The organism is Ochrobactrum sp. BTU1, from assembly GCA_018798825.1.
GTDB lineage: Bacteria > Pseudomonadota > Alphaproteobacteria > Rhizobiales > Rhizobiaceae > Brucella.
Genome location: CP076356.1, coordinates 461,372 through 576,714, shown reverse-complemented (window position 1 = coordinate 576,714; position 115,343 = coordinate 461,372). Strand labels below are relative to the sequence as shown.

Below are 115,343 nucleotides of genomic sequence, written 5' to 3'. Positions count from 1 at the left end.
CGCGTTTCTCTCCGTACCGTGTTTGAGCGCGCATAAGCTCTAACGAGCCGCCCGATCATCGCAAGAATGCAGTAAGTTATCGGACTTCCAACACTTCGCCGCTTCGGCGATCAATAACGACGCGCATGTCGTTATTGCGCCTGTCGATGCCACGTATGACATAAACGCCGCGGCGACGCGATACACTTTCTACCTCTTCCATACCTTCTTCGCGTGCAATTCTTGCAGCCCGGCGCTCACTGATTTCGCCACGATCGGTGTTACGTTCACGATAGATTTGGCGGCTGCCGTCCGGATTTATTTGGATGCCGTTGGGGCCGAGCTCGATGCTCTGTGCATTCGAGGGCGCTGCTGTGGAAACCAGAGCCGAGATCATCACTGCAGCTAAAGTCGCAAATTTATTCATGGCACCTGTCCAATTTTGTTTCACGCCCGCCGATAATATGAACAAACGCAACTTAAGGTGGTTCCTAACGGCGCATTCAACTCTCCTAACGTTTGGAATATACCGTGAGCACAGCAAGCAATTTTGGCCAACTCTTGCGGTTGACTATTAACGTCAGCGGGCTACCAGGAGAGTGAGAGACGTCAAGGATATCGCTCGTCTAAGTGTAATTGTTTGAACGCGGTTATGCACCTTTCGTCAGCGTGCCGCTAGCCTTTCGGACTGTCATGCAAGCAAGCCGCACTCACGATATGAGCCTGGTGCTAGCGCTTGATGTATCGATGCAATATCATGGCTCTGATGAGGTTGGCCCTAGCTGACCATGCTTCAACGCGCTTGCACGGTGCTCTATGAGTGGTGCGCCAACAACGCGGATGTATTGTTCAATCATGGGAAAGTAGCTCTCACCGTGGATCGGTGGGGTAATCGTTTCTTCTCGAGGCGTTTGAGGCCGTGCTCGCGGCGTTGGAATCGTCATTCCGCGTTGCCCTGCAACAGTTTTGCGCAGTGCCCGTCGACCGGCAACGAGATCAACATAGCGCGACCAATTGCAACGTTTAAAGTTAACATCGCTTTGATAGTTGAAAGCAGTCGGCAGCTCCGTGTAGGCGCGTCCTGATGTCACCGATACCATAGTCGTGGTTTCATGATTGCGATCGCGCAGAGTGTAAAGTTCGACATTGTCGGTTTCACATATAAACCGGCATTGCGCAATAGCCGCGTCATTGCCGCCTTGCTGGTCAAATTGTGAATGAGGGGCGGGGACGTAGTAACCGTCCGTGAGGCGGACGCAATAAAGCGGTGGCCGCCGTGATGTCTTGTTTATCGGCTGACTGGCACGCATCGCAGTTTGATTGCTCGTCGTCCGAGAGCTACTAATCCGTCCTTTTTCGACAAGTGCTGAAGCTTTCTTGCCCTTCTCTTTGGGAACCGTAGGCTTGCGCGTCGAACTGCAGGGCAGTGAGGGGCGCAAAGTGTTAAGGGTTTGCTGCGTTTGGGCAATGCGCAGAGCGATATCCCGACAAGCGTTGAAGAGTCCGTTCTGAGCGTCTCCAACTGAACATTTTCGCGCTCGCTGAATACCGTACAGAGCGGCCAGCTGACGATTTGCTACTTGAGCCTCCAGGTTGGGCACCGGGCGGTCTCTCTCTGAGCGACACTGCGCAAAGGCGGGGACGACGGTGAACAGTATTTCGGCAGCTGCGATGATTACTAGCGTCGTTGTGAACCTGTGCATGGCACAGCCTCCATTAAAATAAATATACCTAAAACAAATTTGGACATCAGGCCTTTGGCCATGGTAAATCTAACTGGAAAATTCTAAGCCAAACTGGTGATTTAAGATTATCAGTATAAATATCCCTATGATTTATCTTAAGCAAAAATTAGAATATTATTAATTTAGATAGCAAGTTTCATTTATATATAGTTTCTTAAAAAATATAAAACAATTACGATAATATATCGATATCCAATAGAATAACACTATTAAAGTTACAAATATATAAAAAAATGAATGCTCATCTTTTTGGGAAGATTTCATTTCGATATTTAGAGAAGGAAATATTCAAATTAAATTGTACTAATATAGCAAATATGTCTTTTGCCGGCAGTCCCGAAGAGCGGGATAAGTCTGCAGGCAGTCAAATGGCTCAACCAACTTAAAGTCCGGGGGCAAACGTTGAAAGAAACGTTTTGCAGAATGCGCAGTCGGACAGTCGCTGGGTGAGAAATAAACCAAAACAATGACATAGGTTGGCCAACATTAACCGCGCAGCGCTGAGGAAAGGTGTTCGAAATGATGCAATGGATAAATTACGTGGAGTATCATGAACGGATTTTACCTGTGGAGCCGCTGTTCGGGCTAGCTTTCAGATCTGCGCTCGTTTGTGTTGCGAATGGGCGAATTTCCCCAGCTAACTTCATAGCGCGACTGCAACATAATCCAGTTGGCGGTCCCGAATTTCCGGTCCCTGATATTTTTTCTCCGTCTTACGTGCCGATCGTTATGGTGCCCGGGGACGGAGTGAGTTTTGAAGGTGTGTTTAAACGAAGTGTTGAATTCATAACGCCAAATAATGAATTGTACTTTAATTATAATAATTCATACCAATACTTTGATGTCATAAATGGAGACGTACGACTGAATATTATCAATGGACCTATTGCATTTAATTTTAGACATCCTCTTGACGTTGCGACGCGGTATTTTGGTGGCTCAATCGACGCAGCAGGAAGAAAAGGCGAATACAAGTCAATCAACATTATTGAACAGGTTGCTTCTGACGAGAATTTTCGGTGGGGGGTGGGAGCGCGGCCATATACGGGCGCCGAAATTGCTCAGAGACTGGCTGCAAGAGAACGAAAGCCGGTTGCTTTTCACGTCGGTGAAACAGACTATGTCAGTTACCAGGATGCCCTGTGTGCTCGGGAAGCTGCAAGATCAGACGCGCGCACGGATCTGCCTTCTGCGGCCGGAATGCGCAGAACCAATCCTTTTGAACCAGTTGAATTTAAGATTAATGGTCCTCGAGATTCGGTCGCAGGGATAGAGTACTATCCCGAAATTCGAAATCTCTTCGTATAAACCTGCAAAGGATAAAGTTATTGAATGTGAAATGGATCCAGTCGTGTGTGAAGCGGGTTTTTTCTTTGAGGTAGCGCTAAAGAACCAGCGGAAAAATTAATCTAAGTGAGGTTCGACTAGCTAGCGTCGTTGGAAAAAGCGAAGAGACAATTTCGGTGGGTCAGAATAGTTGCCACTCATACGATCTCAATCGGATCAGTCCTGAGGCGAACGGAATCGGTCATAAATGCCGCCGGACCAAATTCAGTTTAGCGCAGTCAGGCTGATGGCTCGGGTTGTTTGATATCTTCATCGTGAACCAGGCTTGTCTTTGAGGTTTCGGGCATTCGAAGTATTGCAAGCAGCACAAAAATCGGAATGACTGCCATGTAAATTGCGGGAGAAAGTTTATTGCCGCTTTTCGCCACAAGCCAAATGCTTATGAACGGTGTTGTTCCTCCGAATATCGCGAATGCGAGATTGTAGCTGATTGCGGAAGCGGTGAAGCGGCTGCGCGTTGGGAAAAGCTCTATTAACGTAACACCGACTGCACCCCAATAGACCCCAAAAGTCAACGCAAGAAGAACTTGTCCTACGATCGCCGAGAAGAGAGTAGCGTGCCCTAGTATCATAAATGCCGGGACGAGAATGACAAAACTTCCGATCAGGCCGAGCAATAAAACGGGCTTTCGACCATATTTATCTGAGACCCAGCCTCCACCACTCATTGACAGGAAGGATACAAACAGCGCTACGCAGTTTGATATTAGTGCGGTATTTTGATCCAATTCTACGGTCGTGGTAAGATAGGTCACCAAATAGCCCGACAATGTATAAAAGCTGAGGCTCGAAAATGCCGCCAGTGCGAAACTGAGTATCATTTTGGAGCGATGCTTGTTGACCGCGGTAAGAATCGGATATCGGGTCAAGCGCTTGGCGGCGTTCGTGACTTCGAATGCCGGTGACTCTTCCACCTTGCTTCTGATGTAAAGGCCGATGAGTGCAATTGGTCCCCCTATGATAAAAGGGATTCGCCATCCCCAGATTATGTAAACTTCTGGGCGAAGAGAATTTGTCAGAATAAGGATGAGGACTGCTGCAAAAACCGGAGAGAGGGCTCCAAATGCATGCGTAAAAGCCACACAAAACCCTCTCCTTTCTGATGCTACATGCTCGGCAACGAAAGAGTTGGAGCCGACAGCTTCTCCAGCGGCGGACAAGCCTTGTAGAAGTCTGCAGATCGAAAGACAGATAGGGGCGGCCAAGCCAATGTTCGCGTAACTGGGCAGAAGTCCGATTATAAAAGTGGCAGCACCCATGGACAGAATAACAAACGATAATGCGATGCGACGCCCAAATCGGTCACCTAAACCTCCGAAGATGACGCCGCCAAAGGGACGCATAAGAAAGCCGACTGCATAAACTGCAAAGGTCGCGAGAAGAGATGTGAAGCGGTCCCCCGGCGGGAAGAAAAGTTTTGCAATGACGGGAGCTGAATACGCGTAAATAGCGAAATCATACCACTCGACAAACTGTCCGAGGGCCGCTGAAATGAGGACGCGCCGGATTTTGTAGGATTGACTAGCTGGGCTACGCAAGATCTTCGCCTCCTGTAATTTGTGCGGAAGAATGAGTGGGTGGAGTTTGGCGCTTAAGCCTCCGCTGACACTTACGCTGCTTCAATCGTCCAGTTCAAAAAACCATATTTTTACAGATAATTAGTCTACTAAAGCCGAGTGAAATTGGTAAAAATCCGGTCAGGTCGAATTGGCAAAGGCCCATTTGCCGAGAGCGGTCATGTCACGGACGAAACGCTCATTCACCAACTCCTGCGATGCCATGACAAGGACGCCAAGCAAATAGGCTTTGTCCGCCTCGCGCAGCCCTGCTTTAACCACCAGGTCACCCAGCTGGTTCTTCTCGTGAGTGTCGCAAAAGCGACTTGCTTTACTGATCATAACTAGTCCACTTTTGGCTGTGTTTTCTATTTCAGTCCGTGACAGCACGCCGATTTGTGTTGGAGTGAAGTCGTTCCGCAAGTTCCTTGAAGGCTGGTTTGAGATCGTACAAAGGCATATCCGAGAGGCCAACAGCGATTGCCAGCTCGCCGATCTTTTGTGCCTCTAAGATCAGAGCAGCTTGTGGTTACTCGTTGAGACTGCGAATTTCGGCCTTAATCAGCGCGACAGACTTTTTGGTTTTTGACCTAGCCATTTTCAATGATCCTCGTTTCAACCGATCGAAGCCTGGATTTTAAAGAAAAACATTTCAGTGTTCATTCCCTAGGAATTGGCGGAAAGTTTCAGGAAGAGACACGTTTAGCCGGAGACAACCCGCGGAAAATAAAAGAACGCATTAGGGTTGGCGATGGGGGTCAATCTGTGCTAGGCGAGTGGGGCTAAGGGAACTGGGCGAGAGGTCATTGCATGACTTTCCTGCTGGACAAATGCCCTTTGACCACCGGGGAACACACGGTTTTCTGCACATCTGCTCATACTGCGATGGACTTGTCAGAACGGAAAATCGGAACTGTAGCCGACTGCTTTCGAGATGCTGGATGACTAAGGTAGCTGCGTCCGCCCAGCAAAAACTCCGCAAAAACTAACAGTAAATCTGAAGGCGGCCAGCCTGGGGTCAACTTTTCGGTGCGATGTGGTACTACGACGGCGATTCAGTTATGTATCTTTGACGCTATTTAGTCTTTCGGGAGTTTTAGAATGTTCAATGTTAGAAAATGGTCATTCCAAGTTGCATTCTTTCTGGGCTTGGCTTGTCTGCCACTTTCACAAGCAACAGCTACATCATCGAACTCTGCAGATTTGTCTGCCAACGAACGAACGGAGTTGCAGCGCTCGGCAGGAATTGTGTGCGAAGGCGAAGGAAAAGACGCGTGTACTGCTGGCAATATCGAGAGCGGCGACTATTACAATGTGACAATCTATGGAAACTGTGCCGTTGCGGCTTATTTTGGTCGGATTGGAGATGAGGCTGCTTCTTTGAGAAAAGATGTGGCAGTAACTGGCACTGACGGGAAAACAGAAGGGGTGCTGGCATCAAAGCAGCTTGTATGTATTAAAGCAGCCGCCCAGGTGAATGCCACTGACAAAGAATATTATGTTGTTGCTCTCCCTATGGACCATGGTGCCGAATGCAAAGGCGAGGAGCTTTGCAAGGAGCCAAAGGCGCTTTCGGGTGATTTTAAAAAGACGATGGCGGGTTGCAAGCGAGATAGTCATAATGGTTATCGCGGCTGTCCCGAAGGCTGGGTGTTTGCGAGCGAGATGGAAGCCTATTCCAACGGATTGCCACAACAGTAATAGCTGGAGGTTGTCCACCAGACAAATTGACCATTAACCGGCAGTCGTATCGAAGTCTGATCTATCGCCTCTCGACAATAGATCAGACTCCTGCCTTTTCGCGCCTAATTCGTCTGATCTAATTTATGGAATAGCGTATTATGCGCATGCCAGCTTATTCGCTGCAGTTGGTTACGGCTCGGCAAGTGGCGAGCGCAGAAGGAATAATTCGGGTGTTCCGCTGGCTGGACATTGCCTTTCTCTCATAGTGTTAGCGACCGGCAATGGCGAGTTGCCACTACATACATGCAGCAAAGCCTATCAGAGTAAGAGCCATGGGTGCGCACTTTTTTGCGCATTCCGTGGTACTATGTTCGCCAGAAGCGGCGCAGACCATTCTGGCGGAAGGGACTGCATTCTCCGCTGAAGCGAGCTGAACTGACGATAGACAGATTCCACCGATAATGGACGTAACAACAAACAAATTACGCATTAAGAAATCCTCTCGTGTATCCCGTTGCCTGCCCATAATCTCCTCAATGTGAACCTTGTTCAATTCCAACATGTAGCCCCTGCATTTTACGGTGGTTGGGATCGGCAATTCCTGAGAAGGTTAGTTACGGACTTGTCAGCAATCAAAACGAAATTCCTCTGGCGTGATTTATTAAAGGCATAAATTGCGTGGCAATGAGGTGCCAGAGTGCAGCGATCGAAAAACGGATTGATCCTTGCTGGCCTGATGTCCGATATTCGGGAAACAGTGATGCTTCAAGTAGCCTCTTTGTGCCGATGTCTGCGACTGTTTCCGGGTGGGAAAAGGGCACCTATTGCCATTGTGCAAGCGCCTGCAAGCCATCCGTGTTTTCTCAAATGCGATGAGCCAACCTGCGCACTCGGTGTAGCGGTGCTGGCGCGCGTGGTTTATCTTACGACGGAGCTGCAAACCGAATTCAAAGTGATGGATAGTTATGATTGGTTTCAATCGAGCCGTCACTAGGTTGATGATGGATCCCAACGGTGAGTTACAACATGACTAATTGGGGTCGTTTGCGGGAGGGGGCGAAATCCTACGCTAAGGCTTTGGCCATCGATATTCGCCGGTGAGATTGATGTGTTCCCATCCGAGCGGCGAGACATGGGCCAGCAGATCGGGCGATAGGGACTTTCCATCTCGTTTCTGGCTCGCGCCTCCGGCACTCGGGATGATCAGCCAGGTCTTGCGCTTGTCTAAAATCCTTGCGCGCCGGCGATGGCCTTTTGGTCTGGAAGCTCGATCGCCTTGGGCGGTCGCTCGCCCATCTCGTCAACACCGTAAAGGATTTGTCAGAACGCAAGATTGGCCTGCGTGTGCTGCCAGGAAAAGGCGCTGAGATCGACACCACGACCGCATCCGGCCGCATGGTGTTCGGTATTTTTGCCACCTTAGCCGAGTTCGAGCGTGACCTGATCCGGGAACGCACCATGGCTGGCCTCGCCGCCGCAAGAGCGCGTGGACGCCAAGGAGGGCGGAACTTCGCTCTCACTAAAGCGCAGGTGCGTCTGGCCCAGGCATCAATGGCTCAGCGCGACACCTCTGCTTCCGAGCTGTGCAAGGAATTGGGGATCGAGCGCGTTACCCTCTATCGCTACCTCGGCCCGAAGGGCGAACTCAGAGATTATGGAAATCGCGTACTTGGTTTAGCGTAGAACTTCACGGTTCCCATAAACGGGCTGGATGAAGACGCACCGCGCCATGCCCACTTCGGATGATTGTCAGGGAACAGCGAAAGGCCTATATCTACTAAAGCAGTGCAGCCAGTCCGATACCCAGGCGACCAGCCTGACGCCTAGCGTTGAGACGCGATTTGCGTAGGACAAGACTAACCCGTCCGGCACTGTTTCAAGCCAAACATTGATAACTTTTTGGAGGATGAGATGATCTCAGCCGGATATTGCCGACTTATGTCCCGTTATAACACTTGGCAAAATGCCTCGTTGGTAACGGCCGCCGATGAGCTCACAAACGAGGAACGCTGGAAGGATCGCGGTGCATTCTTTCAGTCGATCGCAGCGACATTGAACCACCTCTATTGGGCTGATGCCCTGATATTGGAACGTCTGAAGGGGAATGGGCGGCCAGAGGAAGCCATCAAGCACTCTCTTACAAGTCCGTCGAATTGGGCTGACTTTAAGGCTCTCCGTCTGCATAGGAACAAAGAAATCGAAGAATGGGCTGCGAGATTGTGCGACGACGACTTGGGCGGGATGATTGTCTGGTACCCTGGGGATGGTTCCACCCGAATCGAGAAGCCAAAAGCGCTCTGTGCCATGCAGCTTTTCAACCATCAGACACACCATCGGGGCCAGGTCCACGCGATGCTGACCGCTGCGGGCGCAAAACCGGAGCCGACTGATCTTCAGATGCTGGAATACTGAGCGAGGTGCGCTCTTAAGCGGACCGGTGCGGGTTGGTTCAGAGGGTGCGGAAACCCTTAGCGTAGGATTTCGCCCCCTCCCGCAAACGACCCCTAATTGGATAAATTGATGAAACTGAGGGATATTTTCAGAGGGCGCCGTATTACATAGAAGAAAGCTTTTGAGGTTGGTTCCCGACGTGGACGCGGCAATGAAACGAAGAGTTTCTCCCCAGAATGCAGGGCGAACCGATGATTAGGGCGGTGGAATTTCCGAGATGGCCCTGGTATTAATTGGATCTCATCCCTTTTGCGCGACGTCAAAGACAAGCTATTACGATCCCAATAATGAGATAAACGCTACTACAACGGGTCAACGGCTACGTTCCAGGCTTGATGAAGCTGCTTGGTTGTCGATGGAAACCGATTTGATGTGTGATTTCCTAGCGAGTAGGTTCGTCTCTATTAGGGTGATTGACGAAGGAACCCCCGACTAAGTGCCGATGAGGTTATTTCTTGTATGGATTGGGCTCTATCATGCTATCGGCTTCAGCGTTCCCTGTGCGAGGAGCACTTTGTTCAACCGAATGTCCCGGCGCTTTGATTAGTTTCTCATAGGTTTCAAAGCTAATAAGAACGCAGATGAGGCGGTGATTGCGTGTGACGATGACGTCGTCTGTCTTAGCCAGTTCGGCATGTTTTCTAAAATCTCTTGAAATCTCACGTACATCTACCGTGTAGACCATGGTGTTCGCCTCCTTCACAAGAACCGCTTATAGTTTTCCCGCGTTGCTGGATGACGCTTAGAGGATGAGGCGCGATCTATTGTGCTGGCTCTGCGTCGAACGTGCGCGGAAGTAAGATGGTAGGTTCTATATAGGGCGACTAGCAAGCCCAAGAATGAGGGTAAAAAACATGTGGAAAGTAGCAAACATGTGGCAATCTGTAGTGTGTTCTCACAAGGCGTCTGAACTGGCGGGCAACAGTGCGCGTTCGGTCGAACTTATCTGCGAATATTTCTTTGAGCGAAACGCTCTAAGGCTGAAGACTATACAGGGCTTAGCGATTGCCAGGGTCCTGTTTTGGTCAGTTCCAAGGCGGCTCGCTTGGTTATCCCAAAGAAGCCTGAATTCGCAATTACCGTATTGAGTCCCAAACGCCTGGGTCACGGCCGCAATTTTAGCGAAGAGGACAGATGTTCGACGCAAACAGATCTCATATCCGCAGCAGCACTCCTCGAGGCTGAAACTGCTCGAAAGAGTTCACGATAGACGCTGGCGAAAATGTTGTTGCCGGCCAGCGATGCCGGCACTCGAGGAATGTAGGGTTCACTTATTCCCGTCAACATTTTAGCTGTTCCATTGTCGCTCGCGCAATCCCAGGCACCAGTTTTGGCTTGAGTGAAACTGCCGAGGAAGCCGTAACAGCGTTGAGCACGCCCACGCTCAGTCTTTCATTGTCGATATTTATTGCATCAGTATAGGCAGTTGAGCAGTCAATCCATAACGCAGCGAGGATCGTTAAGCAAAATAGTAACCGTTTAATAAAGGAAAGTATGTCCAATTATACCAGAAGTAAAATATAGGTAGCTAAGAATTGTGATTTTATATAAAATGAAAATATGTTCTAATAAAGATGTACTTAAAGAAGTATTATTTAAGTACGATTTAAATCGATCGTTTCTATATTTTTATTTCTATCCCAAGGAGAATTAAAATGAAACACGAAAAAAATGTATTTATCTCGTCTCCTCGTTTTACTGTTGAGCGCACTACGCCGAAGCCAGCTGGAACTGACGACCAAGGCATGCGCCGCGACAGCTAATATTTCTATAAAGAGCCGCTTAAAGCGGCTCTTTTTTTCCCGGGTATTTTATGATTACGATTTCAGTTTCAAATAAAAGAAGCAGTGCCGATAAATGGACCGAGACAAGCCATGGGTGGTCTCTCAAAGAAGATTATATTAATGTCGTAAATGACAAATTCCTGCATCGCCGCATGATAGCGCTGAAGGATGAAACGCTTTTTGTAGTGGCTGAGAGAAACATATCCTTACCACAGAGCAATTTATCGAATGTTTCCAAATATATTGTGGAGTTCGCGTCGCTTTTGGAGGGGGATGGTGTTTTAATCCATCTAGAAAATCACGGTCGTTTAACAGTGATCAGGACCTCGCATGCGACCGTTCCCATCTACGTGTCTGGCGAAAATTACCGTTTTACCGCCGGCTGGGATTTTAATGCGCTCGTCGGCCGACGACAATCGCTGACGTTTTCGCGAACGCAGTTGCGTCGTTTTATCCAATTTGGGCCAGAACTCTCTCAAGAGACGATTGCATTGAACGTGGCGCAGCTAATGCCGGGGCAAAAGGCGGAGTGGACACTGGGGAGTGACCAAATTGAATTCACGACTTGCACACCTGTTAATTTTTATGAGGAGTCTCCTCTGGCGGTCGGGGCCACTCTAACGTCAACTTTCCTGGATCTGATTAAAGCGTCAAGTGTGGAGTTGCTCAAACATGCCTCGGTTCCAACTGTTGAATTGAGCGGGGGCATGGATTCTTCATGTGTTGCGATTGCATTGCGATACACCCACGGTTCTTGGCACTCCTATGGGTTGATCCATCGTGGAAACGCGGGAGATCAGCAGCTAGCGCGACGTCGTGAACTTATTGATCAACTCAAGACTGCAGATACGCGTGTTCATTCGACGGTTTGCAAACCCTTTACCCGTCTTGAAAACCCGCCATTAGCAGGGGATTTTGTCATTAGCCCTTATGATGAACTGTACTGGGATGGCATTGTCGAAGCATTTTATTCGATGCCCAATGGCAAACCCGACGTGGTATTTACGGGGATCGGAGGAGACGAGTTAACGATCACGACGTTATTTGACGACGAAACAGCTCCGCAGAAGTGTTGTCCAAATGCACTGCAATCGCTATTTTTCCAGAATACTCCACCAGTGGCAGTGGCCCCCCAAACCTTTGTGAGCCAAAGCGCACTCGCTTCGGCTTTCGTTCGTGCTCGAATTTTTCTTACCCATGATATATGGCCAAAGAATCCGCTGATAGATCCCGCTGTGGTTAGGTTCTGCCAAATCGTGCCACCTGAACACAAGCGGCACCGCTTGTTGAATAGATTAACGATCGCGAAAGCAGGGCTCAGTGACTACTTTGTTAATCCTCGGTTCAAAGAGAATTTCAGCAGAGTTTTCATGGATGATTTTCTAGACTTCCGAAGCGACATTTTTTTCTGCGAAAGCTTACTTCACGCCGAGATGATTGCAAATTCCGCTCTGCTTATGAATGCTATAAGGGATATTCAAAATGGGTCAGAAGCCAAGATTTCACTCTATGTGATCATCAACGCCGTTCGCCTCGAATACATACTCCGATACTACTCAGATCGGTTTTCTATCAAATTTGTCGACTGAGAATGCTGGTGATGGAAAGGTACGATCAGATATCGGGCCTTCGCCAGATCTTTCGTGGCTTGGCAAGCAAAAGTACCAAACTATCAATTCTTTACGCAACGCTATCGGCAACGCTTTCGACCTCTTTGCTAACAACTCAGCCCTTCTTGCTGGGAGAGGCGATTGCAAGTGCCAAGCTTTCGATTTCTGCTGCCGCCTTTTGGGCGGGACTTTATATAGGGGTTGGGTTGCTAGCGGGCGCTGCGAATGGAACCTCGTCCTATTTCACCCTCAAGTCGCGCGAAGAGATTGGCAACGACATTGCGCGCGCTACACTGCTGGCAACACTGGCTGAACCGATCGACGCTGCCAACAGGACCGAGGCCGACTTACTTCATTTGTTTAACAAAGCAAAGGAAGGGTGCCACGCCCTAATTGCGGATTTGTTTTCAATGATCGTTCCCTATTGTCTCGGGCTCCTACTCGCTCTCGGTTTGGTTAGTAGCCGCATCGACATGTTTTGCGGATTTGCCATGGGTTTGATCGCATTTGGGTATTTCGCTTTAAACCGCAGTACTGCGACACGCGAGCTGATATCGGGTCAGCGGTTATATGTGGGCTCTGCGAATGTGGTATCTGACATTGGCCGTGCGCATGAGCTGAAAGAGCTGGTTCGCTGTTTTTCTGCACAGAATTTCGTAACGAAGCTTTTCGAAAGGCACTTGGCTTACAATCGAAGGCGGGTAGCGCGTCACGGGCGACTTTATTTCTGGAAGCAAATCAAGCTTGAGATATTACAGTGGTTTGGGCTAATGGTAGTGATCTTGATCTTCTTTCTCGGCGCCAAGAACGAAAACGATATTGGAAAGATGGGTGGTGTTCTGACGCTCATTCTATCCTATTTTCAAGTCATCGGGCCGATCACGGCACTCTCGCGCGCTGGCGATCGGGTCTCCCAAGCCCTCATCGCAGTCCTTCCTACCGCTGAATTACTCAATCAAAACCATTATCAATCACCACAGATATCACATCCGCCACAATCTCTTGAAAAGCTCGTAGTCGATACTGTGCTCCCTCAGTATGTCGGACGGGGCTTCGGGGCGCCGATTTCAGCGAGGATGAGTGTGGGCGATGTGGTTTTCATCAAAGGACGTAGTGGAATAGGAAAAACCACATTTGCCCGGACTATTGCGGGGATCATATCCCCGCGCTCAGGGAAGATATATATTCTGACGAGGGCCGGACATCGTGTTGAGCGCATCTGCACTGAGATTCTTTATGTTCCACAAACTGACTATGTGTTCGCAGCCTCGATTGTCGATAACATCAGGCTTGGCGAAACCCATGTGAGCGAGGAAGCCGTCCAAAAGGCTCTTGAAGATTTGCAAGTCGATACCGTTTTGAAAGAGCGGAAACTAGGCTTACGTTCGATGATTGGAGATGGCGGGAAAAACTGGTCGGGTGGACAGCGACGACGCATCGCGCTTTGCCGCGCATTAGTCCGGAAGCCGGCGGTTCTCATTCTGGACGAGCCAACCGCAAACCTCGATCCAGAAACAGCCCAACGCGTTCTCGATAGATTTAGAGACCACATGCGTGATGGCATTCTCATTATAATAACGCATGACGCTGATTACGAAACCGCGACGGATAGAATTATCAATATAGGTTTTAAGTAAAAACAAGGTAAATCTCAGATTTCCATGGGCGCGTTTAGCACACTTTGATGATTGATGATCGTTCGCAACGATGAAGGCAATCCACTGTCATTTTAGGGAGTAATATATTGCTTGCGCTAAATTGGACTAGAGGTCAGTGGATGTTGAACCTAAGCTTCTCAGTATAAAAAGGGATAGGTAATACTTGAGGAGACGCTATGGGAAGCGGAGTTCTAAACTTTAATATGACTTGTGATTTTGCGACCCCGAACAAGGATTCATTTGTTGAACTTCATGTAGAGTTTCCACTGACATATATGGAGCTAAGAACGTTGCAAGGTTGGCTGGAAAATAAGGATTGGGACGCTGCCGAGAATTATCTCTCGGAAAAATATCCTGAACATCGCTGCCTATTGAGCGGGTGGCTGGCAGCCTGTAGAAATCGGAGTGAGGCAAGCGATATGGCCAAAGAATTGGCTTCGGTCATATGATGTAAGCGCATGTATCGATTTTTCGTTTTGAAAGACGGAAACTTGGTTTCAGCGGCTGTGTCACGCTTTGTAGCAGTTGCCCTTTTATTCGACGGACTTGCGCCGCTGTTTCCATCGATGGCGATCAGCGGTGGCCTAACCCCGGCTCGTTTTCAATCCATTATCGGCTGCTGTTATGCCATTTTTGCTTGTTCACAGCTGATTTCTCCGCTGCTCATCGCCGCATTCGGACTGTACCGGAGCTGTGCCATTTCCTGTCTTTATTTTGGATGTGCCGCAACGGTGATAGCTTGTACACATAACCCCGCTGTATTTATTGTATTTTTCTCGTCAATGTTCGCGGCCAATAGTGTTGGTTCGAATGCCACCAGGGTTGCATTGCATCAGTTAACCGATCCAAACCGATACAAGAAGGTTATTGGATGGGTGCTCGCACTGGTTGAGATCACGCAGATTGCTATCCCATTTCTAATCAGCGCTTTTGCATTCGCATATGGGTGGCGCCTGGCACTTCTCTTTCTTGCAATTCCGGCGGTAACTGTCGGCTGCTACGTCGTTTCCATCGACCGTAGACATTGGGTGAGAAGGGATGTGCCGAGAGCGCGTTCGTCCAAGACCGATTGGCAAGCGCTCTTTGGGATGCCGGTTTTCCTCCGGCCAGTCCTGCGAGTTGTCGCATACCAGATTGGGTTTAGTGTCCTGGTGGCGCGCTTGCCTTTCATTGTTGAACACCAAGCAAACCTGCATCAAATTGTCGGCGGATTGATCCTGTCGTTGGATAACGCATTCGTAGCGCTCTGTTTAATCGTGGGCGGATGTCGCGCTCCCTCCTACTCGAGCAGTATTCTATCAAGAATCGGCTTGTCTCTCATGGTTATGGGGGTGACTACAATAGGGCTAAGTTATTTCTTAGGAATTTACGCTGCGATTGTCGGTATCGTTCTCTTCAATGGCGCATATGGGTTTATAGGAGTGCCGGGCTCAGCGGACCCATTAAATGTGCCCGAGGCGCTACGCGTGAAGGCTTCTGGACTTTTGGGCTTCTTGCAGCCGATGACTGGTGGCCTGTCTGTGGCCATCTTAAGCATGCCCGAGTTACCACTTATCGATAGCGCCTTGGCTGCGGCTCTCCTCTCCACCCTCCTGCTCATTTTGACGATGTTGTTTGATAGCCGAGGCGCTTCGTATCAATGACTTTTTAGGGATTTTCCTTTGCTTTGCTATTGTTCTCGTAGCAGCGGTGGAGTGCGGCGCATTTCGACACTATAGGCAATGCAGAAAACGCATATGATAGCTATTAAAGTGGACAGACATTTGTGAACTCGGTCAGAGCGCCCTATAGCGTATCGTTGCGCCGTTCTTAAACACTTTTGAATTTAAGCAATCCAATGAGGTGATTTTTATGAACAGATTTCCACTTTGTCTTATTCTAGGCCTTACCGGCATTTTCTCGTTCATCGGCATGGCCTATGCGTCGGGCGAGCGCAAGTTAGTCATTGCGACAGAAGGCTACCTGCGGCCCTATAATTTTACCCGAGCGGACGGAACACTCGACGGATATGAGGTGGAACTTGGAGCATATCTATGCAAACAGATGAGTGTGGAATGTACCTTCGTTGCACAGCCGTTTGAAGGGTTGATCCCTGGCCTATTGGCGGGAAAGTTTGATGCCATTATGGCGGGTCTCACTGCCACATCGAAGCGCCGCGAAGTAATCGATTTCTCGACCCCATATAGTCTGACCCCTCAAGTCTTTGCGGTAATGAAGGGAGGGCGTTACGAAAAACTCCCGTTAACCGGTGAGGCGCTTCAGCTAGCCCAGAACAGATCGATATCGCAAGCCGGTTTAGCCGAGCTTCGAGACGCAATTTCTGGCGCAAGCGTTGGGATTGTCAAGGGAACGATTGATGACGCGCTTGTAAAGGAGTACTTCAAAGACGTCGCAGAAGTGCGGGAGTATCGATCAGGTGAGGAGGAATTGCTTGATCTCAGTACGGGTCGGGTAGATTTGGTTGTCAACTCCCGTGCATTCTTGAATGCAACCTCAAAGTTGCCTGGCTATGAGAAACTCACTATGACCGGGCCGTATTTTCTGGGCGGATTGCTTGGCGGTGGGGTAGGGGTCGGTCTGAGAAAGACGGATCCGGAACTTTTAAACATGTTCAACAACGCCATTCATTCTGCACGAGATCGTGACGTCATAAAGCGTCTGTCAGCAAAATGGTTCGACTTCGACGTGACACCTTAGTAGTCCTTTCATTGGTTTAGCTCATGGCATGCATGCGTCGCCAAAGCCAAAGGCAGTGCCCGGTTATGCGTAGCAGCAAAGCCCGAGTAGCGAATTGATCATGAACGATGCGCTCGTCCTGCATGAAATAGCTAAGTTAACGCATCGACCGATCATTGCCAACTTTGGTATGGCAGCCGGCAAGTATCGGCGCTTCGATCGAAATGGCATGCTCTGGCAGCATCATTATCTGGTGAGCTTAGTGAAGGTCTTTGCTTGCAATGATAATATCTGAGCGGATTAAGAAACGTCCTTTGGAAAGGGATAGCTCTATCTTTCCGGTATCTCGCTTCGCATTTCTGTCAATTAAGATTTGAAATGAATAATCGCGCTCAGACTTACTGCTTATAATTCCCCGGCACTCGATCGAGATGTTGGTTAACAGTATTCGCCCTGTTGAGCCTATTTTTTCTGACGGAACAATAATCCCGCTCTCCAGAAGGTAAACGAAGCAGAGCTGGTTCAACAATATGCCGGATGTTAGAGCGTTAAATATTTTCGACGGCTTATTCGTGTAGGAGCATTGTTCTGTTGGGATAAATTCACCCTCCATTGCCCCACGATTATTCAAGAGTGGAGTAAATTTTACGGCTTTCTTTTCATCGAAAAGCTCGTCTTTATACACGTATCTAATAATATCAATTGTCGACGATGATAAGTTCTTGACAAAACAGACATCATGCATTGGTTACTTCCTTCAACCGCTAATCTGTCAATTATCGAAGACTAAAGGAAAATAACGAGCGAGGAATCCACAATTACTTGTTAACACTTTTAAATATTGTCTCATACTTATATCAATTTTGAATTCGTATAAATAGAATACGGAAATATTTCGCTGGGCGTACAATATTTTGCGTATCGCTCGCCCTAGTCGAAGCTCTCGGGCGACGGAACATAGACCGCTGAGGAGACGCCCAGGCGGCGAATTGATGAAACTTACAGTGCGTATGATGCTTGCGCGCTGTAGCAGATCCTGGCCATTGTCGCGGAGCTTGATAAAATTACTGTGTTTGCCACCAGGATAACAACGCGTCGGTTCGCTGAACATCTCCGTGAAAGTACTCTATGAGATGTTGCCTGTTCATTTCCAGTAGGTGACGATAATCGTTTCCGGTGCGTTCTTCATAAATTAGGACTTTTGCGCGCCTCGACAAAAGGGTTTTGACTTCCCTGTTCCAAAACTCATTATACATATCTTCATAATGGTGCTGCCCGCCGAATCCAACGCCGCATTTTTTTTCTATTGCACCACGTGCAGTCTCGAAAAGACTTTTCAAACGGTTTTTTTGGTAGGGTGTATATCTTTTCGATGGAACCCACTCACTAAGTAAATTTCGAAACTGTGGCTCAGGTCCACCCACACCGGCACCACCGGGCTTGCCTACTGTGGGTTCAGAATATCCGCTCGGCCCGGCTCGAAGCTCATCTTGGCCTATACGTCCTCCAGGGAGCGGATCAACAGAGAACCCGCGAACAGAAGGGGCGGATTGCGTGGGAAAGGGTTCAGAATCAAATCGATCGGAAAATCCACGAATATTCGTGCGCAGAACAGTGCGGTCAGCGGGTTGCAGATCTACTGCGCCAATAATTGGGAGCACGTTTCCCGAATATCCGCGCACCCTTTCGACCGTACTTGCGCCGCCCATCGCGGCATTTCTCGCAGCTCTGCTATCTAACTCCCGATCAACTAAAGCAAGCAACTGCTCTTCCATAGCGATATCTCTTTCCGGTTTTAAAGAACCTACTGCCGATGCTCTCATTAAAGTGTGCGATGAAGCATGATGAGGAGACGTGTCTCCCGAACCCGAACCCATAATAGGCCTACTGTGTAGCGTACCGCCGGCAGACCTACTCCGGCGCTATTCATTCCGGCACAGCATCACGCTGGTGCGTCTTTGAATATAACCGATCTTCTCAACTTAGCCCAGAGTTCGATGGCGATCTGATCGGGTGAACGAGTCACTTTACTATATTAGGGCTCGTATAGAAGAACCCTACCGAAAATTCTCTGTCTTTCAGTGAGTTTTGTCAAATCATACAAGAGCAATGGTGCTGCGCAGAGAATTGAGCTCGCTACCCTGTTTGATTTCCAAGTGTCTGTGCGAGGTCGAGATATATTTGCTCCGCGAGTTCGTCGGCGGCGCGGAGCATGGCATTCCTTTGAGCAGTAACAGTTGCAAATTCCTGACGATGGCGATCAAACGATGCAGATACCGATCGGGAGTGTGCAAATAAGATCTTTCCATCCTTATCGAAAACTTCAAAATTGGAAGTAGCATTGGCGATGCCCAAAGAGGCTCTTCCGATCTTATCCGTCTTGTCTCCAATATTCTGCGCCACTGAAGCAAGTTCGGATGTTTTGAGGTTCAGTTGAAGCCTGTAAGCCGCGCTACGCGCTTCACCTGCTCCGCGTCCCAATAGGAAAATTAGACGATTACGGACTTGCACGGCGAAGATGTCGCTGACTTCATCAATTTTGATCGCCGCCAACTTGGTGCTGAGGTCTGGTCGCGCCGTTCGACCTATCGTCTTGCCTGCGCCTGAGTCGACGGCATAGAGTGGTTTGACAACGCATGCGGACAAGAACAAGGCCATGCAACAGGAAAGAGACCGGAGGAAGCGCCCCGGACCAGGATTGAGTATGTGGTTAGACACGGCCTAGGTCTCCATGGGGATTTAACAACAGTTATCATAACTATCTATTTGTCTCTATATTTCGAAATATATATGATTAATACAGTAAGCAATTTATTATTATATCGTTTAGCAATGAAGTTGTGGAAAATAGAAGTATATAAAAATACGGCAATAATTATTGCTTATTCTAGAAAATTCCATAAACATACAATTAGAGGCCGTCTATTTTCTTTTGTGCAGAAAGGTAAATTCGTATATTACAAATACGTAAAAACTCAAATTCCAATTGGCTGTGTTTGGAACAAAATCGCTTGAAAATTCCACTGATTCATCGATTACGTGGCCACGATTAAGATGATCCTTCGATGAGAAATTATGGGACTGTCCATTGGCGGTCTCGCATTGTGATTTCGTAACTTAACGCGGGAAAGAATACACGACCTACCTTGCGACTACTCGGCAAAAATCGTGTTAGCTTCTCAAACTAATTCTTCCGTCAAAGTCGGAAGCTTATGGCATTTCTGGCGGACCTTTATGTTACGTGGCGGGCGTGTCGGCAAGTACAAAGGAATTGCCGGTGGGATTGCGCCCTGTGAAATGGGATCGAGCCAAACTTCTACAGTTGTTGCAACGGTTCTCTCACTCGGTGGTGCATTTCTGTCGTCAACAACGGCGTTTGCTGGGGGATGCGTCACCACCGGGAGCAACACGGTGTGCTCAGGCCCGGCCTCGGTCAGTGATACCACTAGAAGTATTAGCGGCAGCAATATATCTGTGACAACGTCACCGGGCTTTGGCCACGCGACCCAGGCGGGAAACGCTTTTACGATCCAAGGCAATGGCGGCACGAGCTTCATAGACACGAACGCTGCAACAATTTCTGGCCAAGCAGTTGGTCTGGCTATCACCAACAACAATCCGGGTAAATTGATTGTTCAGTCAAACGGCCATATAATTGGCAACAGCACATCTAACGGTATTGTTGCGACGGCTGGTGTAGGAACCACAAGTGTTGATATTAACGTTTTAGATGTCAGCGGCTATGGAGGAGTTAGCGTTAACAACCTTGCAAATACAGATACTACGATTACTTCGACCGGTAAAATTACCGCGACGTCTGCCAATAATGGGTTCGGGGTCCTTGTAACCGGCGCAAACTCGGCGTCGGGTGCCACAACAATCAGAGTGAATGACGTTGTTGGCGGACAGAGTGGCGTTGTAGCGAATGTCTTTGGAGCTGGCGACGCCACCGTTATTGCTTCGGGTTCGATAGTTACGCAGAACGCATTCTCGGGCTCAGGTATATCCGTTAATGGTAATGTTGGCATGACGGGTGACATTAAAGTTGAAGCAAATAGTATAAATGCAGCTGCGCAGGGTATCACGGTTGGCAAGCGAGGAGCCGGAAACGTCTCGATCGCCGTAACCGGTAGCATCGAGGCGGGGTCAACAGGTCTCGTCTATGAGGACGGCTTTGGCTTCGTCTACGCAGGAGACACCAATGTTGATATTTCCGTCGCAGATATATCAGCGGGTTCCTATGGCGTATTATTGACCAATCGTGGTTCAAACAACGGCACTCTCAATCTCACTTCAACGGGTACGGTCTCCTCAAAGACTACCTCTGGCATCCGAGCTGTCCACTACGGCTCGCTTATGACCGTGGATGTAAATAACGTTAGTGGTCGTACTATTGGTATTGATGCATTGGTTTGGACCGGTGGGCGTGACCTGGAGATTAGCGCGCGCGGCAATGTTGTAGGTGAAACTGCGCAAGGAATAAACGTTGAAGCTACTGCAGGAAGCAGGAACGTCGTCTTAGAGACCAATAATGTCACTGGAGCAACGGACGGAATTCGCGTCGAGGCGAACGGAACCGGTGCGGTACAAATTGCCTCGACCGGCAGCGTCACCGGTACATCCGCCGATGGCATTTACGCTTACAACGGCAGCACCACAAGCGATTTGACGATCGATACGGTAGATGTGACTGGCGGCCGCTATGGCATTGCAGCTTACAACTATGGGAAGGGGTCGACATCGATTTCTTCAACGAGCGATGTGACCGGCAAAGCGAACAATGGTATTTATGTCTATAACGGGGGTGCCACCACTGAATTGACGATTGATGTGGCGGATGTAAACGGCAGGGTCAATGGCATCGAGGCTAATAACAACGGGTTAGGCTCGACATCGATTGCTGCAACTGGAGCAATAAATAGTGAAATTAACACCGGAATTTATGTCAATAATGGCGGAAGCACGACGGGCTTAGCAGTTGACGTTGTCGATGTCACTGCTGGTGGTAACGGTATTGACATTCGTAGTTCCGGAAGCGGTGTGGTCGACATCAATTCGTCTGGTTTAATTTCGTCTGGCACCAACGGTATATATGCAATTATCGCATCCAAGGCTGAGGGCCTTGATATTGATGTGAATGATATCAAGAGCGGCACTCAAGGTGTCTGGATCGATTACTATGGTTCCGGAGATGTTGGTGTTGATGCCCATAATATCGTCAGCACTGGGGGCGAAGGGATCAATATCGAGACTACGGTGAATTCGCACGATCTTGTCATTGATGTGAATGATGTCACATCGCTGGGAAGTGCTATCCGTTTCAATCATGCGGGCGTTGGCGATACCATTGTCAACGCGAACGATATCAAGGTCACCAACGGTCACGGCATTTGGTTCAATACCTGGGGTTCAGGCGACGTAAAGGTTGGCGCACACGACATCGATGTATCGGGTATCGGTGTCTGGTTAGACACGGCTTCAACCACAAAAAACCTGGATATTGCTGTAAACAGTATCACGTCGGGTGATGACGGCATTAATGCCATTCATAGTGGTGACGGCACGGTCAATATCAGTGCGCAGGGTTCGATCGTTTCGGGTGATGATGCTATTGAATTTTATGCCGATAACGCAAACGTCAAGCAGATCAACGTTGATGTCAATAACGCAAAAGGCGCCGACTACGGTATATATGTGGTTAGTAACTCGAGCGCTAATGATCCCGCAGACCCAGATGCCTCAAACAATGACGTCAACGTCTCCGTGACCGGCCAGATTCAGTCTGGTGCGGGAGCTGCTATCTCGACACAGACCAATGCAGGAGTGCTGAGCAATATCACTGTCGGAAGCAATGCAACTGTCAGTGCGGATTCTGGCCTTGCCATTGTTAATAACGGGGGAGACAGTCATGTGGTTATTGCAAACGGTGGCGTCGTTAACGGTTCGATCAGCTTGAATGCTGGCACAGACACAGTTGATCTCTATGGCGGTTTCTCGGGAATTACATCACTCGACGGTGGTACAGGTGATGATCAGCTGACACTTCATGATGCGGATAGCTCCTATGATGGGTCTAAAATCCAGAACTGGGAAATATTCACGCTTGATAACAGCAGGCTTGAACTGACCAATGGCAGCCTTGCCGTCGGAGCGGCGGGAGACGCTGCGACGGGCGTTTATCTGACGAACTCTTCGACGCTAGATGGCGGGGCTGCGCTGGCGCTTGCCGCCAATCTGACGGTCGATGCGAGCTCGTCCTTTGTTGCAACAGGCAGTGGTACAGGTGTTTACACTATCTCTGGCGGCGTGAACAATTCAGGATTGATCACAACACAGGACAATCTGGCTGGTGATGTTGTAACGATTGCCGGCAATTATAGTGGCAACAACGGTCGTCTTTCGATCGACACCGCGCTTGGTGACGACAGCTCGACTACGGATAAGCTTGTCGTTAAAGGCGATACATCGGGTATGACATCAGTCTATGTGGCAAATGCCGGGGGTAGTGGTGCGCTTACGACGGAAGGCATCGAGGTAATCTCGGTCGGCGGCACATCGAATGGTGTTTTCAGTCTCGTTGGCAATGAAGTGTACTCAAACCAGCAAGTTATCGTTGCTGGTGCTTATGCCTATGGGCTTTATAAAGGAAATGCATCCGGTATTGATAAGTCAGATTGGTATTTGCGCTCTGTAAAGAAGGTTGAAGATACCGGCACTGGCGGTACGGATCCGAATACTGGCGGTGGCAACACGGGTGGCGGTAATACTGTTGGCGGCGAATTTGTTCTAACGCCAGCTGCTGAAACTTACGAAGCCTACCCGCAAGCGCTCCTCGGGTTGAACGGGATATCGACGCTGCAGCAGCGCGTTGGTAACCGTTTCTGGGCAGGTAACGGCAACAAGGTAATTGAACAGGGTGCGGATCCTGTTGGCACACCGTATGCAACGCCACAGGAAGCAGGTGTGGCGATAGAAGGCAATGGTGTGTGGGGTCGTATTGAAGGTGCACACAATCGCTTTGGATCTGACTCTTCCACGACAGGCGGCGATTTCAGGCAAAATTCTGTCAAATTGCAGGCCGGTATTGATGGTTTGCTAAGCGAAGCCGAGAGCGGTAAGCTTATCGGCGGCGTGTTTGCCCAATATGTACATGGCAAAACCAAGGTCTCGTCCAATGACGCCACTGGCTGGGGCGATGGCAATATTGCTACAGATGGGTACGGTTTGGGTGGCACGCTGACCTGGTATGGCGAGAATGGCTTTTACATTGACGCTCAGGGCCAAGCCACATGGTACAAAAGTGATCTCGTATCAGACTATAATGATAAGACATTCGCAGATGGCAATAGCGGCTTCGGTTACGCCCTTTCCTTGGAGGGTGGTAAGCGGATCGAGATTAATCCTGAGTGGGCAGTCACGCCGCAGGCGCAACTTGTCTATTCTCGCGTCAAGTTTGACGATTTCATCGATATTTATGGCGCATCGGTCAGCCTTGATCGCGGAGACAGCTTGCAGGGTCGCCTTGGTCTGACGCTCGATCATGAGACCTCGTGGCAAAACGGCAATGGGATGAAGAACCGTAGCCATATTTATGGCATCGCTAACCTTTACTATGAGTTCCTTGAAGGCAGCAAAGTCAATGTTAACGATCTGAGCCTTGCTAGCCGTCAGGATCGGGTGTGGGGTGGACTTGGCATCGGTGGATCCTACAACTGGAATGATGACAAGTATTCGATCTTCGGAGAAGGGGTCGTCAATACCAGCCTCAATGACTTTGGTGACAGCTATTCGATCAAGGGGAATGTGGGCTTCCGCGTGAAGTGGTAAACCAGTTTACCTTCGACCTGCGTCAAATACTCTCAAATACAGGCCTTTGTGAAAAAAGCCGCTGTCAGTCTGCCCGCACCACCCGGTACAGCAACTGACAGCGGCATATTGTAGAATGCTATTTTGGAGCTCGACTTAACGAAGACCGTAAATGTCAGAATAGCCCATCACTCAGAGATGCATTCCCGGAAAAGTTGTGAATAGGTCGGTGTGTGTGTAATATATATCGAAAATAATACTTTATTGGTATTCGAAAGATACGAAAAAGTTCTTTTTTAGGCCATAGGCATTTTATAGCAAAAATAATAAATAATAAGAAGCAGAAAAGGATTTGAATTCTATAATAATAGTAGGAGGATAGTAATATCGGTTTGCTAAAGGGATGTCGCTATACTGGTGCAGAAATTGAGACCTATCTGGCTGCTTGAAATTTCAATCTAGAGTAATATTGCCATTCGTGTGAGGGTTGCTTTTTAAACGAGAGCTTTTTGATGGGATATTGCGCTAACCACATGGATATTCGGTGCTTTTCTAAATCTTACATAGTTTTGATTGTTTTTAATCGCGCGCATTTTCGTTGATGATAAGTTTCAAATGATCGCTTGGCAGATAGGTCCTTCAGGCGGGCTAAGTTGTTGAATAATGGGCATTGATCAAATATCTATTTATTAGAGAATATCAGTTGACACAGCTTGGCGACGCAACCATAAGGTGCTCTGATTGTGTTGCGGCGGGACCTAATATTTGATCGCAGACAACGTACAAGGCGCGTGTGCATCTCAACAGGTTGACAACTGTTGCGGTGGCGAGCTCGTTGTGCGTTCTCCGAGTTCATAGGCGGATTTCACGGACACAACAATCATTGAACTTCCCGAGCACGGGAGGTTTAGTTTGGTATTGTAGAGCTAGATAGGCGTCGAAAATGAAAGCAGTCGTGTTTCCTAAGGCCGAGAGTGGAGCGTCGCGAAACTTTGATGGAAACCGTATCCGGCTTGAGACGCCAAGTGTTGTTCAGCTGCAAATCGGGCCCGAGGAAGTCGCGCGCTTTGAGCGCGATGGAAACAACCTGCTCCTTATTCTTGAAGACGGTTCGGTTGTAGTCATCGAGAATTTCTTTGTCACAAACGGTGACGCTCGCAATGATCTGGTTTTCGAAGACGGAAACGACGTTACCTGGTGGGCGCAGTATGGCGAGACCTGGTCGGGATTTGATATAGCTGAGATCAATTCAACCACCACGGCCGCACCTTTGCCGATGGCACTTCTGGCAGGTATAGGCCTGGCTGCAGGCGGGGCTGCGATTGCTCTTGGCTCTGGCGGCGGTAGTGATGATGGCCCGTCCAACAGGGCGCCTGTTGTTTCTGCTGACCCAGTTGAGACTGCAGAGGACAACGTTTTCAAGGGCGTGATCACCGCAAAAGACGCCGATGGAGACACTCTGACTTTTGAACTTAGTGGCGAAGGCCCTAAGCACGGTACCGTCACGGTTAATCCGGACGGAACCTATACCTACACACCTCATGCCGACTATAACGGTCCAGACAGCTTCGATGTCGTCGTATCCGACGGTCGAGGTGGGAAAACGATTGTTACCGTTCCAATCACGGTGACGCCGGTAGTTGACATTGCTCCCGATGAGGCTGTCACCCATGCGGGTGAGCCGGTAACCACCGCTGTACTTTCTAATGATACATTCAAGGATCCAGACGCCCGCATTAGTGCCGTAACTCCTGGCGCACATGGATCCGTCGTCGTTAATCCAGATGGAACGATAACTTATACACCGAAACCTGGTTTCGTGGGAACTGACACCTACACTTATACGGTTTCAAGCGGCGGCACCGAAGAGACAACGACTGTCACTGTTACGGTGAACAATCAGCCTCCGGTTACTGAGCCAGAATCCGTTATTGCCCCCGAAGATACGTCCGTAACCGGTAATCTGCTTGGCAATGATAGTGATCCGGATGGCGATGCGATCTCAATTACCCGTTTCGAGATCAACGGTTCGACCTATCTTCCTGGCGAAAAAGTTAGCATTCCTGACATTGGCGTGCTTGTGATCAAGGCTGATGGCTCATATTCTTTTGAACCAGTTGCCAACTGGAACGGTAAGGTTCCAACCGTTATCTACACTGTCAGTGACGGTAACGACGGCGGTTCGACGACAAGCACTTTTGATATAGAAATTACGCCCGTTGATGACCTGCCGGAGACTGTTGGTACGATTGTCGATCAGGCGAACAATGACGCTGACGCCATCACTTCGCTTGATGTGAGCGGTTTCTTCAAGGATGTTGATGGCGATACGCTTACCTATAGCGCCACGGGGCTGCCAAAGGGTCTGACGATTGATCCGAATACGGGCATTATCAGCGGCACCATTGATCCATCCGCAAGCCAGGACGGTGTTGGCGGTGCGCATAGTGTGACGATCACGGTCAGTGATGGCACCAGCACTGTCGATCAAACCTTCACATGGACTGTTTCCAATCCTGCTCCGGTTGCCAATGATGATGCTGTAAGCACTGACGAAGATACACCTGTGAGCGGCAATGTGCTGCTTGATAGCGCAGCGGGTGATGTGGCTGACACTGATCCAGATGGCGATACGCTTGTCGTTACGCAGTTTGTTATCAATGGAACCACCTACAGCGCTGGCGACAATGCCATAATTGAGAATGTTGGCACGTTTACGCTCGACAGCACCGGTGTCTACACGTTTACGCCGGACGAAAACTGGAACGGCACGGTTCCGACGATCACCTATACGATCAGCGATGGGGAAGGTGGCACGGATACCGCCAATCTTACCATCACGGTTGATCCCGTCAACGACGCGCCAGAGGCCGTTGGTACGATTGTCGATCAGGCAAATGATGATGCTGACGCCATCACCTCGCTTGATGTGAGCGATTTCTTCAAGGACATTGATGGTGACACGCTCACCTATAGCGCCACGGGTCTGCCGAAGGGTCTGACGATTGATCCAAATACAGGCATTATCAGCGGCACCATTGATCCATCCGCAAGCCAGGACGGTGTTGGCGGTGCGCATAGTGTGACGATCACGGTCAGTGATGGCACCAGCACTGTCGATCAAACCTTCACATGGACTGTTTCCAATCCTGCTCCGGTTGCCAATGATGATGCTGTAAGCACTGACGAAGATACACCTGTGAGCGGCAATGTGCTGCTTGATAGCGCAGCGGGTGATGTGGCTGACACTGATCCAGATGGCGATACGCTTGTCGTTACGCAGTTTGTTATCAATGGAACCACCTACAGCGCTGGCGACAATGCCATAATTGAGAATGTTGGCACGTTTACGCTCGACAGCACCGGTGTCTACACGTTTACGCCGGACGAAAACTGGAACGGCACGGTTCCGACGATCACTTATACGATCAGCGATGGGGAAGGTGGCACGGATACTGCCAATCTTACCATCACGGTTGATCCTGTTAATGACGCGCCAGAGGCCGTTGGTACGATTGTCGATCAGGCAAATGATGATGCTGACGCCATCACTTCGCTTGATGTGAGCGATTTCTTCAAGGATGTTGATGGCGATACGCTTACCTATAGCGCCACGGGGCTGCCAAAGGGTCTGACGATTGATCCGAATACGGGCATTATCAGCGGCACCATTGATCCATCCGCAAGCCAGGACGGTGTTGGCGGTGCGCATAGTGTGACGATCACGGCAAGTGATGGCACCAGCACTGTCGATCAAACCTTCACATGGACTGTTTCCAATCCTGCTCCGGTTGCCAATGATGATGCTGTAAGCACTGACGAAGATACACCTGTGAGCGGCAATGTGCTGCTTGATAGCGCAGCGGGTGATGTGGCTGACACTGATCCAGATGGCGATACGCTTGTCGTTACGCAGTTTGTGATCAATGGAACCACCTACAGCGCTGGCGACAATGCCATAATTGAGAATGTTGGCACGTTTACGCTCGACAGCACCGGTGCCTACACGTTTACGCCGGACGAAAACTGGAACGGCACGGTTCCGACGATCACTTATACGATCAGCGATGGGGAAGGTGGCACGGATACCGCCAATCTCACCATCACGGTTGATCCAGTCAATGATGCTCCAGTGATTGCTGGGGGAGACCAGGACGGCACAGTGATTGAGGCAGGTGTTGTCGATGACAACACACCAGTTCCTGGTAATCCGACCGCGACAGGAAGTTTTGACGCATCCGATGTCGATGGCGATACGCTTAGCTGGAGCGTGCTGGGCACTCCTGATCAAACCTACGGCACCTTCACCATCGATGCTGTGACAGGGGCTTGGTCCTATACGCTCGACAATTCGCTGAGTGCTACTCAGGCTCTGAATGAAGGCGATAAGGTCGAGCTGAGCTTCGACGTTGAGGTGAGTGACGGGAAGGGCGGAACCGAAACCCGAACAGTCGTCATCACAATTAACGGAACCAACGATGCACCGGTTGCAAATGCCGACACCGGATCAGTGTCGGAAGCAGGCGTTCAGGACGGTGGTAACGATCCGATAAGTGGAACTGCCACTGCAACCGGCAACGTGTTGACGAATGATACTGACGTTGATGATGGTGAAAAGGCCACACTGGCTGTAAATGAAGTGAAGTTTGGCGATGTTGTTGGAACGGTGGGTTCGAGCATTCAGGGAACCTATGGAACCCTCACGCTGAATAGCGATGGCAGCTACACATATGAACTTGACAACACCTCGACACAAACACAATCCCTAAAGCAAGGCGAGCAAGTCACTGAGACCTTCACCTATACAGCGGTTGACGTTAACGGTGCGACAAGCAGCAGCACATTGACCATCACAGTCACTGGCGCCAATGACCGTCCGGAGATCACGTCCGGAACGGCTGAAGCGAGTGGCGAAGTGACCGAGCAGGGAACTGCTAACCCTGATGAAAACAATGTGGTTAGCGGAACATTGACAGCATCCGATGTTGATAAGGATGCGACTTTGACCTGGAGCGTCGTCGCCACCAACGGGACATATGGCACAATCGGCATTGATGCCCAAACAGGTGAGTGGACCTATACGCTCGACAACACTCGAGCCTCCACACAAGCCTTGAATGATGGTGAACAAAGAACAGAAACGTTCACAGCGGTGGTGACCGACGAACATGGAGCTACTCGCGAACAGGTCATTACTGTTACTGTCAATGGTAGCAACGACGACATCACGGGCCTTGGCAACGAAACGATAAATGTCCTCGAGGACGGCGTCGTCAACGGCTCGCTGCAAGATTTCGTTTCTGATGTTGATAACAAAATCATTTTGACCGGCTTTACGGTCGATGCGAATGGCGATGGTCTCCAAGAGACATTTACCCCGGGCGAATTGGTAAATCTGACAAAGGATGGGGCTGCTCTTGGCACGCTGATCATTGGAGAAGACGGGAAATATACCTTTACACCCGCTCCAAATTACAGCGGTAATATCCCTACGGTATCCTACACGATGGGAGAAAGCGGCGGTGGCAAGTCCGTTACGCAGACGCTTGACTTCACGATCACCAAGGTTGCCGATGCCCCTGAGCTTGAGGCAAACAAGAACGTCAATACCGACGAAGACACAGCAGTTACGCTTGGCCTGAAGACACCTGTTATCACCGATACAGGCACAGGTACGGATAACAATGATAATCCAGAGCGCCTTGGTGAAATCACGCTGACCATAAGTGGCGCAGGCGCCGATGGCGTAACGCTTTCTACGGGTGTGAAAACGCTTACGCCAGTCGATGGTAAAATCACCATCGTCTTGTCTGATGTACCTCATGTGAGCGACACGCCTGCTGCTGACGACGCCCGAGGGATCTACTATCTGACTTCAGCCGAGTATGCGGCTCTCGTGGCAAATCCGCGCGCTGAAAGCGGCAATAATTTTACTGTAACCGTTAGCGCGACCAGCTATGAAGTTGATGCCAGCGGCGGCAAGATCGCGGGCGTGGCGGGAGCGTCGAGCACGCAGGTCATCAATGTTGATGTTCAAGCAGTAACCGACGGGGCGGAGCTTGAGAGCGATGTCAGGACGCTTACTTTTGCTGAGGACAGCAAAATCGATTTGTCGAGCCATCTCACCGCGGCTTTGACTAGTACTGATGCGAATGCTGGAAACGACACTGACGGTAGTGAACGTTATTCTTATAGTGTCAGCGGCTTGCCTGCGGGATCAATCGTAACCATCAATGGAACGAATTACACCGTTGGTGCGAGCGGCTCTGTCACTTCGCCTGAAACCAGCACGTTCGCAACGGCACCAAATATTTCCATCACGCCACCACGAGATTTCAGCGGTGATATTAAAGATGTCGTAATCACGCTTAATACCCGTGACACAGACAGTGATTCAGCAGGTATTCCAGCGACCGTAACGAGCAGTGTGACAATTGATCTGCGGGTTACTCCTGTTGCTGGTGATGTCACTGCGACGGACAGTACAACAGCGGAAGATACGGCTGTTCACTTCCTTGCAGGTGTAGCTGTCACTGATACGGGTACTGCAGCCGGCTCCGAAGTCATCAACGAAGTCACATTTGAAGTTCCCACCGGTTGGACCGTTGGGACCCCTGATGCATCGGCAGGCTGGAGCTACAATGTTTCTGGCACCACTGCAACGATCACATTTGACGGTTCATTGAGCCAAACTGATCGAGAAGCTATTCTTGATGCCTTCACGATTACGCCGCCAGCGCATAGCAGCTTGGATGCCACGATCAAATTGTCTATCACCAGCACCGATACCAATGGTTCTGATAGCGATACCAAGACAGTTGATCTTGACGTGAAGATCACCGTTACGCCTGTGGCTGAGCGAACCGACAGCGACAGTGATGGAAATGGACAAAACGACGTCACCATGAATGGCGATCACGCCTATTCTGTTGCGGGTCAGGAAGATGCCTGGTTTGCACTTGGTAGCAATTACACAGGCGCATCGAATACCAGTGGCGGCTTCGCCGACCTGCAGTCAGCTTGGTCAAATGCAGACTCGGATGAATTCACTTATGCTGTATTGACCCCAACGCTTTCGTCTGACACGCAAACTGACACGGTTATTGGCACTGAATTCCGTTATTCAACAGATAATGGTCTTACTTGGCAGACGCAGACCTATGTCGGCGAACCAATCTGGGTACCATCTGTTTATCTCAACACGCTGCAGGTTAAGCTTCCGGCTGATGTTTCGGGAACGCTCACCATTGGAGTGCAGGCGGCAACGGTTGACTATGATGACGATCGCGACGTTTCCACACTCCCACTTGATCCTCCACATGAAAGCGGAGATGGTGTCAATGTAGCCATCAGCGGTGAAGCTACGCTTTCTTTGATCAAGTTTGAACCTGTAGCTGATGAAGTAACCATGGCGCTCAATGGTCGTGCTACGGGCCTTGAAGATACAGCAATCCCGCTCTCGATCAAAACAACGAGTTCGGATGATTCTGAAACCTTCAACGTCACCATCTCGGGCATTCCTGATGGAGCGGTAATCACCTACAACGGCGAAAAACTGACTGTCAGTGGCGGTGCGGTTACGATCGTTGGGTTCAACAATAGCTACCCAATGACCGTCACACCGCCGCTTAACAGCAACAATGATTTCAAATTGACTGTCAGCGCGGTTTCGGTCGACGGAACGTCAACATCTGCGCCTGTTTCCCGCACGATTGATATTGCGGTTACCGGTGTCGCCGATAATGCCTTAATCACACTGCCAAATGTTGCCTATACCACGACAGAGGCAGCACTCGATGCAGGTGCACACAAGGTCCAGCTGTCCAATATTATAACCTCGGTAGCGTCTAGCGACACCGACGGATCGGAAGTAACTACACTTCGCATCACAGGGCTTTCAGAGAATTTCTCATTAACCGGAGCTACGATGGTCGTTTCGGGCACTGGGACCGAACGGATCTGGATGGTGTCGGCAAGTGACCTTTCGAAGGTTTCTATTGTTGTTCCTGAGAATTTTAGTGGGACGGTGAACCTGAAGGTCGCTGGTGTTACAACTGAAAACGATGGCGATTCTCGCACAGGTCCTCTCACCGATGTCAGCTTCACGGTTACTCCGTCGCCGGAGGCACTGATCACATCAACTGCCACCCTTATCGAGGATGAAATCTCCCTGCTCAATCTGGTAATCATTCCGCAAAACGGTGATACAGATGAGAAATTGGGCAGTATTTTCATTCCGGTTGATTACAACGCAAGCAAATTTACGCTCTATGTAGGCGGAGCAGAAATTTCAGCAGCGAACCTTGAAACGAAAGAAATTGAAGGGAAAACCTACTATATTGTCCCGTCCGATCAGATCGATAGTCTGGGCGCGAAGGGTGCCGCCAATCTTGACGGTGACCTTGGCAAGTTGGATTTCCTTTACGAAGTGATTGATCCATCAACTGATGGAACTTTAACTGCCGTGACTGAAGTGAAGAATGGCTCGCTTACAATTGACGCACTGCCAGTAACCGATGCAGTCGATGCATCGATTACGGCGATCACCATGACTTCCGCCACTGGTACAACTTCTGATGAGATTGCCGGTGACGATGCAGAACCAGACACAGCGACTGTTACGACCAGCGGCACAGTGACCGTAAACCTGCACGTAAATTCGGCCGATACGGATGGCAGCGAACATCTGGTCCGCGTGGTTATTGAGGGTGTTCCTGATGGTGTTACCGTCAACGGCGCATCCCAGATTGGTGCAGGTTCGTGGCTCCTTATCTATTCCGGCGCGGACGCGAAATCGATCGGCATTGGTGGCATCAATCTTCCGGTCGAATTCGTCGTCGGAAAGGGCGCGTCTAACCTCACATCGACCATCACAATGACCGTGCTTGCGCAGGATGAGGGCCAGAACGTCAATTCGCCTGCCAAGATCGAAACCGATTCCGTCAAATGGAACCTCACGGTAGATCTGGGTGACGGCCAATCTTACCTGCCTCCAGTTATCGACGAATGGAGCTACAATGGTGCGCAGGGTACAGAAGACACTGAATTTACCCTGGATGGTGTTATTGATGCTAAGGTCACAACAAGTGACTCGAGTGTCGCTTATAGTTACACCGTCACGCTCACCAATCTAGCACCAGGTACAACCGTCGACGGTATGACCTTCACCACGATCAACGGCGTACCGACATGGTCTGCAACCGTTGTTGTGCCTGCAAACGGCGACAGTCAAGCCGCACTTGATGGGTTGCTTGCTGGTATCAAAATCACCCCCCCGCTTAACAGCAATGACAACAATGCCGAATTCAACTTTGACGCCAAGCTGACGGCAGCAGCGGTTGGTGGCACCAGCACGGAAGCGGTCACCAAGCCGGACATGCCTATTATTCCGGTGACCGACGAGGCGACGGTAACCATCGACGTTCCTGACGTCGCAGAAGGAGAAACCAGTGTTACTGCAACGATTTCGGCTTTCGATGTTGCAGACGGCACGTTCGGAACGATCGTTGACGGCAAGCTTTATGTTCAGGTTTCGACCAACGGAAACGACAATGGCACGCTCACTGATGGTGAAGGCAGAACGCTGACGCTGACCGACATCAGTGGAGTCGTAGGTGTGCCAGATGGCAAATATTATGTTGTTGAGATTGGCACTGCAGGCGGCTCAGTCGAGCTCACTTACACTGCGGCAGATGGAACCGTCCTCCAGCCGGGCGACGTAACTTTCAATGCCTGGGTACAGACGAAGGAAACTGGTGCGGCAAATACGGAAGCCGCTTCGGCCTCCAGCACCGCTGAAGTCTTGATCGTCAACAATGGTGTCACGGTGGAAAGTCAGCCAGTGACTGGCAAGGAGAGCGGCACTTCAGAAAAGACCAACGCGATCGAGTTGACTGGTCTCACGGTTGCTCTCAAAGACAACGATGGTTCTGAAGCGATCAAGTCCATTCTGTTGTCTGGCGTTCCGGTGGGCTTCCTGCTTTATGTCGGTTCAAGTGCAGGGGATGCAACTGTCGCTTCCCAGGCTTCAAACGCCGGTGGCGATGGCAGCACCAATACCTGGGTCATTTCCTCTGACGGTACGATGCCTGCCTATGTAGCAATCCTACCCGCCCCACATTGGAGCGGCACGCTTACGGATCTTTCGCTCGTGGTTGAATCAGGTGAGGCTAGCCTGCCGACGACCCGAGTGGATACTGTGCCGCTTGCACCTGTGACCGTTGAAGCGGTCGCAGACGGAATAGCAATCGATCCGACCTTGTCGTTTGGTAAGGAAGGTCGCATCATCAGCTTGAACCTGAATGCAGCCATGGTTGATGCGGCGACCGCCGTTGCAGGTGTTGAGGATGCAAGTACCGAAACCACAACCTTGAAACTTACCGGTCTTGGTGCGCATGCAGCCTTTTATATCGGCGGCGAGCTTATCGATGCAAACAACGATGCCATATCGATCGCTTACGATCAGCTCACCAATTCCTATACGATCACTGGCTTGTCGCAGGACAATCTCGATAAGCTTGGTTTCGTTCAAGCAGCATCTGCGCTTTCCGATCAGGACGCATCCACGGCGGGCACGCAGATCAGGGTCGAGGCATGGACTGTTGAAAGTGCAACAGGAACGGAATCGCAGCATGTAACCGACACGCTGACGCTTGCTGTAACGCCTACAACAGCCACATCAGGTAACGACACATTTATTTGGAGTGGTTCAAACATCAACGGCCGAGCCGGTTCCGACACCGTTGCCCTGCGCTTTGGCGAAGATCTCAGTGGTGATGATCTTAAGCAACACCTTAAGAATATCGAGATCATTGATCTGGGAATTCATGGAACAAATGCAATCACAGATCTGACCCCTGATGATGTTCAGGCGATCACCGATGCAAACCATATCCTGACAATAAAGGGAACATCGGAGGATTTGCTGTCGCTTTCAGGAAACTGGGTGCTGCAGTCAGACGGATCTTACACGGGGACCGGTGAAAGTGGCACGACGGTCACTCTAAAGATTGACGGCGTGACGATTGATAGTCACCAGGATGCCGTCGCATCAAGTTCTGATCATTCGAGCCTGTTCTCCTTTGCAATGGCAGAAGACAGTGAAAGCTTCGGTCTGGCGTCGATCGATACACAGGCGTCTACAGTACCTGCCGTAGAGCAACAGACTGCTCTTACAATCGATGACGTCCTGTCCTCTGATACAGGGCACGATGCGATGTCCGCTATCCTGCCTGACGAGCACGACGCTAAACCGTTTTCGTCAGACACCGGTGGTGGAGCTTCCGATTTTGTCGACCTCAGCACTCCAATGACGGCACCTTCGCTCGAAGACGAACTTCGCTCGGCCGTTCACTACGAGGTCTGATATTGTGAACGCCGCGCCAAACCAATCTGGTCCCGCTCCCTCCGGGGGGCGCGCCAACCGAGGGTGGATCGAAGCCGTAATGCGTGTCGCAACGCATTACGGCATGGCCATCTCGGTGGAGCGCATAAAACTTGACATGGCGTGGTCCACAGATGAGGACCGGTTGGCTACACTTGCGCGCTCGGTCAGTCTTTCTATCCGGCAGATTGATGAGGGAGCTACAGCTCTATCGGCTCTCAGGCTACCACTCCTCGTTGAGTTTAGTGGCGGCGAAGTTGGAGTGATTGAACGGGAAACTGCCGAAGGCTTCGGAGTAATTCTGTCCGGTGACAAGGGCCTGATGACCCCGTTATCGCGAGAGGAATTGGCTTCACGCTTGCGACGGCTGTTTGTGCTTCGTCCTGTTTCGTCGCGTCCCGACCGACGGATCGATGATTATATTGCGCCTTGGCGTCCCGACTGGTTGCGCAGTATTGCTTTGGCGGATCTCAAGCCTTACCGCGCAGTGTTGGTTGCTTCGCTTGTGACCAACATACTGGCGCTTGCCGGCACGATTTTTTCAATGCAAGTCTATGACCGTGTTGTGCCCGGGCAATCTATGAGCACACTCTGGGTCTTGTTCATCGGCGTTATGATGGCGATCCTATTCGGGATGGGTGTGCGTACCGCTCGAAGCCGTATTACCGATATAGCCGGAAAAGCTGCTGACCTGCGGATATCAGACCGGGTGTTCGGGCACGCACTTCGTATCCGCAATACCGCACGACCACGCTCCACCGGCACGTTTATTTCGCAGATACGCGAGCTGGAACATGTCCGCGAAATGCTGACCTCCACGACAGTGGCGGCAATTGCGGATGTTCCATTTTTCCTGCTGTTTTGCGTATTGTTCTTTTACATTGCCGGTTCCTTGGTCTGGATACCTCTTTTGGCGATGGTCCTGCTGGTCGTGCCTGGACTGCTGGCACAAAAACGACTTCGTCGGCTGGCTGAAACAAACACCCGAGAATCTTCGCTGCGTAGCGCGATGCTGGTTGAAGCCATACAAGGACTTGACGATATCAAGTCGATGCAGGCCGAAACGCGGTTCCAGAACCTGTGGAACCATTACAACGAGACCACATCTGGCTCCTCAATGGAGTTGCGCGATCTTATTAACCGGTTGTCATCGTTTGCACAGACGGTTCAAGGTGGGGTGTTTGCGGTAGTCATCTTCTTCGGTGCACCCATGGTTATGGCCGGCGAACTAAGTACGGGTGTGCTTGTCGCAGCCTCTATGCTGTCCTCAAGGATGCTTGCTCCATTGGCGTCGGTAACGCAAATCCTCAACCGCTGGCAACAGGCCCAGGTCGCGCGCAAGGCGCTTGACGGCCTGATGGCTCTTCCCGTGGATGCGCCTCAGGAAGAGCAGCGAATTCATAAGCCAACCATCAGCGGTGCATTTCGCATCAAGGACGCAGTATTCGGGCACAATCCCGAATCTCCCGTTCTTAAAATTGATCAGCTTACAATCACGCCGGGCGAACGCATCGCTATTTTAGGGCGCAATGGTGCGGGTAAATCCACGCTCCTGTCTGGTCTTGCCGGACTTCTCGAGCCATTGGCAGGGGAAATCCGCGTTGACGATATCGTTATGGGTCTCATTGATCCGACAGACGTCAGGCGTGACATCGGTGTCATGGGGCAGGGCGCTCGACTGTTTCACGGAACATTGCGCGAAAACCTTACGATCGGCGCGCCTATGGCGACGGACGAGGATGTCCTTGATACGCTCGAGAAAATGGGGCTGGTGGATTTTATCAATCGGCTCCCTGAAGGTTTGGATCATCTGGTTCAAGAAGGCGGGCTCGGATTATCGGGTGGACAAAAGCAAGGCCTGTTGCTCGCACGGCTCCTGCTTAGGAAGCCACGTGTTTTGCTGCTCGATGAACCAACAGCCTCGTTTGATGAAGTGTCGGAGGCGGCAGTTATTCATGTGCTTGGCCAACTGGGACGCAACATTTCGGTGATTGTTGCCACGCATCGCCCCGCAATGCTGCGGATCGTTGATCGACTTATCGTGGTCAATAATGGTGTGATTGCGATGGATGGGCCCAAAGATCAGGTTCTCAGCCAGTTGCGATCCGGAAAGGCTGCCGCATGAGCCTGCCGCTTAACACCACAGCTGAACGCGTAACCGCGCGCTCGGAAAGTCGATTTGTCTGGCTTGTATTCTTGCTGCTCGCCCTGTTCCTTGCATGGGCCTGGTTTTTTCCGCTTGTCGAGGTCTCAAGCGGCCAAGGAACCGTTGTCCCCAGTTCAAGAGAGCAAGTTATCCAGTCGCTCGATGGCGGGATTCTGACGCTAATTTCCGTCAAGGAAGGTGATATCGTCGAACGCGGACAGATCCTCGCACAGCTCGATCCGACTCGCACTGCGTCGAATGTTGAGGAGGCGGCAGCAAAGTTTCACGCCTCCATCGCTGCCGCCGCACGCATGCGCGCCGAGTTGGGCGATCTGGACGAAGTGGTCTTCCCGCAAGAACTGGCTGGCGATGAATTCGCACAGTTGCGTGCCAACGAGCTTGCTCTCTTCAAGTCCCGTCGTGAGAGCCTACGGGAATCCTTGTCTGGGTTGACTGAAGGTCTTGAGCTCACGCGTCAGGAACTCGCGATTGCAGAAAAGCTACAGTCGACAGGAGCGACCAGCAGGGTCGAAGTTATTAAACTTCGACGCGAAGCAGCTCAAACGAAGCTCGAAATTTCGCGATTGCGCGCGGATTTGCGGGTCCAGACCGGTGAAGAATTGCAAAAGATCAATGCTGAGGCAGAGGTCCAGGCATCGATCATGCGAGGTCGGGCGGATCAGCTTGATCGTCTGGTGTTCCGCGCACCAATGCGCGGCATCGTTAAAGACATTGCTGTTACCACGATCGGCGGCGTCATTCCGGCTGGCGGGCAGTTGATGACGCTGGTTCCAATGGACGACCAACTCCTCATCGAAGCCCGTATCTCGCCGCGTGATATCGCTTTCATTCATCCAGGACAGAACGCTCTGGTCAAGGTTTCAGCCTATGACTATGCCATATTTGGTGGTCTTGCTGGTGAAGTGGTAACGATATCGCCGAATACTGTGCGCGACGAGGTCAAACAAGATCTGGTGTTTTATCGCGCCTATATTCGAACCCACGAAGACTTTCTGACGAACAAAGCCGGCGCTCGGTTTCCAATCGTTCCAGGGATGATTGCGACCGTCGATATTCGCACCGGTGAAAAGACCGTATGGCAGTACCTGATCAAACCGTTTAACCGTGCACAGGAGGCGCTCCGTGAACGTTAAAGCTGTAACACCATTCAGTTCCTTACCAACATTACCAATAAACAATATCTCCAAAAAGAGGTCCGAAATGACAAAATGGTTCGGCGCGCGCGCCGCATTCCTGCAACTCTCGATAATTGCCCTTGCAACATTTTGTCTTACACCCGCTCAGGCTCGGGATACTCTCAATGAGGTTAATCCTCATGCGGGCTTTTCGTCAGTATCAAAAGCATATTCCGACATGGACAAGCGTTATGTTCGTATCGGCATGCCACGCGACATAGCGCAAGTTCGTCGCATTTCTGTCGGTCAGTCACAGGCCGCGTTACAGGCGGTATTAGGACGCGCCGCTCATCGCAACAGTGACGGGTCACTTGAATTTAATCTTTCGCTGCCGCTCGTCGGTCGTGACCGTTTAATTTGTCAATATCGGGTTTACTTTGACGGTGCAGGTAAGGTATCTCACGCAGCGTGGCGGCGTCCACAATGCGCCGATTTGGTCGCAGGAAAACGAAACTGAAGACCAAATGATCCCTTTGCGAGCTCACCTGAGAATCTGCCGTCAAGCGGCACTGTTTATCACTGGCGGAATCCTGCTCTCAGGGTGCGTTGGGTTACCTGCAGCCGATGGCACTGAAGCGGCGATTATCGAGAAGGCATCTGTGATGCCGACTTTGACGCCTGTAAAAGGTGCGCAGATAGGCGCGGTCGCTCGCAATGGTCTTCTCATCAATCCATCTGTGCGGGAAGCGGCAAGCGTGATTTCCGCAAGTGCGGATCAGGTTAGAGTGCAACGGGCCGCACTTTTCCCAGGCCTTTCTGTTGCTGCTGGAGCTGGCGTTGGTTCTGGCAGCACTGGAAAACCTGGTGTGGACCTCACTGGTTCGCAGCTGCTGTTTGATGGCGGGAACTCCAAGCGTGCAGTAAAGTTGGCTGATTTTGATCTTCAGATCAATTACATTGCATTCCAGAAAACGGTCGACGATACGCTTCTGGAAATTCTAAAAACTTATGCCGACGTGCAGATGAAGAGCGAGTTGCTTGACGTCTACAAAAGTCAGCTTAAAGCTCTCACCGAGCTCGACAAACTCGTTGCAGAACGCGCCACAAACGGTGCTGTTTCATCAAGTGATCACCTGGAAACTCGTAAGCGAGTGCAATCGGCTGCATTTCTTGCCAATGATACCCAACTTGAACTCGGCGAGGCGAGGGACCGTCTGACACTATTGACGGGCCAGCCGCAAGGCGGACGGGTCTCGCTATCTACCAAGTCGTGTAAGGCTCAAGGCGAAACCGACGATCTGCGCATGAACCGTCTGTCACAGGCACGTGCTCAGGTCGCTCTCGAAAAGGCCGAGAAGGAAGTCACTCCACGTATTGCGCTGCAGCCTGTTGTTGGTGGAGAGCTCGGCGTGAACAAACTGCCGCTGGGGTTGAACGTCGATGTTCGATCTGACTTTTTGCAGGGCGGCGCGCTTACAGCCAGAGCAAATGTCGCGCGCAACAATCTAGCTGGAACTGAAGCCAAGCTCGCATCGGTGCAACTGCAAGACAGTTTGACAGAGACTGCGCTCGTACGCAGCCTTGCCGCTGGTGATATTAAGTCGACGATGCTCAAGAAGCAGATCGAATTGCTCAAAAAGACGAGAGTACTTTATCGAGAACAATACTTCGACATGGGAACCCGCCAACTTTCTGATTTGCTCGATAATGAGGAAGAATATTATAGCCGGCAGGCCGAGCTTGCAAAGCTCCGCACCGAAATGAGCATAACCCAAGTGCAATGCGCCATCCGAAGTCGAGGTCTGCGAGAGGAACTCAAGGTCAACGGTAACAGCATTTATGGTTACCCTTTGTCGGCAGACTTGCTCTAAGCACGAGGTGCTCATCTGGCGACCGAACACTTGAAGCAAACGCAATATTGCTGTTCAGACGAATATTTTAGAGGATCGCTGGAAACATGAGGTCCGGCTGAGCTACAGCTCGAATTTGACGCGGCACATAAGAGAGTTCCATAAGCTATCTTATGCAATCGATGTGTATAACGGCAATATACAGATGCGACACATGGGCAATTTAGAGATGCGACAATTTTTGCCTCTCTTGCCCTTTTCAAATCGAACGCGGAAAGGAAGATTGGGCTTTCAGCAGCAAACAGCGGATGGGAGCCGTCATGTCTTGTTTGATCACGATGTCGCAGAAAGAACTCAACCGGCTGAAGACTGTTCAGCAAATCAGAGATAATCAGCTTCGTGTGGTGGAGGCAGCGGCGCTGCTTGGCCTCAGTCGTAGTCAGATTCATCGGATGTTACAGGCATTTGATCGGCTTGGTGCAGCGGGCCTTGTTTCGGGCAAGCGCGGTCGTCCGAGCAATCGCCGTTATGGCGAGGATTTCCGGAATGATATTCTGGATATTGTACGGACGTATTATCGGGACTTTGGGCCGACACTGGCCTGTGAGAAGCTGATTGAACGCCATCGGCTTTCAGTCAGCAAGGAGACGCTGCGGCAATGGATGACAGCAGCGGGATTGTGGACATCACGTCGCGAACGCAAGCGGCAACTGCATCAACCGCGCGGCCGGCGTGATTGCTTTGGTGAACTGATACAGATCGACGGCTCGCATCATTGGTGGTTCGAGGAGCGGGGTCCCAAATGCGCCCTCCTCGTTTATATCGACGATGCCACTGGCAAGCTCCTGCATTTGCGTTTTGCGGGCTCAGAGAACACGTTTGATTATTTTCATGCGACGAAGGCATATCTCCAGCAATGGGGCAAACCACTAGCTTTCTATAGCGACAAACACGGCGTTTTTCGTTCGCTTCATCCGTCGAAGCAAGATCGAACAAGCGGCCTGACACAGTTTGGTCGGGCACTTTATGAGCTCAACATCGACATTATCTGTGCCAATACTCCACAGGCCAAAGGCCGTGTTGAGCGGGCAAACAGGACTTTGCAGGATCGTCTGGTTAAGGAATTGCGGCTGCGCGGCATCGATACGATCGAAGCAGCCAATGCATATGCGCCGGAATATATTGCAGATTTCAATGCCCGTTTTGGCAAGGAGCCACGCAATCCCAAGGACATGCATCGACCGCTGGCAGCGCATGAGAATATTGATGGTGCGCTGTGCCGGAAGGAAGTGCGAACGCTGTCACAAACACTGACACTACGCTATGATAAAGTGCTGTTCATCCTGGAACCGACCGAAGTTGCAAAGCGGCTTGCGCGGCAGAAGGTCATTGTCTGCGACTATCCCGACGGACGTCTGGAGATCATGCACGGTACGGACACCCTGCCCTATACAACATTCGACAAGCTTCGTTCCATTCATCGCTCACCTGTTGTCGAGAACAAACGGCTGGATGACATGCTGTTGATCGTCGCTGAGATGCAGGCGGGACGGGAGCAGCAACGCAGCAAAAGCGGTCCGCGTCGTACTGGTCAGGCCAACCATATGTTTGGTATACCTGACGGCAGTGTCGGGAATGGCTATCAGAAGCGAGAGCGTAAATCGCGCACAGCTTACATGAACGACCCTGCCGTCATTGCCCGGCGAGAACAAGCTTTATTGAGACAGCCAGCGCCGGAATAAAGGGCGTCAATGGACGCCGATATCGCTTTGCATATCCGACTCCAATTGCAGGCAAGCTGTCCAAAGCGGTGTTTTGTGGAAGGTTCCGTCGTCAAGCAAGCTGAGCCCTTCTCTTGCCTCAAAAAGCAGGCCGAGCCAGCATAAGCGTCGCAGGACACCGTACCGAAGCTCGAATTTCAGGTCCCACGCATCGACGGTTATTTCAGTGTCGGACAGATGAGCGATATCCGGATAGAGTATCTTTAGAATGTCCATCGGCTTACACCCTTCTCTGGTCTTGATATTGAGCAGATTGAGATACATACGCCACCAACGCAATCGTGCCTGGATCGCCTCTTTACGTTCGGTGGCATGAATATACGAATAGAGATAATCGGTGGCGATCAGATCGAAGAAGGCTTGCGGATTGACCAGAAACTCCAGGCCACGTTTGGTTGGCAGCAGTACATTTTTCCTGCGGCGAAGAAGCTTCAGATAACGGGTCAGGTCGTGCACAACACAAAGTGGTGGCATGTCGTTTTCATTGAGCACCTTGTGCATGCTGAAGAGGTCTTTGGCTGTGAACCTGGGCCAGAGGAAGTTCTCAGCAGCCCAATGCACGAACTTGCGGTTCATCGCGCCGGTTGCCGTTAGTCCGATGCCACCCTCGCGCTGAGCATAGGCAACTGCAAGCAGCATGCCGCGAAGCAGTGGTGAGAGTGCAGCGATATCGACGTCACCTTGCAGGCAGATTTTTGGTAGCATTGTACGACTTGGATCCCTCTCCTGCCCGATGCAGGTGAGCCGAGTATCAACTGCTGACAGAACAATTGCTACTAAGAAAGCTAAAGCCGAAGAGGTGGATATTCACCCGCCCCCATTCCTCGTTTGCAACCCCGACCAGCCTCTCGGAATGGGGGCTGAACGTCAGCACCTGTCGCATCTGTAATCTGCTGGGAACGTCGCAACTTTAACTTGCTAAAACAATGTGTATAACGGGGTGGGTTCTAGTTTGAAGTGCGACTTGCAAATGATAACAATGAGTTATCCAATGCAAGGAACCCTTCATGGACCGCACCTATTCACATATTGACCTGGATGAACGTCGCAAAATAGCCCGCTGGCGCACTGCAAAGCTTTCCGTTGACGTTATTGCTGAGAAGCTTGGAAGGCATCGCTCGACGATTTTTCGTGAACTGAAACGCAATCAGTTTAACGATGATGAGATTAAGGATTTAAACGGCTATTACTGTACGATTGCTGACCAGAAATGCCGCGAGCGGCGTTCGAAGCAACGCAAGCTCATTCGGTATGATGAGCTACGGCAGTCCGTGATCGATCACATCAGCGATGGATGGTCACCGCAACAGATTGCTGGGAGAATGCGGTTGGAGCAACATCCCATCTCTGTCAGTCACGAAACAATCTATCAGTTTGTGTATTCCACCGACGGTCGAAAAGAAGAGCTTTGGAAATATCTGCCGGAACGTCGTGCCCGACGCCGCCCACGTCATGCCCGGCGTCATCATGGACGCCGCTTTCCGCCTGAACTGAGCATCTTGCACCGCACGGATATGGTTGCCAGGCGCAAGCAATTCGGTCATTGGGAGTGCGACCTCATCCAGTTTCGCAAGAGGTTCGGCAAAGCCAATGTGACGTCTCTGGTCGAGCGGGTGAGCCGCTTTACGGTTTTGTTGCGCAACAATGATCGGCAGTCACGGCCGGTGATGGATGGGGTGATTAGGGTACTCCAACCCCTGCCCCAAATGGCCCGCCGATCAATCACGTTTGATCGTGGCACTGAGTTTACAGAATGGTCGTATCTACAGAATGGGATAGGGTCTCAAACATGGTTTTGTGATCCGCAGTCACCCTGGCAGAAAGGCACTGTTGAGAACACCAATAGGCGCACAAGACGCTGGCTTCCCCGAGACCTTGATCCGCTCACCCTCAGTGATCGAGACCTCGCATTCATCTGTCATCGCCTCAACAATACACCGCGTAAATGTTTAGGATATAAAACGCCCGCAGAAGTCTTCCGACAAAAACTCATCTCAAACAGACATCGTTTTGCGTAAACTCAAACGGCAAAAGTCGCGCTTCACCCTGACCTCACATCTGATCCAATCGCAGCTCATGCAACAATGCAGGCATGACAAAAACGCTCGACTGGCTCTGCTTTAGCAGACAGAAACTTTATCATACAGCAATGTTTTTCAAGAAATCAATGAAAGCTCTGACCTTTGCCGGTATATGACGTGTATTCGGATAAATCGCAGACACCGCTTGTTTTGGAAAACGAAAATCAGGCAAAAGATGAAGTAAGCGCCCTGCAGCGATATCGTCAGCGACCAACCATTCAGGCAACAATGCCACTCCGGCGCCGCGCAAAGCGAACTCCCGCAACGCTGAAGAACTATCTGCCGTTATCATTGCCTGAGTTTGCATATCGAGCATTTCCTGAATTTTGTTTGGCGCTTCAACCTTCCAGATTAATGGTGTGTCCAAACGGCTATGTGCCATCCACCTTAAAGCTTTAAGCTCATGAAGACTGGATGGCTCCTGAACATTTCGATTTTCCAGATAATCCGGTGCTGCGACCGGAAGAATGGAAAATGTTTCAATCAGAGCCGCGCGATACCCGGTATCTGCGATCTGTCCCAGACGTATTGCAATATCAAAACGCTCTGCAACCAGATTAGCATGTCGAGATGATGCGCTGTGTTGTATTTTCAATTGCGGGTGCATTTGAGAGAATGCAGCAAGTGCAGGAACGATTTTGTAGACCCCATATTCGAGCGTGGTTGAAATCCGTAACAGCCCGTTCAGTTCCTGATGCCCGCTCCGCGCATCCTCCTCAGCTAGAGCGGCATCTTGCAGCAGTCTTTGCCCGTGTGTGTAAAACCTCTGCCCGGCCTCAGTCAGCATTAAACGCCGCGTCGTTCGGGTGAGCAGTGATACGCCGAGATCAGATTCAAGTTGCTTGATATTAAAGCTAATAACCGCCCGCGTCTGACCAAGCAGCTCCGCCGCTGCTGTAAATGATCCGCTATCAACAACCGTCACAAAAATATTGACCCGTTGTAAATTGAGCATGAGAACAGTGCCTATTGTCAAAATTATTCTGCTATTTATTTCAGAATTGTCAGGCTTATCATCATTACCATAAGGCGTATAGACGGGTCTTCGTAAGGAGATCCCATGGCATACCGGACTAAAATCGCGACTATTTATCTGCTGGGTTTCTTTCTGGACCTTATTAATCTCTTTGTCGCGAGTGTTGCTTATCCGCTCATCGCACGCGATCTTAATGCAACGGTGACAGAACTTAGCTGGATTGGCACGGGCTACATTCTCGGCCTGACATTGATTATACCTTTGAGCAGCTGGTTATCTAAACGCTACGGCGCCAGAACCATATTGCGACTGTCGCTGACGCTGTTTGCAGTTGCTACAGCGGGCGCAGGCATGGCCGGATCAGTTTACACCCTGATTGCATGGCGGGTATTCCAAGGTTTGGGTGGTGGCCTGCTTATTCCGGTTGGCCAGACTTTGACATATCAGCATTACCGGCCGGATGAACGGGCCGGCCTGTCTTCGGTCATCATGCTCGTTGCCTTACTCGCACCGGCTCTCTCGCCTGCGGCAGGCGGGATCATTGTTGATTACCTTGGCTGGCGCTGGATATTCTTTCTCAACCTGCCACTAGCACTTTTAACACTCTGTTTTGCCCTTATCTGGCTTAAAACAGTTAACCAGCATACCAGCCCTATTCCGCCATTTGATTTCTTCAGCTTTCTTACCGGCTCACTCGGATTGGTGTTTTTATTGTTTGGCCTGTCACAACTCGCCGATCAAGGAATGCTCTACAACGGAACACTTAGCGTTTTAGCCGGGCTGGCAGCTATCGCCCTCTTCATTCGCCTCAGCCTGAAAAAACCACAGCCCATCCTGAATTTGCGCTTAACCGCTGATCTCCTGATGGGAACATCAATGCTTGTTTATTTGCTGATCCCTGGTGTGTTTATTGGCATCAGTATGATTACAATGCTTTATCTTCAATCGGTACTGCGAATGACAGCCGCAAATACCGGTTTTCTGATGCTCCCATGGTCGCTGGCTTCATTTATTGCCATCAGCCTGACCGGAAAATTCTATAATCGTTGCGGGCCACGTCCGCTGTTTATGATGGGTTGCGTCCTGCAAGGCTGCGGTATTGCTATGCTCTCTCAAACACAGAGTGCAGACCAATATTCGCTGTTCATGATTGCATTCGCTTTTATGGGCTTCGGCGGCAGTCTGTGTAGCAGCACTGCACAAAGCACTGCCTTTATACAGGTTCAAGCATCCGATCTGGCAGATGCCAGCGCAATCTGGAACATCAACCGGCAGCTGGCCTTTGGTTTAGGCGTCGCTCTTCTGTCTCTGTTTCTCAGCGCTATTTTATCCTGGCACGCTGTTACTGATGTAACCGACCCGTCTCAGTCCAAAGCTGCGATACAGGCTTTCCATAGCTGTTTTCTGATCATCGCCCTGACTGCTTTGATCCCGCTCGCCATATGCGCGCGGCTACCAAACCGTGAAATTCTTGCCAATCTTCAATCCCAAACCTAAGCAAAAGAGATTCACAATGACACAATCCGATATGTATTTTGACCTTATCCGCAACACGGTCAGCATGATTGAGGACTGGTTTAGCGGCGCCGATAACAGTGCTAAACTCTATGAAAAACTCATGGCCGGTTTTTCAGCAGATTTCACAATGATCACGATGGGCGGTTCAGAGCTTGGCTATCCTGAAATCAGTGCCTTTTTTAAAACACAGGCCGGTGCAAAATCAGGGCTGAAAATTACCCTCGAAAATATGTCTGTTATATATGAAGGTGCTGATGGCGCTATTGTAACCTATCATGAAATTCAGGAGGAGTCAGGCCACGAACCAAAAAAGCGCGTGGCGACAACCTTCCTGAGCAACATAAGCACCCAATTGCAATGGAAACATTTGCATGAAACATCGGTTGCTTAAACTGAGACGCAAGCGGTGTGGTTAACCCTTTTTACAAAGCCTGAAATGCAAGAACGAGGCGGCGCAACACTGACGCTGCCCGTTCACCGGTAACACTTGAGACAAAAACAATGTCCCGTTTCGGTAATGGCGGTAATTTGGTCTTCTCACTAATATCTACCAGTTGAGAAGGCGCAGCTTTATATGTCAGCAACGCCACTGCCAAGCCAACATCCGCACCGGCCGATTGTTGCGTGCTGCATGAGTTTAGAGTTAATTCCGGCTAGGTCGGAATGACAACGTAAGTGATCAGGGTCGTGCCCGTGGGGATGTTGCTGTGGTATCGGACAGGCAGTAAGAAGTGTGCAAACTGCTGTATGCACGAAGGGGTGCAGTTTGAAGGCTTTATCAGTTGTCGCGTCAAGCGGACTGAAAATCGTACGCGGTCTCAAAACGCTTGAGGTGAGGCGGTAGTCTCCAAGCCTTCGGCCCGACGAAGAACTACTGATCGTTGAAAATGATGGATTCCTACGAGCAGATGGCGAAGAGGATCAAGACGGTAGAGCTGTTGCCATCGTGAGGATCGCATCTGTCACGCCGTTTCTGCATACCGATATGGCCGCAGCTTGCGCGAACTATTTTGAAGAGGGATGGTTAGCGTGGGAACTTACGAACATACGGCGGATTACTTATTCAAAGACGGTGCTCGCTGCGCGAGGCATTTATGAACTCACTGTAGACCTCTAGTATCCATTATCGCCCAGTTGATCGGCGGACCTGCAAAGCAATCCAAGAGTGTCAATTCGCACAGCGTAAGTAGCCCCGACTATATCGTTTCGACCCGAGCGGAACGCAAATTCATCGTTCGTTCGGGCTTAGCGTACTATTTTTGACTGCGCTTTTTCAGCCCCCTATAATGGCTATCATAGCGTTGTTGCCGACAACATCAGCAAAGACCGCAGAACACGGTTGCGCAAGCTCAGACGTTACCCAGAGCTGCGTAAGTTCGTCATAGAACAATTGGAGGCCCATTGGTCGCCGGAACAGATCTGCGGCCGACTGGTTAGCCATGGTCTAAGCGCAATACGTCTGTGTGCCGAAACAATCTATCGTTTCATCTATTCAAAGGAAGAATACGCGCTGAAGCTGTATGAACACCTGGCTGAGATGCGAACAAAACGCTGCCCACGCGGCACCAGAAGATCGCGCAGTTCCCGCATTCCAGAAGCCTTTCGTATTCATCAACGTCCTGATTTTATTGGCAATCGTCTGCAATTCGGCAACTGGGAAGGTGATTTCATTATCTTTGAACGTGACCTTGGAGAAGCCAATGTCATGACGCTTGTTGAACGCAAGAGCCGTTATTGCGTCATCATTAAAAATAGCAGCCGGCACTCAAAGCCTATAATGAACAAAATCATTCAGACCTTCGCCGCACTGCCTTATCACGCACGCCGCAGTTTTACCTTTGATCGTGGTTCCGAGTTTATGGCTTATCGGGCTTTGGAGGATGGAATGGGGGCAACAAGCTCGTTTTGCGACCCAAACTCACCATGGCAAAAAGGTGCGATCGAGAACATCAACAAGCGCGTTCGACGGTATTTACCCAGCAACACGGACCTAACGCTGGTTAGCCAGGTTCAGTTAACTGCCCTCGCCCACAATCTCAATGCAATCCCGCGCATGTGTCTTGGATTCAAGACACCCGCCGAGGTTTTTGCTACACTTTTGCAGGAAGCAGCTTAATCAGATACCCTCACCATAGGCATGATGTATTTGGGATAGCTTCTCCAAGGCGTTGTAGTAAAGATAAAAACTTGCATAAAATACCTGAAATACGTATATTACGTAATTAAAGGAGCGACCATTATGAAGCAATTCACCTTTTCTGACATGAATCGCCTGTCCGGTGAAATACTGGAAACAGCACTGATCGAGCCGGTTTCTCTCACGAAACGCGGCAAGGAAAAGCTGGTTATCGTTACAGCGGATGCCTACCGCCGACTTCTGGGGAAGCCGCAAGCAGATGCTTACGGTCTGTTTGATGCCCCGGATCATATACACCGCGAACTAATGGACGGACTGGATGCGATCATAAATGAAAGTGACACAGATGCTTGAACGCGGCCAGATCGTCAGGTTCTTCTATCTCTGGAAGTGGCAGGCAAAAACCGGCGAGGAATCCGGTCGGAAAGCGCGCCCGGTTTGTATCGTCATTCGCACGCCGGATAATCCCGCTCGGTTGTTCCTGTTTCCGATCACCTCACAGGAGCCAGACGCCAGCCGCATAGCTCTTGCCTTTAACCAGATTGAATGCAGACGGGCCGGATTGGCTTATCCTTGCTGGATTATTCTTGATGAATATAATCTCGTCGATCTTGATCACCCATATGACTTTGATGGCACCCGTCCATTAGGCGCGGTCAGCCCCGCGTTCCTCAAAGAAATCGCGAAGAAAATTCAATCCGCTGCCGCTGATGGTAGGTTGTCTGCGTTTCAACGATCTTAATAATCGGATTGTCATTTAGAACGCCGATAACGAATGTATAATGCTGTTTTGGAGCGCGCAAGAGTAACAACGATGGACCCACAATTTGGACGCGTTGATCCAGCAAACTATCTTGATTGCGCTAGCTGGATACACCACAAACAAAACAGTAACTGAAAAGGCCCTAGGCCGAAAGGGTATGCGATTCAAAGAATGCTACCCTGACAGACAACGGCGCTATGGTCTGCCTAAATGCCATAGCACTCTAATCCGGAACTTTTATCAAGCCACAATCGGGCTATGGCCCGAGCCCCTAACCATCTGGCGCCCGTGTTTCGTACGACCCACGGTTAAGAGAAGATCGAACAAGTGGCCTGACACAATTTGGTCCCGCGCTTTATGAGCTCAACATCGACAATATTTGCGCCAGTATTCCGCAGCCCAAATGCCGTGTCTTTGCAAGATTGTCTGGCCAAGGAATTGCGGCTGCGTGAAATCGATACGATCGAGCAGCAAATGCGTATGAGGTCAGCCTGGCTCAGTTGACTGCCCTCGCCCATGATCTCAACGCAACCCAGCGCAAGTGTCTTGGATTCAAGACACCCGCTGAAGTGTCAGCTTCCCCTTCGCAGGAAGCTGCATAATCAGATACCCTCACCATAGGGATGATGAAGTTGGGATAGCTTTTCCAACAACAGCAGACCCTATGTGAAGCCCTGAGAGTTGCCGAAATAGGGGCGCTTGCCGTTAGTATATTTCAGAAAATCGGGGTTCGTACACTTGTGGCATCAGACTCGGATTTCATTGAAGCGCCAGCAAATATCGCCCGAGAAACAGGAATTCAGGCGGAGTTTATGTAAGCCAGAAAATCCGAAAAATCCTATCATGTAAAAAAACAGGACTCACGCTGTGACGGTAAACATATGTATGTCGTATAGGCGCACTACGGCACGCACCGACTCTTCTCAGCCGCAAAAAATGCAAGATGTACTATGCCAGTTAGGACAAATGATGGAAAAATAGCATTTCATCTGTTCCGACAGGATTTTAGAATATCCGGTCTGCTCCTTCATACAGAATACGTATTTTCGGTTCATTTTGAGAAACGAAGCAAATCAAAGATACGCAAAAAATCTTTGCCCCATATATTCATTATTAACTATCTAAAGTAAAAGTCTATTTCTCCAAAAATGGCGCTATTGTTAATGACGGCACCGTTTTTGCCGGATGGAGTAACAATACCGTTGTTATAAAAATTCCATTTTAGGTTATTGATTTTTGGCTGAAAATTGCCTTGTGGAACAAGTTTAACATTTATATTTGTCATTCTAACGAGCTCATCAGGTGGAAGATCATGCCAATCATCGGTATAAGGCTCAAAGCATTCGAGGAGTAAGTTCATGGCAGATGGCATATCAACTGTTACCTTCGTTGATGCAAACTTAGAGCCAACAAATTCCATTGTATATGTATACGCATTTTCCGTTTGAGAAACGAACGATATTCGTGCTTGTAAGCTTTCCCCTGGCACTACTGAGACACCATCGCCTCTGACATAATTTTTATCGTCCTTAGTGTACCAGCAAGACACGTTCCAGCTCTTTTCATTGGGATCCCAAGTTAGTACAGGCTGGATCAGTCCTGCGCGGTTACTATCCGACTGCAGGCCATTCCATAAAAAAAGTGTTTTTTGGCCTGGATTTGGGGAAGTTGGAACGATCCAGGAAGTGGTGAACTCTTGGATTATTGGATCGGTTGCAGATGTTAAACCGACACTTGCCCACGCCGAATAGTTACCTATCATGCCCGTGATAGCTTTTCCCCCACCGAATTGTAGAGGCCGGTGACGCAATGTATTTGAGTTGGTCATTTATTTTCTCCAATTATTTTTATATTCATATTTTGTCATTTAGAAATGAAATCTTACTATATATAACTATTATATATTTTCCTTTTATATAATAGAAGGGAGGCAAGATAATAAAAACAAATATTAATGCTGTTGTAAATAGAAAAATAAACAATAAAAACTTATGCTGATGTCAACTTGCCGCGTTTCGTATTGATCGGATTGGGCTTCGCGAATACCCATTGCGTCGGTGGAATGCGCGGTTACGGCGGTCGTCAGCAAGAAACCCAACGCGTGCGACTTAAATTTGAAAATGAAAGCCTCGTTAGAATGTGCAGGGCGTCATGTTCGAAAAACTCGGCCCAAAAGAACTCGAACGGGATAGAGTATGCCAATGAATGGAATGATGTTTCCAGTCTGTTCGACCTGGGCGTGGCATTATGCACTGCTCTTTTTCCGATACCATCATCGAACCGACACGTTTACTTGAACGCTCTCCTTGGCCCTCTGCAATATTGCTGCATTTGGCCAGATTTGGCAGGTCTTCCCGTAGTGGCTTAAGGCTTAAGTGATCACATCACATTGCGATCGGAGCTTAGAGTGTACCACATGCGCTCCAGTATCGCATAAATTTGATCGTCGGATAGATCGAAACTGCTGCAAAACGGATGCGTTCGCTATCAATTTCCGCTCGAACATGCCATCAGCGCCGTCAGGGCGAGCGAGAGTAACACACCGAACCTCGATCGACTTTTAAGACGACCAACAATCCAAATGTAGAACAGAAAAAATTGAACGCTAATTCTCACGATATAACGATAGATCGCACGCATGCAGGGATGATCATCTTTGCGCTTGCGTTGGGTGGCTTCTCCATCGGAACAGTAGAGTTCGCCGCTATGTCTCTCGTACCCTACTTCGCAAGCGATCTGAATGTTGATCCCGCGGCGGCGGCTCATGCGATTTCAGCATATGCTTTGGGCGTCGTCATCGGAGCACCTGTTCTTGCAGCCTTTGGTTCAAAATTTCCTCGGAAAGCTCTGCTCATTACTTTGATGGGGTTTTACGCGTCTGCCAATTTGGCCGCTGCATTTGCGACGACCTATCCAACCTTTGTGGCTCTTCGTTTCCTTGCGGGCTTGCCACACGGCGCTTATTTTGGGGTTGCAGCCTTGGTTGCGGCATCCCTCGTACCGGTAAACAAGCGATCTTGGGCCGTCTCGATGGTGATGCTTGGGCTAACGTTCGCCACGCTGCTGGGAGTTCCGGGTTCGAGTTTCATCGGACAGAACTTAACCTGGCGATTTGCCTTCGGCTTTGCTGCATTTTTGGCATTTATGACAGCCATTCTTGTGCTTTTTCTTGCTCCCAATACAAAGTCGACGTCCCCTACAGGCGCGTTCGGTGAGCTTGCCGCACTCGGCAACAAGCAAGTATTATTAACGTTGAGCGTTGGTGCGATTGGCTTTGGCGGCCTATTTTCAGTTTTCACCTATGTTGCAAGTACTTTGCAGGAAGTCACTCGCGCTCCAGACTGGGCCGAGCCGTTAATGTTCGTCATTTTCGGGGCCGGGATGGTGAGCGGCACTTGGATCACTGGGCGAATAGCGGATCGTAACCTTCTCGGGACAGCAGCAATGCTGCTTTTGCTAGCCTTGGTCATGCTAATTCTGTACCCTTTCACCGTTCATAATCTCTGGTTGATGGCGCCTTGTCTGTTTTTTATCGGGTTTTCCGGATCACTGGGCTTACCCCTTCAGACCTACTTGATGGACGTTGCGGGTGATGCGCAAACCATGGCCGCGGCAAGTCACCACGCAGCTTTCAACATCGCCAATGCACTCGGCCCGTGGTTGGCATCAATCGCGATTGCTCTTGGCTGGGGTTACGCTGCGAGTGGCTATGTCGGCGCTTTGTTGGCTGCATGTGGATTGGTATTACTGCTTTTCGTTGCAAAGCAAGGCCGTACACAGCATAGAACTGTCATTCAACGAGCTGATAAGGCAGGCGGAGGGATGATTGATGTCGTTTCGACGCCATAACAATCCTGCCTTCATAATTCCATTGAGGGGCTACTCATAGTGCTCTTTGCTCGCCTGAGGGTAGCACTGTGAATTAGCTAAGCGCCCATTCTGGTGCTTCTGATTGAACAAGAGAATCCTCAATTCCGACCATTAGATCTGCCCAGGTTGGGTCCTCGGTAAAGCTGGCCAGCGAGCCACATGCAAGTAAGAGTGGCTGCTTACCTAGCCGTTCGGCAATGTGCATCGCACAACCAGCCTGTTCCAACTCGGCGAACGGATCCACCTCCGCAGGCCTTAAAACTCGGTGTCCCCATAAACAAGGCATCACATCCGCTTTAAGTTCGTCGGCGAACGAACCCAACCCAAGAACTTCCATCACTCGCCAAATCAAATAACGCATCAAGGGCAGATAGATGGTTTGTCTGCTTCCGCCGAGAGTTCTCACGCCTGGCAAGATCGAAGTGACCAAAAAGGCCGTCACCATATTGGGCACCAAGCGCCGTTCGCCTAGCGCACGGCGCAGGCTAGCGACATCGAATTTTACTACAAATCCTGGCTCGGCCTCGCTGAGGAGGGCCCCACCTTGCAGGCGAAGCGGGAGTATCCTGCCGCTGTCCATGCCCCAGAAAAGATCTGTTGTCCTCCTGATCCAGCCAGCCCAAGGTCCGGCATTCAAAATGTCCAATTCGGCAAGCAGCCGAGATGCGAATGCACCATCTCCGACATAGCAGCGAGCAAGCCAGGAATCCCGATCCGCTAGATGCGAAGCAACCAAATCAGCGACGTCGATGTCATCGAGCTGAAGGAAGTTGAACTCCGATGGAAACCAACGATCCCAGATGGCTAGGTTCCCCGCCTTTAAAGCCTCTGCTCCTGACGAAAACTCTTCAGTCGGCAGGTACCCCTTCAATCGCGCGGCGGAGCGATTTGCAGGCGCCTCGCCTTGGCGGCTGGAAAACGCAAACCTGTATGGCCCGCCAGGCGCGCATACGTTATATGGCACCATCCGGCTGCGTGTCAGGCCGAAGATGTTGACGGGTTCATGTTCCAAGTTTAACCAGCCAGGACCTTTCTTGGCTTTTTCGACAAATTTTACGGTCGAGACTGCGTAGGAAATATGCCATTGGCGGGCATGCTCTTTAAGACCCATCAACCCGAAAAGGTGTGTGTAAAAGGCGTCTGGCTCGATTGCGAGGAGGCAATGTGGCCCCGTCTGCATAATCGGCGCATCGCTGAGCTGTTGCCGTGCAGAAAGAGCTTGTTGTGGATCGAAACCCGCCTTTAAGGCTGCATGCTCGATACAGGCCTGAAGAAGCGACATGGCTTTCGTGCGATCACCACCTTTAACATCGTGTTGGCTTACATCATAAACAAACCGGGCATATTCGGTCAGCGGCCGCGTCCAGAACGGGACAATTTTTGGCATGAGGTACGACAGGGCGCTTACGGCACCGGCCTTTGAACATGGATTTAAACCCTGTGGAGTTAATTTATTCATCGAAGAGAGGACGCTTTCCTAGTGGCAGCAGCAGTCGGCATGCCGCGTACAAAGACAGGAGAACTACTGTTACAATCATGAAAACCCCATAGTTTGCGAAAACTGTTGAAGGCAAAATGGAATCGCCAAGCGCTGCCACGAGCCCGTAAACTATTAGGCCAAAACCCATGCAGGTGGCTTGGATCACTCCCTTTACGCGCCCTAGAAAACGAGGAGTAACGGTACGCTGAATTTCGACGTCAATCAGGATTCTCGAGATGTTGTAGACGACACCGAGGGCCGCAATGAGGGCGACTGCGGGAACAAACGACGGTACTGCGTAGAATGCGGACATCCCGGTGGCTGCCGCAAATAGCGCATATCGCAAAGCTCCCGTTGTTGGAGTGCGAAAATAGGCGGTCGTGAGAAGAATGCCAGAGACAACAGATCCAACTGCCCAGGCGGCTTCGAGATTGCCAAACTCGATTGACGTTCCCTGCATCTCCCGCAGAACGTAGCCTGAGAGCAAGGTGTTGATCAACATGCCAGTCGTGTAGATCTGAGCATAAATGATCGCAAGGTTTCTAAGTCCGCCCATTCTCCAGATCTGCGCCACACCCTCGGTCTCATGCTCAGCTTCCACCGGCACTTGATGGCTGCGCCGACCCTGCGTTGTGCGAACGGCTCTCCGTAAATGTTGCATCAACAGCGTGGATGCTATGAAGCAAAGGGCAATCGACCAGAATACGTAGCGATCAGACATCAAATCGAGAAGGAGACCGACGGCAAACGCACCAGCGAAGTTACCCGTCTGCATGCCAACGTAGGACCAGGCGTTGAAGGAGACAAGTCGGTCAGGGGGGCTGATCGATGGCACGATGGACTGGATCGCAGTCATATAGAGTCGATCAGCGGCAGAATATGATATCACCCCGATGTAGAGCGCGCTTGAGCTAATCCCTCCCGCAAGTGAAATACCCAGCATTGCAACAACAAGGATTCTCGCCAAGTCGGCAGCAATACAGACTACTTGTCTGTTCCATCGGTCGGCGATGATTCCGGTTGGACCGCTTACCACGAATTCAGTCACTGTGCCGGCGATCAGAAGAAGTGCAACGGCGCGAACGCTGTCGGTTGCAACCAGCATAATCCAGGCCGTTGCGACAAAGAAGGCGTTGCGGCCAACACTGAAAAAGAACATGCAAGCAAGAAATAGGCCGCGCGAGCGAACTATCATCTCGACTGAAATCTTTGTGATGATACCGGCCCCTCGGCAATCTCCTCGCCGACTGATCTTGCCGGCCGCCATGACCAATCAATATTGGGCCCAGTTTCTGCGTTGTTGAGCAAGGTGAAAGGTAGTTGCTCGTAACTAAATTCGGCGGGAATTGCCGGCCTAATCATCCCATTGACAAAATCCTTCAATGACCGCTCCGAGTTGGAGGAAACGATCGTATAAAAGTTTCCGCTGTTCCAGGTAACAACGGAGAAACGAAAATTCTGTCTCAGCGCTGCTATCGTTTCTTCCAGCCCAACTTCATAGTTCGACATGGTTTTCAGGATTTCGCTTTTTTTTGATGCAATCTGTGTACGGGTGAAAAAACGAGACTTGAACTCTTCATCCTTCTGACGCTCTCGACGATCATATTCCTCGCGTTTAGAGTGTGAGAGCTTCTGAATTTGAATGAATAAGCCATTCTCTCGAATTCTCGGCACCACGAAGGCCAGTTGGTTGTCACGGTCTGCCCCGTACATCTGAAATGTCGTGTCTTCCAAAAGGACATCAAAACCGTCTCGAAACGGGTGAAGATCGACATTACTCCAATAGCTTTCTTCGGTCAGATCGAAGAAAGGGCCATAGTAGAAATGGGCATTGCTACTTCCTCGATTTGCGTAAAAACTTTCGCGATTGCCGGCTGTCGGGCTACAGCAGAGGGTATTGAGGCGACCATCACCAAGCTTCGCCAGCGTACGCGCGAACGTGCCCTCTCCAGCGCCAAGAGTATAGACTGTCGCTCCTCGCCTGGTGCGCGCCCAGGCTTCCAAAGCGTAGGCAAGTATTGCAGATCCGAGACGGCACTCCTCCTCCACACGGAATGGTATGCTTGCGAAGTAATGGCTGTCAAAATGTCCCCAAAGCTGGCGATGGCTATCCCAGAACACAAGGCTATCTATGTCGTACTGAAGGAGGCCCTTGTCCGGCGAAGGTTTCATGAGACCAGGAGCGCCGGCGATGCCAGTTGCCGTATTATTGAAGAAGCATGCAAACGTGTTGAGGCGCGGCGCTTGCCGCCATTGTTCGATCGTCTTAGGGCTGACCACTTAGCAACTCCTTAGTAAGGATGCATTATTTACGTTCGCCCACCCTTTGATAATAGCAAAATATATTATTTAAAAATATATACGCGTAATTGTGTAAGGCGCAGATATCCAAATATTATTGTTCTTACGAAGAGACTCAATATCTTTTATCAAAATCTATTATCGATATTATTCGTAAACTTGGTCGCGGGCGATGCGACTATACATAATGAAATTAAAATCTTCGCCGATCAATTCCCAATTTATTATTATATTCTTGGGAATGAAAAATATCGCACTCCGGTGAACAGGTGTTTGGCGATTGCTTCCCGGGATTATTGAGTCTGTTTTCTCATGCCCTGCTCCGAGAAGCAGTTGATGGGAAAACACCGCCCACTTCGGTAGCAAATATGTTTCAGATGACGACGGGAGATGCGGGCGGGTAACATTGCCCCTCGAGGCTTCTCGGAGAGACTAGGGCTGACTGCCGTTATCAGATCCGCCGGCCTCATGGCGGGGCATGCATTACCCGGTCCACGTCACTCAAACGCCGGGTGGGCACGCTTGGTACGCTACCAAGATTACCACCAATTGCCCGCTAAAATATCGCCAATAGGATCAAAGGAGAATTCGCCGATACAATGGCCACCTGCACACCTAGTTTGAATAGTGTCGCAGGTGGCCATAGCTCGAGAACCTTGCGTGATCTAGGCGATGTATCGGGCTCGATTTATCTTCTCAACAGGTCATTAATTGCGCTTTCAATGAATACCGTGTCAGCATCATTCAATCCTTCGCCTGCAACGTGGCCCCAGTGGGATTCCAAAATCCGTAATTCCGCATTAGGGACTTGTGACGCTTCCCGAGCAGCATCTTCGACGGTAAAGTACAGATCGCTGGATGAAGGCATTATGATGGTGTCGGCCTTTATCGCACCCAATGCTTTGTCGAGATCGAACTGATACTTCTCATTTGCGCTAATATCTGCACGCTGCCCCGTCCATAAATGAGCAAGAATGTCGTTTGCATCACGCTTTAAAAACCAATTCTCCCAGAATCTTACAAGGAAATCATCAAGTGATGCATAACCAAGTGCTTTTTCGTCCAGTCGCTGGCGAAAAAATGCAGGAGAGAAACCCCATGCGGCGTAAATCCGAGCCGCGACGCGAAGACCGGCATTTGGTTGCTCTGAATAGACGCCATTGCAAAACTTGGCGTCCATCTCGATGGCCGCCCTCACACTGTCAAAGAACACATGAAAGTGCCGCGATGTACAGGCGGCACTCTGGAACGCGAAGAGACGTTTCACCATTTCAGGATAGGCTGAAGCCCATTCGAATGCCTGCGCCCCACCCAATGACCATCCTATGGCGAGGTGGACCGCATCGATACCGAACCTCTCCCGTAACAGTCGGTATTGCTGTTTGACGTTGTCGTAGATTGTAATGTGTGGAAAGCCGCCATTTGTCTTTGCGTTTGGTGTGTTACTGGGTGAGCTTGAAAGGCCGTTACCGAACATATTGGGTACAACGATGAAGTATTTATTGGGATCAAGCGCCCTTCCTATACCGATTAGCCATTCTGCATCCTCATGCGTAGCTGCAAAGGAGGTATTATAGACGATAACGTTGTTTTTCTTTTCGTTTAAACACCCATAAGTCTTGTAGGCAAGTCGCGCGCCGGCCATTTGTCTCCCTGATTGCAACGTGATGCAGCCGAGTTCGAAAACGTCATGTTTCAATTCAGTATCTCCATTGACGAGCCTGCATTAAAAGCAGCGCTACTGCGGGAAAAATAGCCGAGATAAACAAAGTTGCCCGAAGACCGATGGCGTCTATTGTCTGACCGCCAATGAACGATCCGGTTGCGATGGCGATGTTAAAGACCGAGACAAAAAGTGCGGTCGCAATTTCAATGGCCGATGGTGCGGCTTTCATCATCCACGACTGTAGAGTGACGGACACCCCACCATACGCTAGGCCCCACAAGACGAGCAGGCTGATTGCAGGAGCAGGTGTCCCGCCCAAAGCCGCAAAACCAAGAATTGCAGTCAATAGGCCGATAGCAATTGTGCCAAGAGAAATCCCGAGCCATTTTCGGGCAATAGTGCCTAAAAGAAAGTTTCCGATAATTCCTGCTAACCCAAAGATAAATAGTAGTCCGGCGATCCATTCAGGGGAAACCCCAGAAATTGTCTGCAAAGCAGGGGTGATAAACGTGTAGGCCATGAAATGCCCTGCCACGAGCATCCCTGTCAGAAGCAATCCAAATTGAACTGACGAACGCTTTAGTTCAGCAATAAACTGCGAGGGGCGAATAGATTGAGCAACAGGCAGACAAGGTAGGACCCACAAGCTAAGACAAAGGACTATCGCGCTGAATACTGCCATCGCACCAAATGCCCATCGCCAACCGAAGGAATCCCCAATCATTGTGCCGACCGGGACACCAATTACCGAAGCCGCTGCGACACCGCCAAAGATTATTGCCGTCGCCAATCCGACCGATTGAGTGGGTGCCAACCGCGGCGCAAGTCCACCAGCAACTGCCCATATGCCGCCCATACAAATCCCGACTGCGGTGCGCGCTAAAAGCAGCCATAGGAACGTTTGCGCCATGGCAGATGCAATATTTGCCGCAGTCAGTAGAAGAAGTAGACCTGCAAGAATATGCCGCCTGTCGATGTCGCTTGCCACAATGACTACAAAAGGCGCAAAGAAGGCTGCAAGAATTGCAGGGACTGAGACGATCAACCCGGCGGAACCGACTGAAATATTCAGTGCTTCTGCAATCGAGGTGATCGGGCCCACCGGTAGCATTTCCGTCGTCACGACTGCAAACGTTGTGAGGCTCACAACATAGACAGCTGCCCATCTTCGGACTCCCTCCTTGAGGGTTTGCTCCGCTATTAGTTCCAAATCAGTTTCCTTTCATCTCAGGGTGAGTAAGCCTCGCCGCTCTAGATGAAGTGCTTTACTAGGTCTGATAAATCTATAAAGTAGGTTACATTCGCAACAGATGGGACATTTTGGATACAATGCTCGATCATTTTGGAGATGTGTTGGCATTTGTCCGTGTAGCAGATACGGCAAGTTTCACGCAGGCTGCCGCCCGGCTAGGCATCACTCGTTCAGCGGTTGGAAAGAGTATCGCTCGGCTTGAGGATAATCTTGCGACACGCCTTATCCATCGAACCACGCGGAGTGTGAGTCTGACAGAGGAAGGCAGACTGTTTTACGACCACGCTCTTCGTATCCTTTGCGAGGTTGATGACGCAGAGGCGACACTTGCTGAGCGCAATCAAACGCCAAAAGGGCGACTTCGCCTCGACATTCCCACCGCATTCGGTCGACTGCATGTCCTGCCAGTGCTTCAACGTTTCCTCTCCCAGTGGCCAGATCTAGAAGCAGACGTCACATTCTCGGATGACTATTGCGATCTCGTCAGTGACGGAATAGACGTCGCTATTCGTATTGGCGGACCGACTGACAGCGGTCTGATCCGCCAAATTCTGGCCCCTCACCGTTTTATCACCTGCGCCTCGCCAGCCTATATAGAACAGCATGGAACCCCATTGAGCATCGACGATCTTCAATCTCACCAGAAGATCGTGTTCACCTACGCAAATTCGTCAGTGCCATGGCGTTATCAGATAGGGGGAGAGCTGCGCGAGATTGCGGTTCAAGGAGGCTTAAGGCTCAACAACACCGAAGCAATTCGCGACGCCGCGTTGAACAGTCTTGGCATCGTTCAGCTTGGCGCCTTTCTCGTCGGCGAAGATATCAGGCAAGGACGCCTTTTGCCCCTACTGCAGGAGTTCTACCGAGACGAACATCCTATTTCTGCCGTCTATCCTACACGCAGGCATGTCTCGCCGAAAGTGCGGAGATTTATCGAGATGATCCGAAAGGAATGGATGGCCAGACCGCCTTGGGAGTAGTTTCCGCAGGCCACTATCTTGAAATATGCAACTTTGCAAAATAAAACTTTAGGTCTTCGTTTTGCACCAACCAAGTACTGAATCCAGAGCCCCTGAAGGCATGAATTCTCCTATCGGTTCATTCGCCATCTCTGCTGCTCCCGATCTGTCGTCAGGCAGGTTATGGTTACGGTTATGATGTTTTCGAGACTTAGGAAACGCTGTAAAATTTAACATAGTGAAGCTAAGCTCAGCTACGTCACCATGATGCGTAATCGCATTGGCGCGAGCCTACTCCAGGCATATCAGAGACGGGAAACAATCATACTCCCGAAAAGCTGACTCAAAAGTATGACGCTAGCAAGCGCAACACCGAACGACATGAGCCAGTTTATCTCCGCCCGAAGCAATAGCCGCTCCCGAATACTAAGCAAACCTGCATCACGACGCCGTTGCTGGCGATGTGTTAACATTATTGCACACAGCGCAAAAAAGAACATAGGCAGATACCCGAACAACAATCCCGGCAACTGTCGTAATGTCGCCGAACCAGAACTGATATTGACCATGAATTTCAAAACTGCGAGCTGGTGCTGATAGGGCATAAAACTAAACAGCAAACCTGAAATGGCGAGCGCATAGAAAATTGTGTGGCGGATCCGTAACGTCACCGGCCAGTCAACGAGCGGTGCTGGCGGTGCAGTATTGGTCTCAAGAGCCCAGTCCTTCGTGCTTTTCCCGAGAGACCGGTTGCGATCATCATCCCAAAACCGGCGATAGGCCATACGCTGTAATACGAAAAGCATGACAACCGAAAGGAAGGGGATAATGACATATAGCAACGCTACGGCACCGGCGTTGCGTTCAGTCGATCCGCGCAGCATCGCAACTGCAATCCACCCACCGAACAATGAAGCCCAACCCACGATGAAGAACGCAACTACAACCACCGCTCGCCGCATTCTATGTCCGTTCATCCAGCGATGCAGTCGGTCTAGTGCCCCGATCGGTCCAGGTGGAGGAATTTCGGTCATGCTTTGTGCAACCCCCGGGATTAGAAGCCAACGCAAAACGCTAACGTTGCATTGACGTGGTTCCTTCTTGAATTCACGGAACTATCCTCAAAAGGGAAGCATTAAAAGCCAAATATGATCGAAACCGTAATTTGTTTCTTGTGCTTGTCGGAAGAAGCAAAACGGAACCTACCGAAGAATTATCATTTCCCTCCCCGAGTATAAGCCCCACTCGTAAGAATAGCCGCTGCTGCCAGAGCTACTGGCTTCATACTAATAAACCCCATGGGCAGTCTGTTCTTCCGTTGGCGTAAGTGAGTTGAAGGAGATAGCCGAAAGAAAAACGGATAGAAACCTGGTCGAGATCGCCAATATGGTGCACGCTATTTGAGCCCGAGCATTCTTCACCTTGACAACATCATCGGTGGCAACGACGCTGAAGCGGCGCACGACGATCGCCATCACACATGCACCCAAGCATTCCACCGGGTGAGACGACTTATTTTGCTATTGAATGCCGCCCAACCATCAGTATTGTGACTTTGGTTAGACATGATGCAACCCATTGAGACCATAACTTTAAACAGGAAGAAGATGAAGAGCTTACTCACTGCAACTGGGATTCTACTGGCAATCACTTACAGCGCCAATGCTGAAAGAAAGCCGACCATCCTTGACCTTGCTGAGCAAGGATTTGAAATCAAATCATCATCCGGAAACTATGTCTTTCTGCAAAATGAGGAGAAAATCTATATTTGCTCCTTCTTGCAGGTGAGTGAATACAATGTAGCGGCCGGTGAAATCGATTCAATCAAGTTCGACTGTGCAGCAATCAAATGAAAGGAGTGGTTTATGGTCTTGCGGTTCTTCAAATTCTGATCGGTCTGCTGTTCATCGTTGGAGCGCCAACAACGCAACGATTAATATTGGGCACCATATCCTTCGGGTTCGGATCAGTTTGTTTTGGTATTGCGGTGATAATTGGTCAATTGGATAGCATCCGCTCCAGCCGAACTAAATGATGACTATCTTTCTGATTTTAGCTTCATTTTGATCGTGGTGGACGTAATGCTGCCAATATCTGAGACGCCGTCCACCAGCTCAGTGCGCGAACCACCACTCAAAGCCACACCACTTGCAATGAATGAACGATATTGGTCCTCTGACTAGATATCATCATCTGCGAGCCATTCCAGTCCCGCAAAATAGGGAAAGCTGCGACTGGATCATCGCGCAATCTCCGGCAGGTTGGGCGTATCCAACCTCGTTTTAGATCATACTGATCATCCCCGGAATTTAATCTAACAAAGGGTGACTGAGAAGACGTTTTGACACTGACTTCATCGACGACCAAGTCTTCAAACGTGGAACCTCTCCACCCCTCTAACGGATTTGCTTGGACGTCTCATTTGATCGTCGGTACTAGTAGGCTAGATCGGCAAATCATAAACACTACACACTCTGCATGTTTCCGTGTCATTGCTGAGCAAGCAAGTCATCGGAAACTGGAAAGGCGAGAGAGATAAAATCGTTATCAAATAGAAATTACAATTGAAGCTAGAACTAGATGCGGAACACGAAAAACATCGCCTTGGTTTTTGAAAGAAGCGGAACCAATACGCCCTGGGGTTGGGCTTTATCACACTCGGTTCAGCGCTCAACCGTGTTTTGATCGGTAGAGTTGAGTGTGCTCCGCTCTTCTATTCCGCTACTTCGCGACAGATCTTAGACTATTAGCATCTGTGTCCTTCCAAGGTTTCTCGTCTAATTCAAGAGTTATCGACGCACTGGTTCCTGGCCCGTTGAGATGTCTTTATTTGTGTAAGCCAAAAATAATCCGACCTTCACGCTTTCCAATAACTGGACTATGGCGGCAGAAAATTGCGGCCGAGATTTTCGGGATGATCAAACACTGCTTCTCGCCAAGCGCCAAAGAAAATATGGCCCGCCAATGAATGCTGCTAGAACCCCTGCAGGTATTTCGTATGGGAAATTTACTGTACGACCAAGCCAGTCTGCAAAAATCAATAGAATCCCCCCAATTGCTGCAGCTGAAAAAATCCTAGGCAAGACATGTCGAGGGACGAGTGTGGCTGCAATATGTGGCGCCATCAACCCAACAAAACTGAGAGGCCCAACGATTAGTGTGGCGGCACCGGTAAGAACTGAACAATAAACCAGAAGAAAACCCCGCGAGACTGGTAGGGAAAGCCCGAGAGAGCGTGCGCAGCCCTCTCCAAGAGGAAGAAGTTGGAGCCAGCGTACAAACATCGGCAGTAACAGCAATGCCAATAGGAGGATCACTCCCGCAGTGGAAGCCATTATAGCGTTTGCTCTGAACGTTGGCCCCATAGACCAGACGAGGATCAATGCCGCCCTCGGGTCGCCACTAGCAACAATAAATGCGATCAGCGACGAAGCAAAAGTTCCGATTGCTATTCCAGCGAGCAAAAGGGCTGCAGGGGCGTAACTGGCTTTCCGTGAAATGCTGATAATGACTAAAAGTGTCAGCAATGCCCCGATACTCCCGCCACCAAGTGATGCGAGCGGGGACGCACCTGCGAGAATAAATGCGGCGACAACACCAAGCCCGGCACCTGCACTTATTCCAAGACCTTCAGGACTTGCTAGCGGGTTTCCGGTCATTGACTGCAATATGGTGCCCGCTACCGCTAACATTGCACCTGCACTTCCGGCCGCAATTACGCGTGGCCAACGAGCGCTAACAAGCTCTCTCAAAGGCAAGGTATCGAAGAAAAAATGCTCCGAAAGCGAGAACGCTATTACGATGACCAGAACCGTTAACGTTGCGATTATGGTCTTATAAGGTTGGAGGGTAGTCTGTTGTCGAGGCAGTGAAGTATCTATTTGAGCTGGCAGGGTCGCTGGTAGCTTTCTCAAAAGCAATAACAACAGCAGCGAGCCGGATAGCGCAGTCACAACGCCTGTGGGCACTTCAGAGATGCAGCGGGCAACTACAACGACCAGTGAATCGGCCAGTAGCAACAATGCCCCTCCGAACAACGGAGCCCAGATCAAACGACCTCTAAACGTTCTTACCCCAGAAAGCCGAGCCAAATGAGGTGCGGCAAGGCCGATAAATGCAATTACGCCCAATCTGGCGACAACGAGTGCACAAAGTGTAGTCGCTAGCAAAAGGGAAAGCATTCGCACAGCGTCAATCGGTAAACCCAAGCTTCGCGCGGCAGAATCCTCGAGACCTGCAACCGTGAGCGGACGCACCAATAAAGCAAGCAGAGGAATGAAGAAGAGCAACCGCCCGGAAAGAGCAACTGCTGTCGAATAATCATTCTGAATGATTGAACCACTTGCCCAGATGAATGCTGAGCGTAGATAGTCATGGTTTAATAGCGCTAAAATGACAGAGAAGGCACTGGCGACAAAGGTGACGACCATCCCGATAAGCAAAAGTGTCGTGGGTGCGAAATTACACTTCACTGCTAGAAGTGCCACGATTGCTAGAGCCGCAAACGCGCCAATTATTCCAGCGTGCTCCTGTTGGATAGGTGTGAGGGCCGGCGCCGACAAAGATGCAACTATGATCGCGAGTTGTGCACCTGAAAGCAGCCCCAGCGTCGCTGGTTCGGCGAGAGGATTGCGAAGCACTTGTTGGAATATTGTTCCCGTTACTCCGAGGGCAGCACCTGCTAGCAAGGCGACAATGACCCTCGGAAGCAGAGAATAATGCAAATAAATCTCACCGTACGCCATCGGATCTGGATGGAAGATTGCGTTCCAAATGTTCATGTATGGAACCTGCCCCTGAACCCCAACCAAGGTCAGTGCGAAGGCCATGGCAAGCAAACAGGACAACAAGTTTAGAGGATTGAGCATAGTTTGCTTCATGAGAACAGCAATGCCTTTGCCAAGTTGTCAGCGAAGCGTAGGGCAGACGGAACGCCGCCGAACACCCATGTCGGCGGTATCGACGTGACGCGTTTGATGCGGACCATTGGCAGCGCTTGCCAGAGGTCGCTTTTTAACAGCGCTTCGGGCGGTCCTGGTTCTACGATGACGACGCGTGCATCAGTAAAGGAGGCTATCGCCTCAAGGCCTACCGTTGAAAAGCCCCAATGGCTGCCAGTTCGTTCCCAGTTATTAACGAGACCCAGACGTAAAAGCACATCGTGAAACAAGCTACCTGGACCATAAATATCGATCAGGCGGTCGTTAGCGAATTTGATGAGAAGCAATGGGCGATTGTCATGAGACTGAAGCTGATTGCGGATTTTGTCAAATGTGGCGTCAGCGTGTGTGAGATAGGCTTTTGCTTCCGTTTCGCGCCGCAATTCGATAGCGATTGCCGCCAAACCACCCTGTGCATTGCGCAGTGGGGTTCTTTGATTGGTGTAAAGTGGAAGAGAGAGTGTCGGCGCGATTGCCTCAAGTTGGCCGGGCGATGGACCGTAGCCCGCCTGAGCGAGGATGAGATCCGGTCGCAATGATTTAAGCAATTCCATATTCGGCCAACTTCTTAAGCCGACATCGGTTACTGTATTCGCTAAGACTGGCGCAACAACGCGTTCTCGGTACAAAGGCGCCTCCGCGACGGCTGATGGCAAAACCCCTAATGCAAGAACCGATTCAGCCCAGGCCCAGTCAAGTGCGACTATTCTCTTTTCACTTGATCCAGCCAAGGCCTGTTGGGCCGCAAATGGTGAACAGCAAAGCGCGGCGATGATATCTCGCCGCGTTAATCCCATTGGCCGATGTTTATTTACCAAAGCGCTACCAGCTCTTCTTCAAAGTGCCATAGACGGTCCGGCCTTCACCCCAGTAACAGCCGGTGGCCGCGATACATGAGGAAACATATTTCTTGTCGAACAGATTGCTGACGTTCACAGATGCTTGGAGGCCCTTGAGCTGCGGATCAGCCTTTTCAAAATCGTAACGGATTGCCGCATCAAATAGTGTGAAGGACGGAATATCAAGTTTATTGGCCGTGTCACCATAAGTTTGTCCCATGTAACGCGCACCACCGCCAATGCTAAGACCACCCCAGGCATCACTTGATTGGACCGTATAGTCGAGCCACAGAGATGCCTGGTGTTCAGGCACGAAATTCAATCGATTGCCTTGATTGCTGATCCCGTTCTTCACATTATCCTTGGTGATATCGCTATCGGTATAGGCATAGGAAGCGATCACCGAAATTCCGTTGGTGATCTGTGCTTTACCTTCCAGTTCCAAGCCGCGTAAACGCACTTCACCTGTTTGTATATTGTTGTTGAGATGCTGTGGATCCGGGGTGAGCACGTTCTGCTGTGTGAGTTGATAGGCGGAGAGAGTGACAAAGCTGTCCATTCCCACCGGCTGATATTTGATTCCGACTTCGTACTGTTCACCGGTCGTGGCTTGAAAGGGATTGCCAGCGTAGTCGGTGCCATTTTCGGGATTGAAGGACGTCGAATAGCTTGCGTATGGCGACATGCCGTTGTCGAAATTATAGACTACACCTGCACGCCAGGTGAATTTGCGGTCCTTCGGATCAACCGTCGCTTCATTGAAGCCGGTTGTCGTGTAATTGCGTGTACGCGTCTCTGTACTGGCCCAGTCATACCTTCCACCTAACGAAAACACAAAGCGCTCCCACTCGACCTGGTCCTGCGCGTAGAGACCTACCTGAGAACGGTTCTGACGAATATTCATTGCAGTAGGAGGTCGCGAGATCGGCGTTCTACCGAACACAGGATCATAAACATTGAACGGAGTAGTGATGATTGCTAGCTGAGATTCGTCATATTCGCTTTTCTCAAGGGAATAATCTAAACCGAACAGCATCGTATGGTCGGCTGCGCCCGTGGAGAACTTGCCAATTGCCTGATTATCCAGCGTGAAAAGTCGAGAGGTTTCAGGGAAGGCCCACGCGTAACGATAAAGTGCCGCGGGGTTACACGCCATCCCGGCGAGACAAACCGCAGCAACGCGCTGACTATCAGACTTCACATAGGCGTAGCGTGCATTCTGTTTGATCGTCCAATCTGCGTTGATATCGTGGCTAAACTCGTACCCAATCATCGCCTGATCAACCACATAGCGGTCGAAACCCGGCTCCCCAAGGAAGGCACTCCGCGGAAGTTCGGGATAAGTATCAGTATAAAGAGTACCGTTAGCGGTTAGAGCTGGAGCACCGCCCCCGCCCTTCGAGTCGATCTTCTGATACTGACCAAGCAAAGTGAAACTGGTGCTTTCGTCGGGTTTGAGCGTAATTGAAGGCGCGATATATCCTTTTCGTTCAGTCACATAGTCGTATTGCGTATCTGCAATTCGTCCAACACCGACCATGCGATAGAGGACGGATCCGCTTTCATTGGCCCGTCCGCCAATATCAAAGGCGGTTTGGTAACGTTGATCCTTTCCGAATTGCAATTCTACTTCGCGGATCTCCTCGTCTTGCGGCCGCTTGCTGACCATATTCAGCATACCTCCGGGCAGGCCTTGCCCGTAAAGCACAGATGCTGGGCCTTTGAGCACTTCCGCACGCTCTAGACCAAACGGCTCCACCCGTGGTTGGGAATATCCCCTCGCCCCAAATGGCAGCCGAAGCCCGTCAAGATAACGCGCAGGACGAAAGCCACGGATAGTCAACCAGTCGTAGCGGACATCAGTGTCGCCATATTGCGTCACAACACCCGGCGTGTAGCGGAGTGCCTGCACGATGCTTTCCACACCTTGCTTATCCATTTGATCGCGGGTTACGACATTAATGGCTTGCGGGATGTCCCTAATCGACGTTCCAGTTTTCGTGGCAGTCGCAGCTTGCGACGCGACGATGCCTGCGACCGGCCCCCACGGGCTTTCTCCATCAACCGTAATTGTGTTAAGGACAGTCGTACCTTCTAACCCTTCATCCGTTACGTTTGCAGCGGAGGCGACAACTAGAGCTACAGTTGAGGGTCCTGACGTTTCAACATTAATACCGGTTCCTGAAATCATGGCTCGTAACGCCTGAATAGGCGTCATCGAACCATTAACGGCATTAGATTTTTTTCCGGCAACAGACTGGGAAGTAAAGCCAACATTCCAATCAGTTACACGCATAAATTCGGATAGAGCTGCAGCCAACGGTTGGGATTGGATACTAAACACCATCGTCCGGCTAGTGCTTGAATTCTGGGCATATGTTGCAGAGGGAGCAAAAACGACGCCGATTGACAACACAGCGGAGCTGGCAAGCGCGAGCGCTAATCGTTTAGCACTGATGCTTCTGTTCAGCGCATTTCTTTTGATTTCCTGCTTTTTGCTCACACTTGTCGTCATTACAGTCCCTCATGTTCCAAGAGGGCTAAATCACCTTAGTTTTCAGCCCATATACAATGGACAATCGAGCAAACAGAATCTCACAAAAAAAGATGACAAATTATTGAAGGATTAAAATGCCGCCTGGGATCCGACTTACCGATCCGCCCGCAGCCGTCACGAGCGATCTAATTGCCAGTTCTGGGTTATCCAACCTATATCGACCGTTTACACGCGTTGATGCAAGTTCGGTATTCAGCGTAATGATAGAATGAGGATAATAGCGGCTCAACTCATCTAACACTGAAGAGAGGGGCCTGTCCTTAAAACTAAGCTGCCCCCTCACCCAAGAAAGCGCCTCGCCGGTATCGGTTTTAACGACTGGCGAGAAGTCATTTAAAGTTGCGCGAATACTTTCACCGGGCAACAGTACTGCCTGCATCAAGCGATCGGGCATTTTAGTTACTTCGACCTTCCCGTGCTCAAGTACGATAATATCCTGGGTTAGATCTTTACGTACAGAAAACGCTGTCCCCTTCACCACAACTTCTGAAAACGATGCGGTCACTTTGAACGGACGCAGCGGATCAGGGACAACGTCGAAGTAAGCTTCTCCTTGCAGCAGCTCAACTGAACGGTGGTTATCCACGAAATCGAGTTTAACTGCTGAAGCTGTGTTGAGGGTAAGTTTTGAGCCATCTGGGAGTACGATGATATCGGTTTGACCAGTGGCCGTAATGTAATCAGCCTGCCATTCCAACAAGAGAGCAGGATATTGCCAGATACCGACTGCCAGAATGACTGCTGCAGCTGTAACCATTGCCCATGACAAGCGGTGGCGCTGCCGAATGCCTTTGTGAACAGGGCTAGCGGAGGCGCCAGATTTATCAAGTTGATTGGAAATGGTGCAATTTGCCAATTGGAAAGCTACCAGGTCCGCTTCAGGAAGTGCCCAGGCTTTGGAAACCTGCTCGAACGTTCGCCGATGATCTGGCGAACTGTTCAGCCATGCTTCGAATTCTGCTTTGACAGGGCTGTTGGGAGACACCCCTTGAAGCAGAAAAAGCCAGTTCAAAGCAGCATCCGTCACCGGATCTTTATGCGAAAAATCCGGCTCATGAGTTGCCTTAACCGTTGTCTTCTCTTTCACCAGGTAGCGTCCAGTCCAGTAAATATATTGTAGCCCCTTCTATACAGGGGACAGTTAAGATGCTCACATCTCACAGAAATTGTGAGAAAAATTTCAAAAACCTTGAGTAAATGAGCAGCTTTACGTCGCATGAATCTCGAAACGCTCATTCGCGATCGAGTTTAGCCAAGGCGTCTACACAATGCGCATGTGCCATCTTTAGATCATTAAATACGGTATTCGGCGAAACACCGAGGTGCTCTGCAATCTTTGGATAGGACCATTTTTCTATACGGCTTAAAATCCAGACATTTTGCGTGCGTTTCGGCAACTTAGCGATCGCGTCACTGATGAGATTTAGCCTTTGGCGATGGAGAAGATCCATTTCCTGTGATGGTGTCATTGAAGGGATATTGGCAATGTCCGCAGCAGCAATATCGTCTCGTTCAACACGACCTCGCAGGTCTTTTCGGCGTTTTTGATTTAACGCAAGATTCCTTGCAGTCTGAAATAGGAATGCTTCAATATGCTCAATAGTCCCTCCTTCGGCAGCCTTGCTTACGCGCATGAACGCCTCTTGCGTAACGTCTTCAGCAGTTTGCGGGTCCTTGACGATCCGCATCACGCTCCAAAGCAAAGATTTGCGCTTCGTCAGAAATATTTCGGTAAATGACGGGCTCATCATAAAGCAATTATCGAGGAAGTTTCGACGGAAAATACAGATTCCGCGAGAATTAGGCTGTTTGCCAGGTCGTTGGCATCTGTGTCAGTGGTCATTTTAATCTTCTTCGCTCGCTTAATAGCGCTTAGCTCACCCGGTCGATTAGAGCATCACCAAGCAGTAATAATACAAACGCAATCTTGCAACTAAAATGAATTAGAACTCTTTTAAACAAAGACGGCGAAGGGGTATACGGGTGTGAGCCAAAGCAAACTTGCTGGCGACGCGTTTATCGCGCTGAAAGGGTGAATGACGTAAGCTGCTAGGCAACCTGCGCAGCTTTGGCGCTGCAAGATGCCGGTCCCGGTTAGTTTGAGCGTCCACCGGCTGTCACGGTATTGTGCTACTTCCTTGAGCGATAAGGTGTTTTCCAGACGCATGCTGTTGATGATCAACGACAGAAAGCACGCGTTTCTTACAGAATGTGATTGGGTTGGGTCAAAAATCACGGGGAGGATTAACGCCCCTTGAATAACATGTTAAGGCGGTCTGCAGCTTAATTTTATCTGAGGAGTGCAATGGAAAGCTTTACAAACACGCTTACGATGTCAGGCATCTTACTGATTTGCATCATGACACAAACTGCGCTCGCAAATCAGCCAGATGTAAGAGCCGCGCTGGAAAGAACCTACGTCAATGCAGTGGCATGCAAAAAGGAGTTCGGAAGTTCCTGGGATCCGATTACTGAGGATGCCAGGGTTAATCTCACAGCCTATCTCGACGAAATCGAACTCGCGAAGTTCGAACAAGATGTCGTTCTCACTGAGCTGAACACGGATGCTCAATCCATTCCTGTGACAGAGGAATTGCGGCAACATTGCCACCGCGTCATGTCTTCAGGCGGCTGAGCTAGAACTTTAAGCGCGGAGTACGCACCGATACGGTTGTCGCATCAAACGTTCGGGGTGATACCGATATTGAGGTTTCGCTCAGGGTTGGGGTGCATTTTGACAAATCCATCTCTGACAACCCTCGGGTAACACCGCCGGAAGACTTGAATTTTGCGAGTTATTCATGATCGAATTCCGGCGGTCTGCGGTATCAGCTGTTGTCATTGCGCAGATCTCATTAAACGGCGGTCCAGAGGGGCTGGATGTTTGAGATGAAACGTCAAGAAAACGCCCCGCTAACAAATTCCTCCCAGCGAATGCAGTTTATCGGTGAGCTTCATAGTTATCGCGCTTCACAAGGCTATACGCCGCAGAAGAAATTGGTATGACCGTAAGCTGCTGTCCATGCCGGAAGAAGCCCAATTGCTGAGTGTGAGGGCTGGCTGTCGTGGATTGACCTCGGTTTATCGCTACCATCCTTTCAGCACCTTTCTGGGAAGAGCGCCTTGAGGCCTTCAGGCGAAGGCGCCGCAATGCCACGCTCCGTGATGAGGCCAGTAATGAGGCGGGCGGGTGTAACATCAAAGGCAGGATTGGCGGCGGGGCTTCCTTCTGGTGAGATGCGGACACTTGCAATCGAGCCATCCGCAGCCCGACCTTGGACGAAACTCACTTCATCTGCGGCCCTCTCCTCAATCGGAATTTCTTTAATGCCGTCATGTACCGACCAATCGATAGTCGGCGATGGAAGTGCGACATAGAAAGGCACGCCGTTGTCACGTGCTGCGAGTGCCTTAAGATAGGTCCCTATCTTGTTGCAGACGTCGCCGTTTGCCGTGGTACGGTCTGTGCCGACGATGACCATGTCGATATCGCCATGCTGCATAAGGTGCCCACCTGCATTATCAACGATTAATGTGTGGGGAACTCCATGTCCGTTCATTTCCCAAGCGGTCAGAAAAGCCCCCTGGTTGCGTGGTCGTGTCTCATCAACATAGACATGGACCGGGATTCCCTCCTCAACCGCCATGTAGATTGGCGCGGTCGCGGTGCCATAATCGACAGTTGCAAGCCAACCAGCGTTGCAGTGGGTGAGGATTTTTACAGCTTCACCAGGCTTTTTCTTTGAAGCGATCTGTCGGATGATATCGAGGCCGTTTGCGCCGATAGCGCGGTTAAGCTCGATATCCTCTTTTGCGATGTCTGCAGCGCGCTTATAAGCAGCATCAACACGTTCCGCCTCTGGAATGGTTCGCAGATATTCTCGCATTTCATTGAGTGCCCAGCGCAGATTGATTGCGGTCGGACGGGTCTCATTGAGTTCTTCCCAAATGGCGTCAAGATGCGTATCCGACGGATCGTCGGCTATTGCGATCGCAACGCCGTACGCAGCCGTAACCCCGATAAGCGGCGCCCCTCGTACCCACATTTCCCGGATTGCAACCGCAACGTCGGCAACGGTCCTGAGCGTAACCACGCGGAACTCATGTGGCAGCCAGCGCTGATCAATGATGTCGACGGATCGGCCATCCCTATTTAGCCAGATTGTCTGGTAGTGACGTTCCCCAACTTTCACGCGAGAACCTCCTTTTCAAGTCGTTCCACCGTCTCGCGGATATCCCGCAGGCTATGGATGCGCTGCCGGTTGACGGCGAGATGACGCCCAAACTTCAGAGCCTTGCTTTCGCACGAGGCACGACGGTCGGGGTCGGCGATTGTTTCAAAATCCGCATTGTGGGCGAGGCCAAGGATACGACGGTGGGTTTCAACGCCGGCAAAGCCCAACATTTCATGCCAAATTTCATCGATTACGATATTGAGCGCCTGCTCGGCGGCAAGCGGATCATGGCGATCTTCAAAGAGACTGGATTGATACAGAATCCCTTTACGTTCGGACCTCCAAAGCGTCGCGAATTCTGAGCGAAAGGTTTCCCAAAGCGTGTCAATCGTATCGAGGAGGTAAGCGCGCATGCTGTCGCGTGCGCCTGGTACTGCCTCATGGCCAGCCTGCGAAAAATAGCTCATCCAGAAATTTGCAATCAGCATACCGACGTCAAAACTGATCGGCCCGTAAAATGCAAACTCCGGATCAATGACGCGCGTCTCGTCGTTCGTCACCATGACGGAGCCAGTGTGCAGATCGCCATGGCAGAGTGTTTCCGCTTTAGCCGAGAAGAGGTGCTTCAACCGCTGCGCTTCAACTTTGAGTTCACGGTCGGCGCGCAGTTGTTCAACAATAGAATCGAGCTGCGGTGATGTGTGATGGTTGAGCTTGGCCTCGAAATAAGGATCGGAGAATACGAGGTTTTCAGTTATGTCGCAGAGTTCGACATTGTCGGAGAACAAGGCTACATCCGCCTTCTTTTCTCGCGTCGACATAGAAAGATCGGAGCCACGAAACAGAGTGCGCGCAACAAACAGGCCAAGGTCGCGACCAATTTTAGAGAGCTCCTGGCCGTCAATCAACGCACGTCGCAGAATAATGTGGGGGGTCAGGAATTCCATGACAATGATGGCCTGCACTTCATCGAAGTGGAGGATTTCAGGCACCATACCCGGATCGCGTTCACTCTGTCGCTTCAACGCATGATACTCGAAGAATGAGCGCTTGAGCGGCAGCGGCCAGCTTTCTCCGACGAGGCGGACGTAGGGCAGCGCCTGTTTTACAATCGCGGCCCCCTTCTCGCCGGTCACGATAAAAACCAGATTTAGATTGCCATCCCCAACCTCCTTGATGGTCCAGAGGGAGCTTTCTTCCCCAACCTTTGCTTTCAGGGCGACATTGCTACCCAATCGGATCGGCAATGTATTTGTAGTCAGCGCCTCAAAGACGTGGCTGTCCATGATATTTTCCTCCTGCGCATGGGGCGCCTCCACTCCGCATCCCCATACCGACTTTCCGACAGCTAAGGCATCATTCTGTCAAATGTCAATGGCCTTGACATTTGCCGACTGCCTATCCTAACGTGGTTCCAATGGGAGGACTTTATGAGCGAACAGCCAGTGTTTCGCATTGAGGGGGTGCGCAAATCCTTCGGGCCGGTGCAGGTGCTGCAAGGAGTAGACCTCGACCTCAAAGCCGGTGCAGTGACAATTTTGATGGGCGCCAACGGTGCCGGTAAATCGACGCTCGTCCGGATTCTATCGGGAGTCTTCAAGCGCGGTGGTGGAATGATCACTTTGGCTGGCGCTGCCTTTGAGCCGGCAACCCCCGCCGAGGCGATCCGCGCCGGGGTTGTCACGGTACACCAGAACATTAATGACGGCGTAGTTACCGATCTTGATGTTGCAACCAACCTCACGCTGGACCGATTGAATGGACGCGGTGCGCGACTATTCTTCAATCCTCGTCGAGTGCGTCGTGAAGCGGCCGCAGTCGCAGCACGCATGGGGTTGGGGATCAATCTATCTGCTAAAATCAATGAGCTAACACTAGCGGATCGCCAGATGGTTGCGATCGCGCGTGCAATGGCGCATGAACCCAAAGTGCTGATCCTCGACGAGCCGACATCCTCGCTTTCGAGCACCGAAGCAGAAAGATTATTCGACCTTGTGGACCGGTTGAAGGCCCGTGGTGTCGCAATTCTCTATATTTCTCACCGCATGTCGGATATCCGCCGGCTTGCAGACAGCATTGTGTCGCTGCGTGACGGTCGGATAACAGGCCGTTTCGAGGGGCCAGACCTTGACTATGAAGGTGCGGTAAACGCAATGCTCGGTCGAAAGGTGTCTGCGGGGGCAGTTGCTGTGCGTGACGCGGGGCCACCAATCTTGAGTGTTCGTGGCCTCAAGCTTTCCGAACAATCGCAGCCGTTTGATTTCGATCTTGGCGATGGCGAGACCGTTGCTGTCACTGGGCTTGTGGGCGTGGGCAAGAGCGCGCTTGCAGAAACCATGTTTGGCGCGCGTGCGCCTGCAGCAGGCGTAATGACGCTGGATGGTGCACGCTATTCGCCGATGACAACAGCTCAGGCTATTGCTCGGGGTGTTTTTCTCGTCGCCAAGGACCGTGCGATCAGCGGCATAGTGCCGGATTTTAACATCTATGAGAATATTAGTTTGCCGTTTTTGCGGCGGCTATCGACTTTTGGCGTCGCCCGCCGACGCGCAGAGAGAAAAACGGCACGTGAGCAGATCGCGTCGCTTGGTGTGGTCTGCCGCAGTGAGCGTGATGACATGCAAACGCTGTCGGGTGGCAATCAGCAGAAAGTCATGGTTGGTCGTTGGCTCTCGGAGCCCTCGCGCGTGCTAATTCTTGACGAACCTTTCCAAGGTGTCGATATCGCCGCGCGTCGAGAAATCGGAGAAAAGCTGCGTGCTTCGGCGGTGGGGCGCACGACGATACTCTTTCTAACAGAACTTGACGAAGCCTTCGAAGTCGCCGACCGCATCCTGGTGATGTCGGAACAGACCATCGTCGGCGCCCATCGCAATGCCGAGATCGATGTCGAGCGGATGCTCAATCAGATTGCCGGGAAATTCCATCAACAGGTCAGCGCATGATGATAAGTGAACCAACAACATCCAACACGACCGGCCCGGTTCCGCCAACGGCTTTCAACCTCCGAGAAACGGCGATCAAATACGGATTCCTTGTACTGCTCGCCGGTCTCGTCCTTTATTTCTCGCTCGTCACCGGCGGCTTTGCTTCGCCCCAGAGTGCGGTCTTTATTCTGCAATCTGTTTCGATCACTGGCATCCTTGCCTTGGGAGTCACAGCGACACTCGTCGTTGGTGGTTTCGATCTTTCCATAGGCTCGGTTGCTACGACTGCCATGATGGCTTCGTCTTACGTCATGGTGGTGATGGGTGGGGACGCACTGACCGCAACGCTTGTTTGTCTTGCAGTGGGGGTAATCGTCGGTCTGATTAACGGCATCATCATTGTCTACATGCGCGTTCCGGATCTTCTGGCAACGCTTGGTATGATGTTTCTGTTGCTCGGCTTGCAGCGCATTCCTACTGAGGGGCGTTCCATTGCCACAGGAATGACTTTGCCCGACGGTTCTACGGCAACCGGTGCTTTCAGCCCAGCTTTTTTGGCTCTCGGCCGCCACCGCTTTGATTTCATCCTGCCTAATCTCGTACCGGTTTCGGTGGTGGTGCTAATCGTGCTTGCCATCGTAATTTGGTTCTTCCTCGAATACACGCGTTTCGGTCGCATGATGTATGCCGTTGGCTCCAATGAGCGCGCGGCAAGCCTCGCTGGCGCTCCGGTCAATGCTTATAAGATTTCAGCCTATATTATCTCGGGCGTCTTCGCTTCTATCGGCGGCATTCTTCTTGCTGCTCGGCTCGGACGTGGGGATATAGCTTCGGGCAACAATCTGCTTCTTGATGCTGTCGCTGCAGCGCTTATTGGCTTTGCCGTGTTGGGCGCGGCCAAGCCGAATGCTTTCGGCACTGCCATTGGAGCCCTTTTCGTTGGCATCCTTCTGCAGGGTCTGACGATGATGAATGCGCCCTACTACACACAGGATTTTGTCAAAGGCGGCGTACTTGTCATCGCCTTGATTTTTACTTTTGCGCTCTCGAAAAGAGGCAAACGCTGAAGCGGGAACCTTCAGCGCGCTACCAATATTGATCAGTGGAGGAGACTGAGATGAATTTCACACGCAGAACCTTGGGCACGCTTACGCTCGGATTAATGGCCGCGGCAACATTTGTTGCGCCATCGATTGGCGCCGATATGCCGAAGCCTTTCGACAAGCCGGGTGATGTGAAGATCGCACTCGTGCGCTATCTTTCGACTGGCGACTTCTTCCAGTCTTATCTTGCAGGCGTCGAAGCGCAGTCAAAAGCCTTGGGTGTCCAGCTTCAAGTGTTTGACAGCCGCCAAGACGCGGCATTGCAGGCAGACATGGTGGATCAGGCCATTGCGCTGGGTGTTAACGGCATCATTATCCAGCATGGCCTTACAGAATCGATGAAGGAAGCGGCCAAGCGCGCAGTTGATGCAGGTATTAAGGTTGTCGCATTCGATGTTAATGTCGAGAATGAAAAAATTCCGCAGGTCGAGCAGTCGGATCGTGACCTAGCTCGCCTTGCTCTTGAACAGGCAATCAAGGACAATGGCGAGAGTTTCAAAGCTGGCTACGTGTATGTGGCAGGCATAGCTCCACTTGATCGGCGTGACGAGACCTGGAAAGAATTCAAAACGAAATACTCCGGTATCAAGGAAGCCGCTCAGTTCGGTACCATGGATAATCCAATTGCCAATTCGGTCGCAAATCAGGCACGTTCTGTAATATCTGCCAACCCGGACATTACCGTAATGTTTGCTCCTTACGACGAGTTCGCAAAGGGCGTTAAAATTGCCGTAGATGAAGCCGGCATGTCTGGCGATGTGAAGATCTATTCGGCCGATATCTCGACCTCCGATATCGCAGCAATGCGTGAATCCGGCTCTGCATGGGTCGCAACCGCTGCAACCAATCCGGCTGTGGTCGGACAAGTATCCGTCCGGTCACTCGCTATGCTTTTGGCCGGTGAAAATCCTGGAAAACAGGTCATCGTCCCGCCGACGCTCATTACCCAGAAAGACCTGAACGATCAGGATATCAAGAATATGGAGGAACTGGGTGCGAAGTTGCCACAGTTCTCGCATGCAGAGGTAGCGATGCCTGCATGGATGCCAAAGCCCTGACGTAGCATAACAAATTGAAGAAGGGCGACCAGTGGGCCGCCCTTTTTAGCTTACAAGAGATCCGACCCAACAATCAGCGTCTTGTAACCGCAATATTGCCCCCAAATAAATCCGCCAAGTATTCCTTCACAGATAGACCCCGAGCTGCTGCCCAATTGACAATTATATCATCGCTGTGTAAGCCCGAACGGATATGATCTGCCATGACAGCATTGACGCGGATGTTTTCTGTGCCGTATTCCAAAGCATACTAACTGGGGTCGGAACAAGATTTGCAGAAAATCGTACGCTCTCATGAGCGATTTAGGTTTTCCGGACGCATTTAAATTACCCCGGTTTCACGAGGGTGGTCAACTGATGTAACCTGTGCACGGTGCTGGAGATGGCGAGCTGAACCGATGGTTATTTTTTGGGTGGTTGTCCCGAAATATTACCGCTGTGGGTTGTGCTGGATTCCAAAGACAAATATCCGATGGACCGCCCCCAGCTTCACTTCGGCCGTGGTGCTTTTCACAAACTCATGGATTTTAACGAAGCCCTTGCCAGCGTGATGCTTGGTGTTCCTAAATGGGAAAAACCCGAGTGGAAATGGGGTGATCATCATGTTCAGGCAAGAATACGCCAGCCGCAGCAATAAAATCCAGTTTCGTATTGTTTATGCGGTAGGACTCTACGCTATAAGCCTGAACCGCCCCTTAAGTTGTCAATTTCGCAATCATCAGTCACAATTGATCGTTCAAAATTATCCACCGCATTCCCATCTCCTCGAATTCTTTATCCGAAATATCTGGCTTTGGATAAGGGGCTAGAGGTGCCTGCCGCAAGTTATCGAACCATTCAATGAATTTTTTAATAAGTCTGTGTGAACAGCCCTCCTCAGTATAAAAGCGATTGATTGCTGTTTCTAATTTCCTATCCATTTCTTCGGCTTTTACGGTAAGCGCACTTTGGGACGATGTTGGGAATTGCTTCAGAAAGATGCGTGAAGCATAAATCTTTGACAAATTACTATTACTTATGAATATTTTTTCCTGAGCTTTATTGTTGAAAATATATCGACCGCAAAGTTTGACAGCTTTCGTAGCAGCTGAATAGCGATTTACGACATCAACAATTTTAAGGTCTAACTCATTTAGCTCGCTAGCTTTGACGGTTTGAGCCGTAATAACTATAAACAAAAACATAACTGTTCTTATTAGATTGCCTATCAGCATGATTATCCCTCGCGAATTAGATTATAATTTTGTTCAATTGAAAAATGAATCGTATCTCTAAAATTCATGCATGGCTTGCGATGTGATCTCTACGAGCGGTGAGAAGAGATATTCGAGGATACGGCGCTTGCCTGTTTTCACTTCAACGGTGACGGCCATGCCAGGTGTCAATGGCATTGGCCGCCCATTGACCGCGATTGTTGTCTGATCGGGAATGACGGTGATCGGAAACACCAAGTTCTGCATGCGCTGAACATTGCCTGTCGGAACAAAAGACTGAGGTTCGCGCGCAGCGGTTGATTCAAGTTGCTGCGCGTCCGGTTCTGGAATTGCATCAGTTGCGACGTTGGTCACTGTGCCTTCGATTACGCCAAAGCGTGTAAAAGGATAAGCCTCAATCTTGATAACAGCATGCTGCCCGGCCTTCACAAAACCTGCATCACGATTTGGCAGATAGGCTTCGATTTCGATCTGATTATTCTTCGGCACGACGCGCATCAGTTCAGCTCCAGCAGTTACAACCTGGCCCACTGTGGTAATGGATGACAGTTGCACGATACCATCAATTGGACTTTCGATTTTCATCGCCTGACGACGTTTTTGAGCTTTAATGAACTGCTGTTCCAATTCGTCAACGCGACGCTCGGCTTCCGATAATCGTGTCGAATAGTCAGCAATAGTAGCGTCCAACAGTTTGATGCCTTCACTGGTCGCTACGTCTAGTGCCGCCCCGAGGCGCGTCATGGTATCCATCGCAGCCTTCGTGGTTAAGGCAAGAAATTTCTCATATTCGATAGGGTTTTGCATTATTCGCCTACCCACCGTATCACCGGGCTTGCCCGACATTGGCATATCCCAGTAATAAAATGCTCCACCCCAACCAGCCAGCGTTTGACTGCCATCACTCAACGCTGTGTTAACATCTTTGCTCAGCAAGTCACCTACCCCAGGTACACGGTTATTATTCAGTACGTCCTGAAGAACTTTAGTGGCTATTAGATCCGAGTTTTCCTGTACTCTGCTTGGATCTGCATTTTTGCCGTCAAACAATAGCCCACTGCTCGTGATATCGCGAATGAACAGATTAGCCTCACTGTTAGGATCATTACGGTTGATTTCCGCAGCCTTCTCCAGCCAATAATTGGTATTCTCTAAAGCCTGTCTATCTGATGCGTGTGCATTTTCAGGTGAGTCAAGGAAGGACTGGATTTGCTGGCGCATATAATCATATCCGTCCGCAAAGTTCCCTGTGCCTTCATTCGTGATTTCTTTAAGCTTTCTAAGCTGCTCAGGATTGAGTTGGAATTCGCCAGACATATAAAAACTACTCCGTGCTCAAAATTCAATAAATCGAGAATGCGTAATATTATTACTTGACCCGCCATTGTTCGACCAATGAGCGAACGCTGTCTTTGACCTTCTGCCATTCGGGTAACGCATCGACAGGCATTAAGAGCAACGCCTCCAACTGCCTATCGGTAAGGTAGAGGTGTGCCTTACAACTGGGATTCTCGACCTCTTGGGGAGAAGAGCAGCTCAGAAAGATTTTGTAATCGGGTTGAGAAAGATCGGCATAATAGTCGAAAGCGCTTGCATTCTCTTCGGGTAAGACATGGAGGAGATCGTATTTTCTTTCGATACGAAACGGCTTGTCAAATAAGGCAACGATGTTTGAAAACCCCTTCGAAGGGGTTTCTGACTTACCCTTAGCCGTATCGATAAAGCTCAGACTGAGTACATTGACCACATAGTCATGCGGCCCAGGCGCTTCGCGCCCTTCCTCCCTTGGTCGAAAGTTCGCGTCATACCACATGTCTTTTTGTGGTGACCGCAAATCGGGTAGCCAGAAGGCGAATTCGAGACTGCTCATTTTTGGATAGCAGTTCACTTCCTCTGGTGTCTGCCGACCCGTGAAGTAACCGTAAGGGATATCCAATGTATGCGGACCAAGGTAACGCCGGACCTTATAGGTCTTGTCCATTTTCTGGATCTTGTACCAGGCCTTGTTGATATCCGGTGCAGGCTTGCACGGATAATGCTCATCCGCAACAGCATCATATGTACCGATCACGCTCAAACCAAACAGCATAGCCAATATTCTGAAGCCCATCAATTATATCCCCACTACTTAGGTCAGCGTATGGTAAAGATCCTCTATTATTGATCAAGTCATGCTTACCAATACGTGATTAATACTTGATGGCACTGCAAATATTAATACCTAATATTTAGCCAGCATATTAATTATATATCGGGGAAATATGCTTGAGGCATACAATGTCAGATTGGCATCAACTCGTAAATTATGCGGACAAAGAGGGGTCGTAACAAGATTAGTTCAAAATCGTACGTTTAGGTCGAACGAATAAGGAACACGCTATTCTGCTGACTTCAAACGTTGCCAGAGGGCTTTATGCGGAAGGGAAGCGCGTTCTGCCTGATCGCGTGCCGGTCGGTCATCTCGGTTCGTCGGAGAAAAAGCTCATCTTTGATTGCGGAAAGCCGGATCGGCGGCTTTACGAAATTGCAACTCTGGCCCATTTGCGCGATCGGCTACGCTCGGGGGATGTCTGGGTTGATGGTAGACGATCGTTCCGGCCGATTGACGAACATCTCATGCCTAAGCCTGCTTTTGTCGCCATGAAAGATGAAGGCAAACTCGGTCTTGGAGTTCAGGGCGATGGTGCTGCATGGCTTGCGGAAGTCAGGCAGATGATGGACTTTAATCTCAAGCGCCTGGTTTATCGCGCTCGCAATGGAAAGCTCGATGGCGTCAGGCTGGATGCCGGAACACTGATCGTGACGCCACGTGCGAGCGATATTCCCGCTGCAGCCGATGAACTGAACGTCGAAATCAGCGAAATGTATCCGCTGATCGAAGTGCCCGACCTTCTCAGGGAAATACATGACTGGACCGGATTTGCCGACCAGTTCACGCATGTCCGGACGGGAGATGCTCCGCAAAACATCTCCGCTATGCTCGCCGGCGTTCTGGCGGACGGCATAAATCTGGGACCAAAACGCATGGCAGGAGCGTCGAAGGGGATCAGTGCCCACCAGATCGGATGGATGCGCACCTTTCACGCCCGATCCGAAACCTACAGGGCCGCGCAGGCCTGTGTAACAGACGCTCATGCGCGCCATCCGCATTCGCTGCTTTGGGGAGATGGAACGACTGCCTCGTCCGATGGACAGTTCTTCCGTGCCAGCGACCGGGCTGCAAAACGTGGTGACATCAATCTGCATTACGGCAGTGAGCCGGGCTCGAAATTCTACAGCCATCTCTCAGATCAGTACGGATACTTCGGCATATTGCCAATCAGCCCAACTGAGAGCGAGGCCGTCTATGTCCTCGATGGTCTGTTCGATCACGACACGATTCTGGAGATCGAGGAGCACTTTACCGATACCGGTGGCGCGAGCGATCATGTCTTTGCGCTCTTCGCCCTGATCGGCAAGCGTTTTGCGCCGCGACTTCGAAACATCAAGGACCGGAAATTGCACACATTCGAGAAAGCCGACGCCTATCCGGCGCTGGACAGCCATATCGGCGCACAGATCAATACCGCGCTCATTCTCGAACATTGGGATGACCTTCTACGTCTGGCCGCATCGATCACAACAGGCACAGTTGCGCCATCAACAATCCTGAAAAGGTTCTCTGCTTCCTCGAAATCCAGCGAACTCGCAAAAGCTTTGCGTGAACTTGGCCGTATTGAGCGCACACTGTTCATGATCGAGTGGTATTCCAGCTCGGCGCTGCGCCGACGTTGTCAGGCTGGTCTCAACAAGGGCGAAGCTGCCCACAAGCTGAAACGCGCCGTCTTCTTCCACGAGCGGGGTGAAATCCGTGATCGCTCCTACGACAGCCAGGCATTCCGGGCCTCCGGCCTCAATCTGGTCGTCAGTGCTATTGTTTACTGGAATACCGTCTATCTTAGTCGCGCCACTGCACATTTGCGGCAACAAGGCCGGAATATTCCAGACGAGTTATTGAAACATGTCTCGCCACTCAGTTGGGAACACATAAACCTCACCGGGATCTATTCTTGGGATGCAGAACAGCAAATGACAGACGGCTTCAGGCCGTTGCGGCGCACCGGCCGAATGCTACGTGCCGCGTGAAGTGCATTGTTCGTTTGACCTAAACGTACGATTTTGAACTAATCTTGTTCCGCCCCCAACTTGAGCGAAAGAGCATTGCGGCGTCAGGCACGCCGTAGGAAGCGAACTTAGCGCCGGGATTGAACGTCTGCTTGGAAGCGTTGCACAACAACACTGTTCGATGCAGCAGCCGGATCGGCAATGAAGTTCAATTCAACATTCTGGCGAGGCAGCGCATCGTCTATCGCTTGGTTGGGAAATCCCACGCTGGTTTCACAGCAGCGCGAGATCGCGGCTAACACTCATTTTCTTTTGCATCTTCGGAGAAGAATTTCCGTCTCGCCATCGCACCAGAGATTTTCCATTCTTGGCTAGCGTCTCAATAAACTGGCCCGACCGCATCCCGGACCAAGAGATTGCCAGCTCAACCCTCCCTTGAGGCACCTTTGTCCACGCCATCCTTGCTCCAGCGTTCCAGAATACGACGCGCCATAGAGGTCGTGATCACCAAGTGCGAGGCAAATCGGCCCTTCAACGCGGCCACGAGCGGTTCAAATTTGTTGTCTTCTTGCACGACGAGCATGCGCTTTTTAATTGCACGTATGGAGTCGAGGTCGGCAGAAATGCAGCGTCGGTTATGATTGCAATCCAGCCAATTACCATCCTGATCAATCAGCTGGCCGGCGATGACTCCTGCCGCGCCTTTCTTTCCCATAGCCTGCATGTCGTCAGCAGAAAGCGCGCCACATTTGACGAGATGACTGTCGTCTTCGATCCCACCGACGGAAAATAGCGCCAGATTACAATCCGATATTGCCGCGAGTTGCTCCTTGATAACCGGTTCACTTCGCAATTCATCGGCTAAGCGCTCTGATGAAAGTACAAGCGGCGCATAAAAATTCAGACCTTCCGCATTGAGCCGACGCGCAATTTCTGTGGTGCATTGGTCAGGGCGGTAAGAATAAGGTGCGCCGAGATTTCCGCAAAGCTGAACAACTGTAACACCACTAAGATCCGCGAAAGGCATGACATCGGCAATGTGGTAGACCGTTCGGCCCCATGCCACCCCTACCCTGTCGCCCTTATTGAGGAGTTCTAGGAAAACGGCCGCAGCCACGACAGGCATTTCAGCCGTTGGATCCATAGCTTGACGATCTTCTGGCACGAGCCAAGCGGTGGTCAGGCCTGTCGCATCTTCCAGTTCTCGCGCCAGGACGTCGTCGGAAAACAACTCCGACGAGGTCGAAATCGTGACAATTCCCATATCGCGTGCCTTACGAAGATACATCGCAATCGACGCACGGGATATTTCAAGGCGCTGGGCCACTTCGTCTTGCCGCAGCCCGTGTGTGTAATAAAGCCAGGCGGCCTTGTGGATGATCTGATCATTCGGTCGGACAGGCATTGAGGCTCTTTCGTTAAGTGTTTTGACAATAGTCATCGATACTGACAAAAGTCAACGCCCTCTCAAATGCAAATGTGGAGGCTTTAGAAGCCAAACTCTCAGAGAGAATTGAGCCAACAGGCTTTGCCGGGACGGCTTGGTAAATAGCAAAACCAGCATTACAAGAAAGCAAAAAAATAGCTGCAGCTTGTTCTTCCGCGGTCTATCATCTCAATATGATCAAGAGAGTTTCATTATTGGTTGCCCCACTATTCGTGGGTTGGCTGATCGGTTCGGTATTGCCTTTGTCGTTGTGGCCCTATTCAGATTGCCATCGGCTGGGCGGAAGCGTTCGAAGCGTCAATGGTCCAGGCAAGGTTGTAGAGTGTGTGATCCCTTTAAAGGTCGATGGTCGTTAAAATGAAGCAATCGCACCAGCAATTAACAGCAGTCGCACATTCAGTCTGGTCAAAGGCGAAGAAGCTGCGTCCGTCCTTTAACAAGCTTGTTGTCATTTTCCCGTTAATATTTTGCGTCATTCTCAACGCTCTCATACGGCCCTGGCTGGCAGCCCTCATTGGCGGCTCAGTTGTTCGCTCAGGAAGCGGAGGGCGCAACACTAATCGCTGGTATATGTTTGATCAAACCACCACGAGTGACCACCCTGCGCTCACATGGTTTCTTTCTTCTTCCGACGGCGCTGTCGGAATGGTCACATTAGCGATAATTATCGCTTTATTGCTCACTGGGTGGGTATTCAGAAAGCACCACTCATGGACGTGCTAAATTGTTGCTCGATGAGATCAATGGATGCGCTTTTGACTAACACTCAGTCATGCCAGATGATATTGGCGCGTGTAGCGCCGTTTGACGAGCCTTTCGAGTAGGAAGCGTGCCTCATGCTCAAATTTGAAGGTGTATTGGCGGCTTTGTCCGCCACCCCCCAATCGACCCCAAATGCAAACGATGCACCACTCGTCAAAAAGCGTCTTTGTGAGCGTGATTGAGTAATAACGCTTCATGTTTCTTTCTGGAACGATTTTTCGAAAGCAGAAATTCATTGAATTTGACATAATCGGAGGATCTACCAATCCTCCAATCAGGTCTAACGAGTTTTATGAATCGATTGTTTGCGACGGATTCATTTTTGTTATGTTACCCACCTTTGCGGACTTAATACTGTGAGTTAGCTGTAGCGAATGAGCAAAAGCTTTGCCGCTCGTCCCGCTTTAATATCTATTGTTGGCTTGCCCTTCAGCTTAAGTTGATCCGAACGGGCTTTCCGACCGAGGCACTTCTTAGCTTTGTCACGAGCGGCGAGCACCAAAGTCGCCTGTTCGCCGCGGATTCAGGCGCAAAAATGCTTACAGCCCGTACAGCATTTCGGCTAAACGGGCTGCAGAATATCGATAAAGTAAATGCGCTTGAAGAAGTTTTATTGCGGAAGGTTCGCTGCGGCCTGCTTAAGTGCGCTTGCCATTGTTTCGCAAAGTTTAGCTTCGTCAATGCCTTGTGCTTTTGCGGCTGTCGCGATGTCTTGTTCCATACCCATGACCGCGACCTTGCCCTGCTTTCCGACTTCTTCAGCCGCGTCACCTTTTGAAACGTCCGCAGGGGCCGGTACAAGAGCTAGCAACTTGGTTTGAACCTCGGACGCACTGCCGTCGATATGACCTTTTTCCTCACAGTACTTGAGGACACCAGCTTGGTTTCGCGCAGCGTTATACGCCATTTCCATCTGTTCAGGAGTCGGCTGCTGAGCCATTGATGCCGTTAAAGTGACACCAGTAAAAATCGCAGTTAAGATCAGACGCTTCATGTGGTTTTCTCTTTCAAAAGAATATAAACGCAGCTTTTTGCTAATACTTTTTGGGACGCTCAGCAAGTAAGCGTTTCTACTTGTGAAACAAATTTCATAAACAGCTGAAATCTGGGGACAAAATTGCTAACATTCTGCAAAATACGCAATACAAAAGCTTTTCAATCCTCACGGCAAGGTGAAGACACGCATCTATGCAAACCGTACCCCCAAAAGGCAATTTTTCGACTAAATGAATAGCTGCTTTCAGCAACTTTCACAGCGGCCGGTGCGCGCAGAGTGCGTTCATGTCCCTTAGATAATTCTTCAAAGGTTGCATGGTGGCGTCAAGCGGAGCAGCTTCGTTGCCTGGGCTTCTATACCCGATGAATTGAAAGAAGGCCGCGATCGTACTATCAACTCCGTGATCGGTAATCGGCTCTTCTGTAACTTGGTACTTTTTTAACAGCTGCGCGATCGCTAAAGCTTCAATTTTTTCAGCTTCCAGCTCCAGTCGCTTCACCTTTTTCCTGAGTGCCACCACAGAGCTGTCGGCTGGGAATTCAGGGAGCAATTTTAAACGCGTTCTAATAGTGCGCAGAGGAATAATTGCAGTTTCTCTAAAGCGCATTATCTCCGCATCGATGCTCATTATGTCTCCAGCGCTGAGACGGGTTCCTGTTGACACAGCATAGAGCACCGCCAGTAGCAAAACCACATCGACATCATACTCATCCTGCAACGAAAGCAATGTTTCCGCTGCTCCGGGCAGGGTGTAGAACGTGATCATGAATGACCAAAGCCCCGATGTGACTTCACTGTGCTTCATCATATCCCCCGTGATATCCGGTGATGCTAGGTAGATGAGTTTCGGATGGCCCGTCGCGGCCGGTTGACCTTCATTGATCGGTCTGAGCCTTTAATCCTTGCCACCGTTTTACGACCCCAGTCTCAATGTCAAACAAGTCTAGCGCGCGGCCGACAGAGTGATTAACCATTTCATCGATTGAAGCGGGATGTGAATAAAATGCAGGCACCGGTGGCATAACGATTGCACCCATCTCGGTTACCGCAGTCATTGATTTTAGATGGCCGAGATGGAGTGGCGTTTCCCTGAGCATAAGTACAAGTCGCCGTCGTTCTTTAAGGATCACATCGGCGGCTCTGCTCATCAAAGTCGACGTCACTCCGCTTGCAATCTCGGAAAGCGTTTTGACCGAACATGGTGCGATCAGCATGCCCATCGTTTTAAATGATCCCGAAGCTATTGATGCACCCACATCCGATGCCGAATGCACGATGTCAGCCATACTAGTAAGATCAGATTTTTGAATTCCCATCTCCTGATGAAGCGTAAGTAGCGCCGCGCGTGAGACCACTAGATGCGTCTCGACACCGGATGCGCGTGCAAGCCGGAGTGCGTTTACTCCGTAAAGGGCGCCGGAGGCGCCCGATATACCAATGATTATGCGAGCCGGGGCCATGATTTTAAGCTCCCTTGAACCAGTCGCTAGCCTTTACCTTATCCCCAAGACGCAGCCGCTTACGTTCAAACTCGGCCTCACGCCCCCAGGGCTTGGTCGCATCAACAAGCAGGCGTCCCCAATGATCCTTTTGCTCATCCCGATAGAAGGAAGGTGTTTCGGGTATGATCAGCATATCCTTGTCTGGACGGCATCGCGTCAGGATCGCCCATTGAACGTCATCCATATCGTAAATGTCGATATCCCTATCCACGACTGTGATCTGCTTGGACCAAATCGGCTCAGCGCCAATTGCAGCAAGCATGACTTGACGCGCATGCCCCTCGAACTGTGGTTCAATCTGAATAATTGCGTGATTGACGAAGGGTTGGCAAGTGACATTCACTATTCCTGGCAACGCCGCACTCAGTCTCTGGAAGATGTTTGCTGAAACGGACAGTTCAAGCGTCAAGACCTCTTCGGGTGAGCCGCATAAGATAGAATGAAACATGGCGTCTTTGCGCACAGTCACCGCGAGAACTTCAAAAACGGCATTTGGCCCCACCGGAACATAATATCCCATGAACTCGCCAAACGGTCCTTCTGGCCGACGCTCATTTGGCAAAAAGCGCCCTTCAATGACCACTTCCGTTTCGGCCGGGACCTCCAAGTCAATATGTTTGCATTTTCGCATTGGAATAGGCTTTCCACGCAGTCGCGCAGCAACTTCCAGCTCGTCAACGTCGTAGGGCAAGGGCGCTGCCGCAGTCAGGAATGCCGCAGATGGCGTCCCGATCAACATTGCCGCCTCCAATGGCTTTCCAAGCTTTTCGGCCTTCTCATGATAGATCGTGAGGTGGTGTCTAGGTGCCAGCCTGCAGCGAAGCTCATTATCACTAATATACATGGACCGGTGATAGGAAAGGTTGCCCACTCCCGTTTCAGGGTCGCGCGCAATAAACATCGCGGATGTGAAGTAAGGCGCACCATCGCGATCCGAATAGGTGATCAGTGGTAAATCCGATAATTTTACATCTTCATATTCGGGTAGTTCTTCGTCTGCTGCAAGCCGCAATGGATGCGCCATCTCCGACGCACCCAACGATGCGAGTCTGCTCCATTGTCTGCAAAAATCGCCCGCATCAATACCTATAACTTCGGCTATTCTCTCACGTGTGCTGTAAATATTACTGACGACCGGAAACCGCGTGCCTTTCACGTTTGTGAACATTACGGGCTTTTCCCATTTCTTTTGCGCAAGCTGTGTGACGGCAGCGAGCTCGTGGGCCGGATCGATCTCGCGATCGACGACGAGCAATTCACCGCGCTCTTTGAGTAGGCTAATAAAATCTCTCATTTACAGTTCCCTTGTGTATTTTAGCGGACACTACTAAAACTGGACATCAGGCCTAATCGATGGGTTCGAGCTTCATGAGCAGAACGCAGTCGATAGCGATCACCAGGATAGATAAAACGACTACGAGTGACTGGAATGCCATCGCGCCATGTTGAACGATCCAGAAGCAGGCAGGGCTGATTGCAATCGATTTGCAATAATTGCCGAACATCATCATCTGCTCTGATCGCGCGTATTGTATTTTCAACTGAGGTTATCTCTGTGGCGCGTTGTAGCCACATGTCCGGACCGCGAACGCTAAAGTCCTGTTCTGCGTATGTGGGAGCTTCCGCGCTGTTGACGTAGCGCTCTTCGAGCTGAATAGGCGTTCCGTCCTCAAGATGCAGAATACGGCTATAAAAAATTGGTTCCTTTGCAGCCAAATGCAGCAAATTTCTCGCAGGGTCATCTTCTGCAAGCGTCGTATGGACCAGAATTTGGCAGGTGTGCGCCCCACCTGAACCAATGATCTCCTCGCCAATATCGACGAGATTGAAGACTGCGCATTGGGTCCGTGGTCCGAGCACAAAAGTACCCCGACGTGGAACACGCATGATTGCACCTGCGACCTGGAGTTCTCGCAGCGCGCGACGCACTGTCGGTCGCGAAGCGTCAAATTCGGCAGCGAGTTCACATTCAGAAGGCACCTGAAAATTGACGGGCCATATCTGTTTTTCGATGCGCCGATCGATCTCGTTTTTAATTTTTTCGTAAAGATGCGGGTCTGAATTCACGGAGATACGCTCACCAAATCGCCATAACTACTATCAGACTTCTCCTATTATGATATCATAATCAAGACATAAATTTCGGTCGATGGTCCATTTCACCCGCATCTCGCCTGCTCGGCCTCACGCTTTTCCGGATTCTCCTGCCTTTTTCCACGCTCGAATTCGCGTAAATTCGCGTTTTCAACGAGTAACTTTTTCTATTGACATTAATACTGATATCATTTCCCATATATAACAATATCGTAAAAAGCAGAATTTGGTCAGATGGCGTGTCAATCAGTGATTATACTGGCGTGTGTGACCGTAAATCAGGAGGAATTATGTCGACTGAGGACCTTCCGAAGCTTCAAATGTATATCAATGGTGAATGGGTTGCCCCGGCATCTGGAGAATATATTGAAACAGTCAATCCCTTTACCGCAAAGCCCTGGGCACTGGTTCCCCGCGGCAACGCGGAAGATGCTGATCGCGCAATTCTGGCGGCACACAAAGCGTTTACTGAGGGCCCTTGGCGGTCTATGCATCCCAGTTTACGAGGTCGGATCATTCAGCGCTTTGCCGAACTGATCGAAGAACATGCAGACGAGCTCGCCGAAATCGAAGTACGGGATAATGGCCGACTACTGGCCGAAATGCGCCATCAAATCCGCTACATACCGCGATGGTACCACTATTATGCCGGGCTGGCGGATAAGATTGAAGGGGCGGTCCATCCCTGTGACAAAAATGCGCTAAGTTTCTCGCGCCATGAGCCGCTCGGCGTCTGTGTTGGGATCGTGCCCTGGAACGCCCCTCTATTCTTGTTTTCACTCAAGGCCGCCCCGGCGCTCGCTGCGGGTTGCACGCTCGTCATGAAACCTGCCGAACATACCTCAGCAACGGCGCTCAAATTGATGGAACTGGTCTGCAAGGCTGGCTTTCCAAATGGTGTGATCAATGTGGTCACAGGTTATGGACCAGAGGTTGGAGAGCCTCTCGTAACCCATCCGCTTACCCGCCATGTTGGGTTTACGGGTTCGACGCGGACCGGCGCCCATCTTTATTCGCTTGCGGCCCGAGACATAAAGCGCGTGAGTTTAGAGCTTGGGGGTAAATCGCCTAATATCATCTTTGAGGACGCAAATCTCGATAATGCCGTGCGAGGCGTCGTGGGGGGTATATTCGGTGCGGTCGGACAGACCTGCATTGCAGGTTCTCGTTTGCTATTGCAGCGAAAAATTCACGATCAGTTCCTGGAAAAATTGGCGGAATTTACCCGTACGGCACGGATCGGTGATCCAACGCACCCGGATACGAGGATCGGACCTATTGCAAACGCCATGCAATACGAGAAGGTACTAGGTTATATCGATGTGGCGCGTGGAGAAGGAGCCGAACTGCTGCTAGGAGGCAAAAGGCCAGATCTAGCCGAGTGCAGGGATGGCTTTTTTATTGAACCCACAATCTTTGCGGGTGTTAACAACGATATGCGGATAGCGCGTGAAGAGGTTTTTGGTCCGGTGCTTGCTGCTATTCCGTTCGACGACCCTGACGAGGCCATCGCCATTGCGAATGATAGTGAATTCGGACTGGCAGCGGGGGTTTGGACCGCCGATATGCGGCGGGCAATCCTGATGTCAGAACGTCTTGAGGCCGGCAGTGTATGGGTTAACACCTATCGTGATGTATCCTACACCACACCGTTTGGCGGTTATAAAAAGAGCGGTATAGGGCGGGAAAATGGGCTGGAAGGAATCCGAGAGTTCCTACAAACGAAAGCGGTCTGGCTGTCGACTGCAGAGGAAATAGCCAACCCGTTCGTTATCGGTTAACCGCGGATGTAAACAAAACGGGTGAGCCGTAAAGGCCGTACGGCTCACTAATAATCAAGGCCAATAAATGGGAACCTTAAAATGAATATTGAAAGCAGATTAACTCAACGGACGGCAGCGGCGATTGTCGCCACTGGACTCCTTGTAATGACAGGCCCGGTCCACGCGCAGACTGCCTCAGAAATCCTGCCTCAGAAGTATAAGGATGCGGGCGTTCTCAAGCTTGTCACTGACGCTAAATATCCTCCATTTCAGTCTGTGAATGATGCGGGTGAAATCGTCGGCTTCGAAGTCGATTTGTGGAATGCAATTGCCGATCGCCTCAAGGTTAAGATGGATGTTACCTCCGTCGCATTCGACTCTCTCATCCCCGGTGTGCAGTCTGGACGTTGGGATATCGCGATGGAAGGCATCACTGACAATGCCGAGCGACAGAAGGTCGTAAGTTTCGTCGATTATGGGTATACGACATCTTCGGCATATGTTCTTGAGCAAAATGGCGCAGGCGTTAGCGATCATCTTGGTCTTTGTGGCCTGAAAGGATCGGCGCAAAGCGGCACGGAATGGGTCGGCATGATCACCAAAGAACTTGGCGATGCGTGTGTTGAGGCTGGCAAAGAAAAGCCAACTGTTTCCGAGTTTGGAACTTCAGAAGGAACCCTGCTGTCGCTTTACTCCGGTCGCAGCGACTTTGTACTGACATCTGCGGCCCTTGCGGGGGAAATCTCCAAAGCAGCACCGCACCCCGTCAAGGTCATTGCTATGCCTATTTTACCAAGAATGCCAAGTGGCATTGCGTTCCGGAAGGACGAAGGTGATCTCGGTGAAGCCTTGCTTCGTGCGTTGAATGAGGTGCGGGCCAATGGAGATTACGAGAAGATCTACGCCAAGTGGACTGTTTCTCCTATGGCAATGGATCACGAACCCGGTATCAATCTCGCCACGATACCTGGCGCAAAATGATGACGGCAGCCGGTGTGTTAGGCACCGGCTGCTCCCCACTGCTTTTGTGAGAGACTGCGCCAATGTCCGACAACCGAATCCCTTCCCAGCTCCCCTTCCCTCAACGGGAAATGCTTACCTATGTCAAAGCAAGTGCCTGGAAGACACGTCTCGCTGCAACTTTGCTTATGATACTGGTTGTTTATTGTACAACCATGATTGCAGCCAATCCGAATTTTGGATGGGAGGTGGTCTGGGAATATCTGTTTGACCAACGCATCCTTTGGGGGCTTTCCCTAACTTTATGGCTAACAGCCGTCACTATGATAATTGGTGTGGTGTTGGGCACAGTGTTTGCCATTATGACGCTGTCGGGAAATCCGGTTATTTCAACAATCGCAAAAGCTTATATTTGGTTCTTTCGCGGCACCCCCGTACTCGTTCAGCTCATTTTCTGGTATAATCTGGGTGCGTTGTTCCCGCAGCTATCGATTGGCGTCCCGTTCACATCCTTTTGGATTTCTGTTCCCACTAATACGCTGATATCACCGATTACGGCGGCAGTTCTTGGGCTGGGGCTGAACGAAGGTGCCTATATGTCAGAAATAATCCGAAGCGGGCTGATGGCGGTCGATCCGGGGCAGCGCCAAGCAGCGAAATCCCTTGGTATGACAAACGGTAAATCGATGTGGCGCATTGTACTGCCACAGGCAATGCCTGTTATCATTCCACCCACCGGCAATCAGACGATCGGCATGCTCAAGACATCATCACTGGTCAGTGTGATCTCGCTTGCCGACCTTCTCTATTCCGCGCAGACCATTTATTCCCGAAACTTCCAAACCATTCCACTGCTGATCGTCGCCTGTATCTGGTACCTTGCGGCAACAACTATCCTGAGTTCGGTCCAGACGCGCATTGAACGCCATTTTGGTCGTTCGGGTAAGCTCACGGCCACCAAACCATCCAGACGCTTGTTTCGCCAGAAGGTCCGATGAAAATGTTCGATCCGATGATTGTTTTTGACCGTGTCTCGAAAAAATACGGAAGCCTGACTGTATTGGAAGAAATCAGCCTCGAGGTTGGAGCAGGTGAAGTAATCAGTCTGATTGGCCCTTCGGGCTCTGGGAAATCAACACTTCTACGCTGTGTGAACCATCTTGAAACAATCGAGAAGGGAAGCATTACCGTTGGAGGTGAGCTGATCGGTTACCGACGTATCGGGAATTTTGCACACGAACTGCCAGAAAAGTTGATTGCTCGGCAACGCGCCCGGATCGGTATGGTATTCCAGAACTTTAACCTATTCGGCCACAAGACTGCCCTTGAAAACATCATGGAAGCGCCGGTGCATGTCCTCGGCGTCGCACGTAAAGATGCAGAAGCGCAGGCGAAAGTCCTGCTTGAGCGGGTCGGACTTGCGGATAAAATGCATAACTATCCTCGCATGCTATCGGGCGGCCAGCAGCAGCGCGTAGCGATTGCGCGGGCACTTGCCATGAAACCAAAAGTGCTGTTGTTTGACGAGCCGACCAGTGCACTCGATCCGGAACTTGTTGGAGAGGTTCTCGACGTCATTCGTTCACTCGCGCAGGAGGGGCTGACAATGATGGTAGTCACTCATGAAATGTCATTTGCCCGCGAAGTCTGTAACCGAATTGCCTTCATGCAGGCGGGCCGCATTGTTGAATGCGGGTCGCCGAGCGAGATTCTGAGCAATGCTGCTTTTGCAAGAACCCGCTCCTTCCTTTCAAAGGTTCATTGAATGTTAGATGGACACAATCTGAAGAGCAAAAGAGACTGGGATTTGATCGTCGTTGGCGGCGGCATCGTCGGTTGTTCTACTGCTCTTTATGCATCGCGCCTCGGGTTGCGCGTTTTGATTATCGAGCATGACGTACCAGGCTCCCGCCAATCGGGACGCAATCTTGGTTTTGTAAGACAACAGGGGCGCGATTTCCGAGAATTGCCTCTGGCTATGGGCGCACGCCAATTGTGGCAGGGCTTAGAGAAGGATATCGGACGCTGTGTCGGCTGGTTCTGTGGCGGCAATGTCGCGCTCGCAGTCAATGACACGGATATTGAACACCAGCAGAATTGGCAGAACCGTGCACGAGAATACGGGCTAGACACATTGTTGCTGAGCCCGAAGCAGATTCATCAGAAAATTCCGCTACTGAGGGAAGGCACCCAGATCCGTGGCGCAATGTTTACGGCGACTGACGGCAGGGCCGAACCCGGCCGGGCAACCAGAGCTATTTTTGAAGCTGCTCTTGAAATAGGCGTTGCTGCGATCTTTGGCAGCAAGGTGACAAAGCTCGAAATTGCGGCCGGAAGAATAGGTGGGGTCTGGGTTGATAGGCACCTTTATCGGTCACAATGCGTTGTCTGCTGTGCCGGAACTGGCAGCGGAAAACTGTTGCGTGCGGTCGGATTTGACCTACCTCAGGAACGAATCCGTGCCACAGTTTGCCGAACTGTTGCTGCGCCCCAGCTATCGATGGATCCTTGCGTTTCTCTACCACTCACCGGAATTAGACAAGACGTGCGGGGGGCTTTTGTGTTTTCCGTCGCAGGCGGGGAGTACGATCTGCGCCTCGATTCATGGCGTTATCTTCGTCATTATCGACAAACAATGCGCAGCAATCCGGACGCAGCGAAGATTAACTACCTTCATCTGCTCGATAAAGTGAGGCGAATAAAATCCCCACCGACGATCGCCGATATAGTGCCGGGTTCTGAGAACGCCGCGCCTGACAGGCAACGTGTTGAGCAGGCACAAAGCGAGTTGCGTGCATTCATGCCAGAAGTGGCCTCGCTCGAAATTGAAGCGGTATGGGGCGGGATCATCGATACCTTGCCAGATGTCATTCCCGTGCTCGGCCCCCTACCCGGCCTCGAAGGACTTCTTGTTGCGACTGGATTCAGCGGGCATGGTTTCGGCCTAGGTCCGATGGTCGGTAAAGTGCTCGCAGAACTCGCGACTGGCAGGGCTGTAAGCGCTGACATCAGAGCTTTGTCACCCGCCAGATTTCAGCGGCAAGCCGCGAGATGATCTCGAAAATCTATGGCTATAAAGATAACAAAAGAGGAAGAGTGACATTGGTAGAGCGAATTTTCACGGGAGCAGCTTCGGAAAAGATTGCGGGTTATGCTAAGGCCGTAATTGATGGCACTACGGTCTATATTTCGGGCACCACCGGACGAAACAAATCCACAGGTCAATTCCCAACAAACGCCGGGGAACAAGCGCGCAATGCCTTGGCGGATATCGATGAGGTTCTGCGCAATTTAGGTGCCAGCTTGCAAAACGCTGTCGCAAGCCGTGTTTATGTGAGCGACCGGACCTCAGCGGCCGAGGTGACGCCAGTTCTGGGGGAATTATTCGCCAATATTTGCCCGACTAGCACATTTCTGATCTGCGAGATCCCCGTGGACGGCGCCAAGGTGGAAATTGAGATAACTGCATCACTTGCCGCTACATAACGCCTTATAATCATCAGCATATGCGGATTGGGCGACTACTTCGCATATCCACCATCAAAACTTACAAATCGCCAAAGTTGGCTTGACCCGGCTACGGTTATAATGTGATTATAATGAGATAATAACATCATTATGCGTAAAGATATGAGCAATTCTGACCAGCCCCTTTATGTCCAGATTAAAACAGCCATCGACAGGAAGATAGAATCCGCGGAGTGGCCCGCCAACTTCCAGGTGCCATCCGAGGATGATCTGGCAGGCACTTTTGGTGCCTCTCCCCTAACCGTTCGAAGGGCCTTACGAGAATTGCAGGCCGACGGCGTATTGCTGCGCATTCAAGGACGCGGCACCTTCGTAATCGGGCCGCGCATGCAGTGCGCAATATTCAATCTCCCTGATGCATCCGAGGATGTGATTTTATCAGGTGGCGCGCACAGTAGCCGCATCCTACAGCACGAAATGCTAGGCGCTGACCATCCAAGACGTAGTATGCTGCAGGCTGGATCCGATAGCCCGGTATTTTACAGTAAGCTTCTGCATTTCGAAGATGGAACACCCATTCAAATCGAGGAGCGCTACGTGAATGCGATCGAAGCGCCAGATTACCTTCAGCAGGACTTTACAGTCACAACCCCAAATGCATGGCTGCTCCGTAATACAATCGTCACTACGGTCGAAAACACGATACGCGCAATACGCGCGGACGATGAAACACGCGAAAACCTGCAAATCGACTCAAGTCAGCCATGTCTGCTAGTCGACCGGCAAACCTGGCGGGATGGTATCGCAGTAACGCGCAGTCGGTTCACATATCCTGGGGACAGGTATAGACTGCGGTCAACGCACGAGGCACGTCCAAGCCGGTCTGGATCCGCGACATTGACCCGTTGAGCTGCTCGCGACTGCCTTTGTTTTCCATTTGAACCAGAACTGTTGGCCGGGCTTTTTGAAAACGCCAGGCTCATCCGTAGCAATGTGTCTTCAATCGTGTAATGCAGGACAGAGCCACCGAAGAATTGTCACCTGAAGTCGTGATCGTGGAAGAACCTTTAAGAGCTGTTCGCTTCTCCTTTCGACTTTTCCAATATCAGTAATTTAAGCCGCGCATTCTCTGCTTCCAGTTCTGCCAGCTCAGCATCTGTCACCGAACCGTCCTCGGATTTCTTGGCTGGGGACTCGTGTCGCTTTGACTCGACTTCAAGTGGAGACGACGATTTTGTCTGTTGGTTCGCGTCGTCCTTGCTATTTGCCTTATCGGAGATTGACCTTTTTTCAAGCAGCTGCTTGTCTGTGGCAAGAGCGACAATTGCATTCTCGCTCGCAGCCACCGTTGACGCGGCAACAACTGCTTCGTGAGTTCCTTGTGCTGTTTCCGTCGCAAGTTCTGAATCTGGGGAGCTGTGATCCAGTGAAGAGATACTCTCCGTGATCATCCTTTGCTTATCTGGGATCGCGCTCGTTGACGTGCGCTTTTCCTCCAAAGAGACTATTTGCTGCCCCTCTTGTGCGGCTTTCGTCTCCGGTGGCCTCACTCGAGGTGACATTTTTCGCGCTTTGGAAGCAAAGGAGGAAGGCTCTTTTGTCGTTTCCTCTTTCTTCAGCACCGAGTGCACTGATGGCCGAAGGGCCTTTGGTTCGTCTGCATTCGCTTCCTCATCAGGGGTTTCAAGTGTTACCTGACGAACTATATCAACATTTTCGCCTTTGAAATTGTTCGCAATTATCTCCTGCGTATCACGATCGGTTGTTTCGCGATTTTCGTCAGACCCTTTCTGACGATCGGGTTGTTCATCTACAGAGGATTCGCTTCTTTGCGAGCGCCACCTCTTCAGTCCTCCAATAAGACGTTCGCCCCATGATTTCATCAATGATCAACCTCTCTGTCAGTGCCCAAAAGATTTAATGAGATGCTACGCCCTCACCAAAACGCGGCGCAACAAGAAGGAGAGTAAACTGATCAAAGCAATATGGCTAGAAGGAAAGACGTTCTCCTTTTCATTCTTGTTTCAATCAATAAACGTTCTGATTATCTATAGATAATGGAAGGCAAAGACATCAAATGCGACCTGCAGTTTCTAATTATCGCAGTTCAGACGACTTAATAGGTTATGCAGATATGACCGTTAATGCATATCGTAGGAGCATGCCTACGGCACATCTGCATGGATTGCGCAACGGAGTAACAATCCAAGAGCGGCGCCGGAACACATTTCGAACGATTAAGCGCTATTTGACACCTTTGTTTATAAGAGTATGCTTATAAAATCGTCATCATCCGAATTTGTAGGCGGTGGCGGCTAAGGGTTGAGATGTGCTCTTGCCTGCTAGCTAGGAGGAGTACTATGATTCTCCCTTCTTTGTCGCGTGCATGCATGTCATCGGAACTGTGGCAATTGCTCTACCAAATGGCAGGGAATTACACACCAAACAAGCGCTTAAAGGCGGCAATCGTTGAGGCAGCGCTGATGGGAATGGTCGATCAGTTCGATCAGACCGAAGTTGATGACATGGATAAGCTAATTTTCAAAACGCTGCATTGCGCCGCTGTTAAGGCTGTAAATCAACATGCGCTAGCGACCAATTTTGAACACTTAATCCCCGCTGCCTGAAATTTCCGAGCAATTGGCGGGGCGGACACTTTGTCTGTTTACGCGCTCGTCCCAGATCACTTTCATTTGGTCCCGTATGAACATTCTTCGTAAAAGGCTGTCGATAAGAAATAGTGGATCGGTTCTGCGAAGATATTACAGGCCAGGGTCGGCGCGCTCATAGCCTTTCTCGACTAACAGTTGATTAGTCTCATCACAAAACCATCCTATACATACACATCTCTTCATGCCGTGCTTTAACAATCTCGCCTTCGACATGGGAGTGTCCCTTAGTAACAGCGTTTAGGGTGGATTAGTTTGTGGCTTTTCGAGCGAAATGAGGCAATACACGCGTGCATGTCACGAAGCTTAGAACTTTGCGGTTCAACGGATAGTAACGATTGATTGCTGGAGCTAAATACACCCTATCAACTGTCGTTGACCCTGTTTTCAAACGCTTTGCACAAAATTTCTATTTGTTTGAAGCAATTTGACCACTCATACCCCATTACACCGTAATAATATTATCCTATAGTTTTTTGCCGCCGCATCGCAACGTTACAATCGTTCTCGTTCAATCAAGCGCAGGACGGGAAGGTCGGAACCGCGATGGCACAAATCAGTAATAACATCACAGATCTAATCGGTAACACTCCGTTGCTCGAGTTACATCGGTATCGTAAAAATCGTGGATTAACTGCGCGCATCCTCGTGAAGGTTGAGTATCTAAATCCAGCCGGAAGCGTGAAAGATCGTATTGCCTGGGCACTCGTTCGCGATGGACAGGAGCGCAATCTACTCAAGCCGGGTGGAACAATTGTTGACGTAACGAGTGGTAATACAGGGATTGGCATTGCAGCGGTAGCGGCAGCGCAGGGTTACAAAGCCAAGTTTTACGCGAGCGACAACATCAGCCCAGACAAGTTCCGCTTGCTCGAACACTACGGCGCTGAAATTGTTCGCATTCCCAACTCGTACTTTCTCGACGCAGACGCACTTGAAAATGTTACTGCACTCATCAGGAGTGAGAACCCGGACGCCTATTTCACAGATCAGCTTGCCAATCCAATCAATCCAAGAACGCATTACAACAGCACTGGTCCGGAGATCTGGCGCGATACCGACGGTGTCGTTGATGCTTTTGTTGCAGGTGTAGGCACCGGAGGTACCATTTCGGGCACGGGTCGCTTTCTGCGCGAAAAGAACCCTGACATTTGGCTTGCAATCTCTGAACCTCACGTCTCGACTTTGCCAAGTGAAGATAACCCCAATCCGCCTGAAATCGATGGTGTACACAATGTAACCGAAGCAGAGCCGCAGCAGCTGCCGCGAAACTTCGACAGAGATATCGTCGATGAAATCATAGCACTAAGCCCCGAACTTGCAGCAATTACCGCTAGAGCATTGGCCCGCGAAGAAGGCCTTCTCGCAGGGACATCTGCGGGTGCAACGCTTTATGCCGCGACGGAAATTGCACGACGCCCGAGTTTTGCTGGCAAAACAATTGTTGCAGTGTTGCCCGATAGTGGAGAGCGTTATCTGAACGCTGCCGCTTTTCTAGCAACCGCTGACGGTGCCTTCGAGGGTAAAGCCGGTGAGCGCGTTCTCTCATAGGCGAGCGAAACATAGCCGTTCATTGCCGGCGACAGCATCCCTATCACGCCAGTAAGGACACGACGAGACCAGAGTTTTAGGGGACGCAACAGGTTGGGGAGGTTTGATTCACGGATATGAACGTGAATTGGGTTGCCAAGTCGGAAATAAATAGACTTTCTGGTCCGGCAACGAAACTGGAAAAGTCGCTATGCGGCTTGGAGCATAACGACCCAAAATGAGAGATCCCATCCTGTTTGAACCGCTACAGTTGGGGAATATTAAAGTCCCCAATCGTATAGCTGTTGCGCCCATGTGTCAGTATATGGCCAATGACGGTTGTGCTTCAGCTTGGCATACGCAACATCTCATGTCGCTCGCGATGTCCGGTGCCGGTCTGATCATGATCGAAGCCACCGCCGGTTCCCGTGAAGGACGCATAACGCATGGCTGCCTCGGATTGTATTCCGATGCCAATGAGGATGCGCTTGGTGAAATTCTATGTCAGGCCCGTCGTATCGCCCTGCCTGGAACTGAGTTTGGAATCCAGCTATCGCACGCTGGACGAAAAGGCTCCGCTCATCGTCCCTGGGAGACACCTGGAGGTAGCTTAACAGGCTCCGATGCGTGGAGGACGATTGCACCATCGACAATCGCACATCGGGCCGGTTGGCAGCTTCCGTACGCCGCCAGCGAAGACGAGCTTGATAAGATTGCTGAGGATTTCCAACAAGCAGCCATTCGGGCCAAACGTCTGGGCATCAAGGTTCTAGAAATCCATATTGCCCATGGTTATCTGCTTCACCAGTTCCATTCACCGCTTTCAAATACCCGCCAAGACATGTGGGGTGGTGACAATATACGCAGGATGGCGTTCCCTTTGCGAATTGCACGATCAGTTCGCCAAATCACTGATGATATCGCAGTCGGCGCGCGCATTACGGGCAGTGATTGGACTGAAGACGGTTTGACACTTCGGGACGCGGTCACACTTGCAAGGCAATTAGAAGACATAGGTATTGACTACGCATGCGTCACATCGGGTGGAATACCAGTTGACTGCCCTACTAATATCAATCCGGAAGCCTCGCACGTATCACTAGCGAGTGCCATAAAAAATGAGACTGGATTAATCACCCGCGCGGTCGGGATGATTACCTCGCCAAAACAAGCGAACGAAATCATTGCTGCTGGATCGGCCGATCAAGTTGCTATCGGGCGTGGATTTCTGGATAACCCACGTTGGGGCTGGCATGCCGCCCATGATTTAGGCGTCGAGATCCCCTATCCGTCCCCTTATGCCTGGGCCTCGCCAAAGGAATGGAGCGGATTTGACCGGAGAACCGCGCTCTAGAGCAAAGGACTCAAATGCTTAATCTGCTTTCTCTTCCGAGCCGTAGATTTCCATGAGAATGTTGGAATGGTAGCAATTTGGCAATGCTACCTTTTCAAAGTTAACGAGGCGTGCGAGCGAAGTTGCCAACCCAAACCGATGAGCACTCTGACCGGCGAACCGAAATGGGCTCTCTCAGCGAAGAACCTCTCGGATCTGTGAAAACGCACTCATCTGAAGCATCCGTGAACAACCTCTGTAAGGCAGTGCTATATGGGCGGAGAGGCAAACAATTCCTCAGTTTGTCCGGAACTGCCTGGAGTAAGTGTTTCCAAGTGTTCAAGATTTCTTTTCGACGTGCATGTCCCCGCCGATAAAGGTCCATTCAAGATGATAGGAGCGGGCCACAAAAACAATGACTTTTTTAAACCAACGCTGCCGATGCCTTCCGAGAATAGCGTTGGCAAGTAATCCGAAGTACAATTGATCAATACTACCTGTGTCACCAATTCACCAAAGCTGATTTCCCTCTCTCGAGGCCCCGATAAAACTTTGCGACGATTCTAAGGCGAAGCGCCAAACGGGGATCGTTGGTATGTGGGGCAACTTACCGGAACCAAGTCTGGTAGAGCGCATCAAAAATTCCGTTGCGTTTCAATTGGTAGAGCCATTGATCGACAAAAGCCGTGAGGTAAGGCGCACGTTGAACCCAGTAGGCCTTTTCAAAGTTGTTAAATGGCCGGTCTGGGTTAACTGCGCAAAGTATTCCAGGATGAAGTTTTTGTTGATACATTGTTTCGGAAGCGTCTGTAATCATAACATCAGCTTTTCCCTCGACAATTTGGTCAAAGATGGTTGTGTTGTCCTTCCAAACCAGAATTTTCGCATGTTTTAAATGAGTTACGACGAATTTCTCATTCGTTCCTCCAGGATTGACGATGACCTTTACATTCGCTCGATCTATGTCTTCAATTGTGAAGTATCGATGCCGTTCTGCGCAGCGAGAAATTGGAGATTTGCCGTCATTTAAGTAAGGCTTGGAGAAAAGCCCTGTCTTTTGTCGTTCGAGCGTCACCGATATCCCGCCCATCGCTATATCGAAACGATCATTTTTAAGGTCCTCCGCGAGCGTCGGCCAGCTCGTCTCTATGAACTCCACCTCAACTCCGAGCGCTTTGGCGAGATCGTAAGCTAGATCTATATCAAACCCTTTGAACGCTCCGCTTTTGAGGTCTTTGAAGCTATAAGGTTTGTAATCCCCCGTTGTTCCGACCTTCAATGTGCCGCGTGAAAGAATTACGTCGAGCCTAGACTTGGAAGTAACATCTGTAAATCCCGGACGCGATAGCAGTACAATCAAAATCGTGGTTGTAGCAATGGCAATTCCTACCAGATGAAATCCCCGCTTAGATGTCGTAACTCCGACGTTTTTAAACAAATATGCTATCATAACTTTGAGAATCTCATCGTCATTTTGAGTTTTAATACACGATCTGTAGGAGCCGTCAGGCAAGTATGACGCGTTGAACTGCGTCGAAAAGCATACCACGTTCTGCCTTAGTCAGGTCGTGTGCATCAAGCATGGCTATGAACTTTTGACGGTCTGAACCCTCGATCTTGATACCACACAATAAGCGCGTAGCCAGCAGCCTGAGCAGTTCCTCACCAATCGCTGCGATTCGCTCGCGTTCCTTATCGAGGGACTTTGGAGCATCCGGCATCCTGTCAAAAAATAGCAACTGCGCACGGTATCTATATTGCACTGCCTTTGCTGCCTTCATTTGAAAACTCCCAAATTTGCGAACGGACACCGTATCTAAACCGAATGAAGACGCGATGATTATAGCTTGCTCGGTCACATGCGCTTCTTGACCCTGGTCTTCTACAGGAAGGTGCTTCGCTGCCTTAAAAAGAGCTACGTTCTTCATGTGAAGAAGCCGCTTACCAACAAGGTTCCCAATGCACCCAATGCCACTTATCGTGCGTTTAAGATCAGGGTCGCCAACACAGTTCTGAGAAGACGGTAACACTCGTAAATTAGAATACATTCAGTATAGCCCTTCAAAATATTATTATCTTGCATTAACAAGTCACCCCAAGTTAGGCCTGCCTTAGGGACCTTATAGACAAAGAATTATATGTTGCGCGCTCTGGGATGTTGAATCATAAGGCGCGTAAAAATATCGGCATTTAAAGACAGACGTGATGTCTACTCAAACACGTCTCGTATGGAGAGATCCGAGTTACTACATCTAAACCCAAAGATACGTTAAGGGTTTTCGTCGGAATTCAGATCGATCATGCTCCCTTTTAAGAATCAAACAAACGCAAGGCAGTCAACTCCTTGCTGGTGCAACGGTCGATTTGAACGCGACTTCTCGTGGTAAATGCAGTAAGAAGCATTGAATAAGCCGCTTGTCCGTCAGCTGTATCAATCTTGTTGTGAACAGAGATTGTTGTGGGAAGTTTCGTAGCTTCATTCACGAAAGTGAAGGAAATCCGTTTATCGTTCTTATCATCCACACCCAGCAGCACCTCCGAAACTCTTCCAATAGCCTGGTAGGACGCATCGCAATTATATGCTGGAGTCGCACCAGCCGTTTGAGCGAATAGGACAAGGGTCGTCCCAGACAGAAATCGGAGGCTCGACATGGTTTGATCCATTCCTTGAGAAAAATGTGTTGGAGTGATTCAGTGCTTACTGAGTTGATGAAAAAATACCGAACAAACTTGGCAATGTTGTATAGAACATCAATCGCCGAACGTATTTCAATTTGCCGCATCCAGTTGAATCGGTCGCAAGCTTGTGGGTCTCGAAGCTGCTTATAGTGGACTCAGCTTCAGTACTTGTACATTGGCCTTTTATCACGTCCGCCAGTGCTCCTGCTTCTGCCGGAGTGATGTCGATGTCCTCCCAACTGATAGGCGTTCCGCGATAACGACGAAGCGCTCGAAAATAATCCAAACTATCCGGCAGCATGATCGGTGGACGCCCGTCCGACGCGAAAGGCATATTCAGCACACGAATTATTCCTGAGCCGGTCGCAGGTACGTCGCGGCCGACTGGAGCCTCACCCGGATGAGCAAGCCCCATAATGTGACCTAACTCGTGAAGAACAACAAGATAGACCAAGGCTTCGGCGACAACAGAATCGGATGCGTATCGCGGGAAAGCCTCCCGTAAAGCCTCCCACCGATCAGAATAACTCCAGTTACCATAAAAACGGATTAACCCATGGGGGATTCCAGGAAATGTGCCAGTTTCAAAGGGTTCGGAACGTGCAAGAACCGCCCCAGGCCCCTGCCCTGAAACCGACTGCGCATCGACTATGATTTCCACTTCATTCGGTTGTCGAATGTCTATTCCACGGATGTGAAAGCGTTGACTCGGCAAGTCGAATTGCCGTAGACGCCCATTCCAAAGCGTGATTGCACGGTCGATAATTGGCTGTAAGTTGACTGCGTGATAAACGGTCTGGGATTCTTGTACGAATATTTGTTGGCCATAGGCGTCATTGAGCCGAACATTCATGATAGCACTCGCGCCTATAGACGCCGGTTCACCTCGGTGTACCCGATATGTAGAGGCCGCGTTATAGGGAGCGTGGCTGGGTTGGTCGTCCACAAACATGCAGACATGTGTCGTGTTTGGTTGGGAAAGAGCCGATAACGGCGTACAAATCAAAGCGACGCAAAAACACTGGCTAATGCTCACTATGCTAAATATACCGTACAACTCATTGTTCCTTGTTAATCCAAAGAATGGCGACGTGGCCCTAGTGAAATCTTAGGTGAATCAGAAAAGATCCGTAACTCTAACTAATAGCGACCCGCTTTCGCGTCTTTGATTGTTCATCAAGATTTTTTTATCGCCAGACTTAGCTACCTGTGCAGGGTACCGTGAAATTTAGTATATAGTGGCTACGCGCCAGACAATTCACCTGCCATTCGTGCCCTCGGTCGTTTTCTACACAGGGTAGAAAAGCTCGTTGACCCTCACTCCTAAAGCGATTGGGTCAGGTCCAAAGAACTACGCATGCAACTATCCAATACTTTTGCCTGGAGCGATGATGACTGCACCACCTCAACCTACAAGGACTGCACATACGGAAGGCGAGGTTCGAAGCGTTTAGTCCAAATCTATACCGTATAGCGTTCTAGGTAGAACTTTGAGCGGCTGAGCATCGCGATGATTTCCAACCTGACGGTATATTCAATATATGCTTTCAAACAATCTCTAACAAAAGAATTTCTGTTGCTTGTGCTTGTTTATCACATTAATTATATATATCGTCGCCTTTCGACAGAAAGCAATCACTTGCTTTGTTCATTTCGTTTCGAAGTATTATTTTTGTTAGAGACTATATTTTCAGAAGATTTGGAAATTTTTAGGGCATACGGTGTATATGGGGGAAGCACTGATGAGAGGCCTATTTTTATCGACTGAGATGATCGACGTTCAAGATCGAGATGATTTTTGGCGCGATGCTGTAAAGCCAATTTACGATCTATCCTCGACAAATGAGGAAGTGATTGGAGGGTTTTCGGGAACGCTTCATTCCCATCCAGTCGGGGGGATGCTTGTTGGATCGACAACTCACAATGCCCAGAGATACCAGCGTACTCATAGGATTATAGCGCAAGGAGGAATGAACCAGTATATCCTTCAAGTAATCATGGAAGGGAATTTGGTTGGCAATTTCGGCGAAGTCGACGTAAACGCCGAGTTCGGTGACATTGTTATTCTTGATTTGGCAAAGACTATAAAGAGTAACGCATCAGCAGGTGCGAGAATTACTGTCGTTTTGCCTAGAGAAGAGTTGGAACGAATGTCTGGCGGCCGCAGTCTTCATGGGACGGTGCTTAGAGCGAATTTGCCAAACACTCGACTTCTCTTGGGTTTTCTTAAATCACTCAATGATGTGTCCTCGGATCTAAACGCCGCCGAAACGACGAATGCGTACGATGCCGTAATGCTGTTACTGCGTTCAGCTGTGCTCGGTTTGGGAATAGGCAATGACACAGTTGGATCCATTAACTTTACGATGAGACGGCGTATTATGGACTTCATCGATGAGAACCGCACGAATCCATTACTTGGACCATCTCTCATCGTCAGCCAGTTCAAGGTATCGCGCTCGCATCTTTATCGTTCATTTGAAAGCGATGGGGGTGTTGCCAAACTCATTCGTGAAAGACGTCTGGATCTAGCGTATCGAGAAATTATCAATGCGGGCCCGAAGCCGGCCACTCTCAAAGAGGTCGCCTACCGGTCCGGTTTTCTCGATGCGGCGCGGTTTGCCAAGGCGTTTAGTTCGCGTTTCGGCTCTCCACCAAAAGCGATTATTAAGAACAACACCCCTGTTAATTTTTCCGAAGCAAAGATCCATACTCTTCATGATCATCTGTCGGTGCAAGCTCGTAAGCTTGGGATATGGTAAGCGTATTGATTACCTATATTCAGCGCGACTCTCGAGGGCGTGCGTAAGTGAGACCGAGGACTTGGCTCCTCGGTCGCCCGCCGCCTTACGGGCACTTCTAATACAAAGAAATGGAGGCGTGGCGCTTAAGCGGCCCGCTGAATTGGATTTACAGCGCCTGGAGCTCAACAGCGTCCTAAAACCAAAAGCTAAACGGATGAAGGTAGGCTAAATACTCCAACTCGTCCTCGGTATAGGTTTCTTTGTCAAACATCTGCGGGGGAATGAAACAATACGAGTAAGCCCCCGCAAAGCCAAATATAGTATCAATCATGGCGCTTCCCTTTAGCTTCCTAGAAAGACTATCAGTATGATGCTAAACGCTCTTCTCATCTATTGCTATTATTGACTGGCAAATTCAATCCCGATGATTATTGGGATCTTGACTAATATTACACTGAACTCTTTGAATTTCGGCCAAGTGAAGAAGCTATATATATTATTGAATAGAACAGAATTGATAAGTTTGGATTATCGAAAGCTGCAAATGTTCAATTTCTTTCCAAATTGCCGATACCTCGTTCTCGGTGCAAAAGGAAAAAGGATGCTCCCGCGATAAGGGCACCGCCTAGCCAGAATGCGTTGGCTGGCCTTTCGGCGAACACAAGCCAGGCCAAAAGCACGTTAATTGGAAGTCGAAGGTCATCGAACGGCTGAAGAAAGGCAACGTCTGCAACGGTGTAAGCTCTCGCTTGAAGGTACTGCGCCAAAGCCGTGAGCGAGCCCAGCGCGAGTATTGGCAACCAACTTTCCGTAGAGTAGCCGGCACTTGTCGGCAGTCCACCGTTGACGATGAGCCAAACGGCCCCGTTAAACGGCGTTATAAGCAGGAGCATGTATAGAGAGGTCTCAGAAGGTTTCTCGAACTTCGTCAGATGCTTGGTGATTATTGAGTAACCAGCCCAAAGCGCTGCAACTGCCAACGGCAAGAGCGAATATGCGCTATAATGCTTTGACCCAGGCGCAATTATAATCAGTGCACCGATGAAGCCCAAGAGGGTCATAGCCAGCCGATGGGCAGTGACCTTCTCGCCAAGGAAAGAACGCGCGGCGGAAATTACAAAGAACGGTGTAGTCATAGACAAAGCTATGGCTTGCCAAATCGGGATGCGATTCAAAGCATATACCCATAGTTGCACACTCGTTACCACGAGACAGACGCGAATTAGATGCCATCCCAAATGCCGGGTACGTAGTCCCAAAATTGTGGGTGGCCCGACACATAGGAGTGTTATAATCGCGGCTATTGAATACTGAAACAAGGCGATCGTTACGGAAGACATACCGATGCGAGTAACCATCCATTGAGTTATGACATTAACGCCCGCGTAGCTTGCCCCGCTACCGACCATAAAGGCTGCGCCATGTGCCACGCTGAATGACTTAGAAATAGTATTCATGAAATTATTGCTCCAAAACCCGAAATATGGGAGCCTCGGAATGTCCTGAAAGTTAATATCTTGCGAACGCCACGTGGAACTCAACGTCCCATAATGTAATTTCCCGCTTGGGCTCGGCTGGCGAATTCCTCTAACGCATCATTTGACGACTTCATCATTTCGTATTCATTTTAACCAAAGCTAAAATCGCTGGAGTTGTTGAAATCCATCTCTCTAAAATCTAGACGTAAGATAACCGATCTGCGTTTCAGACGGCAAATGCCAGTAAACCTTCAAGACTTAAAAAATCTGTAGAATGGGCGGGCCTCTTCCAAACTGCCTCTGCAATTTTCTGAAACTGCGATGACTCTAGGCCTCCAACGTGCGGCGTGAAGGCATCACTGCTTTCTAAATGTTATGTCCCCTGACATATTCGTGCTTGGCCTCTTGGATCTGGCATTTCTATCTAATCGTCGACTAATCGAGTACATTCGCATAGAACACCTGTTGAACGACCGTTGTTACTGCTTTTCGAAACCAAAAGTTGGATTGTTCGCGTTGCTGCGACAGCTTCAATCGATGAATCCTCGATCATTCGTTACTGCGACGAGGCTAAGAATTATATGTAGCCTCGTCGCAATCGCTTCAGTCGCCGGAAGTTAAAGTCCGGCGTTGTTCCCTACGATCTGTCACCGGTTAGCGCCATGCATTGTCGAACCCACAATACATGTTGGTACGCCAATCTCCGTTGGTGACTGGGAGCATTTTTCGATGCAGGAAACGGGATCCTTTCCACCAAACACACAGGCCGATGATGCTTGTGTAAAACCCGCAATGCATGCTGAAGTCAAAATAAATCTAAAGATATACCTAGTCATTACGATTCTCCTTAATAATTTTCTAAAATAATATTGATTGCTAGTTTATTATTAAAATATCTTGATATACCAAATAGCAAATTAAATTCCTCAGAATAAATTTTAACCTGAAGAACATATGTGATCACGGGTAGGAACTTATGTTTTATTTTTCTATTTTTCAACTACCTAAAATAGGGAACGATACTCTAGGGTTTGCGGCGAACAATATCAGATAATATCAGGCCTTTGTGATCTTTGGACGAAGAAACATCAAGTTGCAATGAATGTCGTCACAGCTAGCGCGGTCAATGGCGTGAGCCCTCCAATAAAAAGAAATTCATTTCATCTTGGCACCCTCACTGAAAGGAGATCGGCGGAAAACCTGCGCTATGACCGTAGTGATAGAAGAAACCTACAGACTGTTATCGAATTTTAAAGGAGGAAAGACATCGTTCCGAACACCAGTAAACGGGAGGAGACACCGGCCCATGTCCACAGGCGGTACAAAATTGTCTTTTCGCAATTTCTACTAGACATTTATAGGAATATATCCTGTCGCCCAAATTCACTAAAATGATGCTTGTCTCCCCCTACCCGCGTAGGAGGAAAACGGGAGAATTTGAGCTGTACAAGGAACCAGTACAATGATTGCTTCATTTTTAGACGTATCACTTGCATCCACAGTTGTTGGTGAAAAACTTGCATTCAAACGGTCAAGTGAGCTGTGTAGCGACAATAGCTGCGGAACCGCAGCCTGTTCCAGTTGTGGGCAAAGTGGTTGCCTTCAATAGCCCGCTTACGCAGCGCATTGCCTGAGTGGCGCAGTAGCAATCGGTCTGTGTGGGGACCGCAATAGAAGTGGTTAGTACACTTCCGGTTTTTGCACAATTCTAGTCGCGCCAAACGCCACTCAGCTCTGCAAGCACTGACGATTCGAAAGTCTTTTCACGGCCATTTTCTTCAGCTAGCCAAAAACAAACTTCTGGATGGCACAGTGATTGCTGATGTGTACCCTCGGGACCTGGCCCGTTGTCACTGATTGGTTATGAAAGTAGCTTTATTGACTCTCCCTGAGCGAGAGCGTTGAGATCTTTCCGTTTCGACGTGTTGTCTCCTAGCGAATAACCTGCTCATGAGCACAATCCCATGATTTCGATATTTCTCGAAGAAACCCCCGGTCGCTTCTCGTGAAAACAAACAGCCGAATATTCGAAAATCAAGCTTTTTCGACTATATATCAAGGGATCCTCGTCGATCGAATAGCTGAAATCAGGTCGGCGTCGCCAGTTGTTATCTCTGATGACGTGTTGGACGATTTGATCCAAGAATCGTACATGCCAGTTCTTCGAACGTTATGGGAGCGCATTCTAATCCTCGAGCTTAATCATGCAGATAAGCGAGAAGTGCTCGAAGGGACAACAGAGGAACAGCGTTTTGACTATTTTTGCCGAAATCTCTTGAAGCCAAACAATCTCCACGCGCTTTACACCAAGTATCCGGGCCTTCAAGCCATTTGGCCACCACAATCCACGCTTATCGGAAGGAATCTTATCACCCTTCTGCGACGCATCGAGACTGATCTTCATGAAGTCGTCCGTCAGTTGGTTGGAAACTGTTCAAAACTCGTGGTTCGAAAGATAACCCCTGTAGGTGATTTTCATCGCGGTCTCCAATGCGGAGCTCGCATTGCTTACAAACTGGATCAAAGTGAAATTTTAACGCTCTATTATAAACCTCGGAATTTAAAAACTGATGTTGGATATGGGCAATTTGTCGATTGGTGGAATAAACGAAGCGCAATCACCCATAAAGCTCCAAGGGTCGTCGACAAAGGGACTTATGGGTGGGTCGAGGCTGTCCGCCATTTTGAATGTGCACCGGGTGGCGCCCATAACTATTACCGACGTTACGGTTCACTCCTAGCGATCGCTTCAGTGTTTGGTTCCACGGATCTTCACATGGAAAACGTTATTGCCCATGGAGAATACCCGGTCATCGTTGACCTGGAGACGCTATTTTCCTGCACACCGACGGTAAAAAAGGACAATCCCAGTTATTATCACTCCTATGCTTCGCTCCTGTTGCCAACTCATGCCGTAGAAGATCAAGTCGAAACAAGCCCGCTAAGTGCTTCGCCGCAAGCGATGACGGATTTGAAAGCCACTTTCAATCCGCAACGGCGGAAGAGTACACTTCGGATGGAAGTGACTCCATTTGTTACAGGAATGAATGAGGCTGAGGTGTGGGAGGATGGTCAGCTAATTGATTTTCGTGAATATCGAGCTGAAGTTATCGACGGATGCCACGAAGCTTTAGAGGTAATTTATCAAGATAAGAAAATTTTCTGTGATGCAATAAGCGCGATTTTCCAAGATGCAAGTGTCCGCGTGATATTCAGAGCAACAGAAGAATATTTGAAAATTATATATAATTCTGGCCATCCGGTCACGCTGCATCAGAGCACAATGCAACGGGACGTAAATGTCCTATGCGAGGATTATTTTGACTATACAGTACTTCATTCAGAGATTACAGACTTATTAAACGGTGATGTGCCTTATTTTGAGGTATCATTTAATGGATGTCATATCCGTGACGGCAAGGGCGCACTCATCGACATTCCTCTCCACCACTCACCCAGGTATAAATTTGAGCATCAATTAGACCGTGACGACACCGAAGTTGCGAAGCTGCTTGCCGAAGATATTGAATACGCTTTTTCCGCATACAACGTACGCATCGGGATGAAAACTGGGCACACTCCGAACATCTCTAAACAAGAGACCACGCCAGAATATACGACCAGCAAGACTTGGTTTAATGACTGCTCAATCCACGCGATGGACCAGATTAAAGCGAAGATGTGCCGGCACCGCGATATTATATACTGGCGTCAAATCAATGCGTTTGAAGACAAGGCTGTGAGGGCCGGCATCAGTGAAATTTGCCTTTACAATGGGCTAGCCGGTATCGCGTTAGCCTACAACGTTATTGGCGGGCGCGTCGGCCGACCGGACTTCTTGGCGTTAGCAAAGCAGATATCAAAGCAGATCCGCCAGCAATTGACATTTCTGCAATATGCATCACTCGGAGCCTACATCGGTACCGCAGGGACAATTTGGGCACTCTGTGAAATTGAAAAACACAGCTTAATCCCTGTTATGAAGACTTTAGAGACCGAGCTTTCGAAGCTTAGCTACACTTTGATAACCACCGATTACCGGAGTTATTTTCAGATGGATAACGTATCTGGGGTCGCAGGTACACTGGAGATGTTGATCCGCCTACACGCGCTTTTAAGCGAGTATCCAATTTCCGCTGCTATTCAGCGTATCGCCGAACTGGCCTATCGCGTTTTGCTGCGGCGAGCACCAGACTTGATCCGCGAAAATACGCTTATTGGATATGCCCATGGCACGGCGGGTGTTTCCTCTGCGTTAGCCGACTACATGACGTATTTTTCATTTGAGGACCCGCAAGCAAGAAAACTAATCGAATTCAATGTCTTGCGCGAGACTTCGCTAAGGACCGAGCTAGGTTGGCCCGATCTCGACCACGATAATATTCGGACTTCATCGTGGTGTCATGGAACGAATGGTTTCGGGTTCTCGAGGAGATCGATTAGACCATTTATGTCTCAGACCGGCTATGATGAAGACATGGCTATTGTCAGAAATCGAATTGGTACCCGATATCAATCCTTATGTCTTTGTCATGGACTGAGCGCCGACTATTATCTCGCCAAAGTTTTGGGTTGGAGTGAGGAGATAACGGTTCTTGATCAACTGCGTGATGAAATTAATCGAGGCGGGTTACGCACGGACTTCGGATTGACAAACTTTGAGATGGTTGGTGCTATGAACGGTGTGAGCGGCGTGTTTATCGGCGACCACATCCTATAGTGGAAGAAAATCTCGGTTACGGCGGTTTTCCTTAGCAATTGTAGTACGCGAACAGAAATCCCACATTCTAGCTGAGCGAATTGAGGGATATCGATCGAGGTCCCCAATCGATATTATTGGTTCGACGGCATTTATTCTGCAACAGTATACGGTCAAGGCATAGACACAACTCGTCGTTGCGGATCAGGTTGTATTTGAGTGCTATCGATATTTGAGTGAAGCAAATTGATTGTGAAAAAGGAGTTTAAAATGCTATCGAAGAATTACAGCGAAGAAGCCGCCCAGTTTGTAGTGGGGAAGCGAACAACGATAACTGCAGTAACAATCCAGTGTACGTTCAGTGAAACGTGCGGAGGGGTTAATTCGGCGGTATCGTGCTTGGATTGATCAGTAAATTTTACTGTTGATCTGGAGAGCAAAATCTACCAAACGCCCCTGTCCTGTTAACAGGGGCGGCATTCGCGGTCTATCTCATACCATCCCAAACACATCGGGCGGTGTTTTGAAAAATGGTCGGTTATGACCTAAAAGACGGATCGTCTAACTCGTCCAAGCACTCTGCTGAACAAGATCGTCCTTTTGAAACACACGCCATCGTCACACGTGAACGCCTTGCTCACAAGCATATTGTTCTAATTGTTGATGGCTCAGAATCATTCGACACAAGGCCCCTGTGGTGCAACGAC

81 protein-coding genes and 3 pseudogenes are annotated in these 115,343 nt (G+C 50.1%); 45 read left to right on the top strand and 39 right to left on the bottom strand.

The genetic code is table 11. From position 1 onward, the window contains the following. Window positions 1-76 precede the first annotated feature (76 nt). Together KMS41_21695 and KMS41_21690 are read right to left on the bottom strand one after the other, a co-directional pair. The gene (locus KMS41_21695) at window positions 77-406 is read right to left on the bottom strand and encodes a PepSY domain-containing protein (protein QWK80372.1); all 330 of its coding nucleotides are present in this window, start codon (window positions 404-406) and stop codon (window positions 77-79) included. Between the two features lie 328 nt (window positions 407-734). Continuing rightward, the gene (locus KMS41_21690) at window positions 735-1,682 is read right to left on the bottom strand and encodes a DUF2865 domain-containing protein (GenBank protein ID QWK80371.1); all 948 of its coding nucleotides are present in this window, start codon (window positions 1,680-1,682) and stop codon (window positions 735-737) included. Between the two features lie 561 nt (window positions 1,683-2,243). Here KMS41_21690 and KMS41_21685 point away from each other — a divergent pair. Then, complete coding sequence (locus KMS41_21685; protein ID QWK80370.1) at window positions 2,244-3,032, top strand: hypothetical protein; 789 nt, start codon at window positions 2,244-2,246, stop codon at window positions 3,030-3,032. A gap of 257 nt (window positions 3,033-3,289) precedes the next feature. Here the strand turns inward: KMS41_21685 and KMS41_21680 are convergent, their stop codons facing one another. After that, window positions 3,290-4,609, bottom strand: coding sequence for an MFS transporter (locus tag KMS41_21680; GenBank protein ID QWK80369.1), 1,320 nt, complete (start codon window positions 4,607-4,609; stop codon window positions 3,290-3,292). A gap of 159 nt (window positions 4,610-4,768) precedes the next feature. Next, window positions 4,769-4,969, bottom strand: a complete 201-nt coding sequence (locus KMS41_21675) for a conjugal transfer protein TraD (protein QWK80368.1) — start codon at window positions 4,967-4,969, stop codon at window positions 4,769-4,771. A 759-nt stretch (window positions 4,970-5,728) separates the two neighbouring features. Between KMS41_21675 and KMS41_21670 the strand changes: the two genes are divergently transcribed. Beyond that, window positions 5,729-6,328 carry a hypothetical protein gene (locus tag KMS41_21670; protein ID QWK80367.1) on the top strand — a complete coding sequence of 200 codons (600 nt, stop codon included), beginning with the start codon at window positions 5,729-5,731 and terminating at the stop codon, window positions 6,326-6,328. Window positions 6,329-7,379: 1,051 nt separating this feature from the next. On the opposite strand, the gene KMS41_21665 is transcribed toward KMS41_21670, so the two are convergent. Then, window positions 7,380-7,541 (bottom strand): Tn3 family transposase, encoded by a 162-nt coding sequence (locus KMS41_21665; GenBank protein QWK81159.1) that lies wholly within the window; start codon window positions 7,539-7,541, stop codon window positions 7,380-7,382. Between KMS41_21665 and KMS41_21660 the strand changes: the two are divergent. Together KMS41_21660 and KMS41_21655 are read left to right on the top strand one after the other, a co-directional pair. Then, a pseudogene (locus tag KMS41_21660) lies at window positions 7,529-7,993 on the top strand (recombinase family protein). The gene KMS41_21665 and the pseudogene KMS41_21660 overlap by 13 nt on opposite strands. Before the next feature lie 228 nt (window positions 7,994-8,221). Then, window positions 8,222-8,722: a DinB family protein gene (locus KMS41_21655; protein ID QWK80366.1), complete on the top strand. Its 501-nt coding sequence runs from the start codon at window positions 8,222-8,224 to the stop codon at window positions 8,720-8,722. Window positions 8,723-9,209: 487 nt separating this feature from the next. On the opposite strand, the gene KMS41_21650 is transcribed toward KMS41_21655, so the two are convergent. Then, a complete protein-coding gene (locus tag KMS41_21650) occupies window positions 9,210-9,446 on the bottom strand; it encodes a hypothetical protein (protein ID QWK80365.1) in 237 nt (78 codons plus the stop codon). A 1,128-nt stretch (window positions 9,447-10,574) separates the two neighbouring features. Between KMS41_21650 and KMS41_21645 the strand changes: the two genes are divergently transcribed. The 6 genes from KMS41_21645 (at window position 10,575) to KMS41_21620 (ending at window position 16,784) form a co-directional block, all read left to right on the top strand. Beyond that, window positions 10,575-12,134, top strand: coding sequence for a hypothetical protein (locus KMS41_21645; GenBank protein ID QWK80364.1), 1,560 nt, complete (start codon window positions 10,575-10,577; stop codon window positions 12,132-12,134). An 11-nt stretch (window positions 12,135-12,145) separates the two neighbouring features. Further along, a complete protein-coding gene (locus tag KMS41_21640; GenBank protein QWK80363.1) occupies window positions 12,146-13,792 on the top strand; it encodes an ABC transporter ATP-binding protein/permease in 1,647 nt (548 codons plus the stop codon). 197 nt (window positions 13,793-13,989) lie between these two features. After that, complete coding sequence (locus KMS41_21635; protein QWK80362.1) at window positions 13,990-14,262, top strand: hypothetical protein; 273 nt, start codon at window positions 13,990-13,992, stop codon at window positions 14,260-14,262. 9 nt (window positions 14,263-14,271) lie between these two features. Further along, entirely contained in the window at window positions 14,272-15,456 is a 1,185-nt protein-coding gene (locus KMS41_21630) for an MFS transporter (protein QWK80361.1), read from the top strand. A gap of 208 nt (window positions 15,457-15,664) precedes the next feature. Next, entirely contained in the window at window positions 15,665-16,510 is an 846-nt protein-coding gene (locus KMS41_21625; GenBank protein ID QWK80360.1) for a transporter substrate-binding domain-containing protein, read from the top strand. Window positions 16,511-16,610: 100 nt separating this feature from the next. Further along, window positions 16,611-16,784 (top strand): hypothetical protein, encoded by a 174-nt coding sequence (locus KMS41_21620; protein ID QWK80359.1) that lies wholly within the window; start codon window positions 16,611-16,613, stop codon window positions 16,782-16,784. 769 nt (window positions 16,785-17,553) lie between these two features. Here the strand turns inward: KMS41_21620 and KMS41_21615 are convergent. Continuing rightward, complete coding sequence (locus KMS41_21615; GenBank protein ID QWK80358.1) at window positions 17,554-18,264, bottom strand: hypothetical protein; 711 nt, start codon at window positions 18,262-18,264, stop codon at window positions 17,554-17,556. 361 nt (window positions 18,265-18,625) lie between these two features. After that, on the bottom strand, window positions 18,626-19,042 hold the full coding sequence (locus KMS41_21610) for a hypothetical protein (protein ID QWK80357.1): 417 nt from the start codon (window positions 19,040-19,042) through the stop codon (window positions 18,626-18,628). Between the two features lie 681 nt (window positions 19,043-19,723). On the opposite strand from KMS41_21610, the gene KMS41_21605 reads away from it, so the two are divergent. The 7 genes from KMS41_21605 (at window position 19,724) to KMS41_21575 (ending at window position 42,552) form a co-directional block, all read left to right on the top strand. Continuing rightward, window positions 19,724-24,316, top strand: a complete 4,593-nt coding sequence (locus KMS41_21605) for an autotransporter outer membrane beta-barrel domain-containing protein (protein ID QWK80356.1) — start codon at window positions 19,724-19,726, stop codon at window positions 24,314-24,316. A 922-nt stretch (window positions 24,317-25,238) separates the two neighbouring features. Further along, the gene (locus KMS41_21600) at window positions 25,239-35,660 is read left to right on the top strand and encodes a tandem-95 repeat protein (protein QWK80355.1); all 10,422 of its coding nucleotides are present in this window, start codon (window positions 25,239-25,241) and stop codon (window positions 35,658-35,660) included. A 79-nt stretch (window positions 35,661-35,739) separates the two neighbouring features. Next, entirely contained in the window at window positions 35,740-37,803 is a 2,064-nt protein-coding gene (locus tag KMS41_21595; GenBank protein QWK80354.1) for a type I secretion system permease/ATPase, read from the top strand. Next, window positions 37,800-38,978, top strand: a complete 1,179-nt coding sequence (locus KMS41_21590; GenBank protein ID QWK80353.1) for an HlyD family efflux transporter periplasmic adaptor subunit — start codon at window positions 37,800-37,802, stop codon at window positions 38,976-38,978. Before KMS41_21595 ends, KMS41_21590 begins: the two co-directional genes overlap by 4 nt. Further along, a complete protein-coding gene (locus KMS41_21585; protein QWK80352.1) occupies window positions 38,968-39,477 on the top strand; it encodes a hypothetical protein in 510 nt (169 codons plus the stop codon). Before KMS41_21590 ends, KMS41_21585 begins: the two co-directional genes overlap by 11 nt. 7 nt (window positions 39,478-39,484) lie before the next feature. Next, complete coding sequence (locus KMS41_21580) at window positions 39,485-40,831, top strand: TolC family protein (protein ID QWK80351.1); 1,347 nt, start codon at window positions 39,485-39,487, stop codon at window positions 40,829-40,831. 299 nt (window positions 40,832-41,130) lie between these two features. Continuing rightward, the gene (locus tag KMS41_21575; protein ID QWK80350.1) at window positions 41,131-42,552 is read left to right on the top strand and encodes an ISNCY family transposase; all 1,422 of its coding nucleotides are present in this window, start codon (window positions 41,131-41,133) and stop codon (window positions 42,550-42,552) included. Between the two features lie 6 nt (window positions 42,553-42,558). On the opposite strand, the gene KMS41_21570 is transcribed toward KMS41_21575, so the two are convergent. Next, entirely contained in the window at window positions 42,559-43,296 is a 738-nt protein-coding gene (locus tag KMS41_21570; GenBank protein QWK80349.1) for a hypothetical protein, read from the bottom strand. A 302-nt stretch (window positions 43,297-43,598) separates the two neighbouring features. Between KMS41_21570 and KMS41_21565 the strand changes: the two genes are divergently transcribed. Then, window positions 43,599-44,609, top strand: a complete 1,011-nt coding sequence (locus KMS41_21565) for an IS30 family transposase (protein ID QWK80348.1) — start codon at window positions 43,599-43,601, stop codon at window positions 44,607-44,609. 121 nt (window positions 44,610-44,730) lie between these two features. On the opposite strand, the gene KMS41_21560 is transcribed toward KMS41_21565, so the two are convergent. Continuing rightward, on the bottom strand, window positions 44,731-45,627 hold the full coding sequence (locus tag KMS41_21560) for a LysR family transcriptional regulator (protein QWK80347.1): 897 nt from the start codon (window positions 45,625-45,627) through the stop codon (window positions 44,731-44,733). Between the two features lie 105 nt (window positions 45,628-45,732). Here KMS41_21560 and KMS41_21555 point away from each other — a divergent pair, with 105 nt between their 5' ends. From KMS41_21555 to KMS41_21530, 6 genes and pseudogenes are all read left to right on the top strand, one after another. Then, the gene (locus tag KMS41_21555; GenBank protein QWK80346.1) at window positions 45,733-47,145 is read left to right on the top strand and encodes an MFS transporter; all 1,413 of its coding nucleotides are present in this window, start codon (window positions 45,733-45,735) and stop codon (window positions 47,143-47,145) included. Between the two features lie 16 nt (window positions 47,146-47,161). Beyond that, the gene (locus KMS41_21550; protein QWK80345.1) at window positions 47,162-47,557 is read left to right on the top strand and encodes a nuclear transport factor 2 family protein; all 396 of its coding nucleotides are present in this window, start codon (window positions 47,162-47,164) and stop codon (window positions 47,555-47,557) included. A gap of 864 nt (window positions 47,558-48,421) precedes the next feature. After that, window positions 48,422-49,282 (top strand): IS30 family transposase, encoded by an 861-nt coding sequence (locus KMS41_21545; GenBank protein ID QWK81158.1) that lies wholly within the window; start codon window positions 48,422-48,424, stop codon window positions 49,280-49,282. Window positions 49,283-49,405: 123 nt separating this feature from the next. Then, window positions 49,406-49,657, top strand: a complete 252-nt coding sequence (locus KMS41_21540) for a prevent-host-death protein (protein QWK80344.1) — start codon at window positions 49,406-49,408, stop codon at window positions 49,655-49,657. Next, window positions 49,650-50,045, top strand: a complete 396-nt coding sequence (locus KMS41_21535; GenBank protein ID QWK81157.1) for a hypothetical protein — start codon at window positions 49,650-49,652, stop codon at window positions 50,043-50,045. Before KMS41_21540 ends, KMS41_21535 begins: the two co-directional genes overlap by 8 nt. Before the next feature lie 309 nt (window positions 50,046-50,354). Further along, a pseudogene (locus KMS41_21530) lies at window positions 50,355-50,537 on the top strand (ISNCY family transposase). A 646-nt stretch (window positions 50,538-51,183) separates the two neighbouring features. Here KMS41_21530 and KMS41_21525 read toward each other — a convergent pair. Continuing rightward, on the bottom strand, window positions 51,184-51,894 hold the full coding sequence (locus tag KMS41_21525; GenBank protein QWK80343.1) for a hypothetical protein: 711 nt from the start codon (window positions 51,892-51,894) through the stop codon (window positions 51,184-51,186). A 770-nt stretch (window positions 51,895-52,664) separates the two neighbouring features. On the opposite strand from KMS41_21525, the gene KMS41_21520 reads away from it, so the two are divergent. Continuing rightward, complete coding sequence (locus tag KMS41_21520) at window positions 52,665-53,915, top strand: MFS transporter (GenBank protein QWK80342.1); 1,251 nt, start codon at window positions 52,665-52,667, stop codon at window positions 53,913-53,915. A 73-nt stretch (window positions 53,916-53,988) separates the two neighbouring features. Here the strand turns inward: KMS41_21520 and KMS41_21515 are convergent, their stop codons facing one another. The 5 genes from KMS41_21515 to KMS41_21495 all read right to left on the bottom strand — a co-directional run bounded on the left by KMS41_21515 (window position 53,989) and on the right by KMS41_21495 (window position 60,494). Further along, the gene (locus KMS41_21515) at window positions 53,989-55,395 is read right to left on the bottom strand and encodes a hypothetical protein (GenBank protein QWK80341.1); all 1,407 of its coding nucleotides are present in this window, start codon (window positions 55,393-55,395) and stop codon (window positions 53,989-53,991) included. Continuing rightward, window positions 55,388-56,611: an MFS transporter gene (locus KMS41_21510; protein ID QWK80340.1), complete on the bottom strand. Its 1,224-nt coding sequence runs from the start codon at window positions 56,609-56,611 to the stop codon at window positions 55,388-55,390. The genes KMS41_21515 and KMS41_21510 overlap by 8 nt, the downstream gene beginning before the upstream one ends. Further along, on the bottom strand, window positions 56,608-57,696 hold the full coding sequence (locus KMS41_21505) for a class I SAM-dependent methyltransferase (protein ID QWK80339.1): 1,089 nt from the start codon (window positions 57,694-57,696) through the stop codon (window positions 56,608-56,610). The genes KMS41_21510 and KMS41_21505 overlap by 4 nt, the downstream gene beginning before the upstream one ends. Window positions 57,697-58,405: 709 nt before the next feature. Next, window positions 58,406-59,416 carry an alpha/beta fold hydrolase gene (locus KMS41_21500; protein QWK80338.1) on the bottom strand — a complete coding sequence of 337 codons (1,011 nt, stop codon included), beginning with the start codon at window positions 59,414-59,416 and terminating at the stop codon, window positions 58,406-58,408. Window position 59,417: 1 nt separating this feature from the next. Then, window positions 59,418-60,494 (bottom strand): MFS transporter, encoded by a 1,077-nt coding sequence (locus KMS41_21495; protein ID QWK81156.1) that lies wholly within the window; start codon window positions 60,492-60,494, stop codon window positions 59,418-59,420. A gap of 218 nt (window positions 60,495-60,712) precedes the next feature. On the opposite strand from KMS41_21495, the gene KMS41_21490 reads away from it, so the two are divergent. After that, window positions 60,713-61,615, top strand: a complete 903-nt coding sequence (locus tag KMS41_21490; protein QWK80337.1) for a LysR family transcriptional regulator — start codon at window positions 60,713-60,715, stop codon at window positions 61,613-61,615. Window positions 61,616-61,899: 284 nt separating this feature from the next. On the opposite strand, the gene KMS41_21485 is transcribed toward KMS41_21490, so the two are convergent. After that, window positions 61,900-62,628 (bottom strand): hypothetical protein, encoded by a 729-nt coding sequence (locus KMS41_21485; GenBank protein ID QWK80336.1) that lies wholly within the window; start codon window positions 62,626-62,628, stop codon window positions 61,900-61,902. Between the two features lie 573 nt (window positions 62,629-63,201). Here KMS41_21485 and KMS41_21480 point away from each other — a divergent pair. Beyond that, the gene (locus KMS41_21480) at window positions 63,202-63,447 is read left to right on the top strand and encodes a hypothetical protein (GenBank protein ID QWK80335.1); all 246 of its coding nucleotides are present in this window, start codon (window positions 63,202-63,204) and stop codon (window positions 63,445-63,447) included. A gap of 1,065 nt (window positions 63,448-64,512) precedes the next feature. Here KMS41_21480 and fhuB read toward each other — a convergent pair. The 5 genes from fhuB to KMS41_21455 all read right to left on the bottom strand — a co-directional run bounded on the left by fhuB (window position 64,513) and on the right by KMS41_21455 (window position 71,678). After that, window positions 64,513-66,474: a Fe(3+)-hydroxamate ABC transporter permease FhuB gene (fhuB, locus tag KMS41_21475; protein QWK80334.1), complete on the bottom strand. Its 1,962-nt coding sequence runs from the start codon at window positions 66,472-66,474 to the stop codon at window positions 64,513-64,515. Further along, on the bottom strand, window positions 66,471-67,331 hold the full coding sequence (locus KMS41_21470) for an ABC transporter substrate-binding protein (GenBank protein ID QWK81155.1): 861 nt from the start codon (window positions 67,329-67,331) through the stop codon (window positions 66,471-66,473). Before KMS41_21470 ends, fhuB begins: the two co-directional genes overlap by 4 nt. Before the next feature lie 25 nt (window positions 67,332-67,356). Continuing rightward, the gene (locus tag KMS41_21465; protein ID QWK80333.1) at window positions 67,357-69,888 is read right to left on the bottom strand and encodes a TonB-dependent siderophore receptor; all 2,532 of its coding nucleotides are present in this window, start codon (window positions 69,886-69,888) and stop codon (window positions 67,357-67,359) included. A 100-nt stretch (window positions 69,889-69,988) separates the two neighbouring features. Further along, window positions 69,989-71,017 carry a FecR family protein gene (locus tag KMS41_21460; protein ID QWK80332.1) on the bottom strand — a complete coding sequence of 343 codons (1,029 nt, stop codon included), beginning with the start codon at window positions 71,015-71,017 and terminating at the stop codon, window positions 69,989-69,991. 145 nt (window positions 71,018-71,162) lie between these two features. Beyond that, window positions 71,163-71,678: a sigma-70 family RNA polymerase sigma factor gene (locus tag KMS41_21455; protein ID QWK81154.1), complete on the bottom strand. Its 516-nt coding sequence runs from the start codon at window positions 71,676-71,678 to the stop codon at window positions 71,163-71,165. A 611-nt stretch (window positions 71,679-72,289) separates the two neighbouring features. On the opposite strand from KMS41_21455, the gene KMS41_21450 reads away from it, so the two are divergent. Further along, entirely contained in the window at window positions 72,290-72,565 is a 276-nt protein-coding gene (locus tag KMS41_21450; GenBank protein QWK80331.1) for a hypothetical protein, read from the top strand. Between the two features lie 463 nt (window positions 72,566-73,028). Here KMS41_21450 and mtnA read toward each other — a convergent pair whose 3' ends face one another. Beyond that, the gene (gene mtnA / locus KMS41_21445; protein ID QWK80330.1) at window positions 73,029-74,123 is read right to left on the bottom strand and encodes an S-methyl-5-thioribose-1-phosphate isomerase; all 1,095 of its coding nucleotides are present in this window, start codon (window positions 74,121-74,123) and stop codon (window positions 73,029-73,031) included. Further along, window positions 74,120-75,391, bottom strand: coding sequence for an S-methyl-5-thioribose kinase (locus KMS41_21440; GenBank protein ID QWK81112.1), 1,272 nt, complete (start codon window positions 75,389-75,391; stop codon window positions 74,120-74,122). The genes mtnA and KMS41_21440 overlap by 4 nt, the downstream gene beginning before the upstream one ends. A 144-nt stretch (window positions 75,392-75,535) precedes the next feature. On the opposite strand from KMS41_21440, the gene KMS41_21435 reads away from it, so the two are divergent. The 4 genes from KMS41_21435 (at window position 75,536) to KMS41_21420 (ending at window position 79,830) form a co-directional block, all read left to right on the top strand. Continuing rightward, window positions 75,536-77,050: a sugar ABC transporter ATP-binding protein gene (locus KMS41_21435; protein ID QWK81111.1), complete on the top strand. Its 1,515-nt coding sequence runs from the start codon at window positions 75,536-75,538 to the stop codon at window positions 77,048-77,050. Next, window positions 77,050-78,099: an ABC transporter permease gene (locus tag KMS41_21430; protein ID QWK81153.1), complete on the top strand. Its 1,050-nt coding sequence runs from the start codon at window positions 77,050-77,052 to the stop codon at window positions 78,097-78,099. Before KMS41_21435 ends, KMS41_21430 begins: the two co-directional genes overlap by 1 nt. A gap of 50 nt (window positions 78,100-78,149) precedes the next feature. Then, entirely contained in the window at window positions 78,150-79,193 is a 1,044-nt protein-coding gene (locus KMS41_21425) for a substrate-binding domain-containing protein (protein QWK81110.1), read from the top strand. A 445-nt stretch (window positions 79,194-79,638) separates the two neighbouring features. Further along, a complete protein-coding gene (locus KMS41_21420) occupies window positions 79,639-79,830 on the top strand; it encodes a hypothetical protein (protein ID QWK81109.1) in 192 nt (63 codons plus the stop codon). An 85-nt stretch (window positions 79,831-79,915) separates the two neighbouring features. Here the strand turns inward: KMS41_21420 and KMS41_21415 are convergent, their stop codons facing one another. The 3 genes from KMS41_21415 to KMS41_21405 are packed head-to-tail and all read right to left on the bottom strand — an operon-like array spanning window position 79,916 to window position 82,517. Continuing rightward, the gene (locus KMS41_21415; GenBank protein ID QWK81108.1) at window positions 79,916-80,407 is read right to left on the bottom strand and encodes a hypothetical protein; all 492 of its coding nucleotides are present in this window, start codon (window positions 80,405-80,407) and stop codon (window positions 79,916-79,918) included. A 57-nt stretch (window positions 80,408-80,464) separates the two neighbouring features. Further along, window positions 80,465-81,724, bottom strand: a complete 1,260-nt coding sequence (locus KMS41_21410; GenBank protein QWK81107.1) for an HlyD family efflux transporter periplasmic adaptor subunit — start codon at window positions 81,722-81,724, stop codon at window positions 80,465-80,467. Window positions 81,725-81,776: 52 nt separating this feature from the next. Further along, window positions 81,777-82,517 carry a hypothetical protein gene (locus KMS41_21405; protein ID QWK81106.1) on the bottom strand — a complete coding sequence of 247 codons (741 nt, stop codon included), beginning with the start codon at window positions 82,515-82,517 and terminating at the stop codon, window positions 81,777-81,779. Window positions 82,518-82,810: 293 nt separating this feature from the next. Between KMS41_21405 and KMS41_21400 the strand changes: the two are divergent. Then, a pseudogene (locus KMS41_21400) lies at window positions 82,811-84,532 on the top strand (Tn3 family transposase). A 403-nt stretch (window positions 84,533-84,935) separates the two neighbouring features. Here KMS41_21400 and KMS41_21395 read toward each other — a convergent pair. The 7 genes from KMS41_21395 to KMS41_21365 form a co-directional block, all read right to left on the bottom strand. Then, on the bottom strand, window positions 84,936-85,916 hold the full coding sequence (locus KMS41_21395) for a sugar-binding transcriptional regulator (GenBank protein QWK81105.1): 981 nt from the start codon (window positions 85,914-85,916) through the stop codon (window positions 84,936-84,938). Window positions 85,917-86,728: 812 nt separating this feature from the next. Beyond that, entirely contained in the window at window positions 86,729-86,917 is a 189-nt protein-coding gene (locus KMS41_21390; GenBank protein QWK81104.1) for a WGR domain-containing protein, read from the bottom strand. A 413-nt stretch (window positions 86,918-87,330) separates the two neighbouring features. Beyond that, entirely contained in the window at window positions 87,331-87,714 is a 384-nt protein-coding gene (locus KMS41_21385) for a pore-forming ESAT-6 family protein (GenBank protein QWK81103.1), read from the bottom strand. Window positions 87,715-87,970: 256 nt separating this feature from the next. Next, on the bottom strand, window positions 87,971-88,525 hold the full coding sequence (locus tag KMS41_21380) for a TIGR02444 family protein (protein QWK81102.1): 555 nt from the start codon (window positions 88,523-88,525) through the stop codon (window positions 87,971-87,973). A 67-nt stretch (window positions 88,526-88,592) separates the two neighbouring features. Further along, complete coding sequence (locus KMS41_21375; protein QWK81101.1) at window positions 88,593-89,177, bottom strand: UbiX family flavin prenyltransferase; 585 nt, start codon at window positions 89,175-89,177, stop codon at window positions 88,593-88,595. A 4-nt stretch (window positions 89,178-89,181) separates the two neighbouring features. Beyond that, window positions 89,182-90,513 carry a UbiD family decarboxylase gene (locus tag KMS41_21370; protein ID QWK81100.1) on the bottom strand — a complete coding sequence of 444 codons (1,332 nt, stop codon included), beginning with the start codon at window positions 90,511-90,513 and terminating at the stop codon, window positions 89,182-89,184. Between the two features lie 20 nt (window positions 90,514-90,533). Next, window positions 90,534-91,286: a UTRA domain-containing protein gene (locus KMS41_21365; protein QWK81099.1), complete on the bottom strand. Its 753-nt coding sequence runs from the start codon at window positions 91,284-91,286 to the stop codon at window positions 90,534-90,536. 317 nt (window positions 91,287-91,603) lie between these two features. On the opposite strand from KMS41_21365, the gene KMS41_21360 reads away from it, so the two are divergent. From KMS41_21360 to KMS41_21330, 7 genes are all read left to right on the top strand, one after another. Further along, window positions 91,604-93,094 carry an aldehyde dehydrogenase gene (locus KMS41_21360; GenBank protein QWK81098.1) on the top strand — a complete coding sequence of 497 codons (1,491 nt, stop codon included), beginning with the start codon at window positions 91,604-91,606 and terminating at the stop codon, window positions 93,092-93,094. Between the two features lie 81 nt (window positions 93,095-93,175). Beyond that, entirely contained in the window at window positions 93,176-94,057 is an 882-nt protein-coding gene (locus KMS41_21355) for an ABC transporter substrate-binding protein (protein QWK81097.1), read from the top strand. Between the two features lie 110 nt (window positions 94,058-94,167). Then, window positions 94,168-95,034 carry an amino acid ABC transporter permease gene (locus KMS41_21350; protein QWK81152.1) on the top strand — a complete coding sequence of 289 codons (867 nt, stop codon included), beginning with the start codon at window positions 94,168-94,170 and terminating at the stop codon, window positions 95,032-95,034. Between the two features lie 14 nt (window positions 95,035-95,048). Beyond that, window positions 95,049-95,801 (top strand): amino acid ABC transporter ATP-binding protein, encoded by a 753-nt coding sequence (locus tag KMS41_21345; GenBank protein ID QWK81151.1) that lies wholly within the window; start codon window positions 95,049-95,051, stop codon window positions 95,799-95,801. Next, window positions 95,802-97,091 carry an FAD-binding oxidoreductase gene (locus KMS41_21340; GenBank protein ID QWK81096.1) on the top strand — a complete coding sequence of 430 codons (1,290 nt, stop codon included), beginning with the start codon at window positions 95,802-95,804 and terminating at the stop codon, window positions 97,089-97,091. A 47-nt stretch (window positions 97,092-97,138) separates the two neighbouring features. Continuing rightward, on the top strand, window positions 97,139-97,522 hold the full coding sequence (locus KMS41_21335) for a RidA family protein (GenBank protein QWK81150.1): 384 nt from the start codon (window positions 97,139-97,141) through the stop codon (window positions 97,520-97,522). A 144-nt stretch (window positions 97,523-97,666) separates the two neighbouring features. Further along, window positions 97,667-98,413: a UTRA domain-containing protein gene (locus KMS41_21330; protein ID QWK81095.1), complete on the top strand. Its 747-nt coding sequence runs from the start codon at window positions 97,667-97,669 to the stop codon at window positions 98,411-98,413. Between the two features lie 158 nt (window positions 98,414-98,571). Here KMS41_21330 and KMS41_21325 read toward each other — a convergent pair whose 3' ends face one another. Continuing rightward, window positions 98,572-99,387: a hypothetical protein gene (locus tag KMS41_21325; GenBank protein ID QWK81094.1), complete on the bottom strand. Its 816-nt coding sequence runs from the start codon at window positions 99,385-99,387 to the stop codon at window positions 98,572-98,574. A gap of 477 nt (window positions 99,388-99,864) precedes the next feature. Between KMS41_21325 and KMS41_21320 the strand changes: the two genes are divergently transcribed. The 3 genes from KMS41_21320 (at window position 99,865) to KMS41_21310 (ending at window position 103,057) form a co-directional block, all read left to right on the top strand. Continuing rightward, window positions 99,865-100,131, top strand: a complete 267-nt coding sequence (locus tag KMS41_21320; protein ID QWK81093.1) for a hypothetical protein — start codon at window positions 99,865-99,867, stop codon at window positions 100,129-100,131. Between the two features lie 588 nt (window positions 100,132-100,719). Continuing rightward, on the top strand, window positions 100,720-101,724 hold the full coding sequence (locus KMS41_21315) for a cysteine synthase family protein (protein ID QWK81092.1): 1,005 nt from the start codon (window positions 100,720-100,722) through the stop codon (window positions 101,722-101,724). Between the two features lie 217 nt (window positions 101,725-101,941). Continuing rightward, on the top strand, window positions 101,942-103,057 hold the full coding sequence (locus tag KMS41_21310; GenBank protein ID QWK81091.1) for an oxidoreductase: 1,116 nt from the start codon (window positions 101,942-101,944) through the stop codon (window positions 103,055-103,057). 586 nt (window positions 103,058-103,643) lie between these two features. Here the strand turns inward: KMS41_21310 and KMS41_21305 are convergent. From KMS41_21305 to KMS41_21295, 3 genes are all read right to left on the bottom strand, one after another. Next, on the bottom strand, window positions 103,644-104,486 hold the full coding sequence (locus KMS41_21305) for a transporter substrate-binding domain-containing protein (protein QWK81090.1): 843 nt from the start codon (window positions 104,484-104,486) through the stop codon (window positions 103,644-103,646). A 55-nt stretch (window positions 104,487-104,541) separates the two neighbouring features. Beyond that, entirely contained in the window at window positions 104,542-104,964 is a 423-nt protein-coding gene (locus tag KMS41_21300; GenBank protein ID QWK81089.1) for a hypothetical protein, read from the bottom strand. Window positions 104,965-105,734: 770 nt separating this feature from the next. Continuing rightward, the gene (locus KMS41_21295) at window positions 105,735-106,568 is read right to left on the bottom strand and encodes a hypothetical protein (GenBank protein ID QWK81088.1); all 834 of its coding nucleotides are present in this window, start codon (window positions 106,566-106,568) and stop codon (window positions 105,735-105,737) included. Window positions 106,569-107,457: 889 nt separating this feature from the next. Between KMS41_21295 and KMS41_21290 the strand changes: the two genes are divergently transcribed. Beyond that, complete coding sequence (locus KMS41_21290; GenBank protein ID QWK81087.1) at window positions 107,458-108,477, top strand: helix-turn-helix domain-containing protein; 1,020 nt, start codon at window positions 107,458-107,460, stop codon at window positions 108,475-108,477. A 530-nt stretch (window positions 108,478-109,007) separates the two neighbouring features. On the opposite strand, the gene KMS41_21285 is transcribed toward KMS41_21290, so the two are convergent. Continuing rightward, window positions 109,008-109,868 carry a DMT family transporter gene (locus KMS41_21285; GenBank protein QWK81149.1) on the bottom strand — a complete coding sequence of 287 codons (861 nt, stop codon included), beginning with the start codon at window positions 109,866-109,868 and terminating at the stop codon, window positions 109,008-109,010. A gap of 2,074 nt (window positions 109,869-111,942) precedes the next feature. Between KMS41_21285 and lanM the strand changes: the two genes are divergently transcribed. Then, the gene (lanM, locus tag KMS41_21280) at window positions 111,943-114,657 is read left to right on the top strand and encodes a type 2 lantipeptide synthetase LanM (GenBank protein ID QWK81086.1); all 2,715 of its coding nucleotides are present in this window, start codon (window positions 111,943-111,945) and stop codon (window positions 114,655-114,657) included. Window positions 114,658-115,343 lie beyond the last annotated feature (686 nt).

Coding starts and splice junctions, on each gene's coding strand:
- KMS41_21695 (QWK80372.1), bottom strand. CDS start 406: ATGAATAAATTTGCGACTTTAGCTGCAGTGATGATCTCGGCTCTGGTT.
- KMS41_21690 (QWK80371.1), bottom strand. CDS start 1,682: ATGCACAGGTTCACAACGACGCTAGTAATCATCGCAGCTGCCGAAATA.
- KMS41_21685 (QWK80370.1), top strand. CDS start 2,244: ATGATGCAATGGATAAATTACGTGGAGTATCATGAACGGATTTTACCT.
- KMS41_21675 (QWK80368.1), bottom strand. CDS start 4,969: ATGATCAGTAAAGCAAGTCGCTTTTGCGACACTCACGAGAAGAACCAG.
- KMS41_21670 (QWK80367.1), top strand. CDS start 5,729: ATGTTCAATGTTAGAAAATGGTCATTCCAAGTTGCATTCTTTCTGGGC.
- KMS41_21655 (QWK80366.1), top strand. CDS start 8,222: ATGATCTCAGCCGGATATTGCCGACTTATGTCCCGTTATAACACTTGG.
- KMS41_21650 (QWK80365.1), bottom strand. CDS start 9,446: ATGGTCTACACGGTAGATGTACGTGAGATTTCAAGAGATTTTAGAAAA.
- KMS41_21645 (QWK80364.1), top strand. CDS start 10,575: ATGATTACGATTTCAGTTTCAAATAAAAGAAGCAGTGCCGATAAATGG.
- KMS41_21640 (QWK80363.1), top strand. CDS start 12,146: ATGGAAAGGTACGATCAGATATCGGGCCTTCGCCAGATCTTTCGTGGC.
- KMS41_21635 (QWK80362.1), top strand. CDS start 13,990: ATGGGAAGCGGAGTTCTAAACTTTAATATGACTTGTGATTTTGCGACC.
- KMS41_21630 (QWK80361.1), top strand. CDS start 14,272: ATGTATCGATTTTTCGTTTTGAAAGACGGAAACTTGGTTTCAGCGGCT.
- KMS41_21625 (QWK80360.1), top strand. CDS start 15,665: ATGAACAGATTTCCACTTTGTCTTATTCTAGGCCTTACCGGCATTTTC.
- KMS41_21620 (QWK80359.1), top strand. CDS start 16,611: ATGAACGATGCGCTCGTCCTGCATGAAATAGCTAAGTTAACGCATCGA.
- KMS41_21615 (QWK80358.1), bottom strand. CDS start 18,264: ATGGAAGAGCAGTTGCTTGCTTTAGTTGATCGGGAGTTAGATAGCAGA.
- KMS41_21605 (QWK80356.1), top strand. CDS start 19,724: ATGTTACGTGGCGGGCGTGTCGGCAAGTACAAAGGAATTGCCGGTGGG.
- KMS41_21600 (QWK80355.1), top strand. CDS start 25,239: ATGAAAGCAGTCGTGTTTCCTAAGGCCGAGAGTGGAGCGTCGCGAAAC.
- KMS41_21595 (QWK80354.1), top strand. CDS start 35,740: ATGCGTGTCGCAACGCATTACGGCATGGCCATCTCGGTGGAGCGCATA.
- KMS41_21590 (QWK80353.1), top strand. CDS start 37,800: ATGAGCCTGCCGCTTAACACCACAGCTGAACGCGTAACCGCGCGCTCG.
- KMS41_21580 (QWK80351.1), top strand. CDS start 39,485: ATGATCCCTTTGCGAGCTCACCTGAGAATCTGCCGTCAAGCGGCACTG.
- KMS41_21575 (QWK80350.1), top strand. CDS start 41,131: ATGTCTTGTTTGATCACGATGTCGCAGAAAGAACTCAACCGGCTGAAG.
- KMS41_21570 (QWK80349.1), bottom strand. CDS start 43,296: ATGCTACCAAAAATCTGCCTGCAAGGTGACGTCGATATCGCTGCACTC.
- KMS41_21565 (QWK80348.1), top strand. CDS start 43,599: ATGGACCGCACCTATTCACATATTGACCTGGATGAACGTCGCAAAATA.
- KMS41_21560 (QWK80347.1), bottom strand. CDS start 45,627: ATGCTCAATTTACAACGGGTCAATATTTTTGTGACGGTTGTTGATAGC.
- KMS41_21555 (QWK80346.1), top strand. CDS start 45,733: ATGGCATACCGGACTAAAATCGCGACTATTTATCTGCTGGGTTTCTTT.
- KMS41_21550 (QWK80345.1), top strand. CDS start 47,162: ATGACACAATCCGATATGTATTTTGACCTTATCCGCAACACGGTCAGC.
- KMS41_21540 (QWK80344.1), top strand. CDS start 49,406: ATGAAGCAATTCACCTTTTCTGACATGAATCGCCTGTCCGGTGAAATA.
- KMS41_21535 (QWK81157.1), top strand. CDS start 49,650: ATGCTTGAACGCGGCCAGATCGTCAGGTTCTTCTATCTCTGGAAGTGG.
- KMS41_21525 (QWK80343.1), bottom strand. CDS start 51,894: ATGACCAACTCAAATACATTGCGTCACCGGCCTCTACAATTCGGTGGG.
- KMS41_21515 (QWK80341.1), bottom strand. CDS start 55,395: ATGAATAAATTAACTCCACAGGGTTTAAATCCATGTTCAAAGGCCGGT.
- KMS41_21510 (QWK80340.1), bottom strand. CDS start 56,611: ATGATAGTTCGCTCGCGCGGCCTATTTCTTGCTTGCATGTTCTTTTTC.
- KMS41_21495 (QWK81156.1), bottom strand. CDS start 60,494: ATGCTACCGGTGGGCCCGATCACCTCGATTGCAGAAGCACTGAATATT.
- KMS41_21490 (QWK80337.1), top strand. CDS start 60,713: ATGCTCGATCATTTTGGAGATGTGTTGGCATTTGTCCGTGTAGCAGAT.
- KMS41_21485 (QWK80336.1), bottom strand. CDS start 62,628: ATGACCGAAATTCCTCCACCTGGACCGATCGGGGCACTAGACCGACTG.
- KMS41_21480 (QWK80335.1), top strand. CDS start 63,202: ATGAAGAGCTTACTCACTGCAACTGGGATTCTACTGGCAATCACTTAC.
- fhuB (QWK80334.1), bottom strand. CDS start 66,474: ATGAAGCAAACTATGCTCAATCCTCTAAACTTGTTGTCCTGTTTGCTT.
- KMS41_21470 (QWK81155.1), bottom strand. CDS start 67,331: ATGGGATTAACGCGGCGAGATATCATCGCCGCGCTTTGCTGTTCACCA.
- KMS41_21465 (QWK80333.1), bottom strand. CDS start 69,888: ATGACGACAAGTGTGAGCAAAAAGCAGGAAATCAAAAGAAATGCGCTG.
- KMS41_21455 (QWK81154.1), bottom strand. CDS start 71,678: ATGAGCCCGTCATTTACCGAAATATTTCTGACGAAGCGCAAATCTTTG.
- KMS41_21450 (QWK80331.1), top strand. CDS start 72,290: ATGACACAAACTGCGCTCGCAAATCAGCCAGATGTAAGAGCCGCGCTG.
- KMS41_21440 (QWK81112.1), bottom strand. CDS start 75,391: ATGGACAGCCACGTCTTTGAGGCGCTGACTACAAATACATTGCCGATC.
- KMS41_21435 (QWK81111.1), top strand. CDS start 75,536: ATGAGCGAACAGCCAGTGTTTCGCATTGAGGGGGTGCGCAAATCCTTC.
- KMS41_21430 (QWK81153.1), top strand. CDS start 77,050: ATGATAAGTGAACCAACAACATCCAACACGACCGGCCCGGTTCCGCCA.
- KMS41_21425 (QWK81110.1), top strand. CDS start 78,150: ATGAATTTCACACGCAGAACCTTGGGCACGCTTACGCTCGGATTAATG.
- KMS41_21415 (QWK81108.1), bottom strand. CDS start 80,407: ATGCTGATAGGCAATCTAATAAGAACAGTTATGTTTTTGTTTATAGTT.
- KMS41_21410 (QWK81107.1), bottom strand. CDS start 81,724: ATGTCTGGCGAATTCCAACTCAATCCTGAGCAGCTTAGAAAGCTTAAA.
- KMS41_21405 (QWK81106.1), bottom strand. CDS start 82,517: ATGGGCTTCAGAATATTGGCTATGCTGTTTGGTTTGAGCGTGATCGGT.
- KMS41_21395 (QWK81105.1), bottom strand. CDS start 85,916: ATGCCTGTCCGACCGAATGATCAGATCATCCACAAGGCCGCCTGGCTT.
- KMS41_21390 (QWK81104.1), bottom strand. CDS start 86,917: ATGAAGCGTTATTACTCAATCACGCTCACAAAGACGCTTTTTGACGAG.
- KMS41_21385 (QWK81103.1), bottom strand. CDS start 87,714: ATGAAGCGTCTGATCTTAACTGCGATTTTTACTGGTGTCACTTTAACG.
- KMS41_21380 (QWK81102.1), bottom strand. CDS start 88,525: ATGATGAAGCACAGTGAAGTCACATCGGGGCTTTGGTCATTCATGATC.
- KMS41_21375 (QWK81101.1), bottom strand. CDS start 89,177: ATGGCCCCGGCTCGCATAATCATTGGTATATCGGGCGCCTCCGGCGCC.
- KMS41_21370 (QWK81100.1), bottom strand. CDS start 90,513: ATGAGAGATTTTATTAGCCTACTCAAAGAGCGCGGTGAATTGCTCGTC.
- KMS41_21360 (QWK81098.1), top strand. CDS start 91,604: ATGTCGACTGAGGACCTTCCGAAGCTTCAAATGTATATCAATGGTGAA.
- KMS41_21355 (QWK81097.1), top strand. CDS start 93,176: ATGAATATTGAAAGCAGATTAACTCAACGGACGGCAGCGGCGATTGTC.
- KMS41_21350 (QWK81152.1), top strand. CDS start 94,168: ATGCTTACCTATGTCAAAGCAAGTGCCTGGAAGACACGTCTCGCTGCA.
- KMS41_21345 (QWK81151.1), top strand. CDS start 95,049: ATGATTGTTTTTGACCGTGTCTCGAAAAAATACGGAAGCCTGACTGTA.
- KMS41_21340 (QWK81096.1), top strand. CDS start 95,802: ATGTTAGATGGACACAATCTGAAGAGCAAAAGAGACTGGGATTTGATC.
- KMS41_21330 (QWK81095.1), top strand. CDS start 97,667: ATGAGCAATTCTGACCAGCCCCTTTATGTCCAGATTAAAACAGCCATC.
- KMS41_21325 (QWK81094.1), bottom strand. CDS start 99,387: ATGAAATCATGGGGCGAACGTCTTATTGGAGGACTGAAGAGGTGGCGC.
- KMS41_21320 (QWK81093.1), top strand. CDS start 99,865: ATGATTCTCCCTTCTTTGTCGCGTGCATGCATGTCATCGGAACTGTGG.
- KMS41_21315 (QWK81092.1), top strand. CDS start 100,720: ATGGCACAAATCAGTAATAACATCACAGATCTAATCGGTAACACTCCG.
- KMS41_21310 (QWK81091.1), top strand. CDS start 101,942: ATGAGAGATCCCATCCTGTTTGAACCGCTACAGTTGGGGAATATTAAA.
- KMS41_21305 (QWK81090.1), bottom strand. CDS start 104,486: ATGATAGCATATTTGTTTAAAAACGTCGGAGTTACGACATCTAAGCGG.
- KMS41_21300 (QWK81089.1), bottom strand. CDS start 104,964: ATGAAGAACGTAGCTCTTTTTAAGGCAGCGAAGCACCTTCCTGTAGAA.
- KMS41_21295 (QWK81088.1), bottom strand. CDS start 106,568: ATGAATGTTCGGCTCAATGACGCCTATGGCCAACAAATATTCGTACAA.
- KMS41_21290 (QWK81087.1), top strand. CDS start 107,458: ATGAGAGGCCTATTTTTATCGACTGAGATGATCGACGTTCAAGATCGA.
- KMS41_21285 (QWK81149.1), bottom strand. CDS start 109,868: ATGGTCGGTAGCGGGGCAAGCTACGCGGGCGTTAATGTCATAACTCAA.